Raw genomic sequence first — 113,946 nt, 5'->3', positions numbered from 1 at the left:
GCGTCGAGGATCCACGCCGGGTCGACGAACGCCGCCGGCGGCGCCGAGAACAGCACGTACTCCCGGTCGGGCAGCTCGAGCTGCGGGCCCTTCGAGATCTCGTCCGAGAGAATGCCCGGCTGCCAGGTCGGCTTGCGGAACACGTTGTTGAAGGGATCGCGGATGCTGCGCGCCAGCATCTTCTGGTGCGCGAGCGCCTGCGCGTCGGGGGTGCCGGAGGTGTCGTCCTCGGACGAGAACGACAGGAAGGCACGTGACGGCGCTTCGCCGTAGAAGCCGAGAAGCCCGCCGTATCCCGCCCAGACGGCGGCGACACCGGCATCCGGCGTCTCGGTGTGCGTGGCGAGGTGCGCGGCGATCCGGGCGAGCTGCGCCGGCTCCATCTCGCCCTCGTACGGTGCGGAGAACTCACGTCCGTCCGGTGCGACGCGCGTGCTCCAATCTCCCTCGGGCGGCGTGCGCACCACGCTGCGCCACTGCGCGAGCGGGTGCATGACGGTGCCGAAAGCCTCGGCGGCATCGGCCCACGTGGCCGGCCGGTCGACGTACTGGTCGATCAGTGCCTGAGCCTCGGCATCGGGCATCCGCTCGTACTCCGCTTGCGTGGGAACCGCACGACCGGGCAGCGACCGCACGACGGCGGGGTGGAAGACGCGCGCGTAGGCGGCGTAGCCGCGCGGCACAACCCCGTGCATGGTGCCGTAGCCCTCATCGAGTAGCGGGCGCAGCCAGTCGCCCTGCGAGACATCGGCGATCCATTCCATGGCACCCACGGTACCCGGGTGGGACACCGTCGAGTTCGCGCACCGCTGGATCGTGCCGCGGGGCACCGTGGTGTGAGCGGTGCGCGCGGCCGCGTTCTCGCCAGGACGCACCCGGGCCCGCGGCACGACGGCCGCGAGCCCGGGGCATCCGACCGGTATCAGGGAACGACGACCGCGCGGCCGCGCACGTTGCCGCTGTGCAGCTTGCCGTACGCCTCGACGGCAGAGTCGAGGGTGTAGCGCTCGACGTGCACGCCCACCGAGCCCGTGCGGGCGAGGTCGAGCACGTCGACCAGCTCGCTGCGGCTGCCCCAGTACGGAGCCCGAACCGACGCGCCGAACGGCGTCGAGAAGAAACCGGTCGGCAGCAGCCCACCGCCGATGCCGACGATCTGGATGTCTCCGTCGACCGCCACGACCTGCCGCGCGATGTCGAGCGTCGCCTGCATACCCGTGAAGTCGAACACCGCCTCGGCGCCCACTCCGCCGGTGAGCTCGCGGATCTTCGCGACCGCCGATTCGTCCGACATCAGCGTGTGGTGAGCACCCACCTCGCGTGCCAACGACAGCTTCTCATCGTTGATGTCGAGCGCGATGACCGTGGCGGGAGAGACCGCGCGCAGCACCTGGATGCCCACGTGACCCAGGCCGCCCGCGCCGATGACGACGGCCGTCGCGCCGGCGCGCAGCTTTGACGCCGACGACATGATCGCGTGGTACGGAGTGAGACCGGCATCGGTCAGCGACACCGTCTCGACGGGGTCGAGGTCACCAAGCGGCACGAGGTGGCGGGCGTCATCGACGATCACGTACTCGGCCATCGCACCCGGGGCACCAAGCCCAGGAGGCGCGATACCGAGTTCTGCCGCACGGGTGCAGTAGTTCTCCTTGCCCTGCGTGCACGCGTGGCACTGCCCACAGCCCCACGGTCCGTAGATCGCGTACGAGCCGCCGAGTTCAATGCCCTCGACGCCATCACCGAGCTTGTCGACGACGCCGGCGCCTTCATGCCCGAGCGTGAGCGGCAGCGGATAGATGTACTGGTCAGCGGGCAGATCCATGAGGAACCAGTCCGAGTGGCACAGGCCGGCGGCGGTCACCTTCAATCGGATCTGACCCGGACCCGGTTCGGGCGTCGGGATCTCGACGAGCTCGGGGCCCTTGCCGATCTCGCGGTACTGGATGGCCTTCATGCCTGTTCCTCTCCGAGGGGCTGTGAGTCCCTCTGTCCGCGGCGCCGCACACCGACGCCGCAACTGATCCCAGCATCCTCCCGGTGCGGGCTTTTCTCCAGTCGACCCCAGACCCCGCGTACGCGGCACCTTCGCGGGCCGGTGATAATCGAGAGGTGACTGTTACTCAGACCCTTCCTTCGCTCGACGGCCGCATCTTCAAGATGGTCTCGTCGACCACCTCGGCCGTGAACCCCGAGGCGCCCAGCGTCTTCCGCTACTTCGAACAGGACGGGGTCATCTGGGGCGACTACACCGGTGACACGGTTACGATCGGCAAGTTCGTCGGAACCCGCACCGGTGACCGCATCTGGGTCTCGTTCGTGCACGTGCTCGTCGCCGACGGCTCGGTCGTCACCGGAGACGGTGAGAGCGACATCGAGGTCGACGACGACGGGATGCTGAAGCTGATCGAGCACTACGAGATGCACGGCGCACCCCAGCTGAGCGTCTGCGTCGAGACCGCCGCCTGACATCCCCGTCCCCCGCGCCTCGGCGCGGGGGAATCAGCTCTTCAGCGGGGTGGCAGTGTGCTGCGGCCGGCGCTCGCCGGCGTCCACCGCGTCATCCCCAGCGGAACCTCGAGGCTTCGCTCGGGCAGATCCGTCGGCAGCAGGTAGGGCCGGCGGATCACTTCGTCCAGAACCACGACGCTGACCACCGTGCGCACCTCGGGCAGCTGGGCGATCACCCCGGTCGAGAACTCGTGCACACCGCTGACATCGGTGGCGCGAATGAGCAGCATCGCATCGTGCTCACCGGTCGTCACCGCGCAGTACTCGATGTCGGGCATCTCGGCGATCTGTGCGCGGAACGACGCCCAGGCCTGCGGATGCACCGTGACGAAGATCATGGCTCCGATCGACAGCCCGGCGCGGGCCGGGTCGACGCGCGCGCTGAATCCGCTGATCACCCCGTCGTTGACAAGTGCCTCGACGCGGGCATAAGCGTTCGCCCGCGAGATGCCCACCTTCTCGGCGAGAGCGGCGATCGAAATCCGTCCGTTCTCGCGCAGAAGTTCGAGGATTCGGTATGAGACAGCATCCAAGGGAGTGGCACTTCGTCCAGAATCGCGCGCCCGTTCCGCATCAGTGCTGGACATTCTGCATTCCCACCTTCGTTGGTTCGACAAGTTTCGTCTGTATGACGCTAGTCATTGGACAGATCGTCGCACACCATGCGAATGTGAACACGGTCGTCCACACCCGAGTCGACCGCACCCCACATCCCTGCCAATGGAGGTATCCATGCTGTCGACGCTGCGCAAGTCGGCGATTGCCCTCGGAGCGGTGTCGCTCCTCGCTATCACCGGCTGCTCGGGAGGAAACTCCGCCAACAGCGGCAACACGGGCGGCTCGAACTCCGCCGGTGGCTCGCTTGTCATCGACACCGCGTTCTCGGTCGAGACCGCCGACCCGGGGCACACCTACGACCCGACCGGAAACATGGTCGCCAAGGCGATCTACGAGACCCTGGTCGACTTCGAGGGCTCCGACGTCTCGACCCCGGTCCCCGGACTCGCATCGTGGGAGGCCAACGACGGCGCCACCGAGTTCACCTTCACGCTCGAAGACGGTCGCGTCTTCTCGGACGGATCGCCGATCGAGGCGAAGGACGTCGTGTTCTCGCTGCAGCGCATCCAGGGCATGACCGACGCCAAGCCGAACTTCCTGCTCGGCGGGGTCACCATCGAAGAGGTCGACGCCAAGACGATCAGCTTCACCACCGAGACGCCGCTGCTGCAGCTGCCGGCCATCCTCGCCAACCCCGCACTGGGCATCGTCAACGCCGATGTCGTGATCGAGAACGGTGGTGCCACCGATGGCACCGACAGCGCGCAGGCGTTCCTTGACGGCGCGTCGGCCGGTTCCGGCCCGTTCGTGCTCGACACCCTCGACCTCAGCTCGCAGATCGTGCTGAAGGCGAACGAGGAGTACAACGGCGACGAAGAGCCCGCGTACGACCGCGTCGTCATTCGCAACGTCAGCGAGAGCGCCACGCAGCTCGCCAACCTCAAGGGTGGCGACTCGACCGTCGCGATGGACCTCAACGGTGACCAGGTCGCCGGCCTCGGCGAGGGCATCACGGTCGACTCGGTCCCCTCGGGTCAGACGATCTTCCTGCTGCTGAACCAGTCGGCCGACATCAACGGCGACCTGGCGAACGTGAAGCTCGCCGAGGGCATCCGCTACGCACTCGACTACCCGGCCCTGCTGGAACTCGCCGGTGCGGGCTCCGTGCAGGCAACCGGCGTCATCCCGCCCGGATTCGAGGGCGCCCTGGACGAGGGCATCACGCAGGATCTCGACAAGGCCGCCGCGGCCTTCGAGGCCGCCGGCTACACCGGCCAGACCCTCACCCTGCAGTTCCCGAACGACTACCCGGTCGGTGGCGTGGAGTTCACCCCGCTCGCCGAGCGCATCCAGGCACAGCTGAAGGATGCCGGTGTGAACGTCGAACTGGCGCCCGCGCCGTTCGCCACCGAGCTCGACGCCTACGTCAACGGCAAGGAAGGCTTCGGACTGTGGTTCTGGGGCCCCGACTACGCCGACTCGGCCAACTTCCTGCCGTTCGCACCGGGCCTGAAGGTGGGCCTGCGTTCGGGCTGGACCGCTGACGCCAACCCCGAGATCGCCGGTCTCGCCGCAGGCGCTGCCACCGCGACCGACCCCGCGCTGCGCACCAACGCGTTCACCGAGTTCGCCGAGGCCATGCAGGCCGAGGGTCCGTTCGTTCCGATGATCGTGCCCGGTCGCAACATCGCCTCCTCCGACCAGGTCGAGGGTGCTGTCTACAACTCCGTGTGGGAGATGGACATCGCCGAGATCACGCCCGCGGGCTGACAGGACCCCCTGTGATGACGACAGTGGCTGTGCAGACTCAGGCGCAGCGTAAGAAATCTCCCCTCGCGGGGTACCTGCTGCGCCGAGGCGGCACGTCTCTGCTGCTGCTGCTCGGCGTCACGATCGTGACGTTCCTCCTCACCAACCTGGTGCCCGGAGACCCTGTCTCCGCGGCACTGGGTGAGGGGGCGTCGCAGAACCCCGAGACACGTGAGGCCTTCATCAAGGCACACGGTCTCGACCAGCCCCTGTTCGTGCAGTACTTCATTTACATGGGCAACCTGCTGCGCGGTGACCTGGGTACCTCCCTGGTCACCGGGCAGCCGGTCACCGCCGACCTGGCCAAGGCCGTACCGGCGACCATCGAGATCGCGATCTGCGCGATCATCCTCAGCCTCGCCGTCAGCCTGGTGCTCGGCACCCTGGCGGCCTACCGGCGCGGCCTGGTCACCGACCAGGTCGTGCGGGTGGTCACCCTGATCGGGCTGAGCGTCCCCACGTTCTGGCTGGCCCTGGTCAGCTTCTACTTCTTCTTCCTGAACCTCGGCATCGCTCCGGGCTCGGGACGCATCTCACCGTCGATCATCCCGCCGCCCCGCGTGACCGGGCTGTACACCATCGACTATCTGCTCAACGGCGACGCCGTGGGCTGGGCCGACGCGATGGCACACCTGGCGCTGCCGGTGATGGTGCTCTCGCTGGTGACCATCGGCCTGCTCACCCGCTTCATCCGCACCTCGGTGCTCGAAGTGCTGGCCAGTGACTACGTGCGTGCCGCTCGCGCCAAGGGCCTGCCCGCGATGCGCGTGATCGTCGACTACGTGCTGCGCGGCGCGGCACTGCCGGTGCTGACCGTCGTCGGTGTCGCCTTCGGGGCGCTGCTGTCGGGCACCGTTCTCGTCGAGTCCGTCTTCGCCTGGCCGGGCCTGGGCACCTACGCATACAACTCGGCGGCCAACCTCGATCTGCCCGGCATCATGGGCGTCGGTCTGGTCGTCGGCATCATCTACCTGTTGATCAACTTCATCGTCGACCTGCTCTACGGAGTGCTGGATCCGAGAGTGAGGATCGCGTGAGCACCCTTGAACAACCCCGCATGCCGCGGCGTCTGAAGCTGCGCTGGCCCCGGGCCTGGCGTACGCCGCTCGGCGTCATCGGCTCGGTCATCGCCATTGCCTGGGTGATCGTCGCCTTCACCGCCCAGTGGTGGGTGCCCTACCCGCCCAACGCTCAGGTGCTGCCGCGCCTGCAGGAGCCGGGCATCGACACGCTTCTGGGCACCGACGGCAACGGCCGCGACATCTTCTCGCGTCTGATGACCGGCGCGACCGTCACCATCCCCCTCGCCCTGACACTGGTGATCGCCGCCCTTGTGATCGGTGCCACCATCGGCGCCTTGGCCGGATACTTCGGCGGCTGGGTCGATGAGACCCTCATGCGCATCACCGACCTGTTCATGGCGTTCCCGACCGTGATCCTCGCGATGGTCGTGACCGCCTCGCTCGGGCCGTCGCTGTTCAACGCCGTGATCGCCGCGGTCGTGGTGTCATGGCCGCAGTACTCCCGCGTGATGCGCAGCATCGTGTTGTCGTTGCGCGGCCAGAACTACGTCATCGCCGGGCGACTGCTCGGCCACTCGCCGGCGCGCACCCTGCTCGTCGACATTCTGCCCAACACCGCCGGCCCCCTGCTGGTGCTGGCCACCCTCGACATCGGCACGGCGATCCTGCTGCTGTCGGGACTGTCGTTCCTGGGCCTCGGCGCGCAGCCGCCGATGGCCGAATGGGGATCGATGATCTCGGCGGCCATGCAGAACTTCGACGCCTGGTGGCTCGGTGTCTTCCCGGGTCTGGCGATCCTCACCGTGGTGCTCGCCTTCAACTTCATCGGCGACGCGATGCGCGACGTGCTCGACCCGACCGCCGAGGTCACGCACGAGAAGCAGAGCGACCTGGCCGCATCGAGCGGAGGCAGCGCATGAGCATCCTCGACATCCGTGATCTCACCGTCGACATCGGCCGGCCGCTGGTCAAGGGCCTGACGCTGACGCTGGAAGCCGGACGCATCCACGGCCTGGCCGGCGAATCCGGTTCGGGCAAGACCCTCACGGCGATGGCCGTGCTCGGTCTGCTGCCCCGTCACGCGCGCACGGGCGGCTCGATCCGTCTCGGCGACACCGAGCTGATCGGCATGCGTCGGCGCGCCCTGAACAGGGTGCGCGGCCGTCGCATCGCCATGGTGTTCCAGGACCCGTCCGCGTCGCTGCACCCGCAGATCCAGGTGGGCCGTCAGCTCACCGACCACATGAAGGTGCACCTCGGGCTCAAGAAGGACGCCGCTCGCGCCCGGGCGATTGAACTGCTCGAACGCGTGCAGGTGCCTGCCCCCGAGGCGGCGCTCAAGCGCTACCCGCACCAGTTCTCGGGCGGGCAGCGTCAGCGCATCGCGATCGCCTGCGCACTCGCGTGCGACCCCGACGTGCTGCTGGCCGACGAGCCGACCACCGCGCTCGACGTGACCGTGCAGGCGGGCATCCTCACCCTGCTGCGCGAACTCGCCGACGAACGGCAGATCGCGGTGCTGCTGGTCACCCACGATCTCGGCGTGATGAGTGCGATTGCCGACGAGGTGGCCGTGATGAAGGACGGTCGTCTGGTCGAGCGCGCCGACCGCGAGACCCTCTTCCGGTCGCCGCAGCACGAGTACACCCGACAGCTGCTGGCCGCCTTGCCCGGATCGAGCATCGAAGGAGACGATCAGGATGCCTGACGCGAAGGCCACCTCCGACACCGTCGTTCTCGACGCGCAGAACATCGTCGTGAGCTACCCGGGCCACCCGCCCGTCGTCGCCGTCAACGACGTCTCGATCCAGGTGCACGCCGGTGAGACGGTCGCCCTGGTCGGCGAGTCCGGCAGTGGCAAGTCGAGCCTGGCCCGCGCGGCCGTCGGCATCGAGCGCCTCGCCGGCGGTAGCGCGCGCTTTCGTGGTGAGGAGATCACCCCGCTGCGCATGCGCCGTCGTCCGAAGCGCCTGACGGGCATCCAGATGGTCTTCCAGGACCCGTCGACGTCGCTGAACCCGCGCCGCCGCGTGGGCGATCAGATCCAGGACGGCGTCGCCACCGCATTGGCCCGCGGAGCCGAAGGCTCGCGTGTGGAGGAGTGGCTGGAGCGTGTCGGCCTGCCGACGGCATCCGCCACGAAGTTCCCGCACCAGTTCTCGGGCGGGCAGAAGCAGCGCATCGCCATTGCGCGGGCACTCGCCGCGCGTCCGCAGCTGCTCGTCGCCGACGAGCCGATCTCGGCACTGGACGCGTCGACGCAGACCAGCGTCGCGGCGCTCATGCGCGACCTCGTCTCGGAAGCCGGCGCGGGAATGCTGTTCATCTCGCACGACCTCGCCGTGGTGCGACGCATCGCCGACCGCACGTTCGTGATGTTCTCCGGGCGCGTGCTTGAGTCGGGCCCGACCGATCAGCTGTGGGGCGATCCGCAGCATCCGTACACGCAGGCGCTGCTGGCAGCCATCCCCGAGCCCGACGGCGCGGGGCGGATTCCGGCAGCACCGGAAGCCGCCGAGCGGGCGCTGTGGGCCGACGTGCCCGCGGTCGTGCGCTGAGCGCTATCCCGCGACGATTCCACGTCGGACGGTGAGGGCGATCCGACAGTGTCGGATCGCCCTCACCACCCCGCGGGTCCCGCTCAGTGGTGCCACCGGGGCACCACGAGCGGGCTGCCGGATTCTGGGTCGGTGAGCACCCGGGCATCCAGACCGAAGACCTCGGCGAGCAGGCTCTCGGTGATCACCTCATCGGGGGCTCCGGTGGCGACGACGCTGCCGTCGTGCATCGCGATGATGTGATCGGCGTAGCGGGCCGCCTGATTGAGGTCGTGCAGCACCGCCACGAGCGTGTGACCGTGACTCCGATTCAGGTCGCGGCACAGCTCGAGCAGCTCCAACTGGTGGCTGAGGTCGAGATAGGTGGTCGGCTCGTCGAGCAGCAGGATCGGCGTGCTCTGGGCGAGGGCCACGGCCATCCACACCCGCTGCCGCTGCCCACCCGAGAGCTCGTCGACCATCCGGCCCGACAGGTGCCGCACACCGGTGGCGTCCATGGCGTCGGCGACAATCCGCTCGTCCTCGGGTGACCACGGCGAGAACAGCCGCTGATGCGGATATCGACCGCGCTGCACGAGATCGACCACGCGGATGCCATCGGGCGCCACGGGACCCTGCGGCAACAGACCCACCGTGCGCGCGATCTGCTTGGTGGGCTGGGCGTGCAGGGCATGGCCGTCGAGCATCACCCGCCCGCTGGTGGGCGTGAGCAGGCGGGTTAGGCTCTTCAGCAGCGTGGACTTGCCGCAGGCGTTCGGGCCGATGATCACGGTGAACCGGCCGTCGGGGATGTCGACCGAGACGTCTGTGCAGATCGTGCGGTCGGCGTAGCTGAGGGTTGCCTCTTCTACGAGCAGTCGGGTCATCGGGTCTTGCCTTCTCTCATCAGCAACCACAAGAAGTAGAGCCCGCCGATGCACACCGTGACGATGCCGACGGGAAGCGGGGAATGGGGGTGGATGCGCTGCGCCACGACGTCGGCCAGCAACAGCAGGAACGCCCCCACGGCGGCGGTGGGTGCGAGGGCGAGCCCGTCGCTCGGCACGAGCCGCCGCGCGATCTGCGGCGCGGCGAGGGCGATGAACGACACCGGCCCGATCGTCGCCGTCGCGATCGCCGTGAGCGCGACACCCACGATGACCGCCGCGACCTGAACCGAGCGCACCCGCTGGCCCAGCGCCGTGGCGAACGGCGCGCCGATGCGCATCAGCCGCATCGGGCGCGAGAGCAGACCGGCCGCCACGAGGAACACAGCGGCGGCCGCACCGGCCAGCGCGACGTGCCACCACGTGACGCCCGCCAGGCTGCCCGCACCCCACAGGCCCGCCATCAGGGCGTCCTCGACGGTGGCGGTCAGCATGAGCCAGACGTTGAACGAGGCCAGCATCGCGCTGACGCCGATGCCGACGATGATCAGGCGCACGCCGCGCACAGCGCCGCGCGTGATCGAGAGCGAGAACACCACCAGCGCGGTCGCCATGCCTCCGATCAGCGCGGCGATCATCGTCTCGACCGAGCCGCCGCGCAGCACCAGCATCACGATCAGCGCACCCGTGAACGAGCCGGTCTGAAAGCCGATCACGTCGGGCGAACCGAGCGGGTTGCCGGTGAGGTTCTGAAAGATCGCGCCACTGATCGCGAGACAGGCGCCCAACAGGATCGCCAGCAGAATGCGCGGGGCGCGCCACTCGGCGACGACCATGTTCGTGTAGTCATCGCCCGCCCCCGCGATCACCTGCAGTACCTCGCCGAGGGTGATCTGCGCCGAACCGGTGGCCATTGCGAAACAGGCGAGGGCGAACGTGGCAACCCAGAGCACCGAGCAGACGACCACCGAGCGGGCGTCGAGCATCAGCACGGGGCGCTCGGGCTTTCCGACCCGATAGACCGTGCGACCGAAATCGAGCTGTGTCATCGTTCAGACCTCCTGGACTCGTGCGCGGCGCACCATCGCGATCAGCACCGGGGCGCCGATGAAGGCGGTGACCACACCGACGGGAACCTCACCGGCGACAAGCACCCGCCCGAGCACGTCGGCGAAGCCGAGCACCGTGGGTGCCAGCACGATCGAGTAGGCCATGATCCACCCCTGATGCGGACCCACGAGCATCCGAGCAAGATGCGGAGCCATCAGCCCGATGAACCCGATGGGGCCCGCGACGGCCGTGGCACCGCCGGCGAGGAGCGCGATCGAGACGAGTGAGATCAGGCGGATGCGCTGGGGCTTGGCGCCCATGGCGATCGCGGATGCCTCGCCGAGGGCGAGCACGTCAAGAGAGCGGCTGCTCAGCAGCGCGATGACCAGCCCGATGACGATGAACGGGGCGATGGACAGCACGGCGTCGAGGGACTGCGACGCCGTGGTGCCGGCCGACCACCCGCGCATGCGCCGGAGTACATCGGAGTTCGACAGCAGCACGGCCGAGGCGAACCCCGACAGCACGGCGCCGAGGGCGACCCCGGCGAGAGTCATGCGCACCGGGCTAGATCGCACCGGGCCGCTGTTGCCGATGGCGAAGACGAGCACCGAGGTGATCAGGGCCCCGGCAAACGACCACCACATGTAGTCGGCGACGTCGGTGAGGCCGAGAAACGCGAGCCCGAACACGACGGCGAGCGAGGCTCCGGCGTTGACGCCGAGAATGCCGGGGTCGGCGAGGGGGTTGCGGGTGACCGCCTGCATCAGCGCACCGGCGACGCCCAGTGCGGCGCCGGCCAGCAGCACCAGCAGCGTGCGCGGAACGCGCGACTGCCAGACCACGTTCGACAGCGGGTCGGCTGGGTCGGGAGCGAACAGGAACTGGGTGATCTCGGCGGGGGACACCCCTCGCGACCCGACCAGCATGCTCAAGGCGAGAGCAGCGAGGCACAGGGCCGCGAGGGGGATGAGCCCCACGCCGCGCAGCGTGGGCGCGGTGGTCACAGGTGGCTGCGCCGTGGCATCCGTGGTTCTCACCGACGTGTCAGGCGACGTCCTCGGACGCCGTGACCAGCTCGGCCATGGCGTTCAGCCACGCGGCATACGCACTGCTGGTCATGGCACCCTTCGAACCCCAGGGCCCCAGCTGGCCGGCCGACACCGCCGGCAGGCTCTGCCACAGCTCGGCCGTGAACGCGAAGTCGTCCGAGTACCCCTCGACGAGGATGATGTCGGCGGGGTGGGTCGATGCCTCTTCCCAGGCGACCTGACCCCACGGGTTGCCGCTCTCGGGCTTGTCGGGTCCGATCACCGTGGCGCCCAGCTCGGCGAGCAGATCCGACGGGGCGAAGCCCACGGCCGTGTAGAGCATCTCGTTTCCGGGGCTGGTGAACATGATGCCGAGGTCGTTGTCGGCGACCGCGGCGCTGAACGTCTTCTTGGCCTCTTCATAGTCGGCGTCCGCGGCGACGATGTGGTCGGCCTCGACGTCGGCGCCGAAGAACGCGGCGAGGTCGCGGACGGCGGCGATCCCGGCATCCACCGAGTCGGTGTACTGCACCGGAACGAACGGCGCGACCCGCGTCAGCTGAGCGTTGACGTCGTCATCGAACCACGACCAGCCGTCGGCACCGCCGTGGCCCAGGATCGCATCGGGGCGCAGCGCGGCGAGCTTCTCGACATCGATCTCGCCGTCCTGCCCGACGCGCTCGATGTCGCTGATGTCGATGTCACCCATGACGAAGGGGTTGTCGCAGTCGTAACCGAACAGCGCCACCGGCTCGACGCCGTACTCGTGCAGCGAACTGTAGGCGTAGCAGTCCATGACCAGCGTCTCGGGCTGCGCGTCGAACGTGATCGACAGGCCCGCCTCGGTCGGGTGCGTCAGCACGATCTCGTCGGCGGTCTCGTCGGACGCATCCGACGAGGCGGGGCTGGAACCGCACCCGCTCAGTGCGAGGATGCTGACGGACAGGACTGCGGGCAGGGCGTATCGCTTCACAACGAGACCTTTCAGTCGGGATCGGTGCTGCCTGTCGAGGTAGTGCGAGGCGAACGGCAGCACCTGAGAAATTAGCAAAGGCTAACCTAACTCGAGATGCGGGTGGCGTGCACGCCGCTCACCCCTCAACCACCCGTTCACCCGCCGGATGCACACGCGTAACGACGGCGTCGCACGATGGGGCGGTGCGTGGCGCGTCGATGACCGTGATCGTGCCGGCCAAGGACGCCGGCGCGATGATCGGCACGACACTTGAGACGCTCACCCGACAGTTCGACGACGACCGGGCACTCAAACTGGTCGCGGTCGACGACGGCTCCCGCGACCGTACGGGCGAGATCATGCGGCAGTACGCCGAGCGCTTCGCGCACGCCGAGGTCCTTCGCAACGAGGTGCCTCGGGGCCTTGCCACCGCCCGCAACCAGGGGCTGGCGCACGTCGAGGGCGATGCGTTCTGCTTCATCGACGGCGACGACTGGATGCAGCCCGGCCGCCTGCCCGTGCTCGCCCGCGCACTGCACGGCCTCGGCTGCGACTTCGTGCGCACCGATCACGTCACCGTCACCGGCGCCGACCGCCGCCTGGTGCGGGCGCCGTTCACCCATCGCGGCGTCGTCACCGACCCCCGCGCGGCGGTGCTGCCGGTCGAGGACCGCAGCATGGTCGACTACCCCTACGCGTGGGCGGGGCTGCTGCATCGGCGCGTAATCGACGAGGGCCTCGCCGATTTCAGCGACGGCCTGTTCACGGCTGAGGACCGCCCCTGGATCTGGCGGCTGCACCTGCACGCGCAACGGTTCGCCGTCGTCGACGCCCCGCACCTGCTCTACCGGCGCGGCCTGCCCGGGTCGCTGTCTCAGGCCCCCGATGCACGCCAGCTGCATTTCACCCGCGCCATGGGCGAGGTACTCGACATCGTCACGTCGGATCGCGAGGCCGAGCGGATGCTGCCCAAAGCCGTCACCACGGTGCTCGCGCTCAGCGCGCACCACCTCGTGCGGTCACGGCGGATGCCGGCCACCGTGCGCCGCGAGATGCGCCGCGGCATCGGCGACCTGCTCGCCCGCCTGCCCCGAGACCAGACCGATGCCGCGATCGCCCGGTTCGACGGGCCGCGCCGACGGGTGCTCGCCCGCACACTGCGAGGGGCCCGATGAGCAGCATCCAGATCTTCGCCCTGCACAGCCCCTACGGTCTGATGGCCGCCGTCGCCGCGCTCGATGCGGGCCTGCTCGGCGACGCCGAGCGGCGCATCCTGGTGCCGATGAACACCGCGCACGTGCCCGAGACGGCGATCGATCTCGCCACCGCGCCCCGGTTCGCGCGCCTGCGCGCGCGATTCGACACTGTCGAACCGTTGAACCCGATGGTCGATCCGCGGCATCCGACGACCTGGGATCCCGACCCGCAGGACCTGCCGATGATCGAGCGGCTGCTGCGCCGCGCATGGAACCTCGGCGCCGCCCCGGTCGAACTGTTCGTGCAATCGCCGCAGGTGGCGCCCGCCCGCACGCTGATGGCATTGTTCGCCGATGCCCGCCTCGGCGTCATCGGTGACGGACTGATGACCTATGCGCCGATCCGCAGCCTGCTGCCGAGGCAGATCACCGAACGCGTGACGCGCGTCGTGTACCCCGACGTGGTCGCGGGCGTCTCACCGCTGGTGTTCGTCGAGACCGGCGCCGAACGCGTGCCCGTACCCGCCGCCGCCTTCGGCACCGTGTTACGCGAGGTGGGGGAGGCGCGGTCCGATCCGGCGCTCGACGCGCTCGCCGCGGGGTCGGAACGCACGGCCCTGGTCATCGGCCAGTACCTGGCCGCGCTCGGGCTCGTCACCCCGGCCGAGGAGGCCGAGATGCAGGCACGGATGATCGACCGCGCCGCGGATGCCGGAGCCGAGCGGGTCGTCGTCAAACCGCACCCCTCCGCGCCACCATCGCTGGTGGGCGATCTCGCCGCCCGAGCCACGGCCCGCGGCCTGCGGTTCGATGCGTACACCGGAGACCAGCCGGCCGAGTTCGTCGCCCTGCGGCTGGGGGCCACCGACGTCATCGCCGGGTTCTCGACGGCGTTGCCCACAATCCGGGCGATCGCCGGCACGGCCGTGCACGCTGTCGGGACCGCCGAGGTACTTGCCGGCCTCACCCCCTACGAGAACAGCAATCGGATGCCCGCGACCATCGTCGACGCGATGAACCGATCCGAGTGGGACGGTCGCCTGCAACAGCTCGTCGACGCGGTCGGATACGCCATGCAGCCCGAGATCGTCGCACACCTGCGGCCGCGGGCTGTGCGGACGCTCGCCGCTCTGCCGCCGAGCGAGCGGGAACGCTACGTGCCCCCCGCGCGACTGCGCACCCTTGACCTGCCGGGGGCCCCAGAACGCACGCGGCTGCAACGTCTGCTGCTGCCGCGCGGGGGAGTGGGCCGGATCGAAGAACTGAGGCTGACGGTCGTGGGCGCGAAGCGCCGCGCCGGGCGCGTATGGAAGGCAGCGAGCGGACGATGACGGGAACGACGACGGGCATCACGGTGGCGATCATCCCGGCGCGGGGCGGATCGAAGGGGGTTCCGGGCAAGAACCTGCGCCGTGTCGGCGGGGTGCCCCTGGTCGAGCGCGCCGTGCGTGCGGCCGCCACCGCCGACGGTATCGATCTGGTCGTGGTCAGCACCGACGATGAACGGATCGCTGCGGTCGCCCACGCCGCCGGCGCGCGCACGATCGCCCGCCCTGCCGAGTTGTCGGGTGACACCGCGTCATCGGAGAGCGCCCTGCTGCATGCCCTCGACGTGCTCGAGGCGGACGGCATCCGCGTCGCCACGGTCGTGTTCGTGCAGGCGACTTCGCCGTTCCTTCCCAGCGCTGGGATCGCCGAGGCCGCCGCGCACATCGCCGCCGGGCGCTTCGACAGCGTGTTCTCGGCTCACGAGACTTATGGGTTCCTCTGGCACCGCGACGGCGACGGGAACGCGGTCGCGATCAACCATGTCGCCGCGCACCGGCCGCGGCGACAGGATCGCGAGCCGCACTACCTCGAGACGGGGGCGTTCTACGCGTTCGATGCTCAGGGGTTCCGCGCCGCCGGGCACCGCTTCTTCGGACGCATCTGCATCGTCGAGGTGCCCGCGTCGACGGCGATCGAGATCGACGACGAGCAGCAGCTCGCCCTCGCCGACGCGCTCGCGCGGGCGGCGGGCGATGCACTCGCGCCGCGCAAAATCGGAGATCTGCACAATCTCGGAACGATCCCGGCGGATGGTTCCGAAACTGCGCAGAACTCCGAGCGGGCGGATGCCGGATGCCGGGCGGATGCCACAAACCCGGCACCTGCCGGCATCGCCGCACCTGCCCGCATTCCGGCATCCGTTCTCGTGACCGACTTCGACGGCGTGCATACCGACGACACCGCCTTCGTCGACAGCGAGGGCCGCGAGACCGTGCGCGTCAGCCGGGAGGACGGCATGGGGGTGTCGCGGCTACGGCGCGCGGGCATCCCGATGCTCATCCTGTCCACCGAGCAGAATCCGGTGGTCGCACGCCGCGCCGAGAAGTTGCAGGTGCCGGTGCTGCACGGCGTCGACGACAAGGCGTCGGCGCTCGCCGCGTGGGCGGACGAGAACGGCATCGCCCTGACCGATATCGCCTATGTCGGCAACGACGTCAACGACCTCGGCCCGCTGGGCCTCGTCGGCTGGCCGATCGCGGTCGCCGACGCGCACCCTGCCGTGAAGGCGGTGGCGCGCGTCGTGCTCAGTCGCGGCGGTGGACGCGGTGCCGTGCGCGAGGTGATCGAGCGGATGCTGCCGCGCTGACGACCTGTCCGACCGCCACGCTTCTGCCGAACGTCACCCTGCCGCCGCCTCGGGTTCACCTCGCCTGCGTAGACCGGGATGAACCGGCTGGAGCACCCAGCCTCGGGGGGAATGGAGTTGTCATGACCGTGAGCATCGAGGGCCGCGTGATCGGTGGGGGACACCCCACGTACGTCATCGCCGAGATCGGACTGAATCACAACGGCGACGTCGAGATCGCCAAGCGGCTGATCGATGTCGCGCGCGAGGCCGGTGCCGACGCGGTGAAGTTCCAGAAGCGCACCCCCGAGATCGCGACGCCCGAGCACATGCGCGACGTGCCGCGTGAGACGCCGTGGGGCACGATGAGCTACCTCGACTACCGCCGTCGCGTGGAGTTCGACCGCGATCAGTACATCGAGATCGGCGACTACGCGACGATGTCGGGATTGCACTGGTTCGCGTCGCCCTGGGATGTGCCGAGCGTTGGCTTTCTCGAAGACCTCAATGTCGTCGCGCACAAGGTTGCGTCCGCGAGCCTGACCGACACCGAGCTGCTGCAGGCGCTGCGTGCGACCGGCAAGCCGGTGATCCTCTCCACCGGCATGTCGACCATCGAGCAGATCGACCGCGCTCTGGAGACCCTCGGGACCGACCGCACCATCCTGCTGCACGCCACGTCGACGTACCCGATGGAGCCGGGCGAAGCGAACCTCAAGATGATCCCGACGCTGCGCGACCGCTATGCCGGAGTGCCGATCGGGTACTCGGGCCACGAGCGTGGGCTGCAGATCTCGCTGGCCGCGGTGGCGCTCGGTGCTGTCGCCGTCGAGCGGCACATCACCCTCGACCGTGCGATGTGGGGATCCGACCACGCCGCGTCGCTCGAACCGGGCGGCCTGACACGTCTCGTGCGTGACATCCGGGTGATCGAGCAGGCACTCGGTGACGGAGTCAAGCGGGTCTATCAGGGCGAGCTCGCCCCGATGGCCAAGCTACGACGCGTCAGCGCATGAGCTTTCCCGGCAGCACGCCGCCCCGTCTGCGAGTCGTGGCGATCGGCGACGCCGACTCGTTCGTGAAGTGGGCCGCCCACCTCGTCGACCAGGTCGATGACATCAGCCAGCATCTTCTGCTGGTGCAGACACCCTTGGTCGTCAGCGATGCGCAGCGCGACGCCGCGCTGGCGGGCACCCGGTTCGCGCGGCATCCGCGGTCGGTGACCCGCATCCGCTTCTCCGAGGTGACCTCGTGGCTCGCGAAGGACGCACCCGACGTGGTGGTACTCGCCGGGCGGGCGCCGTTCGTGCGGCTGATGGGTCGCGAGATCGACCGACTGCGTCGACGGCCGGTCGTCGTGTCGGGCCTGCCGGGCATGTCGATCCCGGCGTTGCGCGGTGCGTTGGAGTACCGCCGGCACTGCGATCTGATGGTCGTGCACTCGCACCGTGAGGTTGACGCGTTCGAGCGACTGGGTCGTGCGCTCGGCGTGAACGTGCCGATCGCGCTGGCGACGCTGCCGTTCGCGGGGCGCAGGCATGCCGGCAGCGGCGGCACCGATCTGGTCTTCGCCGCACAGGCGCTGGTGCCCGCCGAGCGCGAGGATCGTCGTCGCATCGCTGAGATCCTGCGCCTGGCGGCGGTCGCCGACCCGACCAGGCGGGTCGTGGTCAAGCTGCGCTCGCGCCCCGGTGAGGTCGAGGCGCACCAGGAGCGCGACGGCTACACCGACCTGCTCGACAACGCCCCCGAGAACCTCATCTTCTCGTTCGCGCCGATGCGTGAGGCACTCGACAGCGCCGAGGGGCTGGTCACGGTCAGCTCGACCGCGGCGATCGAGGCGATGGCGGCCGGCGTACCGGTGATCGCCCTCGATGAGTTCGGCGTGCAACCGGCGATGCTCAACCACGTCTTCACCGGCAGCGGCCTGCTCGGTGGCGCCGATGACGTCGTGGCGCGCCGCTTCCGGCATCCGGATCCTGCCTGGGCGGCGACGAACTACTTCCACGATCCTCGCGACTCGGGGTGGTGGGCGCAGGTGCGGATGCTGGTCGCGCAGCGCCGTCGCGGAGACTTACCCGCCCGGGTCGTGCCCGCCGAGCGCGGCGGCGCTCTGCACGCCGCCTGGCACCGCCGTCAGGTGCTCGGCGCAGAGGACACGACGTTCTCGGGGTGGGTCGCGTCGATCGCCGTCACTCCGTTGCTTGCCGCGCTGGCGAGGGTGCGGCGTCGCCGCGCGGGAGGGGCGGATGCCGTCATGGATGACGTCACGCTGGCGCCGAGCCCGCTGGTGGAGCCGATCCGGCGGCGGACGGCAGCATCGCCGCGTATCCGGTAGACTGTTGTGGTTGTCTGCCTTGTGGCATCCATTCGGGATGCGCGGGCGGGCGACGTGCAACACACCCTCCTGCTGCCGGGAAAGTCCCGGGAGCCGTTCTAGTCCGAAGGAGGTGGGTAAGTGACGCACCAGTACGAGCTCATGGTCATTCTGACCCCTGAGCTGGACGAGCGCCAGGTTGCCCCCAACCTCGACAAGTTCCTGAAGGTCATCACCAACGATGGTGGCTCGATTGACAAGGTCGACATCTGGGGCAAGCGCCGTTTCGCCTACGAGATCAACAAGAAGAACGAGGGCATCTACGCCGTCGTCAACTTCACCGCCACGAGCGAGGCCACCCAGGAGCTCGACCGCCAGCTGAAGCTGAGCGAGCTCGTGTTCCGCACCAAGGTCCTGCGTGCCGAAGAGGCACAGGCCATGGTCGCCGCCGAGGCCAAGCGCGCCGCCGAGAAGGCTGCCCGTAAGCCCAAGGTCGCGAAGGCTTAAGTCTCATGGCCGGCGAAACCGTCATCACCGTGGTGGGCAACCTCACCGCAGACCCCGAACTGCGTTACACGCAGAACGGCCTGCCGGTGGCGAACTTCACCATCGCCTCGACGCCGCGGACGTTCGATCGTCAGGCCAACGAGTGGAAGGACGGCGAAGCGCTGTTCCTCCGCGCGTCGGTCTGGCGCGACTTCGCCGAGCACGTGGCGGGCTCGCTGACGAAGGGCATGCGTGTTGTCGCGCAGGGCCGTCTGCGTCAGCGTTCCTACCAGGATCGCGAAGGCAACAACCGCACGGCCATCGAGCTGGAGGTTGACGAGATCGGTCCGTCGCTGCGATACGCGACGGCACAGGTCACGCGGGCCGCATCATCGGGCGGTGGACAGTCGCGTCCGCAGCAGCCGCAGCAGCAGGTCTCGGAGGAGCCGTGGTCGACGCCCGGTTCGTCGAGCGCTGACGCGTGGAGCACTCCGGGCAGCTTCGGCGACGACACCCCGTTCTAACTTCTGGATAGCCGGCCCACAGGGCGGCATCCGATTCTCATCTCTTAAGGAAAACTCATGGCTGGAAAGTCGAGCGGCGACCGCCGCAAGCCGCGGAAGGGTGGCAAGCCCACCGCTCCCGCGAAGTCGATCCGCGTGGGCGTCATTGACTACAAGGACGTCGCAACGCTTCGCAAGTTCATCTCGGAGCGTGGCAAGATCCGCGCCCGTCGTATCACCGGTGTCTCGGTGCAGGAGCAGCGTCTGATCGCCAAGGCGATCAAGAACGCACGCGAGATGGCGCTCCTGCCTTACGCCGGCGCTGGCCGCTAAGGGGTACCGACAATGGCAAAGCTGATTCTCACGAACGAGGTCGCCGGGCTCGGAAGCGCCGGAGACGTCATCGAGGTCAAGAACGGGTACGCCCGTAACTACCTCATCCCGCAGGGCTACGCCGTGGCGTGGACCCGTGGCGGCGCCAAGCAGGTCGAGTCGATCCAGGCGGCCCGCAAGGCCCGTGCGATCCACGACCTCGACGAGGCGAACCACCTCAAGGCGAAGCTCGAGGCCGGCAAGGTGCGCCTGGCCGTCAAGGCCGGTGGCGAGGGCCGTCTGTTCGGTTCGGTCAAGCCGGCCGACGTGGCCGACGCCGTTGCCGCTGAGGGCCTTGGCTCGATCGACAAGCGCAAGGTTCACATCCCGGCGCCGATCAAGGTCATCGGTGAGCACGAGGCGACCGTCCGTCTGCACGACGACGTCACCGCCGTGATCACGCTTCAGGTGATCGCCGCTAAGTAAGCGACAGCTGTTCGAAAGGGCGGGGTTCTTCGGAACCCCGCCCTTTCTGCGTCTGATCTCTGGGGGCGCCACACCGTGCGGGTTCGGGTGGGGAACGCCCGAACCCGCACGACAGGGGCGATCAGGCGCGCTGTGCGCGGCGCATCAGGGTGCTACCCATCAGCAGCAGCGACAGGGCCAGCAGCACCAGGGCCGGGGCGACGGCCGAACCGCCCGTCGCCGCCAGCGTCTCGCCGCCGGTCGTGGTTCCCAGCACCATCGGCAGGGACGTGCCGGAGGATGCGACGGCGCCCGGCTCGGTGCCGGGGTCGGTGCCCGGGTCCGTGCCGGGGTCGGTGCCCGGGTCCGTGCCGGGGTCGGTGCCTGGATCTGTTCCGGGATCGGTCGACGTTCCCGGTACCGTTACCGTGCTCTCGCCCAGCACCGAGATGGCGTTGCCGCCGATCGTGATCGGCGCTGTGATGGGCAACAGCACCTGGCTACCGCCGAGCAACGACCCGAGTCCGGATGTGACCGCCCCGATCGGTGCCGTACCGCTCGACTGACCCGCATTCACACCGGTGACGCTGCTGTGGCCGAGTACCGAGATCGCATTGCCGACCACCGTCACCGGGGTCGTGATCGGAGCGATGACCTGCGTGCCGCCGAGGATGCTGTCGGTGCCATCCGTGACCGCTCCGAGGCCCGGTGCGACCGGATCCCCGGTGGTGTCGGAAGGCGTCGCCATGTCAGCCGAGTCGTGCGACTGCGTGACGCTGCTGTGGCCGAGCACCGAGATCGCATTGCCCGACACGGTGATCGGTGCGTTCACCGACACGAGGGCCTGCGTGCCCGAGAGCACACCGCCCAGCCCCGAGGTCTGCACGGCGGATGCCGGCTCCGACGGCATCTCCGCCGGTGCCGGCTGCGGTGCCGGATCGGTCGTCACGGCTGACGTGCCGAGCACGCTCACCGCGTTGTCGACCACCGTCACCGGTACGTCGACGTCGACCACGGCTTGGCTGCCCGAACCTACTCCCTCCGCACCGCTGGTCTGAGCGGACGGCGTGGGATCAGCAGGGGCGGAATCAGCGGGCGCGGGCTCAGCAGCCGGCGCGGATTCCTGTGTGGGGGCCGGGTCGGTGGCATCCGATTCCGACGTCACGGGGACGACAGTCTCGACGACGCTGGTGCCGAGCACCGAGACGGCGTTGCCGACGACCTCCAGCGGTGCCGTCACCGGCGCCAGGATCTGAGTGCCGCCGAGAAGGCTGTCATCACCGTTGGTCTCCGCCGCGCCGGCGGCGGATGCGCCGAGCAGCGTGATGCCGCCGGCGATGAGCGCGCCCCACAGGGCGTGCTTAGCGAAAGTGCGCATGAGTGTTTCTCCTGATCTGTACGAGGTGAGGGCGGCACGGATGTGCGCCCGAGCGTGCCGATGCGGGCATCGGCCTGCCCCTCGTCAGTCAGGAGAGACGTCGGTGTCTCCGACCAGAGACGGCGGAAGTGCGGAGTCGGCCGGTGGGCCGGCCGAGACCCCGGAGTCATGCAGATGCGACGCCGAATGGTGCACCGCGGCGTGCCCGCCACCGGCAGAACCACCTGGTCCTGCCGCCGAGCTCGCCGGGACCAGGCCCGGTGGTGGAGCGGAAGTCTGCTTCGGATGCTCGATGCCGGCCGCAGTGGTGGTCGTGGCGTCGCTGGAGGACCCTCGCGGGTTCGGGCCACCGGACCACGGCGTGCGGTGCGTGCCGGTCGTCGGGAGGGTGATGGCGGGAGTGGCGTCTGCGGTGGCATCCGCCGTCGTGTCGTCCGGAAGGACGGCATCCGGACCGGTGGGGAGCGCGGGCTCGCCGACGTCGGGCGTGGGGCCGGTGGGATGCTGCGGGTCGAGCGCATCGACCACGGGCGGCACGGTGCCGTCCACGACCGGGGCGAGGTTGTCGACCACACTGTCAACGGCGCCGGCGGAGTCGTCGAGCAGATCCGTGGCGCCCAGGTCGTCGAGCACCTCGCCGACCACCGGCACATCGCGCACCGTGTCGGTGACGGGGCGCACGACCGACGACACCGGCGCATCGGATACGACGTCAGCGACGGCATCCGTGGTCGATGAGACGGTCTGACCGACCGTGCCGAGGGCATCCGACGCGGTGGAACCGACCACCGGCACCGACGCAACGGTCTTCGCCGTCTTCGTGACCACCTGCTGCGCCGACTCGACCACGGGTTCGGTGACCGCGACGACCGCCTCGGCGGCCTTCTCAACGACCGGATCGACGACCTCGGTGACCGCACCGGTGACCAGTGACGACAGACCCGACAGTGGGGTGGAATCGTCATCGTCGGCGTGCGCATCGCCCCCGCCGACCAGCACGGTCAGCGCGGCCCAGGCGAGCACGACGAGGCCACCCCAGAGGATCACCGCGGGAACGCGGCGCCTGGAAGCCTCGACGCTCATGCCTCATCGCCCTTCGACTCAGCTCATTGCGCGAGACGTTACCGGATCGCTGAGGGGGAGTCCACCACCGTCGAAGATTCGCCATTGAACATGTGGGACGGTGGTGGACTCCGCGACCGGCGGTGACGCGCCGGCCGCGCCCACGGTCCGGAAGTAGGGGCTCCGAACCGGGGTCGGGGTGACGGGTGCCTCGTGAAGGGAGTCGAGGCACCCGCCTGGCGGTGGTGTGGGGCCGACCGCCGCGCAGCAACCGTACGGAGAGGGGGTCCGTGAACGGTGTCTGCGAGGTCGACACGACGAGGTGAGACCGGGGAGAATCACCCCGCCGCATCGACTTCTGGATCGTCGACGGCGGTCACCATCCGCGGTGGATGGGACGGGCGTCGACGGAAGTCGTTACGCGGAGGGTGCGTGAATGCCCGGGTGGGCGAGAGGCGCGAAGATGCGCATGGGAATGCTCCTGATCAGGTCGGGTCGGTGGCGCGGTGAGCGCGCCCGCGTGTCGACGTGAGTCGACCGGACCGGAGATCAGTCGGGGGAGCAGTCCGTCGAGCCCGCGGGCCCGGACGGGGCGCGGTCATCCGCGTGCGCGCGGACGCCGAGCAGGATGCGCGTGAGCGCGGAGTGGCCAGCGGCGGCATCGCCGGTGACCTGAAGCGGAGTGGCACCAGAGGCTCCGGCGCCGGATGTCGCCGGAGCGGCGTCGATGCCAGGCACGTCGAGCGGTTGCGGGGCGTGGGCCGGTGCGAGGTGGGCGGCTGCGGCTGATTCGGGTACGACTTCGGCAGGGCTGGTGTGCGTGGCACGCGCAAGCGGGTGCGCAGTGGGTGCGAAGCGGATGCCGTGCGAGGCGGATGCTACGGACGTGCGCGCCTCGGCGCTCGCGGACGCGCTGTTTTCGTCGTCGATGCGGTCATGGCCGTACGCGTTGCCTTTGCCGTTGCCGTTGCCGGGGTGGTCGGTGTTGCCCGACGTGTGCGGTGTGGATGCGTCGGGCTTGTTCGCGTGGCCAGGGGGAGTGGTGGGCTTTGGGTTCTCGGCTGCTGATGCGTCGGATGCCGGTGCTGACGCCCCGGGGACGCCTGCCCAGTCCGGCGTGGTCTTCGGGGTGTCGGGCTGAGGCGTCGGCTTCGGCGCAACGGGCGTGGCCGGGGTGCTGGGCTTGGCCGCGGTGTCGGGCTTGGCCGGGCTTGCCGAGGAGGCGTTCTCGCCGGGCTTTCCCGCGTGCTGCGGTGTGTTCGGCGTGGCGGAGCTGTTCGGAGTGCTGGTGGTCTTGCTCGGCTTGGCGGTCGCGTTGTCCGGCTTGCTGGACGACGTTGCGGCGGCGGGCTTCGCGGCTGCGGGCTTCGCGCTCGGCGCGGGCTGCGCGTTCGGCTTGGCGTTGTTCGGCGTGGCGTTGTTCGGCTTGACGGCGGGCGTGTTGGCGGGCGCTGCGCCACGGGTATCGTCGGCGCTCGTCGTTGCGGGCGCCGAGGCGGCAGCATCCGAAGGTTCCTCCGCCGATGCCTGTGAGGCGCCGAAGATCGAGGCGAGAACCACCCACGCGAGCACGCCGAACGCAGCCCACAGCCACTTCACGATGCTGCGGCGATCTGCTGACGCAAGTCGCACGGCCCCTCCCCAGGGTGAGCCTCTCGCGGGCGCGCGAGAAAAACTCGATCGTGTGAAGATACCCCGACTTGCTATGCGTGTCCATACAGCCGCGCGGACTTGACCAGAACGCAACACCCGGGATGACGCGTCGACTTGACTTTCCCCAGGTTGTGCACATCGGTGCATAACCCGGGCAACCTTCAACGTTTGCTTGAACCCGATTGTCATCCACAGGGTGGGGAAACTGTAAAAACCTGTTCAGGGGGGATAACGACGTCAATCTTGACAACTGTCCACCGGGTTTTCCACAGGGGTTCTGCACAGACACTCCGGAGTTGTTCGCACACTCTCCACAGAGTTATCCACAGGGGCGCTTGCATGGGGATAACTCTGCTCTTACCGTGGGGGAAGCCAGGGTGTCCGTGGTTCATGTTTCGCTGTCGATAGCGGCCGGACAGCCATTCGGTTCAGCGGGTCGGCGGTGCAGTTCACACCGCCTCTGCCAGGAGGGGGAACGGTGTCGATCGCAGACATCTCAGATGAGCGACTGGGCGCTTCGCGCGCACCCGAGCGGACCCCTCCGCACGACCTGCTGGCCGAGCAGAGCGCACTGGGCGGCATGCTGCTGTCGAAGGACGCCGTTGCCGATGTGATCGAGACGCTCAAGGGTGCCGACTTCTACATCCCCAAGCATGAGCTGATCTTCGAGGCGATCCTGTCGCTGTACTCGCAGGGTGAGCCCACCGACGTCGTCGCCGTCACCGACGAGCTGATCAAGACGGGTGAGCTGGGTCGCGCAGGCGGCGCCGACTACCTGCATACGCTGACGTCGATCGTGCCGACGGCAGCCAACGCGGGTTACTACGCCGGTATCGTCGCCGAGCGGTCGATCCTGCGCCGTCTGGTCGACGCCGGAACGCGCATCGTGCAGCTCGGCTACGCGGGTGAGGGCGACGCGACCGACCTGGTCAACAACGCGCAGGCCGAGATCTACTCGGTCACCGGAGCCGAGGCTGCCGAAGACTACGTGCCGCTGACCGTCGCCGTCGACGCGGCCGTCGAAGAGATCGAGGCCGCCAACGGTCGCGACGGCACGATGACGGGCATCCCCACCGGGTTCCGCGAACTCGACGAGCTCACCAACGGCCTGCACGGCGGCCAGATGATCGTCGTCGCGGCGAGGCCCGCTATGGGTAAGGCTCTGGCGCTCGACACACCTCTCGCGACGCCGACGGGCTGGACCACGATGGGTGAGGTGCAGGTCGGCGACGAGCTGTTCGACGCTGACGGCCGCCCGACGCGGGTTGTTGCGGCGACCGAGGTGATGGTTGACCGACCGTGCTTCGAGGTCGAGTTCTCGGACGGAACGAAGATCATCGCTGATGCGCAGCACCAGTGGACCACTGAGACGCGCGCTTCGCGCCGCGCCGGGGCGGGAGCGACGGCGACCGTCACGACCGAGCAGATGCTCGCGACGCTGACAGTGGGATCGGATGCCCGCGCGAACCACTCGATCCGCAACGCTGCGCCCCTGCGCACCGCCGAGGTCGACCTGCCGGTTCCGCCCTACGCCCTGGGGGCGTGGCTGGGTGACGGCCACAGCGCCGGCGCACGGATGACCAGCGAGACTGACGGGGCACTCAAGGCTCTTGGCGTACTCAACGACAAGCATGTGCCGTCGATCTACCTGCGAGCATCGCAGGAGCAGCGCCGTGAGCTACTCGACGGCGTTGCGGGCGCGGTTGACTCGGCCGACGTCGACGGGCATGCCCGTCAGTTCGCGACGACGAGCGCGCGTCTTGCCGACTCCGTGTACGAGCTGATCGTCGGCCTCGGCTACGGATGCGAGCGAACCAGTCGTTCGGACGGTGCCTCGCATGAGATGGAACATCTGCTCACGTTCGTGGCCGTTGACGACGCTCGCCGGTACGTCAAGGCCATTCGCCCGATCGAGAGCGTGCCGGTGCGGTGCGTCGAGGTCGACAACGCCGACCACCTGTATCTGGCGGGCGAGTCGATGGTGCCGACGCACAACTCGACGCTGGCTCTGGATTTTGCGCGAGCGGCGTCGATTGGCCACAACGAGCCGTCGATCTTCTTCTCGCTCGAGATGGGCAAGAGCGAGATCGCTATGCGTCTGCTCAGCGCAGAGGGTGCCATCCCGCTGCAGAACATGCGCAAGGGAACGCTCGACCCGCGTGACTGGACGACCGTCGCCGCGACGCGTGGCCGCATCAACGATGCGCCCCTGTACATCGACGACAGCCCCAACATGACGCTCGTCGAGATTCGCGCCAAGTGTCGCCGGCTCAAGCAGCGCGCGGGTCTGCGTCTCGTCGTGATCGACTATCTGCAGCTGATGACGAGCGGTAAGCGCGTCGAGTCTCGTCAGCAGGAGGTGTCGGAGTTCTCGCGTGCGCTGAAGCTGCTCGCGAAAGAGCTTCAGGTGCCCGTGATCGCCCTGTCGCAGCTGAACCGTGGTGCCGAGCAGCGCTCAGACAAGAAGCCCGCGATCAGCGACCTGCGTGAGTCGGGCTCGATCGAGCAGGACGCCGACATGGTCATCTTGTTGCACCGTGAGGCCGCCTACGACAAGGACGTGCGCCCCGGCGAAGCCGACCTGATCGTCGCCAAGCACCGCAACGGCCCCACCGCGACCCTTACCGTCGCATTCCAGGGTCATTACTCGCGGTTCATGGACATGGCTCCGGGCGGGGACTTCGCTTGACAGGTGACTGACTAGGTTGTCTTAGCGCCACGTAAGTTGTCCTGTTTGGCGATTGGGACAATCTAGGTGGCGGAGCGTGGCAGTGAGCTCGATGAACGTTCTCGGGGAAGGGGCAGACTCTCAGATGGGGAGCGCGTCCGCATCGTCGGGTACCACAGGCCATATGAACGATGCGAGGACGGCAGAGGACGAGCCCGAGGAGTTCAGGCGACAGCGTGCCTTCTTGATCGAGACTGCACCGCTGCTCGCTGAGGACTTCCTACGTGTCGCGCGGGAGAGCCGTCAAGCCCGCGCAGAGAAGGACACGGCGTTTGCGGAGGATATCTCCCATATCTGGGCTCGCGGCTGGACCGTCGTCGACGCGGTTATCAACTCGATGGAGCAGAGCGCGGCGCTCATGTTTCCCCGTGCGGAGATCAAGGACGCTCATTCAGACACGCGCGAAGCTCTGCTACTCCTCCAATGTTCGTCGACGCTGACCCTAAGGGAGATTCGTGAACTTCTGCGCGCTGGCTACCTTGCGGGGGCGGCCGCTCGTTGGCGGGCGCTCCACGAGACTGCGGTGACAGCTGTTGTTGTGGCTGAAGGTGGCGCGCAGATCGCGAGGCGCTACCTAGACCACGGTATTGTCACCCAGTTCACACGACTGGAGGAGTTTTATCGGCAACCTCATCCGGACGCGCCATCAGACGAGGAGCGCGCCGAGCGGATGGCGCTTGTGGCCGATCTCATCCGAGCCCACACGCTGGTTGATGAGTCGCTGGGCTTTGCTAAGCCGTACGGCTGGGCGACGCCATTGATGAAGCGCAGGAGGGACGGGAAGTACCTGGAGCCGACCTTCACGCGACTCGAGGAACTCGCGCGGCAGTCCAATATGCGACTTCTCGTGCAACATGGTGCGCACGGACATGTGCATGGCGACGCGGGTGCGGTACGCACATCGGTTCTGCGTGACGGAGTCGAGCTCCTAGCTGGCCCGAGGACGGACGAGATCCCCGCGGTAGCTGTGCCGACCCTACGCTCCATCGCAGTCATCGCAGGGGCAACGCACATGGGGTTCGAACCGGAGCTCAATGAGTTCGGCCGGCTCATCTGTCTTACCGGCGCGGCCCTTACTGACCTTGCGATGCGCGGCGTCGACGAATTCAAGAGCGTCCATCGAACCGCCCGCCTGCTCTTCTAGCTCCAACAAGGCAGCTTGGTGGTGGCCAACGAGCACGACGATGTCCAGAAGCCGTCTCCGCGGAAGACCGTGGCCTTCAGCTTCTGGATCTCGATGTCCTTGGTGGCTGCGACCTCGGTCGACTGCTGAGTCGCGTTCGCGACGGCGAGGGCGATCTCGGTCTGCCTGGTGCGTTCAGCCTCGGCAAGCCGGGCGTGAAGTTCGGTTTCGAACTCGGCGGTGCGCACCTGTTGCACGATGTCGGCGTACTGGGCCGCATCGACGGTGAACGCGGTTCCGCAGTGCGGGCAGGTGATCTCGTTGATCGCGGTGGACAGTGCGATGGTGCTCATGACTACCTCCAGGTGCGTGATGCGGGGCCGACAGTCGGGGCGGCTCCTCCCCAGGGAGCGCCCCGACTGCGACAGCGGCGACATGCCGCTGGAACGATCTTGGAGTTCAACGCCAAAACCTGCGCGCACAATCCTGATAAGACCCCTTATCGCACAAAAGTGAGCGAGAAGCTCAGGCGGGGCTAGATTGACCTCATGCCCACCACCGCACCGCTTCTCATCGACCTGGCCGGCGTCGCCCGGCTGGCCGATGTGCGTCGTCCGGTGGTGTCGATGTGGCGTTCCCGTTTCGCTGAGGGTGACGACCCGTTCCCGCAGGGGGTCGCCGAAGACGCCGGGCGGATGCTTTACGACGCATCGCACGTCGCCGACTGGCTTGTGCGCACTGCACACGGCAACAACCCGGATGCGCGGGCGGATGCTGCAGCCCAGGCGACGCCGCTGGGATTCGCCTTCGGCGACGACGCAGCCGTCGCCGAACTGGAATCGCTCATCGTGCTCTACGCCCAGCTCGGCACACTCGAAACGCTGGCCGGTGATGAGCATCGAAACGCTGCGGCGACGGCCGATCCGCGCGATCTGTCGTGCCGCGCCGAGATCAACGCACACGTGGATCGTGGTGCGCCGTGGCTGGCATACGCCGAGAACCTGATCGACGCCGCATACTCGCCGTCGGCAGCACTGGCGTTGGTGCATCGTCGCCACGCATCCGCGCGTCGGATGGCCGCCTCGACGGGGCCGCTTGTGCACGAGGCGATCGCTCTCGTCGTGGAGTCAGCGACGTCGCTGGTCGGCGGCGGCCCAGCCACCGTCACATTCGATGGTGCGGATGCCGAGCTTTCGTCAGCGCTCGCCGAGTCACTGGGCGATGCGGTTGCCCTTACCGTCCCGAACTCCGTCACCGCTCGCCGTGTGCGTCGCCGGCTGCTCGTCGAAGGGCACTGGGTCTCAGAGGCCAACGAGGCTCCGCCGTCGCAGCGGTCCGTCACGATCGCCCGGGTGCCGCGGCATCCGGGCGAAGACACGATGTCGGCGCTGCTCGCCGTGGATGAGGTTTCACTCGGCTTGCGCGATGCCGATGCGGCCGTCGTCATCGGTCCCGCTCGAATCCTGAGCGATGCGCTCGGCCCGGCCGAGGAACGCGTGCGTGCCGATATCTTGCGTTCCGGACGTGTGCGTGGCATCGCCCGTCTGATGCCGGGGTTGGTTGAGACGGCATCCAGAGAGGCTCTCGCGGTGTGGATGCTGGGCGCGCCGATGGGTGACGTCCCCATTGCAGACCGCATCGCCGTTGTCGCCGACCTGAGCGCGACGCCGCTGACTCCGGCGACACGGGCGGATCTCGTCTCGGATGTCGTGGCGAGCATGGGCAGTGGCCGCGATGTGCGCGCGCATGCGTTCCGGTTCGCGCGCTTTGCGCGTACCGCGTCACTGGTGGCCCGCACCGGGCCGCTCATCGCGGCGGCAGGCCCGCGGCGAGCCGCCGGACCGTCTCCTGCTGATATCCCTGCGCTTCTCGATACTGCCGCCGACGCGGTTCGCGCGGATGTCGCTGGGGTCCCGTGGAGCACGACCGCACACAGCGCGCCATCGCCGGCATCCGTCGCAGATCTGGTTCATGACGGGCATCTCAGGGTCGTCAAGGGCACGCGGCTGAGCCCGGAAATGCTTGGGGTCGACGGATTGGTCGTGGTGACGGCATCCGATCTCGATGCCCCCGGAGCGATCGGTGGCACGCGTGTCGATCAGCTCGCGTTCGCGACGCAGTATCCGCGCGCGTCTCTCACGCGGCCGGGTGACGTTGTCTTCCGCACGGGACCGACCTCGGCGGCCTGGGTCGACGCCGAGGGGTCGAAGGTCGTCGTCGCGCCGGCGCGGGTGCTGCGGGTCACCGCAGCGGACCCGGGCGGCCTCGTGCCCGAGGTGATCGCCGCCGACATCGCGGGCGCGACCGCGGGCCCCGGTGCGTGGAAGCGGTGGATGCTGCGCCGCGTCGCACCACACAGCGTCGCGCCGTTGCGGCGTGCGCTCGCCGAGATCGCCGCCGCCCGCGCCGACCTTGAGGCCCGCGCAACACGCCTGAACGTCTATGCCGACCTGATCGTCGCGGGTGCGACGTCGGGAGCTGTCACCATCATTGAAGAGAACGACGCCGCTGATGCGGCATCCACGCAGTAAGGACGCACATGCCCCGCACACCGAAGGCCGCACCGACCGCTCCGTCGAGCATGAAAGAGCTGAAGGACACGCTCTGGAAGGCGGCCGACAAGCTGCGCGGGTCGATGGACGCCTCGCAGTACAAGGACGTCATTCTTGGTCTCGTGTTCCTGAAGTATGTGTCGGATGCCTTCGATGAGCGCTGTGTCGGCATCCGCACGGAACTGACTGCCGATGGGTACGACGACGAGCAGATCGCCGAGCTCATCGACGACATCGATGAGTACACCGGGCGCGGCGTGTTCTGGGTGCCGGCGAACGCTCGCTGGTCGTTCTTGGCAGAGAACGCGAAGGGGCTGGGTGCGTCGATGGATGCGCCCGAGAAGCCGGTGGGTGCGTTGATCGACGAGGCGATGGATGCTGTCATGCAGGCGAATCCACAGCTGTCGGGCACGCTGCCGCGGATCTTCAACCGCGACAACGTCGATCAGCGACGGTTGGGTGAGCTCGTCGACCTGTTCAACTCGGCGCGGTTCGCGGCGCAGGGGCAGGGTGGCTCGGAGGGTAGGCGTGCGCGTGACCTGCTGGGGGAGGTGTACGAGTACTTCCTCGAGAAGTTCGCGCGGGCTGAAGGCAAGCGGGGTGGCGAGTTCTTCACGCCGCCGAGCGTGGTGCGGGTGCTGGTCGAGCTGCTGCAGCCGACCCATGGCCGGGTGTACGACCCGGCGTGTGGTTCGGGTGGCATGTTCGTGCAGGCCGAGAAGTTCATCGATGCGCACCACGGTGAAGGCAGCGACATCTCGGTGTACGGGCAGGAGCTCAACGAGCGCACCTGGCGTCTGGCGAAGATGAACCTGGCGATCCATGGTCTGAACGGCAATCTGGCGCCGCGGTGGGGCGATACGTTTGCTCGCGATTTGCACCCCGACCTGCAGGCGGATTTCGTGATGTCGAACCCGCCGTTCAACATCAAGGACTGGGTGCGCAACGAAGACGACCCGCGGTGGCGTTTCGGCGTGCCACCGGCGGGCAACGCGAACTATGCGTGGATTCAGCACATCCTGTCGAAGCTCGCCCCGGGCGGGCAGGCCGGTGTGGTGATGGCGAACGGGTCGATGTCGTCGAACTCGGGCGGCGAGGGCAAGATCCGTGCCGAGATCGTCGAGTCGGATCTGGTCTCGTGCATGGTGGCATTGCCGACGCAGCTGTTCCGTTCGACCGGGATTCCGGTGTGCGTGTGGTTCTTCGCGAAGGACAAGGGCAAGCGTGCCGGTGAGGTGCTGTTCATCGACGCCCGCAACCTCGGCCACATGGTCGACCGCGCCGAGCGCGCGCTGTCGGATGAAGACATCGCCAAGATCGCCGACACGTTCCACGCCTGGCGTGACACCCCGGTCGTTGCGCGAGCGCAGCGAGACGAAACGCCTACTGACCCCGCCTCCCCGGTCGTTGAGCGAGCGCAGCGAGATGAAACGCTCAACCCCCGGTCGTTGAGCGAGCGAAGCGAGACGAAACGCGCCGGTTACGCCGAGGATCCCAACTCCCGGTCGTTGAGCGAGCGAAGCGAGACGAAACGCACCGGTTACGCCGACATCCCCGGCTTCTGTTACTCCGCCACCCTCGCCGAGATCAAGGCCGCGGACTACGCCCTGACTCCCGGCCGCTACGTCGGCGCCGCCGAGGTCGAGGACGACGGTGAGCCAATCGACGAAAAGCTCGCTCGTCTGCGGGCGGAGCTGGAGTCCCAGTTCGCCGAATCCGCGCGCCTGGCGGATTCGGTGCGCGAGCAGTTGCGGCGTATCTCGTGACACCCGTGGGCTGGGATCTCACGACCTGGGGAGAGGTAGTCGAACTCCGGTACGGCAAGGCGCTACGCGATTACCGGGATGGGCGCGGATCCGTGGCCGTCTATGGCACAAATGGTCCGGTTGGCTTCACGGACGTTCATCAGACGAAGGGGCCCGGTGTGGTCGTTGGCCGCAAGGGAGCCTATCGCGGCGTCCACTACGCAGCGCAGGACTTCTGGGTCATCGACACTGCTTTTTACATCGCTCCGAAGCGACCCCTAGACATGCGCTGGGCGTACTACTCACTGCAGTTGGCGGATATCAACGGGTTGGACTCCGGATCAGCTATACCGTCAACGACTCGGGAGTCGTTCGCGGGACTTCGCGCACACGTTCCACCCCTCCCCGAGCAACAGGCAATCGCCGAGGTGCTGGGTGCCCTCGACGACAAGATCACCGCCAACACCGCCCTCGCCGCCACTGCCGCCGCCGTCGCCCGGCTTGAGTTGCGCGCCGCAGTCCGCGACGACGCCCGCGAGCTGACGGTCGACGAAGCTTCGGTCGTGCTCGTACGCGGGATCACGCCGCGCTATTTGCCTGATGGAGAAGGCACCCGGGTACTTAATCAAAAGTGCGTGCGGGATCAAGTGGTATCCCTGGGGCCGTCTCGATGGACAGACGACTCGAAGGTGAGGGCAGAGAAGGTCCTCGCAGTAGGCGATATCTTGGTCAACTCAACCGGCCAGGGAACCCTCGGGCGCGTTGCGCGCTGGACGCTCCCCGGTCAAGCAACCGTCGACTCCCACATTACGATCGTCAGACCTGACCCCAACGTGAGCGACCCGACGGTCATCGGGCAGGCAGTTCTCGCAATCGAAGCTGACATCGAAGCGCTGGGTGAGGGCAGCACGGGGCAGACTGAACTCAGCCGAGTCGAACTTGGGCGCGCTCGTATCAGAGTTCCCAGCGGTGAACGGGCGAATCGTGTCGGGCAGACCCTTCGCGCGCTGGCTGCAAGCCAGGATGCAGTCCGTGCCGAGAACGCTACCCTCGCCGCGACCCGCGACGCGCTGCTCCCGAAACTCATGTCCGGCAAGCTCCGCGTCCGCGATGCGCAAAAGGTTGCTCAGGAAGCGGGGCTGTGATGAACGAGGCCGCCGTTGCCAGCAAAGCCTGGCGTGAGGAAGTTCACCATCTGCTTGGCCTCAGCTGGGATCGTTTCGTTGAATGGATGGTCATTGCGTGGCTGGCTGCCTGGCTGTGGACGGCATGGGTCGTGTCGAACGCCATGATCCTGCCCGAGTCGGGTCCGATTACTTGGTTTGCGGATGTCATCAAGGCCTTCGGGGGCGAGCCCGCCGCGTGGTTGGTTGCGATACCCGAGTGGTTGACCGATCCGAACCGCGCGCCGCTCCTGCCGATCTGTGTCATCGCCTCAGCAGTTCTATCGACGCTGTCACTTCGAAGCTTCCGGCTCACCGGGCTGCGTGTGCTCGCTTTGTTGAGCGCCGCAATCGCGGTGGAGATCCACGGCACGATGTTGCCCCTCGTCTGGATTGCACTGGCCGCGGCAGTGCCGTTCGCGGTCTCCGTGCTGCTCAGTGTCTTGCCACGCGACGACGCGGACATGGGAGACGAGCGTGAGTGGAGCTTCTTCTACGCGAAGGGCTCAATGTACATGTTCGGGTTCCGCGTGCTTGCCCTCTACCTGATGCCCGTGGCGGCACCGATCCTGCTCGCAATAGCCCTGGTCTTCAGCTACCGAATCGAACGAGAGTACTCGCCTAGCGAATCTCTGGGGCGCGAATCCGCGCGTGCGCTCGCCGCGGCATCGAAGAAGGGCGAGACGGTCGCGACGTGTGATCCGCTTGTCACGTCTTCTGCCATCGTCGCCGCCCTCACAGCCGCAACACCGACCGTCACCGGTCAGCGCGTCGCCGCGTCTTTCGACCACCAGCTTCGTAGTCGGAATCAGCGTCCGCTCGGCGCCGGCGGTATCGGGCGGTCTATATGAAGGTTGCATGCTCCCCCCGGCAATCACGCCACTATCGAACGAACGCGACGTTGGCGTTCGGCATCATGAGAGAGAGCCCGCATGACCACCGAGAACACCGTGCTCACCGTCTGTGATGCCGAGCGCGTCGCATCCGAGCCAGGTGCCTGATGGCATACACCCTCGATAACCGACTCGTCATCGGCGTTGCGTCCAGCGCATTGTTCGATCTCGCAGAATCTGACGCGTTCTTCACCGAGCATGGAGAAGTCGCGTATCGCAAGTACCAGGCCGACAACATCGACGTCACGCTCAACCCGGGAGCTGCCTTTGGGTTCATCCGCAAGCTTCTGGGGTTGAACAACTTGAGGCCTGGCGACCCGCTCGTCGAGGTCATCATCCTCTCGCGGAATGACCCATCTACGGGCCTGCGGGTCATGCGGTCGGTTGAGCAGCATGGCCTCGCCATCAGCCGCGCCGTCTTCACGCAAGGTGAAGCGCCCTACACGTACATCGGTGCTTTTTCAATGTCGCTATTTCTGTCCGGTCAGGAGTCGAGCGTGCGTGCTGCGATGTCCGACGGCTTTCCCGCCGGACTCGTGGTGGACTCGTCGGGCAGGGGCTCCGAGGACGAGACGGTGCGGGTTGCTCTGGACTTTGATGGCGTTGTCGCGAGCGACGAAGCGGAGCGCATCTACCAAAGTGATGGCGGCCTCTCCGCTTTCCAAGAGAACGAGGTTGCCAAGCGAACTGTGCCGCTTGAGAACGGACCGCTCAGCGAGTTCCTCCGAGATCTGAACATGATCCAGGAAATCGAGCGTGAGCGCACAGTCTCGGACAAGACTTATGCTCCGAGGTTGCGCGTCTCGATCGTGACTGCAAGAAATGCTCCCGCGCACGAGCGCGCCGTGAACACGCTTTCTGAGTGGGGCGTGACAGTGAACGACGCGTTCTTCCTCGGTGGGATCGACAAAGGAACCGTGCTTGAGGTGATGCGTCCTGACATCTACTTCGACGACCAGCAGAGTCATCTCGAGTCGACGTCGAAGCATGCCGCGAGCGTGCTCATCCCTTACGGCGTGGCGAATGAACGGCCGCAAGGTGAGTCAGTCTCCCGGCTCATCAGCACGGCTCCGGAGATGCCCGAGGCGGGTGCGTAATGGCGTTCGCTGTCGTCGACTTTGAGACCACGGGTATCCTGCCCTCATATCACCACCGCGTCGTCGAGATCGGCGTCACCCACGTCGAGGATGACGGCACGATCTCGCACCGGTGGGAGACGCTGATCAACCCGGAGCGCGATCTCGGGCCGCAGCGCATCCACGGCATCCGCGCTGCCGACGTGCTCGACGCACCTCTCTTCAGCGACATCGCCGCCGAGTTCGCTGACCTGTTGCGCGGGCGCGTGTTCGCGGCCCACAACGCGCCCTTCGACCTGCGGTTCCTGGAAGCCGAGTTCGAACGTGCCGGGTACTGGCTCGACGGCGGCATCCCGACCGTGTGCACGATGGGGCTCGGCGCGAGCTTCGGGCTTGGGGCATCCGCATCACTCGCTCACGCCTGCGACACGCACGCCATCGACCTCACCCGGGCTCACAGTGCAGGCGCCGACTCCCACGCTGCCGCTCAGCTTCTCGCGCACTACCAGCGCACCAGCACCGTCTGGCCGGGCTGGGAAGACTACTGGCAGCAGACCGCCCACGCCGGCCGTTCGTACCGATACCCCTCCGGGTCTCGCACGGGTGTCGTGCCGAAGCCGCGCTCTGAAGCATCACTCACAGCGCCCAGCTTTCTCGAACGCATCTCGACCGAGGCCGTGCGAGAGACCGTCGACGGTGCGGCTGCGCAGTACCTGGCGCTGCTCGACCGCTGTCTGCTCGACGGCTTCCTGTCGCCGAGCGAGAGGGCACAACTCGCCGATGTCGCCACCGAGCTCGGCCTTGACCGGGCGAGCGTCGAGGGTCTGCACCACGACTACTTCGTCACGCTTGAACGTCGTGCCTGGGCAGACGGCATCCTCACCGAAGACGAGAAGATCGACCTCGCCACCGTGGGCATGCTGCTCGAGATGGATGATGAGACCATCGCCGCAGCAACGGATGACGTCGCACCCGCAGGTGATGAAGAACCCACCCATGAGGCGTTCACCTTGCAACCAGGCGCACTCATCGTGCTCACCGGTGAGATGACGCGTCCGCGCTCGGAGTGGGAAGCCGCACTGCAAGACCGCGGATTCACTTGCCATCCGACCGTGACCAAGAAAGTCGCGCTCGTCGTCGCCGCCGATCCAGACTCACTCTCCGGCAAGGCGAAGAAGGCGCGCGACTACGGCATCCCGATCGTCGGCGAGAACTGGTTGCACGAGTTCTTGCGCTAGCACTGATACGCGGGCGCCCGTGCGATCACAACCACTCCGAGACCAACCACTAGATTCAGCAGTACACCGTTACCTTCACCAGAAACGAGCCACCGCATGACCGCTCCTACGACACCGGCGACGTCGCCGATCGTCCCCAAGTCGGGCAAGACCACACCCACGTGGGCGAAGGTGCTACTTGTGGTGATGGTACTGCTGCTCATCGGCGGTGCAGCGATTGCAGGTGTTGCTGTGGGCAAGTTCTTTGGGGCTGCGGAATCACGGGATACGCAGGTCATTCGATCGATAAAGGGCGAGGAACAAGTGATTCTTGTCACCGCAGGCATGACCGAGGTCAATGAGGAGAACGGCGAGGGGCTCAGGCTAGCGATTGGTGACTGGAACCTGTTCACTCTCCCGGGCAGCGAACGTTCCGTGCTCGTGCGGTACGAATACGATGCCAAGTTCGGCATCGAAGGCAAAGACGTCGAGATTCGCCAGACCGGCGATGACACCTACGTGGTCTCCATCCCCGAGTTCATCTACCTCGGATATGCGAACCCAGACCTGAGCGTCGCGGACGAGAAGAACGGCCTCCTCAGCTGGACCACACCCGAGATCGACAAGACGGAAGTCTTCGAGAAGCTGCTCTCGGAGAGCTTTATCGAACAGCACATCGACGGGTTCCGGCCGGTACTCGAAGACCAGGCTGAGACGTTCTATACCCGCATCGTCGAGGCAATTGACCCGTCCATCATCCTAGAATTCGAGTTCGCAGAATGAGCACTGACAACAACGCATCCACATTCGCCAGCGATGAGCTCACTCTGCTCGACCACGAACTCGAACTGATCACCGACGGCGACGGCGTCGCGGTGATCGGCCCGCCCGCGGCGGTCGAACAGTTCCTCACATCGCGGGGTCTCGAGTCTCGCGAGCTGGCATTGCAGAAACTCGGCACGAAGATGAACGCCGCGTCCGGCATCACCCAGGCTGGATCGCAGATCGCCGAGAACTCCGGTCGGTGGATCAAACTCACTGAGAAGTCCGCGAAGGCACTCGGCGACCTGCCGCCGATGAAGGGCTCGTCATCCGGCGTCGCCCGCGCCATCGTGATGAAGAACGGCAAGACCAAGCACATCCTCGAATTCGTGCGCACACCGGGCAAGATGCTCACCAACCCGGCGATCCTCACCGGCGCTGCAGGGATCATGGCGCAGATGGCCATGCAGCAGACCATGGACGAGATCATCGACTACCTCGCGAAGATCGACGCCAAGGTCGACGACGTGCTGCGTGCGCAGAAAGACGCCGCCCTCGCCGACATGATCGGTGTGGAGTTCGTTATCGAAGAAGCAATGACCATCCGCGAGCAGGTCGGCTTCGTCTCAGAGACCACCTGGTCGAAAGTGCAGGCAACCACCGCAACCGTCGCCAGCACCCAGGCATACGCGCTGCGCCAACTCGACGCGCTCGCCGAGAAACTCGAACGAACCGCCAAAATGAGCGACCTCGCCAACCTCGCAAGAGACGCCGAAACCGTCGTGCAGGAATGGCTCGCCGTGCTCGCGCGCTGCTTCCAGCTGCAAGACGCGACGGCCGTACTCGAAATCGACCGCGTACTCGACGAATCTCCCGACGATCCCAGCGAAGTTGAGCGTCACCGTCGCGGCCTGCGCGCAGCACGCGACAACCGCAAAGCCCTCATTGCCCGATCGACATTGTCGCTCTTGGCGCGAATGGATGCCGCGGCCACACGAGCCAACGCCAAGGTGCTGCTCTCGCCCACCGCAGCACCGCGGGTTATCCGTTCGAGCAACGCGATCGGCGCGGATGTCTCAGAGTTCCATTCGCGGCTCAGCATCGGTCAAGAACGTGAGGCCATCGAGGCGAAGCGATGGCGAGACGCGGCCGGCGATGCCCGAGACGGCGTCGTCACGGCAGGTGCCGGCGCCGCCCAAGCAGTAGGACGCTTCGCGGGCGAGACGGCCGACAATGCCCGAGTGGGCACCGGAAAACTGCTGAGCGGCCTGGGCGAGAAGCTGCTCCGCAAAGACGCAGACGTCCCGGGCGAAGACGAGCCGAAGTAGTAGTGCAAGCGTCGGAGATTGTGAAGCAGTGCTCGGGTAAAGACCGGGCGGGTGGGTTATAAGTTCTCCATGAACCTATAACTGGCAAGGCTGCTGAGTTATATGCTGACCGAGAACAAACGCGGAGGAGTGATCGATGCGAGCTACTGACTTCACCAGCTCGCGTTTCGGTGAGATCAAGAAAGACCCGATCGGGCCCTGGCCTCACCCGTACTTTCTGCCGGCCAGCATCCCACGTCAACTCCCGCTCGAAGCAGACACGGTCGCGGCAGTCGCGCGAGCAAGCACGGCCCTCGGGCAGTTGTCCGGCTTCGCGCTACTGGTCAACGATCCCGAGCTTCTGCTCGGACCATCGATGGCACAGGAAGCCCTTGCGAGCTCGCGCATCGAAGGAACCGAAGCATCACTCAGCGAGGTGCTGTCTTCGGCGAACGACGACGTGCTCGTCGAGAACGAGAACCTTCGTGAGGTCAGCAACTACCTCAAGGCGGCGACCCAGGGGATCACTCTGCTCGAGACCTGGCCCTTCACGCAGTGCTTCTTCTGCGCCCTCCACGAGACGCTGCTGACCGGCACCAGAGGTGAAGAGAAGTTCCCGGGCGACCTTCGCCGTTCACCCGTCTGGATCGGTTCGCCGAACGCCAGACCCGAGACGGCGAAGTTCATCCCGCCCCTGCCCAGTGAACTCGGGGCCCTCCTGGATGACTGGGAACACTTCGCCAACGACCCGTCGACCATGCCCGCCGTGGTTCGTGCGGCACTAACGCACTACCAGTTCGAGACGATCCATCCCTTCCTCGACGGCAACGGACGGATCGGCCGGCTACTCATCGGATTCCAACTGATGAACGAGGGCGTACTTCCGGCTCCCGTGCTGCACATCTCCGGGTACTTCGAATCCCACCGCCCCGAGTACTACCAACGACTGCAGGCGGTGCGCGAGCGCGGCGAGATCGAAGAGTGGGTGATGTTCTTCTGCGCGGCGGTCGAGGACGCCGCCGCGCGGAGTTCCGCGCGCATCAGAGCGTTGCTCGCGCTTCGCGAGACCTACCGAACGCAGGCGCGAACAGAGCGCTCATCGTTGCCCGCACTCATCGACGCCGTGTTCCGGAACCCCGTGATCACAGTGTCGACGATCATGGATGCCGCCGGACTGTCGCAACCCGGAGCCTCCAAACTCATCCACAAGGCCGAAGCCCGTGGATGGGTCACCTCGGTGGGCCGGTGGGGACGCGGGGGCAAAGAGCGGTGGCTGGCGAAGGAAGTCTGGGCTGCCGTGACCGATGGAGCTGACTTCGACGAGGAGGACACGAAGTGACAAGACTCACCGAAGCCGACTGGGAACAGGACGCCCTCGACACGCTCGCCGAGCCGCTCGGATGGCGCACGCTCGCCGGCGAACAGATCGCACCGGGCACCGGTGAACGCGACACGTGGGACGATCTGCTCATCCGGCCCCGGCTGCTCGAAGCTCTCCGTCGACTCAACCCGGGAGTGCCGGGGGAGTACCTTCAGCAGGCGCTTGCCGAAATCGCATCACCGAAATCGCAGGATGCGATCACCGAGAACCACCGAATCCACCAGTACCTCGTCGGCGGCTACCCGCTCAGCTACATCGACGCCGACGGCATCGAACAGAACCCGCGCCTTCGACTGCTCAGCGCAGACCCCTCGCAGAACGACTGGCTTGCCGCCAACCAACTGACCGTACGACAGGGCGACCTGCACCGGCGCCTCGACGTCGTCCTGTTCGTCAACGGAATGCCGCTGGTCATCACCGAACTGAAGCGCGCAGGATCAGCATCCACCGGCGTCGCGCCCGCGCACGCCCAGCTGCAGACCTACCTGCGCGAGTTCCCGATGGCATTCCGGTTCTGTGTGCTCACCCTCGCCAGCGACGGCCTCGAAGCGAAGTACGGCACCCCCTTCACCCCGCTCAACCACTTCGCACCCTGGAACGTCGACGACGACGGCGCACCGCTCACCCAGCCGCGCGTCGAAAACGGGATCGACTACCAACCGCTCGATGACGCCCTCGGCGGATTGTTCAACCAAGAACGATTCCTGCAGCTCGTGCGCAACTTCACCGCGTTTGACGAAAACGCCGACGGCCTCACCAAACGCATCGCCAAACCCCACCAGTACTTCGCCGTGACCAAAGCCGTCGGATCGACCGTGCAAGCGGTCGAGACCAACGGCAAAGCCGGTGTGGTGTGGCACACCCAGGGGTCGGGCAAGTCGATGGAGATGGAACTGTACGCGAACCTCGTCTCGCGGCATCCGAAGCTCAAGAACCCCACCGTGATCGTCGTCACCGACCGCACCGAACTGGACGGTCAACTGTTCCAGACCTTCGACCAGAGCCTGCTGCTGGCAGAGAAACCCATGCAGGTGCGTGAGCGCGCGCAGCTGCGCGACGAGCTCAGCAACCGCGTGACCGGCGGCATCTACTTCACCACACTGCAGAAGTTCGGACTCAGCGAAACCGAGAAGCAGGCCGGCCGCCAGCATCCGCTTCTCACCGACCGACGCAACGTCATCGTCGTCGTCGACGAAGCCCACCGCAGCCACTACGACGACCTCGACGGCTACGCACGCCACCTGCGCGACGCCCTACCCAACGCAACACTCATCGCGTTCACCGGAACCCCGATCTCGTTCGCCGAACGCGACACCCGCGCCGTCTTCGGCGACTACATCGACATCTACGACCTCACCCGTGCCGTCGACGACGGCGCCACCGTACCGGTGTACTTCGAACCACGACTGATCAAGGTGTCTCTGGCCGACGGCGCGAGCGACGAAGACATCGACCGCGCCGCGGACGAGTACACCACCGGCCTTGACGACACCGAACGGGCCCGACTTGAAGCATCCGTCGCCGTCGTCAACGCCGTCTACGGTGCACCCGAACGAATCGAACGACTCGCCGCCGACCTCGTCGCCCACTGGGAAGAGCGCCGAGACCGGATGAAACCGTTCCTCGAATCGCCGGGAAAGGCGCTCATCGTCGGAGGCACACGCGAGATCTGCGCACGCCTGTACGCGGCGATCGTCGAGCTGCGTCCCGACTGGCACTCGGACGCACTCGACTCCGGACGGATCAAGGTCGTCTATTCGGGGTCGGCGTCGGATCAGCCGCCGATCAGCGAGCACGTGCGTCGAGAGTCTGAGAACAAAGCGATCAAGACGCGACTCAAAGACGCATCCGACGAGCTTGAGCTCGTGATCGTCAAAGACATGATGCTCACCGGCTTCGACGCGCCGCCCCTGCACACCCTCTACCTCGACCGGCCCCTGAAGGGCGCACTGCTCATGCAGACTCTGGCGCGAGTGAACCGCACGTTCCGCGGCAAACAGGATGGCCTCCTCGTCGCGTACGCGCCGTTGGCCGACAACCTCGCCAAAGCGCTGTCGGAGTACACGGTCTCAGACCAGCAGAACAAGCCGATCGGACGCGATGTCGACGAGGCGGTCGGAATCGCGACCGAACTGGTCGCGCAGATCCGCGACATGCTCGCCGAATGCGACTGGCGTGCGATCGCCGCGCAAGGTGGATCGCGGGCATGGCGAACCGCCGCGACGACCGTCACCAACTACCTGCGAGACGCCACGAACCCGCTCAATGCCGAAGAACTCGGATCCGAACGTCTGGCGTCGCGCTACCGAGCCGCCACGGGCCGGCTGGCACGAGCATGGGCGCTCGCATCGGGCCGCGAAGGACTCGCCGAGTTGCACGACGAGATCGCCTTCTACGAAGAGGTGCGGGTGTGGATGGCGAAGTTCGACGCCGCCGAGCGCCAATCCCGCGACGAACCGATCCCCGAAGAGATCTCGCGGCTCTTGGGAACCCTCGTCGCCGAATCGATCGCCCCCGGAGACGTCGTCGACATCTACGAGGCCGCCGGGCTTCCTCGGCTATCGCTGGATGACCTGGGTTCCGAGTTCCTCATCAAGGCGCAGGAGGCGCCGAACGCGCACCTCGCGATCGAAGCGTTGCGCAAGTCACTGACGGATGCCGGATCCGCAGCCACCCGAGGGAACCTCGTTCGACAGCGCGCCTTCTCGGAACGAATCGCCGAGATCATGAACCGCTACACGAACCAACAGCTCACATCAGCCGAGGTCATCGCCGAACTCGTCGAGCTCGCGAAGGACGTTGCAGCCGAAGCCTCGCGCGGATCGACGTTCTCGCCACCGTTGTCGAGCGACGAACTGGCGTTCTACGACGCCGTTGCGACGAACGAATCAGCCGTCGACGTACAGGGCGGCGACGTGCTCGCGCAGATCGCGCGCGACCTCGTCGCCGTCATGCGACGCGACGTACGCACCGACTGGACCGTGCGCGATGATGTGCGCGCGAAGCTGCGCTCATCGATCAAGCGACTGCTGGTGAAGTACAAATACCCACCGGACAAGCAGTCCGAGGCGATCAAGTTGGTCATGGAGCAGATGGAATCCATGGCGCCGCGGTACGCGGATGAGCGGCGCAGGTGAAGGAGGCGGTCGTGGTGGGCTCGGAAGCTGGGTTCGATTGGCAGCGCGACACTCGGCGCCTCGAGGTCCCCTCGGGCGTCGACGACCCGTGGCTCTGGGGCCTCGGCATGCCCTATCTCTGCCTGTCAGCCGTCGACGGCCCCCGTGTCATGCCCGCATCACCCGAGTCGATTCCGGATGGGTATGAGAATTGGGACCGTCGTCACCGTCAGGCATTGGCGTACTACACCGCGCTGCAGTCATTCCTTACCTATTCGTTCGGCTGGGTGCGTCACGACAAGGGGCTTGCCTGGTGCTACGAGAACGCCTGGCCCGAGGATGACCCCCGGCTGAACCTCATCCGAGGCACCTGGCTCAGCGACGAGACTCTCTTGGGGTACCTGGCCTGGGTCCTTGAGCGGATGGATGTCTCACCGAATGATGCGCTCACTCCCCTGAGGCCGTGGGCGCTGAGGCCGGACCTCACCCCAATCTCCCTTTCAAGCGGGCTGGCCAGTGCGCTTAGCCGGACACCGCGGGACAGAGTATGGACTGGAGGCGCCGACCCGATGCATCTGTGGGGCGGCTACCACGCTGGCGCTCCCTCGGGCCCGCGAGTGTTCGGAAATGACTGCGCATCACCGAGTTCGCGACTCCTGGGCGTCGATCGCCAGCGTCGGACGGCGACGCTTGTGGCTGAACACTTGGATGGCTGGTACGCCTCGCTCGCTGACCTCGGAAGCCGCCTTCCAGACCTCGCCGACGGCTCGAGCTGGCGGGTCGACGTGTTCGTCAAGTCGATCGGCTTCCTCGGAACCTATCGCCGGTCCTGGGTCACGGGCCTTTGGTTCTCGGGACGCCATCGATTCCATGCGATTGGCAATTGAGCGTCATCGCCATCTACCGCCTACCGGCATTGACGTGGAGGGCCACTTCGACCGAGGCGGCTACATCAAGGTGACGCGCTCTCAGGGTGGCAACGCCATCCAGCTCCGCTACGGGTACTCCAACGGTGTCAGATCTGAGGAAGAGATCACTCGTAGTGTCGGCGATGTCGACCGCTGGCGCAGCGGACGCGGAACCAACCTGTGGGGCGTATCGCACCCTGAGAACAAGCCGCGAGCAGGCGACAGCGTGAGCAAAGCCGAGAAGCGAGAGTGGGGGCAATGCTCGACCTGCGGGCTGAAGCTACCCGCCTCGGGCAGATGTGATATGTGCTGAGTCGTACCCGTCGACATGCCCATCAGGCCGACCTCTTCGATGCAACGGAGGCCAAGGCTAGGAGCCTCCAGCAAACCCAGGGCGCTTCAGACCCCACTTCACCCGCTCATCCTTGACGCTGCGTCGCGTACCACGACCGGTGCTGCACGCTGGCGCCGAGCGACTCGAACAGTGCCAGCGATGCGGCGTTGCTCGATTCGACGTCGACGAGGTACGAGCGAACCCCGCGCTGCGCCAGCATGGCGGCGGCTGCCCGGATCACCGACCGGCCGGCGCCGCGCCGGCGCAGCTCGGGGTGGGTGACGAGGTTCGTCATCACGCCCCACTTGTTGCGCTCCACGATGCGGCAGGTCGCCACCAGCGACCGGCTGCCATCCGCCCGAGGGGCGTATGCGGTCACGACACTGCATGGCTGGTCGGCTTCGATGAGCGCGCGGAACGCTTGCGCTGAACCGGGGTCGCGCAGGCTTGCCCACACCGCGAAGTGCGTTTCGGTCGGCCGGTCGCTCACATCGATGACCAGTCCTGGCGCGGCAGCATCACGTGGAGACACCACCTCACCGGCCGCCTCTTTCGGGGCGCCGGTCAGCAGCAGTGTCGACTCGGATGTACCGTACCCGCGCGCCGAGAGCAGCGGTGCCAGGCCGGCGCATTCGGGGGCGAGCGCCGTCGACGGGTCGGCCGAGTAGATCTGCACCCTCGCGGGCTTGTCACGGGTGGCGTACCAGGCCTCGACCGCGTCGAGGCTCTGCTCCCAGCCCAGACCCGTATCGGTGACCGGCAGAGCGCTGTTGGCCCGCTGCGTGGCCGAATCCGAACTGCGCAGCAGCCACCCCTTCGACAGCAGCCCGAGATCGGAATCGGCATCCGACACCTCCTCGCGCAGGTTGTCGATCTGCAGCCACGACGAATCCGCGGGCAGCCAGGCCGCGGCCGAGATGCGACGCAGGTCGACGGCCGACACGACCCGGTGCGTGCGCCCGGCGCGCGTCGGCGCCGGCGGCACCTCGTGCACCACCAGAATGCGCGTGCGCTCCACCCGCACTGGGCCCTGCTTGGTCGAGATCTCGACGCTCTGCTCATCGACGGCGCGGATCACACCCAGCGCGTCAGATGTGGCGTGCGTGTCGCCCGGGTGCAGTGCGTAGCGCACCACCACTCGTTTGCCGGGTTGCAGATCGTTCACGTCGCCCCTTCCGCCGAAGAGTCCAGCCTCTCACCTCTTAGCGGCTGACCTCGGCAAGCACCTCCGCGAGGTCGCCGGGACGGCTCCACATCGGCCAGTGCCCGGTCGGCAGATCGCGGTAGTCGACGTCCGTGTAGTTGCCGAGCTCGGCGAACATCGGGTGTCCTGCCGCGACGAGTTCGATCACCTGTGCGCTCGGAATCGAGCAGCACACCAGTGTCGTCGGCACGGCGAATCGAGCAGAGTCGGTCAGCTCCACGGCCTGCCGCAGCACGGGCACTGGTTGCGCGACGGCACGGGATCGAAAGCGCTCGAGTGCTGCCGCCTCGAGTCCCTCGACGCTCGCCTGCTGTGCGAGCACCTCGAACGGCGGCAGCGCGAGCGCGACTTCCCCTTCGGGGTAGTCGGGTGCGAAGGCGCTGCCGGGCGCCACCGGGCCGCTGTCGACCCACACCACGCGGCCCACGCGGTCGGACATGCGGTCCAGCACGAGGGTCACCGGCGCGTTCGCTCCGCTGTGCGCGACGATCACCACGGGCTCGGACTGAGCGGCGACAACGCGTGCGATGGCCGCCGCCTGGTCGTCGAGCGTGCGGTCTGCTCGGTCGGGGTCGGTCTCGTCGAGCCCGGGCAGCGTCAGGGCTGTCGTCGGCACGCCCTGCGCTTCGAGCAGACGGGCGACCTCGTCCCAGGCCCAGGCGCCCAGCCAGTGGCCGGGAACGAGCAGGAGCGGGGGAGCGCTGGTGAGATGTGTCATGCCACCAGCGTCGCAGGGGCGCACGACAACGGCATGGCACTGTTTATGACAAGGTTTGACAAACTTTGGCAGGGTGGTGAGGTGAAGAGAACCGAACGTCTGCACGCGCTCGCAGAGATGCTGCGACGACGTGGTGCGCGCGGATGCACAGCGCAGCGGCTGGCTGACGAGTTCGGGGTCTCGTTGCGGACGATCAAGCGAGATCTCGACGCTCTCGAGAACAGCGGTGTGCCGATCTGGTCGAGGCCAGGACCGGGTGGTGGCTACGGCGTCTCGTCGCGGGCGAACCTGCCACCCATCACCCTGAGTCCCGCGCAGGCCGTCGCGCTGCTCGCGGCCGTCGCTGCCGCAGCCGACGCGCCCTACGCCGACCTCGCCTCGGCGGGCGTCCGAAAGATCATGGATGTGCTCGACCCCACCACACGCGCGAAGGCCGACGGGCTCGCGCGACGCATCTGGGTCGACGGCGGCCAGGCCCCTGGGAGAGCGGTCCGGTCGGCGCTTGAAGAGGGGATGGCCGAGCAGCGGATCGTGCGCCTGCGTTACACGTCCGGCGACGGTGCGACGACCACGCGCGATGTCGAGCCGGTGATCTTCGCCTCGACGTCCGGACGCTGGTATCTGATCGGGTGGTGCCACCTGCGGCAGGCGATGCGGTGGTTCCTCGTCACTCGCATCGAACGCGCCACCGTGACCGCGACGCCGTGCGGTGACCACACCGTCGACGAGATCGGCGAACCTCCGCCGACGGCACGATCCGTGCAGGCCTGAGACCGGCCCGCCGTCAGGCGAACCGCACGGTCTGCTGCAGGCGGGTGCGCACGTCGAACAGTTCGTTGCCGCCGATCACGCGCGTGCCGCGGATGCCCGTGCGCAGCACCGTCGGCAGTACGCTGCGCCGCATGACCGCGACGAGCATGCTGCGTTCGGTGCGGATCGGCACGACCGGCTCGGCGAGGTCGTCGTCGGGAAAGACCAGCAGTGCCGCGCTGAAGCGCACGCGCGCGGTGCGCGAGAGAAGTCGGATGCCCTTGACCAGACCGCCTACGGGGGCATCCGCTCCCAGAACCTCTCCGCCTCGGAACCGCACATCCCCGCCGGTATCGGCCGACATCACACCGAACAGCCCCGACGGTCCGAGCACGACGTGATCGATCTTGCCGTCGGCCGCTTCGTGAGGTGCGGCCACGTCGTGCCACACGGTGAAGCCCATGCCGAGACCGGCGAGGATCCGCGCACTCTCCTCCTCGGCGAGGGCGTGCGCCAGCAGCGCCCGCAGCTCGACGGGGATCGTGCGCACGAACGCCGGATCGTACGGGGCGGCGATGTCAGCATCCGCCCAGTCCTGCACCCGCGCGACGTACTGGCGGCGCAGCCAGCCGCCCGCCTCGCCGTGCACCTGCGCGCGCGGGCGTGTGTCGGTGCGCTGCGGCGCACCCCACTCGCTCCACTGCTCCGCGCCCGCGAAACCGTGCCCACGGTCGTACGCGGCGCGGCTCTGCGGGGTGCCCACCAGCTCCCACGCCCGCTGCACGCGGATGAAGACGGCGGCGTCGCCGCCGGCATCCGGATGCGTGCGACGCAACTGCAGCCGGAACGCTCGGCGCAGCTCGTCATCGGATGCCTCGGGCGCGACCCCCAGAACCTCGTAGGCCGATGCCGAGAGGGGACTGTCGAACATCGTTCTCCTCGTATCGGTCGGCGTTCTCAGGGTATTCGGCAGGGGTTTCGCGGCCGTGCAACCGAGCGCAACCGGGTGCAACGGAGGCGCACGTACCTTCATGCCCGAGGGCGGCGACCGTCCGCCCCGCACAAGGAAGTGAAACCGATGACCATTCTGACCGAAACCTCTTCGAGTACCGGCCGCGGCACAGTACCTTCCGGCACGATGCGTGCCGCCGTCACCACCCCCGAGCACACGCTCGCGGTGCAGGACGTCTCGATTCCCACCCCCGGCCCCGGCCAGGCCCTCGTGCGCCTGATCACCAGCGGCGTGTGCCACACCGACCTGCACGCCGTCCGGGGCGACTGGCCCGTCGCCCCGAAGGCCGACCTCATTCCCGGCCACGAGGGCTACGGCGAGGTCGTCGCGCTCGGCGAGGGCGTCACCTCGCTCGAGATCGGCCAGAAGGTCGGCAACGCCTGGCTGTGGAGCGCCTGCGGTGAGTGCGAGTACTGCCGCACCGGCTGGGAGACCCTGTGCGAGAGCCAGCACAACGGTGGCTACTCGGTCGACGGCAGCTTCGGCGAGTACATGCTCGTCGACGAGCGCTTCGCGGCACGCATTCCCGATGGCGTCGACCCGGTCGAGGTCGCCCCCATCCTGTGCGCCGGCGTCACCGTCTACAAGGGGCTGAAGATGACCGGCGTCAAGCCGGGGGAGTGGGTCGTCATCTCGGGCATCGGCGGCCTCGGCCACATCGCCGTGCAGTACGCCCGCTCGATGGGCATGCGCGTCGTCGCCGTCGACATCGACGAGAGCAAGCTCGCCCTGGCCCGCAAGCACGGCGCCGAGGTGACCGTCAACGCGGCCACCGACGACCCCGGCGAGGCCGTGCAGCAGGCCATCGGCGGAGCCCACGGGGTGCTCGTCACCGCCGTGCACCCGAAGGCGTTCGGCCAGGCGCTCGCTGTCACCCGCCGCGGCGCGACGATCGTGTTCAACGGTCTGCCCCCGGGCGACTTCCCCGCCGACATCTTCGACATCGTGCTGCGCGCGATCACCATCCGCGGCTCGATCGTCGGCACCCGGCAGGACATGGCCGAGGCGCTCGACTTCTTCGCCCGCGGAGAGATCCACCCCACGGTCGCCGTCGAGCCGCTCGACGACATCAACGACATCTTCGAGCGCATGGAGCGCGGCCAGATCGACGGCCGCATCGTCATGAAGTACTGAGCCGAGAAGCTCTGATCAGACCCATCGGTGCGCCTCCGCTGCGGTGAGGCGCACCGATGCTGTTCGCGAGCCGCTGCTCGGGGCGATGTCAGTCGATCGCCCGGATCGTCATCTCCATGCCCATCGCGCGGTGATTGCCGACCGAGCACCAGGCATCCATATCGGCCGAGATCACACCGACCTCGATCACCTCGGTCTCGCCCGGGCCCAGGTGATCCGTACCGGTGCCGTTGGCCAGCACGAGGTCGTGCACGTCGGTGCCGGTGTTCTCGAACGTGATGAGCAGCTCGTCGCCGACGGGCACCTCGACGACGTCGGGGATGTATCGCATGCCCTCGACCGTCACGGTCACCTCGGTGGTCTCACCGGTGGCCTTGACGTCGGATGCTGCCTGCCCGGCGACGCTCTGCGCCGAGGCGCATCCGCTCAGCAGCAGAACCGTCGCGATCAGTGCGGCGGGCGTCACGAACGGGCGGCGGATGGATGACACGGGCACTCCAGGGTCGGGCGAACACTCGGCATCCATCCTCGCCCATCGGTGCGGCGCGACCCTCATCGTCCGATCGGATCGGGCGCCGGGAATGAACCGGTGCAGCGTTTGGTTGTACATTCAACTAACGCATCGAACCGGAGGAAGCCATGAACGCTCAGCGCACCACGTCAGCACCCGATCGGGTCCTGAACGCCCACACCGCGATGGACGCGGTGACGTTGCGCGTCGGCGACCTCGAGCTGATGACCTCGTACTACGCCAACGCGCTCGCGCTCGAACCGCTCGAAGAGCGCTCCCGCGGCACCGAGGTGCACCGCGTGCTTGGACGGGGCACCACGCCGATGGTGCGCCTGATCGGCACGCCGGGTCTTCCCGCTGTCGATCCCCGCCAGGCCGGCCTGTTCCACACGGCATTCCTCTTCGACGATGCGCCCGCACTCGCCGCGACCGTGCTGCGCGCAGCGCAGGATCAGCGCGGTCAGTTCGTCGGATCGAGCGACCACCTGGTCAGCGAAGCCTTCTACTTCACCGACCCCGAGGGAAACGGCATCGAGCTCTACGTCGACCGTGACCGCTCGCAGTGGCGGTACGAGCACGGCACCCTGCAGATGTCGACCCTGTACCTCGACCCGAACGCGTACCTGCAGCGCCACCTCGACCAGAGCGTGCTCGCCGGTATCGCCACCACTGCGGGGCGAGTCGGCCACGTGCACCTGCAGGTCGGTGACATCCCGACGGCCCGCGCCTTCTACGTCGACGCGCTCGGCTTCGAGACCACCGTCGACACCTACCCCGGCGCCCTGTTCGCCGCCGCGGGCGGTTACCACCACCACGTCGCGATGAACACCTGGAACAGTGCCGGCGCAGGGCCGCGCGCCGCGAGCCTCGGCCTCGGCGAGGTCGCCCTCACCGTGCCCAACCGCGACGACCTCGATGCGCTCGCCGCTCGGCTCGCCCACCGGGGTCTGCAGTTCGCCGATGACGGTCGATCGGTCTCGCTCGATGACCCCTGGGGCACGCGCGTCACGGTCGCACTGCCGGGTGCCGACGTCGACGAGGTGCTCTCGCGCTGAACCGGCCCCGGCGCGGTTGAGCGCGAGGCGGGCTCAGCCCATCCTGCTGGCGAGCATGCGCTGTTCGGGGTCGAGTCGCGTCAGGAGCGCGATCGTGATGTCGTGCAGCTGGCGTCGCTGCTCGGTGGAGAGTGCGTCGAAGACCAGTGCGCGCACGGTGTCGACGTGACCTGGGGTGGCGCGGATCACCTTACGGTGCCCGTCGGCGGTCAGCTTGACCAGCGTGGCCCTGGCGTCTTCTGTGCTGCGCGCGCGCCGCACGAACCCGCGCTTCTCGAGGCGACTGACCGCGTGAGAGAGCCGCGAGAGCGTGGCATTGACGCCCATCGCGAGGCTGGTCATGCGCAGTTCGCGCCCTTCGGCGAGGGCGAGCATCGAGAGCGTCGCGTAGTCGAAGTGCGTGAGGTCCTCGTCGCGCAGCAGTTGCGCATCGACCTCATGCGGCAGCAGCTCCAGCACCGCCGTGAGGGGTGCCCAGGTGCGACGTTCCTCGTCGGTGAACCCGCGTGGTGTCCGTGATTCGGCCATGTCCCGATCGTACCGGGAATAGTTGACACTTCAATGATGTTGACCACGACAAGACGTTGAACATTCAACTACTTACGACAGGAGTACATCATGACCACCATCACGATCTTCGGCAACGGCAACATGGGTCAGGCCATCGGCGGCGTCTTCGCACGAGGCGGCGCGTCGATCCAGTACGTCGGCAGCGACGACAAGGCGGCCCGCCTCGAGGGCGACATCGTCGTGCTCGCCGTGCCCTACCCGGCGCTGGCCCAGATCGCCGATGACTACGCCGACCAGCTCGCCGGCAAGACCGTGGTCGACATCACCAACCCGCTCGACTTCAGCACCTTCGACGCCCTCGTCGTGCCCTCCGACAGCTCGGCCGCCGCCGAACTGCAGGCGCAGATCCCCTCAGCGCACGTGGTGAAGGCGTTCAACACCAACTTCGCCGCGACCCTCGTCACCGGCACCGTCGGCTCGCACGCGACCACGGTGCTCATCGCCGGCGACGATGCCGCTGCCAAGCAGTCCTTGGCCGCTGCGATCGAAGCGGGCGGCCTGCACGCGGTCGACGCCGGTGCCCTTACCCGCGCGCGCGAGCTCGAAGCGCTCGGCTTCGTGCAGCTGACCCTCGCCGTGTCCGAGAAGGTCGGCTGGAACGCCGGCTTCGCGCTCAACCGCTGACCGACTGACGTCAGAGCGAGGGGTCCTGCACCGTACGGTGCAGGACCCCTCGCTACGAACGCGTTTAGGCTGGTGCCGTGAACAAGAACACGGTCTGGACCATCCTCGGTGTGATCGGCGCGGTCGTCATCGCCTGGTGGCTGGTGAACATTCTGTTCGCCGTGCTGGGCCTGATCGTGAAGCTCGCCCTCGTCGCCGTCGTGGCTGTCGTCGTCTACTTCGCCCTGCGCGCCTTCTTCCGCAGCGGCGCAGACTGATAGGCGCTCACCCGCGCAGGAACTCCAGCGCGGCCTGCCGGAACTGCCGCGAGCCCGGCGCGTTGAAGTGATGGCGTCCCGCGATCTCAAGGAACGAACTCTGCGGAGCCGCCGCCGCCAGGCTGCGTGATCCCGCGATCACCGCATCCTGCTCGCCGGTCGCGAACAGCACCGGCTGTTGCGGCGCGTGTGCCTGATCGGGGTCGATCGAGCGCGAATCGCGCAGCCCCAACGCGAGTGCGAGCAGAGCTTCGAGATCATTGCCGGGAACGCGCTCGGTGAGCTCGAGATAGCGTCCGGTGCGGGCATCCGTCACCGGTGTGCCGTCGGCGATGTACCGGCGCACCTGCGCGACGTCGAGATGCTCCAGCGGGATGCCGTCGGGCACGCCGCCCAGTACCGCCCGCGGGATCCGATCGCCGAGATCCTGCAGAACCTCCCAGCCGATCCGCGCGCCCAGCGAGTATCCGACGTAGTACGCCTCGTCGATCAGGAACGTGTCGAGCACGGCTTCGACGTCGGATGCCATCGTGCGCACCGTGTACCCGGCGGAGTCATGTGGCTTCTGGCTGCGGCCATGGCCGCGCAGGTCGATGCCCAGCACGCGGTACCCCTCGCGCTCCAGCATCCGCACCCATCCGGTGAGCACCCACGTGTCTCGCGTGCTCGACGCGAAACCGTGCACGAGCACGACGGTGGGGGCCTCTGGGTCGCCCCACGAGTACCTGGCCAACGCGACGCCGTCCTCACCCACCTCGACGCGCTGCGGGTCGGGCATGCGGATGAGATCTGCGAGGGGGATGGCCACCCCTCCATGATGCTCCTGTCGTGGGGCGCTCGGGCCGTCGCATCCGCGGCGGATGCCGTCAGGTCGGCTCGCGCTCCCAACGCAACGACGCGGATGCCGGTGCGATTGGGCGTTCGGGGCGTTCCTCACCCTCAGGAACTCGCTCCTCGACGAACAGTACGCGCGCGTCGGTCAGCAGCGCTGCCCGAGCGAGTGCCTCGGCGGCGTTCACCTCGGTCCCGTCCGCACCGTACGCGTCTGAGCGCGTGATGGCGACCCACGGCTCACCGGGCAATGCCAGCAGGGTCTCGTCGGCATCCTGCATCCGGGCATCCAGCATCAACGTCCGCACCTGCCCCTGCTGTAGCGCCGAGACGACCGCCTCGGTGCCCGAGGCACCCGACGCCGCATCGTCCGTGGCGGCACGATCCTGCGCCTCGGCGAGATCGTGCCGCCGCGCCCCCTCCAGGGTCTTTTCGATTGCCTCTTCGAATGCGGTGTCATCCGCGCCCGGCGCTCGGGTCTCGGCGTCCACCTCGACGACAAGCGGCGAAACATGCCGCCCCAGGCGCTCCAGCAACAGCTGGCGCGCGCGCACGTCGCCGCTGACAAACACATGATCGGGGCGATGCTCACGCACGATCCGATCGACGGCCTCAGCCACCTCCGACTGGTTCTGCTGCCACACCTGCTCGGCATGCCGCTGGAACCTGGCGTGCGACCAGCCGCCGGCCTGCACCTTCGTCAGCTGCTGATCCTCACCCTCGACGGAGTGGGTTTGCTCGGGAGTCGACTGACCGGCGCGCGCGACGGTGATCTGCGCCCCCTCGCGGTCGGTCTCGACGATCACGATGAGCCGCTCGGCGGCGATGTGGCGCAACAGCGGAATGATCTGCGGATAGCGCCCGTGCCCATAGCGCTCGGGGCCGTTGCGCGGGCCGCCGAAGGCCTCGTCGAAGACGACCCGGCCGTCGCAGAGCAGAAGCCAGCGCGCAGAGGGCGCGGGCAATTCGGTGCCGGTGTCCAGAACGCTCAGCACTGTGCCGACGTCATCGGCGGGAACGCCGGCGTCGTCGAGGCGCGCGGCGAGCGAGCGCATTCGGGTCTCGATCGCCCCGGGTGGCTCTCCGGTGGGGCCGTCGGTGTACAGCCAGGTGCAGCCGCCGCGTTCGGCGAGAGTGGTTCGAAGCTCTGCGGTTCGCATGGTGCTCCCTTCGCGTGACAATCTGTTGGATTCACCGATGCTAGGCGCCTGCGGTCGATGAGTACACGGGGTTGACCGCTCCCTCGGCTCCCGCTAGCAAAGATGCTTGCGGCAAGAGGCTGTTCGGCGCCGAAACGATTCGATACACTGAATCACCCGCATGGCGCCGTCTTCGATCACGGTGCCATTCGTCTTCTCTGGCCGCACTCCGGCATCCGCTCTCTCCCCCTTTCGAGCTCTCATGGCAACCACCCTTATCACCGGACGCCCGTGGCGCGTCATCCTGGCCTTCTCTGTGCCGCTGCTCATCGGCAACGTCGTGCAGCAGCTGTACCAGTTCGTCGACACGATCGTCGTGGGACGGCAGCTCGGCGTGAACTCCCTCGCCGCTGTCGGCGCCACCGGCAGCCTGATCTTCCTCGTCATCGGCTTCGCCTGGGGGCTGGGCAGTGGCTTCGCGATCCCGACCGCCCAAGCGTTCGGCGCCGGAGACGCCAGGGGAGTGCGCCGCTCGGTCGCCACCGGCACCCTGCTCACGGCCGCCACCAGCCTGATCCTCACCGTGTGCGGCCCGATCATCGCCGGACCGTTCCTCGAGCTGATGCAGACCCCGCCCGAGCTGCTCGCCGAGGCGACCGTGTTCACCCAGGTCACGTTCCTGGGTGGCAGCACGATCATGTTCTTCAACTACCTGGCCGCCATCATCCGATCGATCGGCGACTCGACCACTCCGCTGGTGTTCCTCACCATCTCGTGCGCTCTCAACGTCGGTCTGGTGATCCTGATGGTGGGCCCGCTGGGCTGGGGCGTCGCCGGAGCCGCGTGGGCCACCGTCGTCGCGCAGGCCGTCTCGGTCGTGCTCTGCCTGCTGTTCATGTGGCGGCGTCTGCCCGTGCTGCACGTGCACCGCCCCGACTGGAAGGTCAGCGGATCCGACGTCGCCCAGCACCTGCGCCTGGGCCTGCCGATGGGCTTCCAGGCCTCGATCATCGCCATCGGCGCCCTGATCGTGCAGGTCGCGCTCAATCGACTCGGCGCCGATGCCGTCGCCGCGTACACCGCGGCATCCCGCGTCGACAGTCTCGCCGTGGCGTTCCTCGCATCGCTGGGACTCGCCGCCTCGATGTACGCAGCGCAGAACCTCGGAGCGCGTCGCCCCGACCGCATCCGTCGCGGCACGATCCAGGCGATCTGGATCGCGATCGCCGCCTCGGTCGTGCTCGGGGCGCTCCTGATCGCCTTCGGCGAGCCCGTCGTGCGCCTGTTCGTCGGCGAGGGAGCAGACGACGTCGTCGAGATGGCGCACCTCATGCTCATCATCAACGGACTCAGCTACTCGACCCTCGGCGTGCTGTTCGTGCTGCGTGGCGTGCTGCAGGGCATCGGCCGCGTGCTCGTGCCCACGATCACCGGTGTGATCGAGCTGGTCATGCGCGTGGTCGCCGCACTGGCACTGGGCGGGGTCTGGGGATTCACGGGTGTCGCCCTGAGCAACCCGCTCGCCTGGCTGGGAGCGATCCTGCTGCTGATCCCGGCGTACATCGCCGCCCACCGCCAGTTCGCGAAGATGACCGTCGACCCGGTCGAACCGACCCTCACCACCCCGATCACCACGATCACGACGCCGATCCCGGTGGTCGGCCCCAGCGAGGGCTCGCACACCGTCGATGCGGTGTTCACCGCGCCGGTTCCGATCGCGCGACCGCGCCTGTCGAAGGTGCGGATGCCCCGCGTCGGCCGCCGACGCAAGGGCTGACCTCCAGGCAGGCGGGCGTCGCTGCGCGGCGATTCACTGGCGTGTCACCCGTGGTGCACGCATCATCCTCTGGGATGATGCCGAATCGTTCTCAAGGAGGGCGTGACAACGCGATCTATGCGCGTAACCTTGATGTCAGATGGTGCGCGGGGGGCGTGCACCGATGACCGGGGGGTCGCAATGTCAACACTTCCAGTGGCGAACACACTGACGTCGGTTCTTGTGCCGATCGGATGGGCCGGAGCCGTCTTCGCCATCGTCTGCGCCATCGTCGTGCTCTACGCCGTCGCGCGCGGCGCCGCGGGGCTCACCGGCGGCGCGATCGGCGTGTGGTTCGTCGGCGCACTGCTCAGCGTCGCGTCGTCGTTCGCCAGCCAGTGGACGCCGATGATCATCGCCGGCGGCGCGCTCGCCGCGGCTCTCGTCGTCGGCGGCATGGTGCGGATGCTGACACTGCCGCGCCCCGTCACGGCGAAGCCGGCGGCATCCGTCGTTCCGACCGCAGCGTCCGCTCAGGTCGCGAAGTCGCAGACGGTCACGATCAAGACGCAGTCGATCAAGACCCAGCCCGCTGCGGCTTGACGCGTTCGCGCCTGCTGGCTCTCGCTTATGCGATCTCTGCGGTGTCGTCCCATCCCCACTGCAGCGTCAGGGCGCCTGGGCCGAAACCGCGCCGCAGCGCGTGCAGAGACGTCGCGCCCCGCAGCATCCGCACAGTCACGTCCTCGCCGCCGGGAGTGGACTCGACCTCCTCGATCCAGGTCGGGATCGCATCCGGGTGGAACCGCGTCCACAGCAGCAGTTCACGGCATTGCATCGCCACTCCGTGCCCGGTGCCGTCGCCCTGGGGGAAATCCGGCGGATAGTCGACCGCCCACTCGATCACCGCAGACTCGGGGCTGGTGATCGGACGCTCGAGCTCGAACAGGAAACCGTGCACGGTGCGGCTCGGGTCGGTGTGCGTGGTCGCAATGCGTCCGCCGCCCAGTGCGCTGAAGGACGGACTCACCGTCGGGGTGCCCTGGGTGATCTCGACGAACGGCACCGCGGCGACCTCGCCCGATGTGCTCTGCACGATCATGCGCATCGCCCGACGCGACACGCGCCGATCCGGGCCGACGTCGGTAACGGCGTGGATGCTGAGCTCTCGCGTCGGATCGGGATACATCGCGCCCATCGCCGTGAACGTGTCGCGCACGCGCTGCTCGAGAGAATCCTCATCGAACGGGAACGCGATCGGCCCGAGCGGCCCGGTGCGCAGCGTCGAGCCCAACCGATCGATCAGTGCGCCCGGGTCGAGGCCCAACAGGCTTTCGAGGTCGGCCACGGCAGCGAGCGACTGCGCGCCTTCGGGCCGTCGCGCCCCCGAACGCCAGTAGCTCAGGGTGGTCACCGACACCGCATTGCCGCGATCCGTCAGCCGCCGGTGCAGGCCCGCCAGCGTCACGCCGCGCGCATCCACCGCTTCTCGCAGGGCTGTGGCGAACGGGGCCGTCATCCGCTCGCTCGAAGTGCTCTCGCTTATCACAGCAGCGCTCCCGGTATGTGAAGGTCGTGCGCCTAGATTGGCATACTTGCGCCGCGTCGGCCGCGTCTGGGGACGGACCGATGCGCGTACCCCTCCGTAAGGGGGTTCGGTGATCGCCTGGGGAGGCCGCCGAACCCCCCTTCACAGGCGCCCGGCGTAGACTGGTCGGGTCACCGATTCGAGGATCGTCATGCCTGCCCCTTCCCGCCCGTTCACTGCGCGCCACGTGCAGTTGGGCCGTGCCGTGATGGCCGCCATCGCCGCCATCATGATCACCTTCTCTGCCGACCACTCGGCCGCCATCGGCCTCTCCGTCTTCGGCGGCTTCGCGATCATCACCGCGACGATCCTGATCATTGCGGCGGTCATCGTCTATCCGAACGGCCGACGCTGGCCGGCGGTGATGATGGGCGCCTTCACCTTCTTGTTCGGTATGGCTGCGAGCGTGCCGGTCTGGCGTTCCGACACCCTGTTCTTCGTCCTCCTGATCGGGTGGGCGGCCGTGACCGGACTCGTCGAGTTGATCGCGGGCATCCGCTATCGCGGTACCGAGGGTGCGCGCGACGCGACTACGGTCGGCGCGATGGGAGTGCTGCTGGCGCTGTTGCTGCTGCTCGTCCCGATCGATCTGGTGCAGGACTACACGGTTGGCGGTAACGACCTGGTTCTGACCGGCATCGTCATCGGAGTGGGCCTGTTCGGCGCGTATGCGGCGATCGTGGCCGTGTTCCTGGGTATCGCCGGCGTCTCGCCGAGCGCGAAGAAAGACATCGAATCGGATGCCGGCGCAGACCGCCTGGCAGACCATGGAGGACACGCATGACCGACCCCAAGCCGACGCGACGCGAGATCCTGCGTCCGCTGCACCTGGTGGGGATCGCCCTGGTGTGTGGCATCTTCGCCACGATCGTGACGCTCGTCTCGACCGGTGCATTCACCTCGCGCGTCAATTCGGCGATCGCGAAGGGCACCTACGAGGGGCTCACCCCGATCGGTCTTGGACTGGTCATCGGTGGCATCTCGTTCATCGTCACCCTCCTGGGCCTTGCCATGCTGATGCTCGCCGTCGACCCGGCCGACGTCACCAAGCGCGTTGACCGCGCCGTGCTGCTCTCGGATGACGACGCTGGTGCTGGTGCTGCAGGGGGTTCGGGTGCTGCCGTTGCGGATGCTGCAGCGACGGACGACGACACCGCCCCCGGTCAGTCCTCCCGCGCCTGACGCGCTCGCGCGCTTTCCTCTCTGGCGCCCTGGCGCTCGGCCCTCTGGCTCTCTCCTCTCTCACGAGGGGTCAATAAACGCTGGGTTTCACCCCTCGCACCCGACGTTTCTTGACCCCTCGTGAAGTGTGTGCGCGTTCGTGGGCGTGCGCGTTCGTGGGAGTGGGCGGCGCGGGCTAGGGCAGAGGCAGCTGCAGCAGGCGGTCGTCGCCATCGCGGCGATCGCCCCGCCCATCGGTGTTGTTGGTGAGCACCCAGAACGTTCCGTCGGGGCCGGGCGCCACGTCGCGCACGCGGCCGAACTCGCCGGCGTGCACCGCCCACGGGGCCGAGCCGCCTGCCGTGTCGAACAGCCACACGCGCTCGCCGCGCAGGGCCGCCATGTACACGACGTCGTCGATGATGGCGATACCGCTCGGGCTCGCCTCGCTGGGCGCCCACACCGCGACAGGGTCGATGGCATCCGCCGCGTCCGCGACGCCCTCGTGGTCGGGCCAGCCGTAGTCGCCGCCGGCCTCGATGAGGTTGAGCTCATCCCACGTGTTCTGTCCGAACTCACTCGCCCACAGGTCGCCGCGCGAGTCCCAGGCCAGGCCTTGCACGTTGCGGTGCCCAAGGCTGTAGACCGCCGTGCCGTACGGGTTCCCCGGTGCCGGGTCACCTTCTGGCGTCACGCGCAGGATCTTGCCCGCGAGCGACGCCGGATCCCTGGCCTCGGCGCGGCGACCGGCATCACCAGTTGCGATGTACAGCATCCCGTCCGGCCCGAACGCGATGCGTCCGCCGTTGTGCGTCGCGGCGCGCGGGATACCCGCGAGCACGACCTCGATGCCGGACCTGTCGAGGCCGAGCGAACCGGGGCGCCGGTCAAGGGCATCCGCACCACGCGGTTGTCGTCTGCCGCGCCGTGGTACGCATAGAGCCATCGGATGCCATCGGACTCGTGCATCGCGAGGCCGTGCAGTCCCGATTCTCCGCCCGACACGACGCCGCTGACGGTGCCGACCTCGCGCTGCGCGCCGTCGACGGTGAGTTCGAGTACGCGGCCGTCGTCGCGTTGCGAGATGAGTGCGCCGCCGCTCTCGAGCGGGAGCACCGACCACGGTGCATCCAGGTCCGATGAGAGCGTCACCGTTTCGGCGCTGGCCGTGCTCGGCGCAGCTGTCGGTTCAGTGCAGGCGGTGAGCACCAGCATCCCCGTCAGGATGCCGGCGACTGCGAAGCACGCGTTCCGACCCATGCCTCCAGCATGACGTGCTCCCGCTCACGAGGGGCACGAACCTCATGAGGGCGCGCCACCTCACGACGGCAAGCCACCTTCATGAGGGGTCAAGAAACGCTGAGTTTTGCGCGCTCAGGCGACGTTTCTTGACCCCTCGTGGAGGGAGAAGAGCGCCCAGCGCACGGCGCCGAAGCGCCCAGGCTCAGCGGGCGAGGCGCTCGGCGAGGCCGGTGTACGTCGCGGGCGTGAGCGCGAGCAGGCGCTGCTTGGCAGCGTCGCCGATCTCGAGACCCTCGACGAAGGATGCCAGCTCGGCCGCACCGACGCGGTGTCCGCGCGTGAGCTCCTTGAGCAGCGCGTACGGGTCGGTGATCGACGACCGTCCGGCGACCACCTCGGCGCGGATGACCGTCTGGATCGCCTCGGCCAGCACCTCCCAGTTGTGGTCGAGGTCGTCGAGCAGCACGTCGCGCGAGAGCGAGATCTCGTTCAGGCCGCGACGCAGGTTGTCGAGCGCGAGCAGCGAGTGCCCGAGGGCGACGCCGATGTTGCGCTGCGTGGTCGAGTCGGTCAGGTCGCGCTGCAGGCGGCTGGTCACCAGCGTCTGCGACAGTGAACCGAGCAACGCCGCCGACAGTTCGAGGTTCGCCTCGGCGTTCTCGAAGCGGATCGGGTTGATCTTGTGCGGCATGGTCGACGAGCCGGTCGCTCCGGCCACGGGGATCTGCGCGAAGTAGCCGAGCGAGATGTACGTCCAGATGTCGGTCGCGAGGTTGTGCAGGATGCCACCGGCGTGCCGCACGCGGTCGTACAGTTCGACCTGCCAGTCGTGCGATTCGATCTGGGTGGTGAGCTCGTTGAAGTCGATGCCCATGCCTTCGATGTACTCGCGCGACAGCTGCGGCCAGTCGACGTCCGGCTCGGCCGACAGGTGCGCCGACCAGGTGCCCGTGGCGCCCGAGAACTTCGCGAGGTACTCCGAGCCGGCGATCTGGCCGCGCACGCGCTCCAGACGCCAGGCGAAGACCGCGAGCTCCTTGCCCATGGTCGACGGGGTTGCGGGCTGCCCGTGCGTGCGCGAGAGCATCGCGGCATCCGCGTGCTCGACGGCGAGTTCGCGCAGCTTGGCGATCACGGCGTCGAGTGCCGGCAGCCACACGCCCTCGATGGCGCGCTTGACGGTCAGGGCGTACGAGGCCGAGTTGATGTCCTCGCTCGTGCACGCGAAGTGCGTGAGCTCGGCGATCGAGTCCAGGCCCAGCGACGACAGGCGGTCGCGCACCAGGTACTCGACGGCCTTCACATCGTGGCGGGTGACGGCTTCCTTGGCGGCGAGCCAGTCGATCTCGGCCTGCCCGAAGTCGCGGTACAGCGCGCGGAGGCGCTGCTTGTCAGCATCCGACAAAGGCGACGTCTCGAACAGTGACCGGTCGGTGAGGGCGATCAGCCACTCCACCTCGACCTCGACGCGGGCGCGGTTCAGTCCCGCCTCCGAGAGGTAGTCGGCCAGTCCCGAGACGGCGGCCTGGTAGCGGCCGTCGAGGGGGCTCAGCGGCTGGGTCGGAAGCGAGGGCAGAGAAGTCAGCGGAGTTCCTCCTGCTCGGGGCCCCGCATCGCACGGGGCGACGTATGGGATGCCCGCACAGCCGGTTCGAGCTGGCTGAAGAGTCCGCGGGTCGCGGTCTCAATCATAGCGAGCACCGAGTCGAACATCTCGGGCCCCGCATAGTACGGGTCAGGTACATCCATGCTCGACGCGTGCGGGTCGAACGTGCGCAGCAGCGTGACCTTGCCCTCGTCGTCCTCGGTGCGCGCCCACGCCCGCAGGATGCGTTCGTGGGTGCGGTCGAGCGCGACGATCAGGTCGTTCTCGGCGAAGGTCGTCGCGGCGAACTGTCGCGCGCGGTGCAGTGAGCCGTCGAACCCGCGGCGGGTGAGCGCTTCGATGGTGCGTTCGTCGGCGCGTTCGCCCACGTGCCAGTCGCCCGTTCCCGCACTGGTGGACACGACGCGAGAGCCGAGACCATGCCGTGCAGAGAGTGCGCGAAGCACCACTTCGGCCATCGGTGAGCGGCAGATGTTGCCCGTGCACACGAAGATGACGCGGAAAGGATCCGAGTCGGTCATCGCTCCATTCTGCCCGCTACCCGCGCTGTCCCCAATGGCTGGGGTGAGCGAGTTGTCCCCAGATCGTGGGAATCAGGACACATCGGATGCCCGCACTCGACCACTCTGGTGGGCATGTACTCGTTCCTTGCCGCCGAAGCGCCCGCCAGTTTCGACCTGTGGGCGGTGTTTGACGCCCTGCGTCTGCTGCAGGATGCCGAGGACCAGCTGGTCGCTGCGGAAGGCGTGGGGACGGAGCTGGTGGCGGAATCGTCGTGGCACAACGAGGGGCTCGCCGCGCGCAGCCTTCGTGAGGCTCTCGACGAGATGCACCAGCAGATCCACGGTGAGACCATCGCCGTGCGCGAGCAGCAGGGTGTCGTGCGGGCGGTGGTGCGGTGATGAGCGACAACCTGGAGATCACATCGGGTGGGGCGATCGCGATCGATTCGTCGATGGTGCGTGAGATCGGTCGCGGTCTCGGGCGGGTCGGCCGCCACCTTGAGGATGCTGCGGATCTGGCGCGACGGGCCCGGGCGACGATCGTGCAGGCGCCGGCGCTCGCCGCCGCGGTCGGCACGGGCGGGATCGATGCCTGCGCGCAGCGGTTGATGACGCTGGCAGAGCAGACCCGCACGCATGCGCATGGCACAGAGATGATGGCGGATACGTTCGAGCTGGTCGAGCTGCGCACACGACAGTCGGCGCTCAGTGTGCATCGTCCCGACGAGGCGCTGGCGCTGCAGGCGCGGATCGACCAATTGATCGCGGGTGACCCCGATATCGAGAAGCGTGCCGACATGCTGGTCGCGGCGTGGCAACAGACGCGATTCGACGGCACCAGTGACCAGCCGTTGGATGCGCTCTTGTGGCGTCCGGGCTCGGGGCCGATGCTCGGCCCCTTGGGCGCGGGCACGATCGGCGGAACGATGCTGGTGGTGTCGCAGATGATCGCCCGTCACGGTCAGGGACTGCTGCCGTACGGTTCGAAGCCGACGGGCGAGGCGCCGCCGGTGCGCGTGACCCCGGTGTCGACGGGGACGACGAAACCGCCGACCGGAGTGCGTGATTCGTTGTCGCGCATCCCGTATGACGGCACCGGGCAGGTCGTCGTCGAGAAGTACACCATGGAGAACGGCGAGACGCGGTTCATGGCTTACATGGACGGCACGCGCACCTCGACCTGGTGGACCGAGGATCCCTGGGACATGGGGTCGAACTGGGACATGTGGGTCGACCGCGACAAGGCGGCCTCGCAGGTGGCCCTGCAGAAGGCGCTGGAGCAGGCCGGTGCGAAGCCGGGAGACACGGTCGGTCTCGTCGGCTACTCGCAGGGTGCCGGGATTGCGAGCGTCACTGCGATGGAGGGCGTGTACAAGGTCGACGTCGTGATCACGGCGGGCAACCCGGTCGAGCCGTCACTGGGTCCGGATCAGACGCTCGTCGAGCTGCGTCATCAGGGCGATATCGTCTCGAATCTGGCGGGCGGAGGCAGTTCTGGTGGCACGGGTTCGACCGGCAGCTTCACCGCGCACGCCGATGTCGGAGGGTGGTCGCCAGCTGACGGGCCCGATCTCGGCAAGCTCTCACCAATCGCCGCGCACGGGTTCGAGGCATACCTCGACACCGCCGCTCAGGTCGACGCCTCGGGCGATCCGCGTGTAGACGACCTGAACGAGTCGTTCTTCGAAGAGCTGGGCCAGGCCGTCGAGGTCGAGACGACGGAGTACTTCGCGGAGCGGCCGGACGTGTGACCCGGCCGGCCCGATGTGCTCAGTCGCGCTTCTTCTGCGGGCGCAGGATCGCCCCGAAGATCGCGTTGATGATCGAGATCAGGAAGGCGGCGACCACACCCCACCAGAACGACCCGACGTCGAGTCCCCAGCTGAAGCCGCTGGTGATCCAGGCGGTGAGCCACAGCAGGAACCCGTTGATGATGAACGAGATCAGGCCGAGGGTCAGGATGTACAGCGGCAACGCGACGATCTTGACCACGGTGCCGATGATCGTGTTGACCAGGGCGAAGATCGCACCCACCGCGAGCAGCGTCAGCGCGACCTGCAGGGGCTCACCGGGCGAGAACGGGCGGATGCTGATCTCGAGCACCGTGATCAGGCTGACCACCCAGATGGCGAAGGCATTGACGACGACGCGGACGATGAATCCCATCTTTCGATGGTGCCATGCCGGCGCCCATCTTGTCAGTGGGTGCGGCTACGTTGAGGGAACGCGCGAGAGCCGTTTCTACGGAGGGTGAGGACATGAACGCTGACGATTTCCAGGTTGTCCTTTACACGACCCCAGACGGCGAAACGAACCTTGACGTGCGGGCGGATGGAGAGACGGTGTGGTTGAACCGTCAGCAATTGGCGGCGCTGTTTGGCCGAGACGTCAAGACCATAGGCAAGCACATCGCGAACGCGCGGCGAGAGGAGCTCGACGGCATGGCAGTTGTCGCAAAATTTGCGACAACTGCTACGGACGGCAAGGTCTATCAGACGGAGCACTACAACCTGGACATGGTCTTGTCGGTGGGCTACCGAGTCAAGTCCCCTGAGGGAGTCCGCTTCCGCAGATGGGCGACGAACGTCCTGCGCGGGTATGTGTCCGAGGGTGTGGTGCTCAACGAACGGCGGCTTGAACAGCTCGGGACGATCGTGAAGATCCTGGGACGCTCGCCCGACCCGCTCGTCGCCGGTGTTGCCGAACTCATCTCCCGATACCTTCCGAGCCTGCGAATCCTGCGTGACTATGACGATGGCGACCTGGGGGAACAGCCGGGTCGTGAGCCCGCGTGGACGCTGACCCTGGACGAGGCGCGATCGATCATTGCCGCAGTGCGTGCCGACTTCGAAACGGACACCCTGTTCGGCGGTGAACGAGGGGATGCGTTAGCTGCCATCATCGGCGCGATCTATCAGGGATTCGCTGGCCACGAGATGTATGCCTCGGTGGAAGAGAAAGCGGCGAACCTGCTGTACCTCGTTGTCAAGGATCATCCGCTCACGGACGGCAACAAGCGCAGCGGGGCAGCCTTGTTCGTCACCTTTCTGATCCGCAACGGCATGCTGGTCGAGGCAGACAGCACCGGGATTAACAACAACACTCTCGCGGCGATCACGCTCCTGGTCGCCATGAGCGACCCGAGGGAGAAGGAACTCATGATCGCTCTGATCATCCGGATGATCTCCGAGGGCGCCTCCGGCCCGCCGCGCTCCTTAGACTGATCCCGTGACAGAGTCGACACTGCCCCGCATTCGCCCCGAGATCGCCGCCCTGCCCCCGTACCGTCAGGGCAAGCAGGCAGGTCCCGACGCGTTCAAGCTCTCCAGCAACGAGAATCCGTTCGAACCGCTCCCGTCGGTGCTCGCGGCGCTGCAGGACACCACGCCGATCAACCGATACCCGGATGCCACGGCGGGTGCGCTGCGCGCCCGCCTCGGCGAGAAGTACGGCGTCGAACCGGATGCTGTGCACATCGGCACCGGCAGCGTGTCGATCCTCTACCAGCTGATCCTGGCGACAGCATCCGTCGGCGATGAGGTCATCTACGCCTGGCGTTCGTTCGAGGCATACCCTGGGCTCCCGCTGGTCGCCGGCGCGACCGGCGTGCAGGTGCCGCTCACCGACGGCGCGCGGCACGATCTCGACGCGATGGCGGATGCTGTCACCGACCGCACCCGCGCGATCATCGTCTGCACGCCGAACAACCCGACCGGCCCGATCGTCACCAGCGCCGAGTTCGCGGCGTTCGTCGACAGTGTTCCGAGCGACGTGCTGATCATCCTCGACGAGGCCTACGCCGAGTTCGTCACCGCCCCGGATGCGGTTGACGGGCTCGCCGAGCGCGTTTTCGAGCGGCATCCGAACGTCGTCGTGCTGCGTACCTTCTCGAAGGCATTCGGCCTTGCGGGGCTGCGGGTCGGCTACGCGATCGGGCACCCGGGCGTGCTCGACGCCGCACGTACCGCGGCCATCCCGCTGTCGGTGACCAGCGCCGCCGAGCGCGCCGCGATCGCCAGCCTCGACGCCGAGGGCGAACTGCGCGAGCGGGTCACCGAGATCGTCGCGCGTCGCACGCGCCTGGTCGCGGGTCTGCGCGCCCAGGGCTGGGACGTGCCCGACTCGCAGGCGAACTTCGTGTGGCTGCCGACCGGTGCGGGCACCGACGACGCAGCCGCCGCGTTCATGGCTGCCGACCTCATCGTCCGCCCGTTCTCGGGCGACGGCATCCGCATCTCGGTCGGCGAGGAAGCATCGATCGACCGGGTGCTGCAGGTCGCGGCAACGCTGCGCTGAGCTCACCGCGGGCCCGAAGATCGCGGCTCCGGGCACTTCTTAGGGGGCCCGAGTTATGCGCGGCCGGGCATGCCCGGATCGATAGCGTGGAACGGTGACCTCGACCGAAACACCTCTCGTTCGCGTTCTGCAGACGGACGGAAGCTACGCGCCGACGGCCGAAGCCGAGCAGTACCTGCCGTTCATCGACGCGCTCTCCGACGCTCAGCTTGAGCAGTTCTACCGCGACATGGTGGTCATCCGTGCCATCGATACGCAGGCCACCAACCTGCAGCGGCAAGGGCAGCTCGCCCTATGGCCGCCGAGTCGCGGGCAGGAGGCCGCGCAGGTCGGCTCGGCCTATGCCGCGCGTGGGCAAGACACCCTGTTCCCGTCGTACCGCGAGCACGCGGTCACCCGCATCCGCGGCGTCGACCCGCTCGACATCATCACGGTCATGCGGGGCAACTCGCACGGCGGATGGAACCCGCTCGACCCGAAGAACGGCAACACCCGCATCTACACGCTGGTGCTCGGATCGCAGACCCTGCACGCCGCCGGTTTCGGCATGGGCCTGGTGCTTGATGGCAAGACCGGCACCGGCGACCCGGAGCGCGACGAAGCGGTGGTCGTGTACTACGGCGACGGCGCCTCCAGCCAGGGCGATGTGCACGAGGCGATGGTCTTCGCCGCCAGCTACAACGCCCCCGTGCTGTTCTTCCTGCAGAACAACCACTGGGCCATCTCGGTGCCCGTGCAGACCCAGTCGAAGGTGCCGCTGGTCAACCGCGGCGCAGGCTACGGCATCCCGTCGGTGCGGGTGGACGGCAACGACGTACTCGCCAGCTACGCCGTCTCGCGCGCCCAGCTCGACGCGGCGCGCAACGGCGGCGGCCCGCGCGCGATCGAGGCCGTCACCTACCGGATGGGCGCGCACACCACCAGCGACGACCCCACCAAGTACCGCGGCTCCGACGAGGAGCAGCAGTGGGCGCAGCGCGACCCCATCGCGCGCATGCGCGCCTTCCTGGAGGGGCGCGGAGCTGCGGCATCCCTGTTCGACGACGTCGAGACCGAAGCGGCGGATGCTGCCGAAGACCTGCGCTCCCGTGCCGTCACGCTCACCCCGCCGGGACGCGAGCTGATGTTCGATCACGTGTACAGCGACCCGCACCCGGTGATGGCAGAGCAGAAGGCGTGGCTCGACGGCTACGAAGCCTCGTTCGAAGAAGGAGCGCGCTGATGACGATCGAGTCGATGCCCATGTCGCGGGCGCTCAACGCCGGTCTGCGCAAGGCCATGCAGGACGACCCCCGGGTGCTGCTGATGGGAGAGGACATCGGCCCGCTCGGTGGCGTCTTCCGTATCACCGAGCACCTGCACCGCGACTTCGGACCCCAGCGCGTGCTCGACACCCCGCTCGCCGAGTCGGGCATCGTCGGCACGGCGATCGGGCTGGCGATGGCCGGATTCCGACCGGTGTGCGAGATCCAGTTCGACGGCTTCGTGTTCCCCGCCTTCGACCAGATCACCTCGCAGCTGGCGAAGATGACCAACCGTCACGAGGGTGCCCTGTCGATGCCGATCGTGATCCGCATCCCGTACGGCGGGCACATCGGCGCCGTCGAGCACCACCAGGAGAGCCCCGAGGCGTACTTCACGCACACTCCGGGGCTGCGGGTGGTTTCGCCGTCGACCCCGAACGACGCCTACTGGATGATCCAGGAGGCGATCCGCTCCAACGACCCGGTGATCTTCCTCGAACCTAAGAGCCGGTACTGGCCCAAGGGCGAGGTCGATCTGTCAGAATCCGCCGTCCCGCTGCACGCGTCGCGCGTCGTGCGCCGCGGCAGCGATGTGACCCTTGTCGGCCACGGCGCGATGGTGACCACGCTGCTGCAGGCGGCGGCCATCGCCGAGGGCGAGGGCACGAGCTGCGAGGTCGTCGACGTGCGTTCGCTGTCGCCGGTCGACTACGGCCCGATCCTCGACTCGGTGCGCTCGACGGGCCGCATGGTCTACGCGCAGGAGGCGCCCGGTTTCACCAGCCTCGGCAGCGAGATCGCTGCGACCGTCATGGAGCGGGCGTTCTACGCCCTCGAAGCGCCCGTGCTGCGGGTCTCGGGGTTCGACACGCCCTTCCCGCCCGCCAAGCTCGAGGGCACCTACCTGCCCGATGCCGACCGCATCCTGGAGGCCGTCGACCGCTCACTCGCCTACTGACCTGGCGCCTACCGGCCCTGAGCCCCCCTGCAGACCCGTTCCCCACTGATCTCTTCCCCGCCTACTGCGCACAACTCCGGAAAATCTCACCGTTTCCGGTCATATCCGCCCGTACTGCCGTTCCGGACCATGGTTTTCCGGAGATGTGGACGCCGCGTAGCCGAAAGGACACCCCATGAGTACTCAGACCTTCACCCTGCCCGACGTCGGCGAGGGGCTCACCGAGGCCGAGCTCGTCGCCTGGAAGGTCGCCCCGGGCGACACCGTGGCGATCAATGACGTGATCTGCGAGATCGAGACGGCCAAGTCGCTGGTCGAGCTGCCGTCACCGCACGCGGGGACCGTCGGTGAACTGCTGGTCGCCGAGGGCGTCACGGTCGAGGTGGGTGCGCCGATCATCTCGTTCGTGTCGGATGCTGTCGCGCCGGCCACCCCGGCGCCCGCGCCCGCGGCATCCGGCGAGGAGGGCGGCGGATCGGTGCTGGTCGGCTACGGCACCGGAGGCGGTGCCGTCTCGCGTCGCCGCAAGCCGGCCGAGCGACCCGTGCGCGCCTCGGTGGGCGTGATCGCCAAGCCACCGATCCGCAAGCTCGCCCGTGACCTGAACGTCGACCTCACCGAGGTCACCCCGACCGGTGCAGACGGCGAAGTCACGCGCGATGACGTCGTGGGACACGCGCAGCAGGCCAGTGTGTTCCGCAACATCGAGACCCCCGAGTGGGGAGATGTGCGCGAGGAGAAGCTGCCGGCCCCGGTGAGCGCCCCGGCGGGCCTGGCCCGCGGCATCCAACCCGCTGCGCAGGACGACGATCGCAGCGAGTCGATCCCGGTCAAGGGTGTGCGCAAGGCGACCTCGTCGGCGATGGTGCAGAGCGCCTACTCGGCACCGCACGTGACCGTGTGGAAAGAGATCGACGCGACCCGCACGATGGAGCTCGTCAAGCGTCTGAAGGCGTCGCCCGACTTCACCGACATCCGGGTGTCGCCGCTGCTGATCATGGCGCGCGCCGTGATCTGGGCCGCGCGGCGCACCCCGATGGTCAACGCCGCGTGGGTCGACACCGACAACGGTGCGGAGATCGTCGTGCGCCACTACGTCAACCTCGGCATCGCGGCGGCGACGCCGCGCGGTCTGCTGGTGCCGAACATCAAGGACGCCCAGGATCTCGGGCTGAAAGACCTCGCCCGCGCCCTGAACCGGCTGACCGTCACGGCCCGCGAGGGCAAGACCAGCCCCGCCGACCAGCAGGGCGGCACCATCACGATCACCAACATCGGTGTGTTCGGGATGGATGCCGGAACCCCGATCATCAACCCGGGCGAGGCCGGCATCGTCGCCATGGGCACGATCGCCCAGAAGCCGTGGGTCGTCGACGGCGAGGTGCGTCCGCGCTGGGTGACCACGGTCGCCGGGTCGTTCGACCACCGTGTGATCGACGGCGACGGCATGAGCCGCTTCATCGCCGACGTCGCCGCCGTGCTCGAGGAGCCCGCGCTGCTCGTCGACTGAGCGACCGAAGGGCTGTCAGTCGCGCGATGTGTTCGACAGCGTCAGCAGACGTCGTTCATCGGCATCAAGCCAGGTCGCGGCCTTCGGCACGCGTCGCTCGATCCGCTCTTCGTTGCGGGCCTGACGGAGTGCGTGCACGATCGCGAATCGGATGACCGCGTACGCGACGGCTGCGATCGCGAGCACGTAGAGGATCGGAACGAGGCTGACAATAAGAATGGACAACTCTTCCCCCTGAAGGATCCGTGGCTCGATGTGGCGAGCATAACAACGTGAGGCGGGGGATCGGGAACGCCCGCCTGCACCAAGTTGATAATGGTTCTCATTAGCAGTTACCATGAAGGCATGAAGAAGTCCCTCTCCGCCCTCGCGCTCGCCGCAGCATCCGTCATGGTCCTGTCGGGCTGCTCGGCCACCGCCGGCGGAACGGCGGACTCCGGCGGCGAAGAGGGGCTGCTGCAGGTCGTCGCCTCGACCAACGTCTACGGTCAGCTCGCCGCATCCATCGGTGGCGATCGCGTCGAGGTCACCAGCCTGATCGACTCCGCGGCGAAGGACCCCCACTCGTACGAGGCGACCGCCCGCGACCGCCTGGCCGTGCAGAAGGCCGACCTCGTGATCGAGAACGGTGGCGGCTACGACGCCTTCATGCAGGAGCTGGCAGAGGGATCGGATGCTGTCGTGATCACCGCGGCCGAGCTCTCGCACGACTACCCGGATGCCGTCGTCGACGACCACGCCGACGATGCGCACGCCGAAGACGACCACGCTGAAGACCACAGCGAAGAAGACCACGCCGAGGACGAGCACGACGACCACGCCGGTCACTCGCACATCGAGGGCTTCAATGAGCACGTCTGGTTCGACGTGCACGCGATCTCTCACGTCACCGAGCAGATCGCTGCCGACCTCACGGCCCTCGACCCCGAGGGTGAGCCCGACTACACGGCTGCCCTCGAAGAACTCAACGGTGAGCTGTCGGCGATCGAAACCGAACTCGACGAGCTGCACGAGCGCCTCGAAGGCACGACCGTGTTCATCACCGAGCCGCTGCCCGGTCTGCTCGCCGCAGCCGCCGGTCTCGACGACGTCGCGCCCGACGGGTTCGCCTCCGCTGTTGAAGAGGGCAACGACGTCGCGCCGGCCACACTGCTCGAAGCGCTCGCGGTGATCGAGGACGGAACCGTCGGTGCGGTGCTCACCAACGTGCAGACCGGTGGAGCCGAGACCGATCGCGTCGAGCAGGCCGCGACGGATGCCGGTATCCCGGTGGTCGCATTCAGTGAACTGCTCGAGGCCGATCAGACGTACGCTGAGTGGATGCGTGCAGCGATCTCCGACCTCGCCGCCGCCCTCGACGAGTGAGCGGCGGCGCTGACGGCGCATCCGCACCGGCTCTGCGGATCCGCGGCGCGGCCCTGCATCGCGGATCGCGCGAGTTGTGGGCGGGGCTCGACCTCGATGTCGCCCCCGGCGAGTTCATCGCCGTACTCGGGCCGTCGGGTTCGGGAAAGACGACGCTGCTGCGCAGCATCCTGGGGCTGCAGCCACTCTCTGCCGGCACCATCCATGTCGGCGGACGCGTCGCGCACCGCGGCAACCCCCGCATCGGCTACGTTCCGCAGCAGCGCCCACTGCCGCCCGACACGAGCATGCGCGCCCGCGACCTCGTCGCACTCGGGGTGCGCGGCACCCGGTTCGGGCTGCCGCTCCCGCGCCGTGGCGACCGTGAGCGCGTCGATCAGCTGCTGCGCGACGTCGGCGCCGACCACTACGGCGACCGTCCGGTCGGGCTGCTCTCGGGCGGTGAGCAGCAGCGGCTGCGCGTGGGCCAGGCCCTCGCCGACCGTCCTGCGCTGTTGCTGTGCGACGAGCCGTTGTCGAATCTCGACCTCGCCAATCAGCGCGGCGTGACCGACATCATCGACCGGCAGCGTCGCGAGAACGACGCCGCCGTGATGTTCGTCACTCACGACATCAACCCGATCCTGGGGCGCGTGGACCGCATCCTCTACATCGCCGGTGGGCGCTTCGTGCTGGGCACCCCCGACGAGGTGCTGCAGACCCGGGTGCTCACCGAGCTCTACGGCACACCGGTGTTCGTGCTGCGTGCGGGCGACCGGCTCGTCGTCGTCGGCGTACCCGATGCCGAGCCGCACCACGACCACGGCGACGACGAATCCAGTGCGGGGGCGCACGCATGAGGGCGATGATCGACTGGAGCGACGTCTTCTCGTTCCAGGACTACGGCGAACTGCTGGCGCTACTGTCGAACTCACTGATCGCCGGCGCGGTGCTCGGCCTGGTCGGTGGCCTCATCGGCGTCTTCGTGATGCAGCGCAACCTCGCCTTCGCCGTGCACGGCATCAGCGAACTGTCGTTCGCGGGGGCCGCAGCCGCTCTACTGTTCGGCGGAAGCGTGGTCGCCGGCTCGATCGGCGGAGCCCTGGTCGCGGCCATCCTCATCGGTGTGCTGGGATCGCGCGCGCGCGACCGCAACTCGATCGTCGGGGTGCTGATGCCGTTCGGTCTCGGCCTCGGCATCCTCTTCCTCTCGCTCTACGATGGGCGCAGCGCGAACCGGTTCGGCCTGTTGACCGGTCAGATCGTCTCGGTGTCGACCCCCGACCTGGGGTGGCTGATCGGCATCAGCGTCATCGTGCTGGCGGGGTTGCTGCTGATGTGGAACCCGCTGAGCTTCGACTCGCTCGATCCCGAGTCGGCGGCGGCGCGTGGCGTTCCGGTGCGCGCGGTGAACCTGGCGTTCATGGTGCTGCTCGGGCTGATCGTGGCGGTGAGCGTGCACATCATTGGCGCCCTGCTGGTGATGGCCCTGCTGGTGACCCCCGCGGCTGCGGCGATGCGTCTGAGCGCAGGTCCGGTGGCCGTCCCGCTGCTGGCGGCCCTGTTCGGCTTCGTGTCGGCGGTCGGCGGCATCATGCTGGCCCTGGCAGGCACTCTGCCGGTGAGTCCATACATCACCACGATCTCGTTCCTGATCTACGTCGGGTGCTGGATCACCCAGCGGGTGCGCCGACGCACCCGACGCACAGCCAACGGATGAGATCATTGAGATCAGGGGCCGAAATCTTCAGAAAGGCGAGTTCCGTTGAGCAACACGCATGACTCCGATGGCCAGCAGAACGGCGACTTCTTCGACCAGCTGCTGACCACAGCGCCGAAGGGCGAGCACTCCGCGTTCACGCAGGCGTTCCGCGGCTACGACAAGGCAGAGGTCGACGCCGCCGTCGCGACTCTGCGCGACCAGGTCAAGCGCCTGACGTCCGATCTGGAGGGCCTCGACGCCCGCCACCGCGGCGAACTGGAAGCCTTGCGTGGCGATAGCGAGCAGTCCATCGCCGGTGCGCTCGCCGAGAGCGACGAACGCGCGGCCCGGCTCGAAGAGGAGCTCAAGGCGGCCAAGGCGCAGGTCGAGGCTTCGGCCGAGCAGATCACCGCGCTCACCGAGGAACTCACCGCGGCAGCGCGCGCCGAGGGCGACGCGGACGGCGCGGGCCGCTCCGACGAGCCGCAGAGCCGTCAGCAGTTCGAAGCCGTCCTGCGTGTGGCCGAAGAGCAGGCCAGCGTGCTGATCCACAACGCGGCCTCGCAGGCCGAGCGCCTGCTCGAAGCGGCGCGTGAAGAGACCGAGGCCAAGCGCGCCGAGCTCGCCGCCGACGTCGCGCGCATCACCGCGCAGGCGCAGCAGGACGCCGACCAGGTGCGACTGAAGATCGACACCGAGCTGACCGCACACGAGGCCCGCCTCGAGCGCGAGGCTGCGCACGCCGCAGAGAAGGTGTCGCAGGCCGAGCAGGAGGCCGCCACGGTGCGCACCGAGGCCGAGAAGGTCGCCGCCGCGTTGCGCGCGATGGTCACCCGCGAGACCTCGGACATGCGCTCGGACGCCGAGCGTGAGGTGCGCGAGATGAACGCCCGCGTGCTGGAGTTCGAAGAGACCCTGACCCGCCGCCAGGACGACGCGCAGCAGGAGTTCCTGGTGCTGCACAACCAGGCCGTCGCCCACGCCGAGCGCATCACCTCGGATGCCAACGAGCAGGTCGCGGCCTCGCTGGAGCACGCGCAGCGCATCTCGAACAAGGCCGAGGACTACGAGAAGCTGATGCGCTCGCAGGCACAGGCGATCGAGGCCGAGGCTCACGTGAAGGCGCGCGAGACGCTGGAGCGCGCTCGCGCCAAGGCGCAGAAGATCGTCGACTCGGTCACCGGCCACGCCACCGGCGCCCTGCGCGACGCCGAAGACGCCACGCGTCAGCTGCGCTGGCAGCAGCAGCAGCTGAACAGCTTCATGGCCGAGGTGCGCGAACTGCTGCGCCCCGAGGGCGTGCTCACCGGTTCAGCCGCGGCCGTCGCCGCGACCGGTGACACCGATGACATGCCCGTCGAGGACGTCGCGGTCGCCGACGCACCCGACGAAGAGGCCTCGGATGCTACCGACGAGTTCCTCGGTGACGAGCCGCTGGAGGATGAGCTGACGGCATCCGACTGACCCGGAAACGGTCAGCCGGCCCGGCCTAGACTCGGATCATGGCTCAGCGGAACACCTGGCAGCGCGAGCGCGTGCGCGACGCGCTCGCGGAAGCGCGCGGATTCGTCAGCGCGCAGACTCTGCACGCCGAGTTGCGCCAGGCGAACACGGGTATCGGTCTCGCCACGGTCTACCGCGCTCTGGCGGGGCTCGCGGCCTCGGGCGAGGCGGATTCGCTGCAGAGCCCCGAGGGCGAAGCGCTGTACCGCGCGTGCGAGACGCAGGAGCACCATCACCATCTGATCTGCCGCTCGTGCGGACTGACGGTCGAGATCGAGGCCAAGGACGTCGAGCAGTGGGCCAAGCGCACGGCTGCTCTGCACGGCTTCCGTGATGCCGAGCACGTCGTCGACATCTTCGGACTGTGCGCGGCGTGCGCGAATCGGATCGACGGCAAGGACGGCGCGTGACGCCCTCGTCGACTGCCGAGCGCACGCCGCGCAGTCACGCGCACACGCATGCGCACCGGCGCAGCGTGCCCACCGGCAAGGCCATCGCGATCGGTCTGGCCATCGTTGCGGCGCTCGTGATCATCGACGTGTTCGTGCCGACGCTGTTCCCGACCGCGCTGCCGGATCGTGCACAGGACGGACTGACGCTCAGCATCAGCGTGCTGATCGAGGCGCTGCCGTGGGTGATGCTCGGCGTCGTGCTGTCGATCGTCGTGCAGGTGTGGATGCCGGCTGATGTGCTGCAGCGCTGGCTGCCGCGCAACGCCTGGGCACGCCGGGCCGTGCTGTCACTGCTGGGCATGTTCATCCCGGTCTGCGAGTGCGGCAACGTGCCCTTCGCCCGCGGCCTGATGATGCGCGGCCTCGCCCCGTCCGAGGCGCTGACGTTCCTGATCGCCGCGCCGATCGTCAACCCGATCGTCATCCTCACCACGCACGCCGCGTTCGGGTGGGATGACGGCATTCTGGTGGCGCGTCTGGTCGGCGGATACCTGATCGCCAATCTGATCGGCTGGATCTTCAGCCGCCACCGTGACCCGCAGGCGATGCTGACCGCGCGGTTCGTCGACACCTGCGAGCAGGTGGCGCACGAACCTGGTTCGCCCGTGCGCCGCAGTCTTGTGCAGTTCTTGGTCGAGTTGCGGGCGGTCATGCCGGCGCTGGTGATCGGTTCGGCCCTGGCGGGCGCTGTGCAGGTGCTGGTGCCGCGCGATGTGCTGCTGGCGATCGGTTCCAACCCCGTGCTGTCGATCCTCGCGATGGTGGCGTTGGCGATGACGGTCGCGATCTGCTCGAACGTCGACGCGTTCTTCGCCCTGTCGTTCGCCTCGACCTTCTCGGCCGGTGCGCTGATCGCGTTCCTGATCGTCGGCCCACTGGTCGATGTGAAGATGATCGCGCTGCTGCGCACCACCTACACGACCCGCGTGATCGCGGGCGTGGTCGGTGTGGTGATCCTCGCCGCCTGCGCGATCGGCATCGGGGTGAACGTCTTTGGCTGAGCACACCGACACCGACCGCCCTTCGACGGCGCACGCCCTGGCCACCCGGTGGTTGGGGGCGGGGCTGGCGAGCGTGATGTCGGTGATCACCCTCGGACTGGCCGCGACCGGGCGGCTCACGCTGTACATCAGCCCCGAGACGGTCTGGTTCGCCAGTGCTGCCGCCGTGGTGACGCTGGTGCTGGCGGTCTGGTCGTGCACGCTGCCGCTGGGCGCCGAGGGCGATCATGACCACGACCACACGACTCCGGCCGGAACTTCGGATGCCCGGGCATCCCGCCGCCGCACGATGCAGACCGTCGCCGTGGTGAGCGGCGGAGCGATTGCATCCGCTGTCGTCGTCGCGGCGCTGGTGCTGCCGCCGGCGTCGCTCTCGGCCGCGCTGGCCGTCTCGCGCGCCGGCGAGACGCCGACGCTGTTCGCCGGCGCCGACGACGTCACGCTCGGTATCGCCGACACGACGACGTTCGGCGTGGGGGAGTGGTCGACGGCGTTCGCGACGTCGACGCGCCCCGAGAACTACGACGGTTCCCCCGTCACGCTGGTCGGATTCGTCACGCCGAACTCCGAGGGCGACGTGAACCTGACGCGCATGGTGATCTCGCACTGCGTGATCGATGCGCAGCCCGCCTCGGTGCCCGTCAGCGGCCCCGGCCTGACCGAGACGTACGAGACCGGTCAGTGGATCGAGGTCAGCGGCACGGTGCGCGCCGATGCTGACGGCACCCTGCGCATCGAACCGGTCGAGGTCACGAAGATCGATGAGCCGAAGGATCCGTATGAGTACTGACGGATCCGACGGCGTCCCGCTCACGCGCGCGCAGTTGCGCGCGCAGCGCGCCGCCGAGGAGGCCGCCACCACATCAGACGCGTCGAGTGCGTCGGATGCTGTCGCGCCGGCACCATCGGATGCTGCCCAGCGCTCCGTGGCCGAGCCTGACGTGGCGGATGCTACCGCGCAGCCCGAGCCCGAGCCGGTCGACGCAGGCACCGCCGCGCAGATTCCGTTCCCGTCTGGTCCGGTACCCAGCATCCCGGCGATCCCCGACCCCGTGCTCGAGCCGGCGCCCGCGCACGAGAACGAGCATCGCGGCGCCGCGGCGCCCGGCAACCGGCGCTTTCTTCTCGCCCTGTGGTCGGTGCTCGGCATCCTCGCTCTTGTCGTCGCCGGGCTCGGCGTCGTCAGCATCACGCAGGGGCCGCGTCTCAGCCAGGTGCAGGTCGACCCGATGCAGGCGATCGAGTCGCCGGGCAGCCGTGTCATTCTCACCGCCAACCAGAGCCTCGACCCGATCGATCCCGAGCAGGTGACTGTCGAACCGGCCGTACCGTTCACCGTCGACGCGAACGGCCGCAGCATCGGAGTGCGCTTCGCCGTGCCGCTCGATGACGACACCCAGTACCGCGTGTCGGTGGCGGGCGTCACCGCCATCGGCGGAGGCCCGTCCAGTGAGCTTGAGACGACGTTCACGACGCCCGCCTCGCAGCTGTTCCTGCTGCAGCGCACGGCCGATGAAGACACCATCTTCGCCACCGACATCGCCGGTGAGGCGACGCCCGTGTTCACGCACCCGCGCATCGGTGACTACCGGGCCACCTCGAGCCTCCTGGTCGTCGCCGTCGAAGAGCAGCAGGGCTCGCGCCTGATCGCCATGAATCGCGACGGCTCCGACCAACGCGACCTGGAGATGCCCGGCGACGGATACGTGTCGTCGGTGCAGGTGTCGGACCGCGGTGGTCTGGTCGGCTACAGCTACTCGGACCTGGAGCTCACCGAGACTTCCGGACGCGCCAGCGTGCTCGTCACCCAGCCGCTCAACGGCAGCGGAGAGCCGCGCATCGTGCAGATCGACGACGCCGACGCGAGCATCGCCGAATGGCAGTTCGTGCCCGACTCATCGTCGCTTCTGTTCATCGACTTCAACGGGGCGCTGAGCCTGGAAGACCCCACCACCGACGCGGGTGTGCAATCGCTGGGCGTCGCCGCCAGCATCCTGGGCACCACCCGCACCACCTACACCGCGATCGTCGAACGCGCCGATGCCTCCATCGTCGAGCTCAACCTCACCGACGGCAGCGCGGCGCCGTTGACCGAATCCGACCCCGACTACGGCCCGCCCACAGCGATCGAGACGTTCCCCGGCGGAACCCTGCGCTACGTCGTGCAGCGCGACGAGAGCGGCATGCCCACCGGACAGGCCGTCGTGAAGGTCGACGACGACGGAACAGCAATCGTCGTCGCAGAGGTCAGCGGAACGGATGCCATCGTGCAGGTCTGCGCATCACCGAGCGGCCAGTACGCCGCGGTCGTGGTCGCGCCCGATCTGCCGACCAACGACTACGACGACATGCTGTTGCCGCTGCCGACGACCCTGCACACGCAGCTGCTCGACCTGCGCGGCGATGAGCAGCTGCCGACGCTCAGCGGCTTCGACATCTCGTGGTGCCGTTCCGCCCCGCAGTGGTGAGTACGCCAACGCCGGCCCCGGAACGCGCGGTGCGACCGCACGACCTCCTGGGGCTGCCGGTCGACGTCGCGCCCCGCTTTCTGGGTGCTCGGCTGCACACCGTGGTCGACGGCGTCAGCATCCGCCTGCGCATCACCGAGGTCGAGGCGTACCACGGTCTCGGGACGGGTCCCGTGCCCGACCCCGGGTCGCACGCCCGGATGGGGCCGACCGCGCGCAACGCGACCATGTGGGGTCCCCCGGGGCACCTCTACGTGTACCTGAGCCACGGCATCCACTCGTGCGTCAACGTCGTCTGTGGGCCGGAGGGCACCGCGGGCGGTGTGCTGTTGCGTGCGGGTGAGGTGATCGAGGGGGCGGATGCTGCCGCCCGGCGCCGCGGTGTTACAGGTCCGCTCACCGCCGGCTCTCGGCGCGATCTGGCGCGCGGACCCGGCCGGCTCGGGCAGGCCGTCGGGCTGCGCCACGCGCTGCACGACGGGATCGACTTCGCGACGGGCGCGGAGCTCAACGGGGCGCGCGCCGGCCTCTTCTGGGGCGAGGCGCCCGTCGAGGTGTCCGCCGGACCGCGGGTCGGCGTGGCGGGTCTGGGTGGCACCCGGGCCTACCCGTGGCGGTTCTGGATTGCCGGTGACCCGACGGTGTCGGCGTTCCGCTGGGGGCGCGGCGCCTTCGAAGCCTCGGCGGGTCTGCCGGGCGATCCGTGAACACGGGCTCTCGTCGGATCGGTCAGCGAACCGTCGGGCATCCGCAGGATTCGCGCACCCGCAGCTCGGTACCGAACTCCACGAAGCGCGGCGTCGTGTCAGGCTCGACGAGCGCGGCGATCGCCGCGTCGGCCATCGCCTCGAGGGGCTGCACCACGGTCGTCATACGGGGCCAGACGTAATCGACTGCGCTCGTGCCGTCGAAGGAGACGAGCGCGACGTCCTCGGGAACACGCACCCCGGCTTCGCGCATCGCGGTCAGCAGGCCGAGCGCGATCTGGTCCGAGGCCGCGAGGATTCCGCGCGGGAGCGCGCCGTCGCGCAGCAGCTTCTGGCCGGCGTCGTACCCGCCTTCGTACGAGAACGTCGTGTGCAGCAGCGGGCCGGGCGAGAGCTGCGCCGCCGTGAGGGCTTCTCGCCAGCCCCGTTCGCGGCCATCGTGCCGTGACACACTGCCGACGAAGGCGATGTCGCGGTAGCCGTGGCCGATCAGATGCTCGACGCCCTGACGGGCACCCGAGACGAAGTCGACGCCGATGCCCGACATGCCGTCGATGTCACCGAACTGACCGATCATCACGCTGGGAATGCCCAGGTTCTCGACCAACGCCTGTTCGCTGGCGGTGAGGATGTTCGCAATGACCAGGCCGCTGATCTGCCGCGACGCCAGATCGCGGATCTGATCGGAGGTCGAGGTCTGCGTGCGATCGCTGTTGACGATCAGCAGTTGACGCGAGCGTGCGGCGCTGGCCCGGTCGAGAGCGTGCCAGAGGGCCGTGAAGAACGGATTGCCATTGTCGGAGACGAGTAGACCCAGCATGTCGGCTTGCCCCTTCGACAGCGCTCGTGCCGCGAGGTTGGGGCGGTAGCCCAGTACGCGCACCGCGTCGAGTACGCGCTCCTTGGTCAGCGGAGCGACCGCCTTCGGGCCGTCGTTGAGCACGTAGCTCACGACGGCGGTGCTCACGCCGGCATAGCGGGCGACATCGGCGCGGGTGACCGGGCGGGGCCGTGGATCGTCAGACACGAGGATCGCCGAAGTCGGGGATGATGAGACGCTCGCCGCCGCGTCGCGCGGACTCGTGCGCGATGACACCGGGAAGCGTGAAGCGCGCCGCTTGCCACGCATTGACCGGTGGCAGGGTCTGCTCGTTCACAGCGCGCACGAAGTCGTCGACGAGGAAGTGATGGCTTCCCTCGTGCCCGTTGGGCAGCGATCCCAGCTCGGTCGGGATGCGACCGCGATCCGCTTCATGGATCTCAGCGTAGCCCGATACGAACGCTTCCCGCAGCGCCGGCGCGATCCGGGCAAGAGCGGCGTCGTCCGTCGACAAGGACGAACGGGTGTCGATCAGATGCGAGATGTCTTCGACGCCCGTGCGGTTCTGCCAGACGGTGGTCGTCGCGAGCTGTTCGAAAGAGCCCTCGGTGCCGAACCACCGGAATCGGGATTCGCGCAGATGCGACGGATAGCCGACGCGCCGGAACTCGTTGACGCGCATCGAGCCGCCGGCGGCGAGCTCGAACAGTGCGGTCGCGTTCGAGAAGTCGTTGTCGAACTGGCTGACCGCACGATCGAACACGCCGTCGCCGCGCTGGTCGACGACACCGATCGCCGAGACCGCCGTGGCGTGGGTCGGCCAGGCGCCGAGCACGCCGCCGATCGAATGGGTGGGGTACAACAGCGGGGGATAGCTGGCCGTGCTCTTCCAGTCCGCGCCGCCCGAGTACTGGTAGGCCTCGTAGAACCCGAGGTCCATGTCGTGCACATAGTCGCCTTCGCCGTAGAACAGGCGGCCGAACTCGCCGCTTGCGAGCTTCTGGCGCGCGAACACGGTCGCCGGGTTGTAGTAGCTGGTCTCGCCCATCATGTAGGTGAGCCCGGTCTCGCGCACGGCTTCGATGATCGCGGCGATCTCGTCAGTGCTGATCGCCATCGGCACCGCCGAGTACACGTGCTTGCCGGCGCGCAGCGCCTTGACGACCAGAGGGCCGTGCGTCCAGCGCTGCGTGAAGATCGCGACGGCATCCACCGGAGACGCGAGCATCTCGTCGAAGGTGTCGAAGGTGCCGTCCAGTCCGGCCGAGTGCACCAAATCTGCGGCGCGGGAGGAGACCACATCGGTCACATGCACCGCGGATACGCCGGGGTGATGGTGGAACAGTGTCGCGAATTGACCGGCGAACTGACCCGCGCCGACGAGTCCTACGGTGAACGCCATGGCTGGCAGTCTTGCATTCGTGATCTACGGGTGTCAACTGGAAAAGGGATCCCGGAACCTTGCCCCTCAGTAGGGTTCCGGGACCCCTGTGTACCCCAGTGGTCTACGCGGGTAGAGTAGCACGAATCCCGCGAGTGTGCACTCATTCGAGGCGGGGCGATGCATATGAAGTGCTGTGCCCGTGCTAGACTGACTCTTTGTCTGCGCGCTCTCCTGTGCGCAGTTCGCATCGCGTGAGAGCGCGATGCCGACAAGGGATCTTGGGTGAGGCCGTCCGGCCTCACGGTATTGAAGGAGTCACCACTATGGCAGCAGTGTGCCAGGTGACCGGTGCTGTTCCCGGCTTCGGTCACAACATCTCGCACTCGCACCGCCGGACGAAGCGTCGCTTCGACCCGAACGTGCAGAAGAAGACCTACTACGTGCCGTCGCTCGGTCGTAAGGTCACCCTGAACGTGTCCGCCAAGGGCATCAAGGTGATCGACGCTCGCGGCATCGAGAAGGTCGTCGCGGACCTCCAGGCGAAGGGTGTGAAGCTCTAATGGCCAAGAAGGCACAGGACGTTCGTCCGATCATCAAGCTCCGCTCGACGGCGGGCACCGGTTACACCTACGTGACCAAGAAGAACCGTCGCAACACCCCGGACCGCCTCGTGCTGAAGAAGTACGACCCCGTGGTTCGCAAGCACGTCGAATTCCGAGAGGAGCGTTGATCCATGGCTAAGAAGAGCAAGATCGCTCGCAACGAGCAGCGCAAGGTCATCGTCGAGCGCTACGCAGAGCGTCGCGCCGAGCTGAAGAAGACCCTCGTCGACCCGAACGCCACCGACGAGGCCCGCGAGGCCGCACGCGTCGGCCTGCAGAAGCTGCCGCGCAACGCGTCGCCGGTTCGGGTTCGTTCGCGTGACGCCATCGACGGCCGCCCCCGTGGTGTGCTCACGAAGTTCGGCATCTCGCGTGTCCGCTTCCGTGACATGGCTCACCGTGGCGAGCTGCCCGGTATCACCAAGTCGAGCTGGTAAGTCTCACTCGAAAGGGGCGAGGATCTTCGGATCCTCGCCCCTTTTGCATGCCCGCGTGATCTCTGGGTCTTGGCACATCGCTCCGGGAGAACCCGCGGCGCGAAGCAGTGCGCGCGTGGCGCAGCACCCCGAAACTGTGACGGATGTGACCAAAGTGGCCCGACGCGCCGGGAAAACACTCCGAAACCCGCGAAATGACGCGGGATTCCCGGCATCCGTTGATACATTCGAGGCGGTCGATCTGACCGACGGGGGGAATCCCGAAACCAACAGACTGCGACGTATCTCGTCGCTGGAGGATGACATGGCTGACAAGTCCATCACCAAGACCGAGCTCGTCGCGAGCATCGCTTCGGCCACCGGCGAGAGCCAGGCCACCGTTTCTCGCGTGCTCGACTCGCTCTTCGGCACCGTCTCCGACGCCGTTGCCAAGGGCAGCAAGGTCTCGATCCCGGGCTGGATCTCGTTCGAGCAGGTCGACACCGCCGCTCGCACCGGCCGCAACCCGCAGACCGGCGCCGAGATCAAGATCCCGGCTGGCAAGCGCGTCAAGGTGACCGCTGGCTCCAAGCTGAAGGCAGCCGTCAAGTAAGACTGCTCCTGCGAAGAGAGGCCGTCCTTCGGGGCGGCCTCTCTTCGTCTTCAGGGGAGCTGCCCGGCGTCGAACGCTCAGCCCGAGCGCCTAGGCTGGAACAGTGAATTCGTACCGTCTCGCAGGCCTCGTCGTTCTTGTGGCCAGCGCGGCAGCCGGGCTCATCGCCGCCCTCATGGTCGGCGGGGGAGCCGTGCCCCCCAAGCTGCTCGATCCCGGCCCCATCGTGATGTGGGGTCTTCCCGTTGCCAAGCTCATCGCCAACCTCGGCGCGGCAGCCATGCTGGGCTCTCTCGTGCTGGCGCTGTTCGGTCTGCGCAGCGGCTCACGGCCGTTCGACCTCGCGCTCGATACGGCCTCCATCGGCGCCGCGATCTTCACCGTCGCCTCGGGTATCACGGCATTCCTGACCTTCATGGCGGCGTTCAACCCGAAGCTCACGGCCGAGAACTCGTTCGGTGAACAGTTCGGTCGTTTCCTGCTCGAGCTCCCACTCGGCCAGGCCTGGTTGATCACCACCCTGATGGGCGCGGTGATAACTCTTCTGCTCTTCGGCTGGCGCAGTTGGACGGGCACGCTGCTCACCGCCGTGCTCGCTGCAGCCGCGTTCCTGCCCATGGCCACCCAGGGGCACTCCGGCGACGTCGAGGGCCACGCCGTCGCGGTCAACTCGATCCTGCTGCACACCGTGGGTGCCGCCGTGTGGGTGGGCGGTGTGATCCTGCTGGTGCTGCTGCGCGGCCTGGACGGTCGCGCCCGATCGGATGCTGATCGCATCGACCTGCCGGTGCTCGTCGCGCGGTACTCGTCGCTGGCCATCGCCGCGTTCGTCGTTGTGGCGGTCTCGGGCATCGCGCGCACGGTCGTCGCGCTGGGCGAGTGGAGCGAACTGCTCTCGCCGTATGGTCTGATCGTCATCGGCAAGACGGTGCTGCTGGTGGGTCTTGGCCTGTTCGGCGCCTGGTATCGGCGCAAGCTCATCCCGCACCTGAAGGGCCAGCGCGAACGGCGCGCTTTCTGGACCCTCATCGTCGGTGAGATCGCACTGATGGGGGCGGCGTCCGGCGCCGCCGCAGCCCTGGCACGCACGCCTCCGCCGCTCGGCGAGGAGGCGCCCGCCGTGCAGACTCCGGCCGAACGCCTCACCCGCTCGCCGCTGCCGCCCGAGCTCGACATCACCCAGTGGCTGACAGCATCCGATTGGGACATCCTGTGGCTCATCGCCGCGGGGTTCGGTGTGTTCTTCTACGTCGCGGGCCTGCTGCGTCTGCGCCGCCGCGGCGACACATGGCCCGTGCAGCGCACGATCTTCTGGATGGCGGGCCTGGCATCGCTGGTGTGGGTCACCTGCGGACCGATCAACGCCTACCAGGAGTATCTGTTCAGCGTGCACATGCTCGGGCACATGCTGCTGGGCATGGGCATCCCGCTGCTGCTGGTGCTCGGCGCTCCCGTCACCCTGGCGCTGCGAGCGATCAAGAAGCGCAACGACGGTACCCGCGGCGGGCGTGAGTGGATCCTGTGGGCCGTGCACTCGCCGTACTCGAAGTTCATCACACACCCGTTCGTCGCCGCGGCGGTGTTCGTGCTGTCGCTGTGGGCGTTCTACTTCACCGACCTCGTGCGCTGGGCGATGTACGACCACCTGGGCCACGAGTGGATGATCATTCACTTCATGATCTCGGGCTACCTGTTCGTGCTGACCCTGATCGGCGTCGACCCGATCCCGTACCGTCTGCCGTACGCCGGCCGCCTGATCACCCTGATCGCGGTCATGGCGATGCACGCGTTTTTCGGGTTGGCGATGATGATGCAGGAAGGCCTGATGGTCGCCGAGTGGTTCGGTTCGATGGGCCGCACCTGGGGGCCGACACCGATGGAGGATCAGTACATCGGTGGCGGTATCGCGTGGTCGGTGGGTGAGATCCCGACGCTCATCCTGGCCGTCACGGTCGCGATCCAGTGGTCGCGATCGGATGCCCGATTGCAGCGTCAACGCGACCGCCACGCCGACCGCACCGGTGAGGCCGAGCTCGAGGAGTACAACGCGCAGCTGGCGCAGCTCGCCGAGCGCGACCAGCGTGCGGCATCCCGCGACGTGCGCTGAGCTCGGGTCAGCCGCTGGGCGACCCGACGCGGATCGACAGCGATCCGTCGGCCAGTACGACGACCGTGCCGCTGATCTGGAACGGCACGTCCTCTGAGAGGGCGCGCACTGATCCGTCGTACAGCGACTGGATGTCGACATCGATGTGTGCGACGGCGTCGGCTGCCGGGATCGCCCAGTGTGCGCCGTCGGGTACGACCGACACCTCGGGCTGCGCGACGATCGACCAGTCGGGTGTGGAGCCCGGGGCGAGTCGGTTCTGCACTTCGAGACCGAACGGACAAGACGTGGGCTGCAGCACCTCTTGCTCGGCGCACGTCAGGAGAAACTGCTCGACCTGCTGCTGTGCGACTTCGATGAACTTGGGGGTGGCTTGTGCCTGCACGGTGACAGGGGTGCGGGCCGCGGCGGTATCGGCGAGCACGCTGACACCGGGAGTCGCAGCGACGGCTGTGTCGACCGACACGGAGTACAGGCCGGGGGTGAGCACGAGCATGTGCAGCGGAGCCAGCGGATCGGCTTCCTCTCCCGGGTCGATGATCTGACGGCGGTCGATGGCGAACCCGTTGACGGTGAACGCATCGGAGCCGCGCAGGTTCAGTTCGATCTCGGCGAGCGGGCTGCGGTCGAACCGCCAGTTGGGGGCGACGCCCAGCCAGCCGTCCTGTACGACGGTGAACGTCGACGTTCCGTCGATGCCACCGGCCTCATAGGCCACACGCACCCGGTGTTCGCCGTCCTCCTCGCTGTGCGCGATCACCTCGATGTCGCTCAGCGGAGCGAGCGCGGCCTGCCGGAGCAGCGCCTCGGATGAGGTACCTTGCAGCCCTGACTCTTGCAGCACGGCCAGATCGACGGCGACTCCGGGAAGCAGCAGCGCGTCGGCCACGCGTCCTGAGGCGAGTAGGTCGAGGTAGTGGCTCACAAACGCCGCGGGGCTGTAGAACTGCTTGTACAAGGACATGCCGCCAGCGGTGATCGCTGCCAGTAGCAGTGCTCCGACGATGCCGAGAAGCGTGAGGTCGGCACGCAGGCGCGCTCGCGCGCCAGATACCGTCCGCCCCTGCATCATGGCGGACAGTCTAGGGAATACGTGCTGTGATCATGCCCAACGCGGTGCTGGCTGTGGGCGAACTAGCATGGGTGGGTGTCCGCCCCAGCCCTCTCTGATGAGCAGCAGCAGCTGTTCCGTCTGATCGAGGACACCGATGAGCATGTGTTCGTCACGGGACGCGCCGGCACGGGTAAGTCGACACTGCTTCAGCACTTCGCGTCGAACACGAAGAAGCAGATCGCGATCTGCGCGCCGACTGGCGTCGCGGCGCTGAACGTCGAGGGTCAGACGATCCACTCGTTGTTCCGACTGCCGATCGGTCTGATCGCCGAGAGCGAGATCGAGCAGAGCGATACGACCCGGCGCATCCTCAACACCATCGAGACGCTCGTGATCGACGAGATCTCGATGGTCAATGCCGATCTGATGGATGCCATCGACCGGTCATTGCGGCAGGCGCGGGGCAAGCGCGGGATACCGTTCGGCGGCGTGCAGGTGGTCATGTTCGGCGATCCGTACCAGCTGGCGCCGGTGCCGCCGCGGGGCGACGAGCTGCGCTACATCCAGGATCACTACCGCTCGTTCTGGTTCTTCGACGCGAAGGTATGGACCGGTGGCGCGGCTGCCGCCGGCGGAATGCTCGACCTCGGTACTCACGGTGCGAAACTGCACGTGCACGAGCTGGTGCACATCCACCGGCAGTCCGATGACGGGTTCAAGGCCATGTTGAACGCGGTGCGCTATGGGCGGGTGACCGCCGAGATCGCCGGTGCGTTGAACACCGCCGGCGCGCGCACCCCGCCCGATCCCGAGCCGGGTGAGGTGCCGATCATTACGCTCGCCACCCGCAACGACATCGTCAACGGCATCAACAAGCGTCATCTGGCGGCTCTGTCCGGCCGCGAGCAGACCGCGCACGCCGAGGTCAGCGGTGACTTCGGCCGGGGGGAGTCGAACTATCCGGCGGATGCCGAGTTGAAGCTGAAGGTGGGCGCGCAGGTGATGTTCCTGCGCAACGACACCGCCATGCAGGGTGAGCCGCCGCGGTGGGTCAACGGCTCGATCGGCACGGTCACCCGCATCCTCGGCGGGACAGTGCGGGTCGATGTCGATGGTGAGGAGTTCGATGTCGAGCCCGCGGTCTGGGAGCGTTTCCGATACGCCTACAACCCGGGCACGAAGACGCTCACTCGCGAGGTGGCGGCCGAGTTCACGCAGTTCCCGTTGCGGCTGGCGTGGGCGGTGACGATCCACAAGTCGCAGGGCAAGACGTACGACCGCGCGGTGGTCGATCTGGGGTCGGGCGCGTTCGCGCCCGGACAGACGTATGTCGCGCTCTCGCGCCTGACGGCGCTCGACGGACTGTACTTGTCGCGACCGCTGCGTCCCCGCGACATCCGTGTCGACGAGGACGTGCGGCGGTTCATGCGCGAGGCCTGGGAGGCGCGTCAGGCGGCCAAGACGCAGGAATGACGGATGCCAACGCTGGCGGGCTCTCAGGTATCGGCCTCTAGACTCGGAGGGTTCCCGTCCGAGACCAGAGGTTCCCATGCTGCTTCGTTCGTCGCGCCGCGCCCGCGCCCTCGTCGGTGGCGCCCTGGCGCTCGCCTTGGTCCTGACCGGATGCTCGGCATCGACGCCCGAGTTCACGTACACCCCGCCCGAGCAGGTGGATGCGCCGCTGCCCGATGATGTCACCGCGCAGCTGCAGTCGGCCGTCGAGAATGCGATGACCGCGAGCGGTTCGACCGGCGCGATCGTCGGCGTGTGGGTGCCGTGGAGCGGCCAGTGGGTCGCCGGTCTCGGCACCCAGAGTGGCGACGACAGCGCCGAGGTCACCGCCGACATGTCGTTCCGCATCGCGGATACGACGCGTCTGATGACCTGCGATGTGCTGTACGGCATGGCCGACGCGGGCGAGATCGAGCTCGATGCACCGGTGACCAAGCACGTCTCGGGCGTCGCCGACCTCTCGGACGTCACCCTGCTCGACTTGTGCAACGGTACGAGCGGCGTGGGATCCTCCGAGGGCATCGCGAAGCCGTACTGGCTCAAGACTCCCGACCGCGAGTGGGCACCATTGCGTCTGGCCAGCTACGGTCTCGGCGTCGCGCGTGGTCCCGTGCACACCACCTACCGCGACTCCGACGCCGGCTATCTGCTGCTCGGTCTCGCTCTCGAGCGCGTCTCGGGCAAGACCGCCACCGAGCTGATCTCCGAGTACGTCACGACGCCATTGGGCCTGGCATCCACGTCGCTGCCGGCACCGGCATCCGCTGTTCCCGCCCCCTCTCCCGCGCTCAAGGGCAACTATCTGCCGCCCGCCGAAGGCGGCGGCTACGACTGTGCAGCTCCCATCGACATCACCCAGAGCTCGTCCAGCATCGGTTTCACCGACTCGGGCGTCACCTCGACGATCACCGACCTCGGCCGCTACGTGCAGGCCACCGCCCGGCAGGCGCTGCGCGACGAGGGCGCCGAGCCCGCGCGCTTCGGGCAGCCGCTTCCGACGTCGTCGAGCGCACCGTCGTGGTACCAGGCCACTGGCGGCGGCATGCTGGTGGGCTCGATGGTGGGCCAGCACGGCTGGGTGCCCGGGTATGCCACATCGGCCTACTCCGACCCCGCCACGGGATTCACCGTGGCCGTCACGCTGAACAATTCGTCGGCGGGCGGGTCGACGGCCGCATATCTGGCCTGGCAGCTCGCCGCGATCGCCTCGAAGTCTCCGGCGGCGTCCGGCCAGACGGCTCCTGAGTTCGGTCTGCCGTTCACGGCTGAGCAGTACGGTCAGACGATCGCCGACGGGGCGATCTGCGCCGCACCGCAGGAGTGACCGGGTTCGGCTCCAGCGCACGGCCATCCGGGGGAGTCACCGCCGTCGGGCTCGTCGCGATCGGGCTCCTGTGCCAGGAGGTCGGCGCTTCGGTCGCCGTGCTGCTGTTCCCGCAGACCGGCCCGCTGGGCATGGTGCTGCTGCGGTTGGTGTTCACCGCGCTGATCCTGCTGCTGATCGCTCGCCCGTCGCTTCGGGGGCACTCCGCGAGCGCGTGGCGTTCGGTGCTGCTGTTCGGCGGCGTGCTGGCGCTGATGAACAGCATGTTCTACCTGGCGCTGAACGAACTGCCGCTGGGCGTCACCGTGACGATCGAGGTGCTCGGACCGCTGACCCTTGCGGTGGTCGTCGCCCGCACCCGCGCGGCATGGCTCTGGGCGGGCCTGGCCGGCATCGGCGTGCTCGCGCTGGGCGGCGGCGGGTGGGATCGCCTCACGGTGACGGGTGTGCTCTTCGCGCTCGGCGCCGCGGCAAGCTGGGCCGGGTACATCCTCGCTTCGGCACGGGTCGGGCGCGAGTTTCAGGGGCTGGACGGACTGGCGCTGGCGATGGTGTTCGGCGCGCTGCTCTCGCTGCCGTTCGGTATCGCCGATGCGGGGTCGGCGCTGCTGCGCGTCGAACTGATCGCCCTGGGGGCGGCGGTGGCCCTGCTCAGCTCGACCATTCCGTACGCCCTCGAACTGATCGCGCTACGTCGGCTGAGTCCGGCGGTGTTCGGCGTGCTGATGAGTCTGGGGCCGGCGATCGCGAGCCTCGCCGGGTTCGTACTGCTCGGGCAGCATCTGTCGCCGTTGGAACTGATCGGCATCGCACTGGTCATCCTCGCGAGTGCGGGTGCGATGGGGGTGGGGCGGCCTCGTCCCGGCAGCTCGGCCCCGGGTGGGGGAGAGCCTCCGCCGACCACCGGGATCATACCGACGGCGTGAAAGGATGGCAGGGTGCGTCCCTCTCGTAGAATCCCGCTGTTGCGCGGATTCGTGGGCGCCACCGTCGCAACATTTGTCGCACTGCTCTCGCACGTCGGCGTGGGTGGCGACCTGCCGGGAGCGCTCGGCATCGCCGTGCCGTGGATGCTGTCGCTGATGATCAGCACGCTGCTGGCCGGCCGCCGACTGTCGGTAACCCGGCTCAGCATCGCGGTCGCCCTCTCGCAGGCGCTGTTCCATGTGCTGTTCGTGCTGGGCAGCATCACCCCGCGGGGCGGGCTCGCCCCGCATGTGCACGGCACCGCGGTGATCACGCTCGAGAGCGGAGCGGTGCTCCTGCCCGACGGTGCCGGCATGTGGCTGGCCCATGTGATCGCCGCTGCGGTGACCGTGCTGGCGTTGCACCGGGGAGAGCGCATCGTCCGGGCGCTCGCGTCCGTGGCATCCGATGTTGCGCTGTGGGTGCGCCGAGCCGTGCGCGTCGTCGTCCTCGCGCGACCACTCGAACTGGGCGGGCAGCGCTGGAGCGTCGCCGCTGGCACGTTGCCGCGCGACCCGCACCGGGCGGTTCTGCGTCGCCGCGGCCCGCCGCTCTGCGTCTGATCTGACACCTGCGCGACACCGTCGCGCGATGTGGGCATTCGAACGCCCGCACAGATGCAGACGCCGCGCCCGCGGCATCCGAAGAGAGGTTTTTCATGTTCCGTATCCGCACCGTTCTCGCCACCGCCGCGGTGGCCGTCCTCGCCGGGCTGGGCGTCGCTGCGCCGGCATCCGCACACGACACGATCGTGTCGAGCTCGCCGGGCGCCGACGAGCAGCTCAGCGCCGCCCCCGAAGAGGTGGTGCTCGTCTTCTCGAACGAGCTGCTCTCGCTCGACGGCAACACCGGCACGGCGATGATCGTCGAAGACGAGTCGGGCAAGGACTGGGTCGCCGGCGAGCCGGTGGTCGAGGCCGACACCGTCGCCGTTCCCCTGGAGCCGGGAATGACCGATGGCACCTACCTGGTCACCTGGAAGGTCGTCTCGAGCGACGGGCATCCGACGTCGGGCGACTACTCGTTCTCGATCGCGGGGGTGGCCCCCACCGAGGCGCCGGCGACCGAGACGGCCGAGCCCGAGCCGACCGAGTCGGCGACGGCGGTGACCACGCAGGCCGAGGTCACCGATGAGGCCGAGGTGCCCGCCGATGACGAGTCGGCGCCGTGGCCGCTGCTGATCGGCCTCGGGGTCGTGCTGCTCGCCGCTGTCGTGACCTTCATCGTGATCCTGGCGCGCAAGAAGCGCTGAGCCGGACGCGCGGTCCGCGGCGGAGTGTTTCGTGGCCGGCGCGCGACAGGCGCCGGTCACGGCAGAATGGGGTCATGAGTTTCGACGCCATCACCGAGGACGATCTGCGCCAGGTCGGCAGCGTGAAGTGGACCCGCTTTCCCGACACGATCGGCATGTTCATCGCCGAGATGGACTTCGGGGTCGCGCCGGCCATCACCGGGGCCGTCTGCGATGCGATGACCGAGGGGTTCACCGGATACCTGTCGCAGCCCACGGCCGAGGCCCTGAAGGCGGCGACGGCCCGCTGGCACGCCGAGCACTATGGCTGGGATGTGCCGGTCGACGATGTGCGTCTGGTGGCTGATGTGCTGGTCGCGTACGAGTTCGCGATCACGACGTACACGTCGCCCGGTGCCGCGGTCATCGTGCCCACGCCGGCGTACATGCCGTTCCTCAGCGTGCCGCTGCGGCACGGGCGCCGGGTCATCGAGGTGCCCAGCGTCGAAGTCGACGGTCGTTGGACGATGGACCTGGATGCTGTCGCGCAGGCGTTCGACGACGGCGGCGAGCTGCTGGTGCTGTGCAACCCGCACAACCCGCTGGGTACCGTCGCGACGCGCGACGAGTTGCTCGCGATCGCGAAGACGGTGTCGGATGCCGGTGGCCATGTGTTCTCGGATGAGATCCACGCGCCGCTCGTGTACGCGCCGGCGCAGCACATCCCGTACGCGTCGGTGTCGGATACGTCCGCTGAGCACACGATCACGGCAACCTCGGCGTCGAAGGCATGGAACCTGGCGGGCTTCAAGTGCGCGCAGCTGATCCTGTCGAATGACGCCAGCCGGGCCGCGTGGGATGCCGACGGCGGATGGGCCGGTCACGGCACGGCGACGATCGGCGTGATCGCCCAGCTCGCGGCGTACACGGCCGGCGAGGAGTGGCTGCACGAGGTCACCGACTACCTCGATGGCAACCGCCGTGAACTGGCGGCTCTGGTGGCTGAGCACCTGCCCGGTGTGCGGGTGACGATGCCTGAGGGCACGTACATCGCGCTGCTCGACTTCCGCGAGACGGGGCTGACCGGTGACCTCGGCGAGTGGTTCCGTGAGCACGCGGGGGTCTCGATGACCGACGGCGCCGCCTGCGGCGAGGCCGGCGTCGGATACACGCGCTTCGTGTTCGCCACGCCCCGGCCGATCATGCGCGAGGCCGTGCTGCGGATCGCCCGGGCTCTGGAGTCGCGCGCGGCGGCGTGAGGGGTGCTTGCGTGTTGCGCTTCGCGCTTTCGTGCGTGCATGCACGAGAACAGGCTCGTTCGTGAGAACAGGCTGATTCTGCGGAAATGGGCCTGTTGCGGGTAACGAGCCTGTTCTCGGTGACGCAGACCACCGTCGCACCCGCATCACCGCGCCCGCACTAGTGTGTGGGGATGCCCTCACCCGCACTGCTCGCCGTCTCGCACGGCACCTCGGACGCCGCCGGCGCCGCCGACGTGCATGCGCTCGTCGAGGCCGTGCGTGCTGCCGCACCGCATCTGACCGTGCATGAGGCGTTCGTCGACGTGCAGCAGCCCGACGTCGCCAGTGCGCTCGAGGCGATCGACGGGCCTGTCGTGGTCGTGCCGTTGCTGCTGTCGAGCGGGTTCCATGTCTTCCACGACCTGCACGGTGCGGTCGCGCATCGATCGGATGCCGTCGTGGCCGATCCGCTCGGACCCGACCCGCGACTGGCCGAGGTGCTCATGCGCCGGCTCCCGACGGCAAGGCCGACGGCGCGTCCGGCGGACTCACCCGGAAGGGTGCCGGAAACACCGGTCGTGCTCGCTGTTGCGGGGTCGCGCGACGAGCGCTCCGCCGTCGACGCCGAGGGAATGGCCGAGCAGTTCGGGGCTCTGCTCGGCCGGCCTGTGCATCTCGGGTACCTGGCCGCCCGCGAACCCGAACTCGGCGAACTGCTGGCGGAGCATCCGGATGCCGTCGTGGCGACCTATCTGCTCGCTCGCGGGTACTTCTTCGACCTTGCTGTGCGCCGTGCGCACGGGCATCCGATCGCTCTTCCGTTACTCGACGGCGGGCGGCCGCCTGCCGAGCTCACCGCTCTCGTGCTGGAGCGTTCCAGAGCGGCGGCCGCACAGCTCAACCGCGCGCACGAATAGCACGCGCCGTAGCTCGTGTGTGGTTCGTTGCGCTGCGTGACCGGGCGTGACGATTCTTGACGTCATAAGTCGGTCAAGGGTTTTCAGACACCGTCCGAATATCTAGGTTTCCTCTCGTGGCGACACTCGCCGCATCCGGTACGAGAGCGAGATCATGACTGTCGAACAGCAGGCCCCCGTTCGCGGCGCACGAACGCGTACGGCACGCACCCCGTCGAAGCCTCACGGGCAGTGGGCCGTCGACGGCACCACGCCGCTCAACGCCAATGAGGAGTTCAAGCTCGCCGACGGCGGCCTGAACGTGCGCGAGCGCATCGAGACCATTTACGCCAAGGGTGGGTTCGCCTCGATTGACCCGACCGATCTGCACGGCCGATTCCGCTGGTGGGGCCTGTACACCCAGCGGAAACCCGGTATCGACGGCGGGCGCACCGCTCAGCTGGAACCGCACGAGCTCGAGGATGAGTACTTCATGCTTCGGGTGCGCATCGACGGCGGCCAGCTCACCACCGAGCAGCTGCGGGTGATCGCGGGCATCTCGACCGAGTTCGGGCGCGACATCGCCGACATCACCGACCGGCAGAACGTGCAGCTGCACTGGATCCGCATCGAGGACGTGCCCGAGATCTGGCGCCGCCTCGAGGCGGTCGGACTGCACACCACCGAGGCATGCGGCGATGTGCCACGCACCTTCCTCGGCTCAGCGGTCGCCGGGATTGCCGAGGACGAGCTGATCGACCCGACCCCGCAACTGCGCGAGATCATCGAGCGGTACATCGGCGACCCGTCATACGCGAACCTGCCGCGCAAGTACAAGACCGCCATCACCGGGCATCCGAGCCTCGACGTCGTGCACGAGATCAACGACTGCTCGTTCGTGGCCGTCGAGCACCCCGAACTGGGGGTCGGCTACGACCTGTGGGTGGGTGGCGCGCTCGCCACCGTGCCGCGGCTGGGTGAGCGGCTGGGCGCCTTCGTGACACCCGACCGCGTCGCCGAGGTGTGGGAGGGCGTCACCGCTGTCTTCCGCGACTACGGCTACCGCCGGCTGCGTAACAAGGCCCGCATGAAGTTTCTGCTTGCCGACTGGGGCGCCGAGAAGCTGCGCGAAGTGCTCGAGGCCGAGTATCTCAGCGAACCGCTGCCCGACGGCCCGGCACCCGCCGACCCGGTCGGCTCACACGATCACGTCGGAGTGCACCGGCAGAAGGACGGCAGGTTCTACATCGGCGCCGCCACCACCGTCGGGCGTCTCTCCGGCACCACCCTGACCCGCTTGGCCGACCTCGCCGAGGCCAACGGCTCCACTCGCATCCGCCCCACGGTGTTCCAGAAGATCCTGATCCTCGACATCCCCGAAGACCGCGTGCAGAACGTCATCGCCGGACTCGACGACCTGGGGCTGCCGTCGCGTCCCAGCCTGTTCCGCCGTGGCACGATGGCCTGCACGGGCATTGAGTTCTGCAAGCTCGCGATCGTCGAGACCAAGGTCAACGCGGCGAACGCGATCGAGCAGCTCGAAGAACGTCTCGGCGCCCTCGAACCCGAGATCGGGCAGACCATCACCCTGCACGTGAACGGATGCCCGAACTCGTGCGCCCGCATCCAGACCGCCGACATCGGTCTGAAGGGGCAGCTGGTGACGATCGACGGTCAGCAGGTGCCCGGCTACCAGGTGCACCTCGGCGGGGGACTGGCCACCGAGGGGCGTCCGGAGGCCGGGCTGGGGCGCACCGTGCGCGGGCTGAAGGTGCCCGCTGATGGCATCGCCGACTACGCCGAGCGCGTCATCCGCCGCTACCTCGCCGACCGCGACTCGGGCGAGACCTTTGCGCACTGGGCGCATAGGGCTGACGAGGAGGCTCTCCGGGGAGAGCCCGACGAAGGCGGCGCGTCGTGAGCGTCAGTCTCGCGCCCCGGCTGCAGACCAAGCGAACCCGCGACGAGCTCGCGGCGCTCGCCGCGCAGGGGGATGCCGAGTTGGGAAGCCTGACGGACGGCGAAGCGTCGGCGACCGAGGTCGTCGCGTGGGTCGCGCGCCACTTCGGGGCGGATGCTGCCGCCGTGGCCTGCTCGATGGCGGATGCGGCACTGCCGCACCTCGTGGCCGAACAAGTGCCCGGCGTGGACGTGCTCTTTCTGAACACCGGCTATCACTTCACCGAGACCCACGCGACCCGCGATGAGGTCGCCCGGACGCTCGATGTACGCGTCGTGGACGTGACACCCGAGCAGACCGTCGCCGAGCAGGACGAGGCGTTCGGTGCCCGTCTGTTCGAGCGCGATGCGGCCTTGTGCTGCGCTCGCCGCAAGGTGGCGCCACTGAAGGCGGCGCTCGGCGGGTACGAGGTGTGGTTCACGGGCGTGCGCCGCGATGAGGCGCCCACCCGCACGAACACGCCGCTGGTGACGTTCGACGAGCGCAACGGCCTGGTCAAGGTGAACCCCATCGCGGCGTGGAGCCTCGACCAGGTGCTCGCCTACGCCGCCGAGCACCGTGCCCCGGTGAACCTCCTGACCGACTTCGGTTACCCGTCGATCGGATGCCAGCCGTGCACCAGACCGGTCGCGCCCGGCGAAGACCCCCGTTCCGGCCGCTGGGCCGGCCAGGCGAAGACAGAATGCGGACTGCACACATGAGTACCATCACCTTCCGGTCGTTGAGCGCCCAGCGAAGCGACGAGACGAAACGCCCCATTCAGGGCACCCTCGACACGCTCGAGGCCGAGGCCATCCACATCATCCGTGAGGTAGTCGCCGAGTTCGAGCGTCCCGTGTTGCTGTTCTCGGGCGGCAAAGACTCGGTGCTGGTGCTGCACCTGGCCACCAGGGCGTTCGCGCCCGGGCGGGTGCCGTTCCCGGTGCTGCACGTCGACACCGGGCACAACTTTCCCGAGGTGCTGGCGTTCCGCGATGAGACGGTCGCCCGTTTCGGTCTGACACTCGAGGTCGCACGAGTACAGGACTACATCGACGACGGCCGCCTGGCCGAGCGCCCTGATGGCACCCGCAATCCGTTGCAGACGCAGCCGCTGCTCGACGCGATCGCCGCGGGCCGGCACGACGCCGTCTTCGGCGGAGCCCGCCGCGACGAAGACAAGGCCCGCGCCAAGGAACGCATCATCTCGTTGCGAGACGAGTTCGGGCAGTGGGATCCGCGCAATCAGCGCCCCGAGCTGTGGAGCCTGTACAACGGCCGCCACCTGCCCGGCCAGCACGTGCGGGCGTTCCCGATCTCGAACTGGACCGAGCTCGACGTGTGGAGCTACATCGAGCGCGAGGGCATTCCGCTGCCACCCCTGTACTTCGCGCACGAGCGCGACGTGTTCCGCCGGGACGGCATGTGGCGTGGGGTGGGCGAGTTCTCGCAGCCGCTCCCCGACGAGCAGGTCGAGCGCCGCACCGTGCGCTACCGAACCGTCGGCGACATGAGCTGCACCGGGGCGGTGGAGTCGGATGCTGCCGACACCGCGTCCGTGGTGGTCGAGGTTGCCCGCTCGACCCTCACCGAGCGCGGCGCGACGCGCGCCGACGACCGGATCAGCGAGGCCGCCATGGAAGACCGCAAGAAGAACGGATACTTCTGATGACCACCGACACCACCGGTAGCGGACTGTTCCGCTTCGCCACGGCCGGGTCGGTCGACGACGGGAAATCGACCCTGGTCGGTCGCCTGCTGCACGACGCGAAGGCGATCCTCGCCGATCAGCTCGAGCAGGTCGCCGCAACGTCCCGCCAGCGCGGCTTTGCTCACGGCGACTTCGATTTCGCGCTGCTCACCGATGGACTGCGGGCCGAGCGCGAGCAGGGCATCACGATCGACGTCGCCTACCGCTACTTCTCGACGGGCAGGCGCAGCTTCATCCTGGCCGATTGCCCCGGTCACGTGCAGTACACCCGCAACATGGTCACCGGGTCGGCCACCGCCGACGCCGTGGTCGTGCTGGTCGACGCGCGCAAGGGCGTGGTCGAGCAGACCCGCCGGCATCTGGCCGTCGTGTCGCTGCTGCGCGTGCCGCACGTGATCATCGCCGTGAACAAGATCGACCTGATCGGCTTCGACGAAGACCGCTTCAGCGAGATCGAGCTTGAGGCTGAGCGGGTCGCCGAGCAGCTGGGGCTGCGGGGCATCCATGTGCTCCCTGTCTCGGCGCTGGAGGGCGACAACATCGTCGATCGCTCGGAGCGCACCCATTGGTACGACGGCGTCACCCTGCTGCAGCTGCTCGAGACGCTGCCGAGCACGGCGGATGCCGAGCACCGGGCATCCGCGTTCCGTCTTCCGGTGCAGTTGGTGCTGCGCCCGCAGGGCGGGCTGCGTCCCGACATCGATGACCCCGAGCGGTACCGCGACTTTCGTGGCTTCGCCGGGCGCATCTCGTCGGGTGAGGTGCGCGTCGGTGACCGTGTCGAGGTGTTCCCCGGCGGGCATGAGACGACCGTCACGAGCATCCTCTCCGCGGGCGTCGAGGTCGACGCCGCCACCGCGCCCGAGTCGGTCGCGGTGACGCTCGCGGATGAGGTGGATGCTGCGCGCGGGGCGCTCATCTCAGCCGCAGGCACCGTGCCGTCGGGCAATCGCGAAGCCATCGTCGAGCTGTTCCAGCTCGACTCGCGCGCCGTCAGCGTCGGGGCGAAGGTACTCGTCAAACACGGCACCGCTACCGTGCAGGCGCTGGTAGCCGAGGTGATCGACCGGCGTGACCTCGAGACGCTGGCGCATCTTGAGGCCGAATCGATCGCGGTGAACGAGATCGGGCGGGTGCGGCTGCGCTTCGCCGCCGAGCTGCCGCTCGAGCCGTATGCCATCGATCGCTCGAACGGCTCGCTCGTGCTGATCCACCCCGGCGATGGTGCGACGCTCGCCGCCGCGACCGTCGTGGACTGAACCGAATCACATGCACAACGGACGCTGAGGAGGCGAAACCCGTGAAGATCACCCGCAGGACCACCGCTCTGACCGCCCTTGGACTGGCCGTCATGATGCTCGCGGGCTGTGCCTCAGCATCCGCCGATCAGAACGGCGCAGACCTCGCGGAAGTGCGCGTGGGTTACTTCGCCAACGTGACCCACGCGCCGGCACTCGTCGGCATCTCGGAGGGCCTGCTGCAGGACGCGCTGGGCGACGTCGAGCTGAAGGCCGAGGTGCTGGGGGCCGGCCCGGCCGCGATCGAGGCGCTGTCGGCCGGCGCGATCGATGCCGCCTACATCGGTCCGAACCCCGCGATCAACACGTTCATCCAGTCGGGCGGGCAGTCGGCGAAGATCATCGCCGGGGCGACATCGGGCGGTGCGGCGCTGGTCGTGGACGACGAGATCACGGGCATCGACGACCTGAGGGGGAGCACCATCGCGACCCCGCAGCTCGGCAACACGCAGGATGTCGCGCTGCGCAGCTGGCTGACCGACGAGGGGCTGGCGACGTCCGTTTCGGGCGGCGGCGATGTGAACATCACGCCGACCGAGAACGCGCTGACGTTCACCCTGTTCCAGGAAGGCGGCGTCGACGGCGCCTGGCTGCCCGAGCCGTGGGTGTCGCGGCTTGTGGTCGAGGCCGGTGCGACGGTGCTCGTCGATGAGAGGGATCTCTGGGACGATGGCGCGTTCCCGACGACGGTGCTGCTGGTGCGCGCGGACTTCGCGCGGCAGCATCCGGATGCCGTCGACGATCTGCTCGCCGGGCACATCGCCTCGGTGCAATGGCTCGCCGATAACGCCGGCCAGGCGCCGGCGGTGATCAACGCCGCGCTGGAGGAGGCCACGGGCAAGGGCCTGTCCGACGAGGTACTGACCCGTGCGCTGCAGAACGTGACCTTCACGGTCGATCCGCACGCCGAGACGTTCGAGAGACTCGTGCAGAACGGTCTGGCCGCCGGCACGCAGAAGGAAGGGTCGATCGACGGGCTGTTCGACCTGCGGGCGTTGAACGCGCAGCTGGCGGACGACGACCAGGAGGCTGTATCGGCAGCCGGGCTGGGCGTGGACTGATGGGCGCCTTCGCAGCCAAGAGTGTGGATGCCCCAGCATCCACCGCCCGACTGGCGCCGAGCTTCGACGGCATCGACCCGGCGCCGTCGCTGGCTCCTGTTGTCACTCCCGCCGTGCGGGTCTCGCACGTCACCAAGCGGTACGGCACGGGGCCGGTCGTGCTCGACGACATCTCACTCGACATCGCCCCCGGCGAGTTCGTCTGCCTGCTCGGCGCCTCAGGCTGCGGCAAGTCAACGCTGCTGAACCTCATCGCCGGACTCGAAGCGGCCAGCGCCGGCACGGTCGAGCTCGCCGCGACCCCGTCGCACCGTGCGGGTTCTGCGAAGGGCGCGGCGGTGATGTTCCAGGAGGCCGCGCTGATGCCGTGGCTCACGGCCCGCAAGAACATCGAACTGGCGCTGCGACTGCGCGGGGTACCGCGTGGCGAGCGTCGGGTCGGTGCCGAACGGCTGCTCGGCACCGTGAACCTCACCGAGGCGGCACAGAAGCGTCCGCACGAGCTCTCCGGTGGCATGCGGCAGCGCGTCGCGCTCGCGAGGGCGCTGGCGCAGGACCGTCCGGTGCTGCTGATGGATGAGCCCTTCGCGGCGCTGGATGCCATCACCCGCGATCTGCTGCATGAGGAGCTCGAGCGGGTCTGGCGCGCCACCGGCCGCACGATCGTGTTCGTCACCCACAACGTGCGCGAAGCGGCCAGGCTGGGGCAGCGGGTCATCCTGCTCTCCAGCCGGCCCGGTCGCATCGCGGGGGAGTGGCGCATCCGCAACACCGTCGGCCGCCGCATCGAATCCCCCGAGGTGGCGGCGCTGGCCGCAGAGATCACCGCCGAGCTGCGCAAGGAGATCGCCCGAAATGCCTCCTGAGAACGCCATAGCAGAGCAGGTCGATCTCGACACGCTCTCGGCCGGCCTCGACCGGCTGCAGTCCGGCCAAACCGATCGCACGTCGCCCGTGCGCGACGTGCTGTCGAAGGTGCTGCCGCCAATCGTCCTGCTGCTCGCGCTGCTCGGCATCTGGCAGGCGTGCGTGACGATCGCGAACCCGCGCCCTGACAAAGCGCCCAGCCCCGCGCAGGTCGTCTCGGCCCTCGGCGACGCGTGGGCATCCGGCCGGTTGCAGGAAGCGGTGGCGACCAGCCTGGAGCGCGGAGTGATCGGGTTCGTCATCGCGATCGTCGTGGGCACACCGCTCGCACTGCTACTTGCGGAGTGGAAGCCGCTGCGGCGCGCCGCCGGTCCGCTCATCTCGGGCCTGCAGGTGCTGCCCTCGGTCGCCTGGGTGCCGGCTGCGATCATCTGGTTCGGCCTCTCTGACGCCACGGCCTACTTCGTGATCCTGATGGGCGCGATCCCCTCGATCGTCAACGGTCTGCTCTCGGGCATCGACCAGGTGCCGCCGCAGCTGCGCCGGGTCGGCACGGTGCTCGGCGCGAGCCGCTGGCAACTGGCCACTGAGATCGCGTTGCCGGCATCCCTGCCCGGCTATGTCGCCGGCCTCAAGCAGGGGTGGGCTTTCTCGTGGCGATCGCTGATGGCGGCCGAGATCATCGCTGTGGGCGGCTCGATCGGCTTCGGCCTCGGCTCGATGCTGCAGCAGTCCCGCGAACTCGCCGACCTCGCCGCCGTGCTCGGCACGATCATCCTGATCCTGGGCATCGGCATCCTGATCGAACTCGTGATCTTCGGGCCCCTCGAGCGGCGCATGCTGCGCGGGCGCGGCCTCATCCTCGGAGGTGCCAGATGACCGGACATGTCACGCTCGTCGGGGCGGGACCAGGCGACGCCGGGCTGCTGACCCTGCGCGCTCTTCGAGCGCTCGAGAAGGCCGACGTGATTGTCGCCGACCGGCTGGGCGCCCGGCAGGTGCTCGCCCAGCTGGCAGACGACGGCATCGTGCTTGCAGCCGAGGTGATCGACGTGGGAAAGCTGCCCGGTCACCATCGGGTGCCGCAGGACGGCATCAACGATCTGCTGGTGCAGCGCGCCCTCTGCGGCGAGCACGTCGTCAGACTCAAGGGCGGCGATCCGTTCGTGTTCGGCCGTGGCCGTGAGGAGCAGCTGCACTGCGAAGCGGCAGGGGTACCGGTCGAGGTGGTGCCCGGCATCACCAGCGCCGTCTCGGTGCCGGCGATCGCGGGCATCCCGCTCACTCATCGCGGTGTCGCAGCGTCGTTCACGGTCGTCAGCGCACACGATCAGCTCGCGGCGGGCGGCATGCTGACCCGGTCAGTGGGCGACCACACCCTGGTGCTGCTGATGGGGGTCAGCACACTCGGCCATTCCGCACACGTGCTGGCAGCCGGTGCCCGCGGTCGCGACTGCCCCGTTGCCATCATCGAGGACGGCTACGGCGAGGCGGAGCGGGTCACGATCGGCACCCTCGGCACGATCGCGCATCTAGCGGCACAGCGGCAGGTGCGCTCGCCGGCCGTGATCGTGGTCGGCGAGGTCGTGCGGCTGAGCCCGCACGCCGCGTACGGGGGACCCGTCCGGCGGACGGCGCCGCACGATCGGGCGAAGCCGAGGCGGCGATGGGCAGATGCCCTCGATGCCGGCCTCGCCGTCGACACGAGTCTCGCCTCGGCCGTCGAGAGCGCGCTGACCACCGCTGAACCCACTCGCTCCCGCTGAACTCGCTCATCACGCTGAACCAGCCTTGCCCAGAAAGCCAACACCATGACCTCCACTCCTCTGACCCTGCGCGTCGCGATCGTCGGCGCCGGTCCCGCCGGCATCTACGCCGGCAACCTGCTGGCCACCGCGGTCGACGCACTTCGAGATGTGGCTCCCGAAGCGGCCGAAGGGCAGCATCCGATCGAGAGCGTCGAGATCGACCTGTTCGAATCGCTGCCCGCCCCGTACGGCCTCATCCGGTACGGCGTCGCGCCCGACCACCCGCGCATCAAGGGCATCGTGAACTCGCTGCACGAGATGCTCGACGCCCAGATCGAGGGCGCCGCGCGCCGCACGATCCGGTTCATCGGCAACGTTGAGGTCGGCCGCGACATCGCGCTCGACGAGTTGCGTGAGCGCTATCACGCGGTCATTCTCGCCACCGGTGCGATCCGTGACGCCGCACTGGACGTGCCCGGTGTCGACCTGCCCGGCTCTTACGGCGCGGCCGACTTCGTTGCGTGGTTCGACGGGCATCCCGATGTTGCGCGCACCTGGCCGCTGGACGCGAGATCGGTGGCCGTCATCGGCAATGGCAATGTCGCCCTTGATGTGGCGCGGGTGCTCGCCAAGCATGCCGAGGATCTGCGCAGTACTGAGATTCCCGACAACGTACTCGCTGGGCTCGAGGCCTCGGCCGTTGCCGACGTGCACGTGTTCGGGCGCCGTGGTCCCGCCGGCATCAAGTTCACCCCGATCGAGCTGCGCGAACTCGGCGAGGTCCCCGGCGTCGACGTCGTGCTGTACGACGAGGACTTCGAGGGCGTCGACCCTGCGGATGCGCCGAACAATCAGATGAAGGTCATGCTGCGCACCCTGAACAGCTGGCGCGGGCGGCCGGCCGGCACGGCATCGCGCCGGCTGCATCTGCATTTTTGGCATGCTCCCGTGGCGATCGAGGGTGAGGGGCGAGTCTCGGGCATCCGATTCGAGCGCACTCGCGCCGGCGCCGACGGCGCGCTCGAACGCACCGGCGAGGTGCGCGAATACGACGTGCAGGCGGTCTACCGTGCCGTCGGCTACTACGGCACGCGAGTGGTCGGTGCGCCCTTCGACGAGGCGCACGGCGTGGTGCCGAATGAGGGCGGTCGCGTCGTCGGCGAGCCGGGGCTGTACGCCACCGGGTGGATCAAACGGGGCCCGGTGGGGCTGATCGGGCACACCAAGTCGGATGCCCTCGAGACCGTCACGAATCTGATCGCGGATGCTGGCGCGGGCGTGCTCGGCAACGCTGGCTCTCTGGCCGCGCCGGGGCGTGCGGGCGACGTGCTCGACCTGCTCGACGAGCGCGAGACCGCCTACACGACGTGGGACGGATGGCTGGCGTTGGATGCCCGCGAGCGGGCGCTCGGCGAATCGCACGTGCACACCCGCGAGCGGGTCAAGGTCGTGCCGCGCGAAGAGCAGGTGGCGGTGTCGCGCGACGGGGTGCTGGTCCGATGACCTACGTGATCGCGCTGCCGTGTGTGGACGTTAAGGACCGGGCATGCATCGATGAGTGCCCGGTGGACTGCATCTACGAGGGCGAGCGGTCGCTGTACATCCATCCCGACGAGTGCGTCGACTGCGGCGCCTGCGAGCCGGTCTGCCCCGTCGAGGCGATCTACTACGAGGATGACGTGCCCGACGAGTGGTCCGATTACTACTCCGCGAACGTCGAGTTCTTTGACGAGATCGGCTCACCGGGCGGCGCGGCGAAGGTCGGCGTGTACGCGTTCGATCACCCGGTCGTGGCGGCGTTGTCTCTGCCCGAGTCAGCCGACGGGCAGGAGACGGGCCATGACTGATCCCGAGTACGACGTGCTGATCGTCGGCGGCGGCCCGGCCGGGCTATCGGCCGCTCTGAACCTGGGGCGTGCGCTCATGCGCGTTCTGCTGATCGACGCCGATCGTCCCCGCAACGCGGCCACGCTGGTGTCGCACGGCTTCCTCACCCGCGACGGCGTCTCGCCACACGAGCTGCGCCGTCTCGCACGTGAGGAGCTCGCGGGCTATCCGAACGTCGTGATCCGCACCCGGCGGCGTGTGTTCGGCATCGCGGCCGCCGCCGACGGCTTCCTCGCCGAGGTCGGCCGCCGAGAACCGACAGACGTTGTGCGCGCGCGGGCCGTGCTACTGGCGACCGGAGTGCGCGAGCAGCTGCCCGATGTGCCCAATCTGCGCGGGTTCTACGGCGTGAGCCTGTTCAGCTGCGTCGCCTGTGACGCCTGGGACCTGCGCGAGAAGAGTCTGGCGCTGATCGGTGAGAGCGCCGACCTCGTCGCCAGGGCACGGCTGATTGCGCGGTGGACCTCCCGGCTGACGGTGTTCACCCACGGTTCGGCGGTGATCGGGCCCGATGAGGAAGCCGAGCTGATCGCGCAGGGGATCGCGGTGGAGCGCTCGCCGATCGTCGAGCTGCGCGGCGAACGGGGCGTGATCACGGGCATCCGCGTCGCCGACGGCGGCGACCACGCGATCGACGGAGGCTTCGTGCAGCCGCAGTGGGACGCCGAGCTCGCCTATCTGCGCGAGGTGATGCCAGATATCGATGAGGACGGGCATCTGATCGTCGATCGGTCGGGGCGCACCAGCCGGTCGGGGCTGTACGCCGCGGGCGACATCGCCGCCCCCGGCCCGCAACAACTCGTAGTCGCTGCCGGTGCCGGGGCGCGGGTGGCGGCGGTCATCGTGCACGACACGCTCGGGGTCACAACGACGCATTGAGCGGGGTCCGTGTGCCCTCTCGTGCCGGGCAGGCGTGTACGAGAACAGGCTCGTTCGTGAGAACAGGCTGATTCTGCGGAGAAGGGCCTGTTCCGGGCAACGAGCCTGTTCTCGGTGACGCGAGCGGGGCGTATGCTGGAGGGGGCGGATGCTGGAGGCTGGGGTGAATGCGCGAGCCGGGGGGCCAATGCTGAGTGTCTGACCCCGCGGGTACCGTCGCCCGTGTGACAGAGAACGATGCACTCGCCGGACTCGACGCCGCTCAACTGCAGGCCGTCGAGCATGGCGATGGACCGCTGGTGATCGCGGCCGGTGCGGGCACCGGCAAGACCCGCGTGCTCACCGCGCGCGTGGCCCGCCTGTTGCAGGCCGGGGTGGCGCCCGAGCGGATGCTGCTGCTCACCTTCACGCGGCGCGCGGCGGCGTCGATGATCACGCGCGCCGCGGCGATGTGCGGTGACGCGCAGTCGGCGCAGCGGATCGCCGGCGGCACCTTCCACGCGGTGGCGCACCGGATCATCGCCGAACATGCGCAGCACCTGGGGCTGGCCGATGTCACGGTGCTCGACCCCGACGACGTGATCGATCTGCTCGATCTGCTGCGCTCCGAGCACGGCCTCGACGGCACAGGGCCGGCCGGGCAGACCACGCGCCTGCCGACCACGCGCACCATTGCCGACATCGGTTCGCGGGCGATCAATACCGGCACCCCGGCCCGGCAGGTGATCGACGAGCAGTTCCCGTGGGCGCTCGAGCACGCCGACGCGGTGCTCGCTCTGCTGCGGCACTACAGCATCCGAAAGCGCGAGCGCGGCCTGCTCGACTTCGACGACCTGCTCATCGCATGGCGGGCGCTGGTGCGCGACCCCGATGTCGGAGCGCGCCTGCGCGCGCGATGGGACTGGGTGCTCGTCGACGAGTACCAAGACGTCAACAGCCTGCAGGTCGACATCGTGCGCGGCCTTGCCCCCGATGGGCGGGGGCTCACGGTGGTCGGTGACGATGCGCAGGCGATCTACGGGTTCCGCGGGGCGAGCGCGGGGCACCTGTTGGGGCTCGCCGAGAGCTTCGATGACGCGACGGTCGTGCGGTTGGAACGCAACTTCCGCTCGACCCAGCCGATCCTCGACCTGGCCAACGAGGTGCGTCCCGGCGACCTGGGGCTGCGTCTGCGGGCTGACCGTGCGGATCCAGGCGTCGCGCCGGCGCTCGTCGTCTGCCGCAATGCCGATGATGAGGCGCGCACGGTCGCCGACCGGGTTCTCGCGGCCCACGCCGACGGCATGCCCCTGCGCGAACAGGCCGTGCTGATGCGCACCGGATCGCACAGCGCGCTGCTGGAAGTCGAACTGAAGGTGCGGGGTATCCCGTTCCACAAGTTCGGTGGCATCGGGTACCTCGAGACCTCGCACGTGCGCGATCTGCTGGCGGGATTCCGGGTGGTGCTCAACCCCGCCGACGAGGTCTCCTGGTATCGGCTGCTGACCCGTCATCGCGCCATCGGCAAAGTGTCGGCGCGCACGCTGGCGGGGATCCTCGCCGATGGTGGGATCGACCGCGCGGCGGATGCTGTCGCCGCAGCACCCGCAAAGGCGCGCACCGGACTGGCATCGACGCTTTCGTTGCTGGGCGCGGTGGATGCCACGACAACCGTGCCCGAGCTCGTGGAGGCCTGTCGCGGTGCCGTCGACCCACTGTTGCGTGCGCACTACCCTGACTGGCAGCGGCGGGTGACGGATGTCGATGGCATCGCTGAGGCGGCCGCGCGGCAGTCCGATCTGCGGATGTTCGTGAGCGAGCAGGCCCTCGATCCGACGAACGTCGCGGGGGATTGGGCGAAGAAGCCGCATCTCGATGAGGACTGGGTGACGCTCTCGACCATCCACTCGGCCAAGGGGCTCGAGTTCAGCGCCGTGCACGTGATTCGCTCGTGCGATGGGTCGATGCCGTCAGACATGGCGTTGTCGTCGTCATCGGGGCTGGCCGAGGAGCAGCGGCTGTTCTACGTGGCACTCACTCGGGCGCGCGACACGCTCGACGTGTACGCGCCGGCGCGGTTGCCCACGCATCCCACGTCGTTCCTCGCCCGCCACGTGGTGGCGAAGCCGAGCCGCTTTCTCACGGCCGAGGCCCGGGCGCTGATGCAGACGGTCGATACGGCCGAGGGCGACGCGGCCGGTCGGGCGGGGAGCCCGGGCGACGCGGCGGGACACGACACCCCGGGGCAGGGGCACGGGGCGAGGACGGCCACCGCGCGAGTGCGGCTCGACGAGTTCGACGACCTGTTCGCGTGAGGCGGGGGTCGGTGCGTGTCGGGGCGTCACGAGATCGCCTGAGCGCTCCGTCGATAGCCGAGGCGTCAGCCGATCGGCGGCGCCGTGCGGCGACGTCGCCTGACCTCTTTGTGCAGGTTGACCGGCGCGGCATCGAGCACCCGGGTGACCATCTCGGCCAGAAAGCGTGCCGGGGTGAGTGCCGCGGGGATCGCATCGTGACGAATGGTGACTCGCGGCAGCGCGCTCAGGGCGCGCGTGATCTCTGCGTCCTCGGCGTCGACAGGGGTGCCGTCGGCATGCGGGTCGTCGGTGAGGCCGGCGGCGACGAGAGGATTCTCGGGGTCTTCGTCTGGTTCGGTGATGGGCGCCACGGTGTCGTCGTAGTCGATCATCACGAGGCAGGTCGCGTGGTACGCGTCGTCCTCACGGCCGAGCTTCTGCAACAGGTCGATCAGCCAGTCGGCCGTGTCGGGCTCTTTGTGCAGGATGTCGGCGCGCAACGCGAAGACGAAACCGAGGGCTGCGAGCGGATGCCGCAGACGCAGGTTCTTCGCATCGCCGTATGACTCCTCGACCCGATTGGCGGCGTTCTTGCCGTATGACGAGTCCATGCGCTTGGTCGAGATCAGCAGCTCTGGCCCGGTGGCCCAGTCGGTCATGATGACATCGACCTGTTTGAAGTAGTTCTTGCCGAGGATGCTGGCACTCGACGAGGTCACGCCGGGCACTGACGACGCGGCCGCGAGGCGCTCGCCGATCGCCCGGCGTTCCTTACCGGGAAGTGCTTTGAGCAGGTTCGCCACGGGCGCCGGAAGGATGCGGGGGCTGGTGGCTCGCGGCCAGGTGGCATCCGCGTCGAACCCGGAGCGCCGCAGCTCGTAACTCAGCCAGACGTCGAGAGCGAGCGCGGGAACGCCGGTGCGCGAGGCCGCGCCCAGGTGCAGTGGCACACCCAGTAGTCGGGCAAGCGTGTCGTAGTCGGGCACGTAGCGCAGCTCGCCGTCCTCGCCCATCGTCCACGGGTTGCTGTGCTCTCCGCCCGGGGCGGCGTCATCGACGATCCGATCGAACAGCGCCCAGGCCTTGTTCTTCGCGGTGGGTTCAGCGGCCACTGGCTCCCCTGGTGACTCGGCGGCGGGTGAGTTCGGCATGGGCGGCACGGATCGCGAGCAGCTCGGACTCCGACGTGCGGCCCGATGAGCGCAGCAGCACCTCGTCGACCACGGCGACGGCATCGTGCAGGCGGCCAGAGCGCAGCATCCGCGCCACCTGCGGCTTCGCCGCCCGCAACCGGTCGGCGTGCTCGGCGATCAGCGCCGGGGTGGGCATCGCCCACCGGTCGGCCTCACGGGGTTCGATCTTGAGGATGCCGCCGCCGTAGGCGCGGCCGACCATCTCGGCGTTGAGCAGCGTGACCGAGTTGAGGCTCGCCAGCGGCAGCAGGTCGGCGCCGGCATCGCGCAGCTCGGGCTTGAGATACACGCCGTGCACCGAGTTGAGATGGTGCGCGCGGGCCGCGTTGGTCGTCAGCCGCGGGGTATCGGCGTTCATGTACGTCAGCAGCAGGTCGGCCGGCTTGACGAGGGGCACGCGGTGCCACTCTTTGCGCACCCGGCACTTGTAGGCCGTGTCGACGCCGGTGGCCTCGCCATAGCGGATGTAGTCCTGAGCGGCGCGCGACGGCTTCGCGCGCGGCGAGAACAGCAGGGTCGATTTCTCGGCGGCGCCCAACTGATGCCATGCCCTCGCCGTCAGCGCGAGGCCACGCAGGTGCGCGCTGCCGGGAGGGGAGAGGCGCAGCAGTTCGCTGCGGTCGAGGCCCAGCCGCTTGGCCCGCTCGGGCGAGAGGGTGAAGTAGCGGTTGTTGCCGGTCACGATGCCGAGCGTCGTGTCACCCCAGGCCTCGAGGTCGGTGAAGTGCCCTTCGGCGCGCAGCGTACGCAGGGGTTCGACGGCATTGGGGTCGACGATGCTGCCGGTCCACTTGGCATCGGGAGTCAGAGGCGCCCAGGTGGTGCCCGCGGGGAGCGCGTCGAGAGTCGCGGCATTGCGGGTCTGACGGAACAGGCCGCGATCTGTGGGGCCCTGTCGGAAGCCGTCGGCGAGCAGCAGCACCACGTCGGCCTCAGCCTCGGGGAAGACCTGTTCGTCGAAGAGGATCAGCTCGACCGAGCGGAAGTTCTCGAACAGGAACCGGCGCACGGGAGCGGCGTAGTTGACCGAGAGCAGTTCGGCGGGCAGCACCAGTCCCAGGCGACCACCGGGCTTGAGGAACAGTGCCGACTGCACGGTGAAGGCCGCCCAACTTGACGCCAGGCCGGTCAGCGAGACGCCGGCGCGCAGCGCCGCGGCGCGGGAGCGCGTGCGCGCTTCGCCCGAGAAGTCCTGGTATCGGATGTAGGGCGGGTTTCCGATCACCGCGTCGTACGTCGGCGTCGGCTCGACCAGGAAGAAGTCCTGCACAGTGATGTGCGGGATGCCTCCCGCCGCGCGTACGCGCTCGCTACCGACGTGGGCGCTGTGCGCGTGGATCTCGACGCCGTCGACGCGCGGAGCGGAACCATCGGATGCCAGCGAGCGCAGGCGCTCGACGGCCGACACCAGGAACGCCGCGTCTCCGGCGGATGGCTCGAGGACAGCATCCGATGCGTCGCGGATCGCCCACGCGGCGATGTGCGCGGTGATCGCCGCGGGCGTGAAGAACGCGCCCCGCGCCTTGCGCAGCGCGGCGGTGTCCTCCGGGTGGAGGGAAGGCGCAGTCGTCACCTCTCTATTGTGACGGTGCCGCGGTCGGTCGGCCGAGCGGCTGGCCGCGATGTCGATGGGCATGGGGCAATCCTGCCGCCTGCCACCGACATCGCGGTGCCGTCGAACTGGGGGGACTGATTATGCGTCCTGAGAAGCGCTCGCGGAGTTGTAGGCGGTGAAGGCCGCCGAGTGCCCGACATTGTTCGTCGTGTTGGTGTCTTGCGCCCCTGTGCCGCCTACGGCAATGGTCGCGCGGCTGCGCACGCGGAACGTGTCGCTCGCCGCCGTCGTTGCGGCGGTGAGCGACACGCGGTACGTGAGGGTGAAGCTCTCGCCCGGTTCGATCGCGCGGCCGAGGTGGAAGTTCCAGCGCCAGTAGTTGAAGTTGGCGTTCTCGTTGACGCCGTCGTAGGCGACCGCGGTGCCACTGACGAATGTCGGTGCGACACCGCTGAGGTCTTCGACAACCTGCATCGTCCCGACATCCCAGAGTGCAGCGAACGGGAGGTCGATCGTCACGGTCGCCCCAGCCGGAATGGGGTCGGGGCCGTTGTTGCCGTACGCCATGCGATAGCTCAACACTCGTGGGCCCGTGTAGTAGTTGTACGTGCCGTCGATCGTTCCATTTGGGGCCTCGAGGGGCATGTGCGCCTGTGCCCACGCGTCCACCTGCGGCGCAGGGACGGTCGAAGCCGCAGCGCTCGGCACCGCAACGGCCATCGCGACGACGGGCGCCGACCAGGCTGCGCCCTTCAACAGTGTGCGACGGTTCAAGGAGCCGGTGTCGTGGGGCGTGGTGATCATCAACCGTCTTTCGCGTGGGGAGCCGATATACCGGAAAACGCACGTTTCCGGTTAGACGATAGCGCAGGTGAAACACCGCCCTGCGCCCCGCGCGCCTGATCAAACACGTGCGGTCTGCGATGCCCGCACGATGCGCGCGTGGTTCTCGGTGACGTGGGTCGACGCCACCGAGAACCACGCTCATCCGCACTCAGGCCACAGGCGCCGCTGCGCGCCGCAGCGGCACGGCCGCGAAGTCGACGGGCACATCCAGCGAGATGTTCACGTAGTTCGTGAAGATGTTGAGGGCGACCTGTCCGATCGTCTCGACGATCTGCTCGTCGGTCCAGCCGTGCTCGCGCAGCACGTCGAGGTCGGCCGACGAGGTCTGGCCGCGCTCGTCGACGAGCTTCAGGGCGAAAGCCAGCAGAGCCGCGGTGCGCCGGTCGTCGGACTCGCCACCCTGGGCGGCCGAGAGCTGCTCACTCGTCAGTCCGGCCTTGCGGCCGAGTGCGGTGTGCGCGGCCAGGCAGTACCCGCAGGAATTGCGGTCGGCGACGGCAACGGCGATCAGCTCGCTGAGCTGCGGGCCGAGCGAGCCCTCGCCGAACGCGCCGAAGGCACCCCACATGCTGGCCAGGGTGGAAGGCGAGTTGGCGACGGCGCGGAACATGGCGGGGACCGCTCCGAACGCACCGGCGATCTGGTCGAGGTGTTCTGCGGTGGCTCCGGTGGCGTCTTCGCGGGCGATGAGAGTGACGTTCGGCATGGGGTTCTCCTTGTCGTGGCCTTCGGAGCCGAGTGGCTCCGTGACTCCAGTCTTGGCGCCCAGTCCTGGATGATGCGTCTCGAATCGTCTTGATTTCATGACTATTCGTCTACAGAATGGCTGCATGGGCGCCATCGACCGACTGACCCCGCTGTTCGAGCGGTTCCGCGTGCGCACGCGTCTGTTCCACAGCGGCCCACTGTGCGGTGTCACCGACTTCTCGTCCGTCGGGCAGGGCTTTCTGCACGTGCTGCGGCGGGGCGAGCTCGACATGACGGTGGTCCACGACGATGGCAGTGTGCACCGCACCCACATCACGCGGCCGAGCCTGCTGTTCTTCCCCCGCCCGATCCGGCACTCCTTCTTCAATGCGCCCACCGATGAATCGGACTTCGCTTGCGCCACACTCGACTTCGACGGCGGCGCGACCCATCCCGTCGTGCGCACGCTGCCGCCGGTGATCGTGATCGATCTCGACGACCTCGCCGAGCTGCGCCCCGCGTTGGAGCTGCTGTTCGCCGAAGTCGACAACGTGCGCTGCGGGCGCCCGGTCGTCGCGGATCGCCTGTTCGAAGTGGTGCTCATCCAGGTGCTGCGGTGGATGCTCGATCACACCGACGCCCTGCAGCTGCCGCCCGGGCTGCTGCCAGCGCTCGGTGACGAACGACTGGCCCCCACGCTCATCGCGCTGCACGCCGACCCCGGACGGGGATGGAACCTCGACCTGATGGCCCGAGAGGCGAACATGTCGCGCAGTGCCTTCGCGGCCCGGTTCAAAGAGGTCGTCGGGCGCACCCCCGCCGACTACCTGACCGACTGGCGGCTCTCGGTGGCACAGGACAGACTGCTCTCGGGCGCCTCTATCACCGCGGTGTCGATCGACCTCGGCTACTCGAGTCCGTCCGCGTTCACCCGGGCGTTCACGCAGCGCATCGGAACCCCGCCGCGCACCTGGCTCGCCGCCGCCGGGTGAGAGTCGCGACCCGGCGACGGGCGGTCAGTTCAGCGCCGACGTCAAGCGGGCCAGCCCGTCGAGGAACGTCGACTTCGCCGGCTCGCGCCGCCACTCCTCGAGCGTGAGCTCACGGCCAGCCTCGCGGTACTTCGCTTCGATCTCGCGCATCTGCGCGACGAACGACTCGCCCCGCACCAGAAGCGACAGCTCGGCGTTGAGGCTGAACGAGCGGATGTCCATATTGCTCGATCCGATCACCGCGATGTCATCGTCGATCGAGAAGTGCTTGGCGTGCAGGATGTACGGTGCCGGGTACAAGAAGATGCGCACCCCGGCGCGCAGCAGGGTCTCGTAGTACGACCGCTGCGCGTGGTAGACCAGCCCCTGGTCGCCGAGCTCCGAGACGAACAGCTGCACGTCCAGACCGCGCTGGCACGCGGTGGTGATGGCGTAGATCATCGCCTCATCGGGAACGAAGTACGGGCTCGTCAGGATCACGCGCTCGGTCGCGCCATGGATCAGTGACAGGAACAGGCGCAGGTTGTTCTCGGTGACGAACGTGGGACCGCTCGGCACGAGCTGGCAGCGCAGGTCGCCTGCCCGCGCGATGTCGGATGCCGGAACATGCTCGCCGTCGAGATTCTCGCCGGTCTCGATCTTCCAGTCGGCGTGGAAGACAGCATCCACCTGGGCGACGGCAGGGCCATCGACGCGCGCGATCAACTCGTGCCACTTGAGGCCGCGCTTGATGTTCTTGGCCGCGTTGTAGTCGCGCGAGATGAGGTTCTGCGAGCCCACGAAAGCGACGACGCCGTCGATCACGACGAGCTTGCGGTGGTTGCGCAGATCCGGGCGCTGGTACTCACCCTTCAGCGGGCGCACCGGCAGCATCCACGACCAGGCCACGCCGATGCGATCGAGCTCGGCGAAGGTCTCGGCGGCGCCGGGGATCTTGCGCGAGGCGATGTGGTCGGCGAGCAGTCGCACCGTCACGCCGCGCTTCACGGCGTTCTCCATCGCGGTGAAGAACGGGCGCGTGGTGTCATCCCACGCCGTGATGTAGAACGCCACGTGAACGTAGCGCTCGGCCCGATCGATAGCATCCGCCATCGCGTCGATCGACCCCTGGTAGTCGTCGATGAGCGCGAGGGATGACCCGTCGACCTCAGCAATGCCGGTGAGCCCATGGTTCTGCTCGACGACGCGCTGGAACCAGCGCGGGTCGTCCGGGTGGATGCCCGCGTCCGTCTCGCCGAGCACCGCGGTCAGGCGGGCGCGCTCGCCGCGGCGCTTCTTCGGCAGTCGGAAGTTGCCGATCAGCAGGTACAGCGCGATGCCGCCGTACGGCACCAGGAAGATCAG

General features: G+C 68.1%; 110 protein-coding genes and 1 pseudogene (2 of these 111 cut by a window edge). 78 read left to right on the top strand and 33 right to left on the bottom strand.

Annotation, left to right across the window (positions count from 1 at the left end; translation table 11 throughout):
- A protein-coding gene (locus PTQ19_RS15220; protein ID WP_274367951.1) for a hypothetical protein crosses the window boundary here: on the bottom strand, positions 1 to 764 show its 5' portion. It extends 238 nt beyond the left edge of the window; 764 of the gene's 1,002 nt are visible here — the first part of the coding sequence; the start codon lies at positions 762 to 764; its stop codon lies off the left edge, out of view.
- A gap of 158 nt (positions 765 to 922) precedes the next feature.
- Positions 923 to 1,957, bottom strand: coding sequence for an NAD(P)-dependent alcohol dehydrogenase (locus tag PTQ19_RS15215; protein ID WP_206550899.1), 1,035 nt, complete (start codon positions 1,955 to 1,957; stop codon positions 923 to 925).
- Positions 1,958 to 2,112: 155 nt separating this feature from the next.
- Here PTQ19_RS15215 and PTQ19_RS15210 point away from each other — a divergent pair, with 155 nt between their 5' ends.
- Positions 2,113 to 2,469: a hypothetical protein gene (locus PTQ19_RS15210; protein WP_274367950.1), complete on the top strand. Its 357-nt coding sequence runs from the start codon at positions 2,113 to 2,115 to the stop codon at positions 2,467 to 2,469.
- Positions 2,470 to 2,510: 41 nt separating this feature from the next.
- Here PTQ19_RS15210 and PTQ19_RS15205 read toward each other — a convergent pair whose 3' ends face one another.
- Complete coding sequence (locus PTQ19_RS15205; protein ID WP_241263504.1) at positions 2,511 to 3,098, bottom strand: Lrp/AsnC family transcriptional regulator; 588 nt, start codon at positions 3,096 to 3,098, stop codon at positions 2,511 to 2,513.
- Between the two features lie 145 nt (positions 3,099 to 3,243).
- Between PTQ19_RS15205 and PTQ19_RS15200 the strand changes: the two genes are divergently transcribed.
- Genes PTQ19_RS15200 through PTQ19_RS15180 form a run of 5 tightly spaced genes read left to right on the top strand, consistent with a single transcriptional unit; the run spans position 3,244 to position 8,458 of the window.
- A complete protein-coding gene (locus PTQ19_RS15200; protein ID WP_206550900.1) occupies positions 3,244 to 4,839 on the top strand; it encodes an ABC transporter substrate-binding protein in 1,596 nt (531 codons plus the stop codon).
- Positions 4,840 to 4,853: 14 nt separating this feature from the next.
- Positions 4,854 to 5,915 (top strand): ABC transporter permease, encoded by a 1,062-nt coding sequence (locus PTQ19_RS15195; protein WP_179409601.1) that lies wholly within the window; start codon positions 4,854 to 4,856, stop codon positions 5,913 to 5,915.
- On the top strand, positions 5,912 to 6,820 hold the full coding sequence (locus PTQ19_RS15190; RefSeq protein ID WP_224818416.1) for an ABC transporter permease: 909 nt from the start codon (positions 5,912 to 5,914) through the stop codon (positions 6,818 to 6,820). The genes PTQ19_RS15195 and PTQ19_RS15190 overlap by 4 nt, the downstream gene beginning before the upstream one ends.
- A complete protein-coding gene (locus PTQ19_RS15185; protein ID WP_274367949.1) occupies positions 6,817 to 7,608 on the top strand; it encodes an ABC transporter ATP-binding protein in 792 nt (263 codons plus the stop codon). Before PTQ19_RS15190 ends, PTQ19_RS15185 begins: the two co-directional genes overlap by 4 nt.
- A complete protein-coding gene (locus PTQ19_RS15180; RefSeq protein WP_206821416.1) occupies positions 7,601 to 8,458 on the top strand; it encodes an ABC transporter ATP-binding protein in 858 nt (285 codons plus the stop codon). Before PTQ19_RS15185 ends, PTQ19_RS15180 begins: the two co-directional genes overlap by 8 nt.
- A gap of 83 nt (positions 8,459 to 8,541) precedes the next feature.
- Here the strand turns inward: PTQ19_RS15180 and PTQ19_RS15175 are convergent, their stop codons facing one another.
- The 4 genes from PTQ19_RS15175 to PTQ19_RS15160 are packed head-to-tail and all read right to left on the bottom strand — an operon-like array spanning position 8,542 to position 12,378.
- Complete coding sequence (locus PTQ19_RS15175) at positions 8,542 to 9,324, bottom strand: ABC transporter ATP-binding protein (protein ID WP_274367948.1); 783 nt, start codon at positions 9,322 to 9,324, stop codon at positions 8,542 to 8,544.
- Positions 9,321 to 10,373, bottom strand: a complete 1,053-nt coding sequence (locus PTQ19_RS15170; protein WP_206822551.1) for a FecCD family ABC transporter permease — start codon at positions 10,371 to 10,373, stop codon at positions 9,321 to 9,323. Before PTQ19_RS15170 ends, PTQ19_RS15175 begins: the two co-directional genes overlap by 4 nt.
- Before the next feature lie 3 nt (positions 10,374 to 10,376).
- Positions 10,377 to 11,381, bottom strand: a complete 1,005-nt coding sequence (locus PTQ19_RS15165) for a FecCD family ABC transporter permease (RefSeq protein WP_274367947.1) — start codon at positions 11,379 to 11,381, stop codon at positions 10,377 to 10,379.
- A gap of 40 nt (positions 11,382 to 11,421) precedes the next feature.
- Positions 11,422 to 12,378, bottom strand: a complete 957-nt coding sequence (locus tag PTQ19_RS15160) for an ABC transporter substrate-binding protein (RefSeq protein ID WP_274367946.1) — start codon at positions 12,376 to 12,378, stop codon at positions 11,422 to 11,424.
- Positions 12,379 to 12,563: 185 nt separating this feature from the next.
- Between PTQ19_RS15160 and PTQ19_RS15155 the strand changes: the two genes are divergently transcribed.
- From PTQ19_RS15155 to rplI, 9 genes are all read left to right on the top strand, one after another.
- Complete coding sequence (locus PTQ19_RS15155; protein ID WP_206822549.1) at positions 12,564 to 13,535, top strand: glycosyltransferase family 2 protein; 972 nt, start codon at positions 12,564 to 12,566, stop codon at positions 13,533 to 13,535.
- Positions 13,532 to 14,887, top strand: a complete 1,356-nt coding sequence (locus tag PTQ19_RS15150; RefSeq protein WP_274367945.1) for a polysialyltransferase family glycosyltransferase — start codon at positions 13,532 to 13,534, stop codon at positions 14,885 to 14,887. Before PTQ19_RS15155 ends, PTQ19_RS15150 begins: the two co-directional genes overlap by 4 nt.
- Complete coding sequence (locus PTQ19_RS15145; RefSeq protein ID WP_274367944.1) at positions 14,884 to 16,191, top strand: acylneuraminate cytidylyltransferase; 1,308 nt, start codon at positions 14,884 to 14,886, stop codon at positions 16,189 to 16,191. Before PTQ19_RS15150 ends, PTQ19_RS15145 begins: the two co-directional genes overlap by 4 nt.
- A 122-nt stretch (positions 16,192 to 16,313) precedes the next feature.
- Entirely contained in the window at positions 16,314 to 17,186 is an 873-nt protein-coding gene (locus PTQ19_RS15140) for an N-acetylneuraminate synthase family protein (protein ID WP_206821422.1), read from the top strand.
- Positions 17,183 to 18,508 (top strand): DUF6716 putative glycosyltransferase, encoded by a 1,326-nt coding sequence (locus PTQ19_RS15135; protein WP_274367943.1) that lies wholly within the window; start codon positions 17,183 to 17,185, stop codon positions 18,506 to 18,508. Before PTQ19_RS15140 ends, PTQ19_RS15135 begins: the two co-directional genes overlap by 4 nt.
- Before the next feature lie 120 nt (positions 18,509 to 18,628).
- Entirely contained in the window at positions 18,629 to 18,994 is a 366-nt protein-coding gene (gene rpsF, locus PTQ19_RS15130; RefSeq protein ID WP_222446529.1) for a 30S ribosomal protein S6, read from the top strand.
- A 5-nt stretch (positions 18,995 to 18,999) separates the two neighbouring features.
- Positions 19,000 to 19,497: a single-stranded DNA-binding protein gene (locus PTQ19_RS15125; protein ID WP_274367942.1), complete on the top strand. Its 498-nt coding sequence runs from the start codon at positions 19,000 to 19,002 to the stop codon at positions 19,495 to 19,497.
- A 57-nt stretch (positions 19,498 to 19,554) separates the two neighbouring features.
- A complete protein-coding gene (rpsR, locus tag PTQ19_RS15120) occupies positions 19,555 to 19,809 on the top strand; it encodes a 30S ribosomal protein S18 (protein ID WP_071641238.1) in 255 nt (84 codons plus the stop codon).
- A 12-nt stretch (positions 19,810 to 19,821) separates the two neighbouring features.
- Positions 19,822 to 20,274 carry a 50S ribosomal protein L9 gene (gene rplI / locus PTQ19_RS15115; RefSeq protein ID WP_179409614.1) on the top strand — a complete coding sequence of 151 codons (453 nt, stop codon included), beginning with the start codon at positions 19,822 to 19,824 and terminating at the stop codon, positions 20,272 to 20,274.
- 121 nt (positions 20,275 to 20,395) lie between these two features.
- On the opposite strand, the gene PTQ19_RS15110 is transcribed toward rplI, so the two are convergent.
- The 3 genes from PTQ19_RS15110 to PTQ19_RS15100 all read right to left on the bottom strand — a co-directional run bounded on the left by PTQ19_RS15110 (position 20,396) and on the right by PTQ19_RS15100 (position 24,325).
- Entirely contained in the window at positions 20,396 to 21,631 is a 1,236-nt protein-coding gene (locus tag PTQ19_RS15110) for a chaplin family protein (RefSeq protein ID WP_274367941.1), read from the bottom strand.
- An 84-nt stretch (positions 21,632 to 21,715) separates the two neighbouring features.
- Positions 21,716 to 22,714, bottom strand: a complete 999-nt coding sequence (locus PTQ19_RS15105) for a hypothetical protein (RefSeq protein WP_274367940.1) — start codon at positions 22,712 to 22,714, stop codon at positions 21,716 to 21,718.
- Positions 22,715 to 23,242: 528 nt separating this feature from the next.
- Complete coding sequence (locus tag PTQ19_RS15100) at positions 23,243 to 24,325, bottom strand: hypothetical protein (protein WP_274367939.1); 1,083 nt, start codon at positions 24,323 to 24,325, stop codon at positions 23,243 to 23,245.
- 499 nt (positions 24,326 to 24,824) lie between these two features.
- Here PTQ19_RS15100 and dnaB point away from each other — a divergent pair, with 499 nt between their 5' ends.
- Complete coding sequence (dnaB, locus tag PTQ19_RS15095) at positions 24,825 to 27,035, top strand: replicative DNA helicase (protein WP_274367938.1); 2,211 nt, start codon at positions 24,825 to 24,827, stop codon at positions 27,033 to 27,035.
- A 163-nt stretch (positions 27,036 to 27,198) separates the two neighbouring features.
- Positions 27,199 to 28,218, top strand: coding sequence for a DUF5677 domain-containing protein (locus PTQ19_RS15090; RefSeq protein ID WP_274367937.1), 1,020 nt, complete (start codon positions 27,199 to 27,201; stop codon positions 28,216 to 28,218).
- Here PTQ19_RS15090 and PTQ19_RS15085 read toward each other — a convergent pair.
- The gene (locus PTQ19_RS15085) at positions 28,215 to 28,550 is read right to left on the bottom strand and encodes a hypothetical protein (RefSeq protein ID WP_274367936.1); all 336 of its coding nucleotides are present in this window, start codon (positions 28,548 to 28,550) and stop codon (positions 28,215 to 28,217) included. The genes PTQ19_RS15090 and PTQ19_RS15085 overlap by 4 nt on opposite strands.
- 195 nt (positions 28,551 to 28,745) lie before the next feature.
- On the opposite strand from PTQ19_RS15085, the gene PTQ19_RS15080 reads away from it, so the two are divergent.
- The 11 genes from PTQ19_RS15080 (at position 28,746) to PTQ19_RS15030 (ending at position 44,296) form a co-directional block, all read left to right on the top strand.
- Entirely contained in the window at positions 28,746 to 30,728 is a 1,983-nt protein-coding gene (locus PTQ19_RS15080; protein ID WP_274367935.1) for a hypothetical protein, read from the top strand.
- An 8-nt stretch (positions 30,729 to 30,736) separates the two neighbouring features.
- On the top strand, positions 30,737 to 32,515 hold the full coding sequence (locus PTQ19_RS15075) for a type I restriction-modification system subunit M (protein ID WP_274367934.1): 1,779 nt from the start codon (positions 30,737 to 30,739) through the stop codon (positions 32,513 to 32,515).
- Positions 32,512 to 33,639, top strand: a complete 1,128-nt coding sequence (locus tag PTQ19_RS15070; protein WP_274367933.1) for a restriction endonuclease subunit S — start codon at positions 32,512 to 32,514, stop codon at positions 33,637 to 33,639. The genes PTQ19_RS15075 and PTQ19_RS15070 overlap by 4 nt, the downstream gene beginning before the upstream one ends.
- Positions 33,639 to 34,508 (top strand): hypothetical protein, encoded by an 870-nt coding sequence (locus PTQ19_RS15065; protein ID WP_274367932.1) that lies wholly within the window; start codon positions 33,639 to 33,641, stop codon positions 34,506 to 34,508. Before PTQ19_RS15070 ends, PTQ19_RS15065 begins: the two co-directional genes overlap by 1 nt.
- Positions 34,509 to 34,657: 149 nt before the next feature.
- A complete protein-coding gene (locus tag PTQ19_RS15060) occupies positions 34,658 to 35,647 on the top strand; it encodes a 5'-nucleotidase (protein ID WP_274367931.1) in 990 nt (329 codons plus the stop codon).
- Positions 35,647 to 36,864, top strand: a complete 1,218-nt coding sequence (locus PTQ19_RS15055) for an exonuclease domain-containing protein (RefSeq protein WP_274367930.1) — start codon at positions 35,647 to 35,649, stop codon at positions 36,862 to 36,864. The genes PTQ19_RS15060 and PTQ19_RS15055 overlap by 1 nt, the downstream gene beginning before the upstream one ends.
- Before the next feature lie 96 nt (positions 36,865 to 36,960).
- Positions 36,961 to 37,626, top strand: coding sequence for a hypothetical protein (locus PTQ19_RS15050; RefSeq protein ID WP_274367929.1), 666 nt, complete (start codon positions 36,961 to 36,963; stop codon positions 37,624 to 37,626).
- Positions 37,623 to 38,933: a hypothetical protein gene (locus PTQ19_RS15045; protein WP_274367928.1), complete on the top strand. Its 1,311-nt coding sequence runs from the start codon at positions 37,623 to 37,625 to the stop codon at positions 38,931 to 38,933. Before PTQ19_RS15050 ends, PTQ19_RS15045 begins: the two co-directional genes overlap by 4 nt.
- Before the next feature lie 136 nt (positions 38,934 to 39,069).
- The gene (locus tag PTQ19_RS15040) at positions 39,070 to 40,251 is read left to right on the top strand and encodes a Fic family protein (RefSeq protein WP_274367927.1); all 1,182 of its coding nucleotides are present in this window, start codon (positions 39,070 to 39,072) and stop codon (positions 40,249 to 40,251) included.
- The gene (locus PTQ19_RS15035; protein WP_274367926.1) at positions 40,248 to 43,430 is read left to right on the top strand and encodes a type I restriction endonuclease subunit R; all 3,183 of its coding nucleotides are present in this window, start codon (positions 40,248 to 40,250) and stop codon (positions 43,428 to 43,430) included. The genes PTQ19_RS15040 and PTQ19_RS15035 overlap by 4 nt, the downstream gene beginning before the upstream one ends.
- On the top strand, positions 43,427 to 44,296 hold the full coding sequence (locus tag PTQ19_RS15030; protein WP_274367925.1) for a hypothetical protein: 870 nt from the start codon (positions 43,427 to 43,429) through the stop codon (positions 44,294 to 44,296). Before PTQ19_RS15035 ends, PTQ19_RS15030 begins: the two co-directional genes overlap by 4 nt.
- A 440-nt stretch (positions 44,297 to 44,736) precedes the next feature.
- Here the strand turns inward: PTQ19_RS15030 and PTQ19_RS15025 are convergent, their stop codons facing one another.
- Positions 44,737 to 45,816: a GNAT family N-acetyltransferase gene (locus PTQ19_RS15025; protein ID WP_274367924.1), complete on the bottom strand. Its 1,080-nt coding sequence runs from the start codon at positions 45,814 to 45,816 to the stop codon at positions 44,737 to 44,739.
- 37 nt (positions 45,817 to 45,853) lie between these two features.
- Positions 45,854 to 46,573: an alpha/beta fold hydrolase gene (locus PTQ19_RS15020; RefSeq protein ID WP_274367923.1), complete on the bottom strand. Its 720-nt coding sequence runs from the start codon at positions 46,571 to 46,573 to the stop codon at positions 45,854 to 45,856.
- 81 nt (positions 46,574 to 46,654) lie between these two features.
- Between PTQ19_RS15020 and PTQ19_RS15015 the strand changes: the two genes are divergently transcribed.
- Entirely contained in the window at positions 46,655 to 47,344 is a 690-nt protein-coding gene (locus PTQ19_RS15015; protein WP_179409622.1) for a helix-turn-helix transcriptional regulator, read from the top strand.
- Between the two features lie 13 nt (positions 47,345 to 47,357).
- Here the strand turns inward: PTQ19_RS15015 and PTQ19_RS15010 are convergent, their stop codons facing one another.
- Positions 47,358 to 48,254, bottom strand: coding sequence for a J domain-containing protein (locus PTQ19_RS15010; RefSeq protein ID WP_274367922.1), 897 nt, complete (start codon positions 48,252 to 48,254; stop codon positions 47,358 to 47,360).
- A gap of 147 nt (positions 48,255 to 48,401) precedes the next feature.
- On the opposite strand from PTQ19_RS15010, the gene adhP reads away from it, so the two are divergent.
- A complete protein-coding gene (gene adhP / locus PTQ19_RS15005) occupies positions 48,402 to 49,469 on the top strand; it encodes an alcohol dehydrogenase AdhP (RefSeq protein ID WP_224818392.1) in 1,068 nt (355 codons plus the stop codon).
- Positions 49,470 to 49,557: 88 nt separating this feature from the next.
- Here the strand turns inward: adhP and PTQ19_RS15000 are convergent, their stop codons facing one another.
- A complete protein-coding gene (locus PTQ19_RS15000; RefSeq protein WP_274367921.1) occupies positions 49,558 to 49,959 on the bottom strand; it encodes a cupredoxin domain-containing protein in 402 nt (133 codons plus the stop codon).
- Between the two features lie 149 nt (positions 49,960 to 50,108).
- On the opposite strand from PTQ19_RS15000, the gene PTQ19_RS14995 reads away from it, so the two are divergent.
- Positions 50,109 to 51,035, top strand: coding sequence for a VOC family protein (locus PTQ19_RS14995; RefSeq protein WP_274367920.1), 927 nt, complete (start codon positions 50,109 to 50,111; stop codon positions 51,033 to 51,035).
- Between the two features lie 33 nt (positions 51,036 to 51,068).
- On the opposite strand, the gene PTQ19_RS14990 is transcribed toward PTQ19_RS14995, so the two are convergent.
- Positions 51,069 to 51,563: a MarR family winged helix-turn-helix transcriptional regulator gene (locus tag PTQ19_RS14990; RefSeq protein ID WP_224818390.1), complete on the bottom strand. Its 495-nt coding sequence runs from the start codon at positions 51,561 to 51,563 to the stop codon at positions 51,069 to 51,071.
- Positions 51,564 to 51,653: 90 nt separating this feature from the next.
- On the opposite strand from PTQ19_RS14990, the gene PTQ19_RS14985 reads away from it, so the two are divergent.
- On the top strand, positions 51,654 to 52,229 hold the full coding sequence (locus tag PTQ19_RS14985; protein WP_274367919.1) for an NADPH-dependent F420 reductase: 576 nt from the start codon (positions 51,654 to 51,656) through the stop codon (positions 52,227 to 52,229).
- A 77-nt stretch (positions 52,230 to 52,306) separates the two neighbouring features.
- A complete protein-coding gene (locus PTQ19_RS14980; protein WP_206550928.1) occupies positions 52,307 to 52,486 on the top strand; it encodes a hypothetical protein in 180 nt (59 codons plus the stop codon).
- Positions 52,487 to 52,493: 7 nt separating this feature from the next.
- On the opposite strand, the gene PTQ19_RS14975 is transcribed toward PTQ19_RS14980, so the two are convergent.
- Together PTQ19_RS14975 and PTQ19_RS14970 are read right to left on the bottom strand one after the other, a co-directional pair.
- The gene (locus tag PTQ19_RS14975) at positions 52,494 to 53,264 is read right to left on the bottom strand and encodes an alpha/beta fold hydrolase (protein ID WP_425313215.1); all 771 of its coding nucleotides are present in this window, start codon (positions 53,262 to 53,264) and stop codon (positions 52,494 to 52,496) included.
- A gap of 88 nt (positions 53,265 to 53,352) precedes the next feature.
- Positions 53,353 to 54,477 (bottom strand): Vms1/Ankzf1 family peptidyl-tRNA hydrolase, encoded by a 1,125-nt coding sequence (locus PTQ19_RS14970; RefSeq protein WP_274367917.1) that lies wholly within the window; start codon positions 54,475 to 54,477, stop codon positions 53,353 to 53,355.
- A 241-nt stretch (positions 54,478 to 54,718) separates the two neighbouring features.
- On the opposite strand from PTQ19_RS14970, the gene PTQ19_RS14965 reads away from it, so the two are divergent.
- Both PTQ19_RS14965 and PTQ19_RS14960 read left to right on the top strand, forming a co-directional pair.
- The gene (locus tag PTQ19_RS14965) at positions 54,719 to 56,233 is read left to right on the top strand and encodes an MATE family efflux transporter (protein ID WP_274367916.1); all 1,515 of its coding nucleotides are present in this window, start codon (positions 54,719 to 54,721) and stop codon (positions 56,231 to 56,233) included.
- 180 nt (positions 56,234 to 56,413) lie between these two features.
- Positions 56,414 to 56,815 (top strand): hypothetical protein, encoded by a 402-nt coding sequence (locus PTQ19_RS14960; RefSeq protein ID WP_274367915.1) that lies wholly within the window; start codon positions 56,414 to 56,416, stop codon positions 56,813 to 56,815.
- A 25-nt stretch (positions 56,816 to 56,840) separates the two neighbouring features.
- On the opposite strand, the gene PTQ19_RS14955 is transcribed toward PTQ19_RS14960, so the two are convergent.
- Positions 56,841 to 57,731, bottom strand: a complete 891-nt coding sequence (locus PTQ19_RS14955) for a hypothetical protein (protein WP_274367914.1) — start codon at positions 57,729 to 57,731, stop codon at positions 56,841 to 56,843.
- A 220-nt stretch (positions 57,732 to 57,951) separates the two neighbouring features.
- Here PTQ19_RS14955 and PTQ19_RS14950 point away from each other — a divergent pair, with 220 nt between their 5' ends.
- Entirely contained in the window at positions 57,952 to 58,584 is a 633-nt protein-coding gene (locus PTQ19_RS14950; RefSeq protein WP_274367913.1) for an acyl-CoA synthetase, read from the top strand.
- Entirely contained in the window at positions 58,581 to 58,982 is a 402-nt protein-coding gene (locus tag PTQ19_RS14945; RefSeq protein ID WP_242519368.1) for a hypothetical protein, read from the top strand. The genes PTQ19_RS14950 and PTQ19_RS14945 overlap by 4 nt, the downstream gene beginning before the upstream one ends.
- A 175-nt stretch (positions 58,983 to 59,157) precedes the next feature.
- Here the strand turns inward: PTQ19_RS14945 and PTQ19_RS14940 are convergent, their stop codons facing one another.
- From PTQ19_RS14940 to PTQ19_RS14925, 4 genes and pseudogenes are all read right to left on the bottom strand, one after another.
- Positions 59,158 to 59,907, bottom strand: a complete 750-nt coding sequence (locus PTQ19_RS14940) for a PQQ-dependent sugar dehydrogenase (protein ID WP_274367912.1) — start codon at positions 59,905 to 59,907, stop codon at positions 59,158 to 59,160.
- Positions 59,908 to 59,924: 17 nt separating this feature from the next.
- Positions 59,925 to 60,176: pseudogene (locus tag PTQ19_RS14935) on the bottom strand (PQQ-dependent sugar dehydrogenase); the annotation flags it as partial.
- 229 nt (positions 60,177 to 60,405) lie between these two features.
- Positions 60,406 to 61,779, bottom strand: a complete 1,374-nt coding sequence (purB, locus tag PTQ19_RS14930) for an adenylosuccinate lyase (protein ID WP_206551326.1) — start codon at positions 61,777 to 61,779, stop codon at positions 60,406 to 60,408.
- Between the two features lie 5 nt (positions 61,780 to 61,784).
- A complete protein-coding gene (locus PTQ19_RS14925) occupies positions 61,785 to 62,330 on the bottom strand; it encodes a low molecular weight protein-tyrosine-phosphatase (protein ID WP_179409635.1) in 546 nt (181 codons plus the stop codon).
- A 114-nt stretch (positions 62,331 to 62,444) separates the two neighbouring features.
- Between PTQ19_RS14925 and PTQ19_RS14920 the strand changes: the two genes are divergently transcribed.
- Together PTQ19_RS14920 and PTQ19_RS14915 are read left to right on the top strand one after the other, a co-directional pair.
- On the top strand, positions 62,445 to 62,711 hold the full coding sequence (locus PTQ19_RS14920) for a hypothetical protein (protein ID WP_274367911.1): 267 nt from the start codon (positions 62,445 to 62,447) through the stop codon (positions 62,709 to 62,711).
- Complete coding sequence (locus PTQ19_RS14915) at positions 62,711 to 64,063, top strand: hypothetical protein (protein WP_274367910.1); 1,353 nt, start codon at positions 62,711 to 62,713, stop codon at positions 64,061 to 64,063. The genes PTQ19_RS14920 and PTQ19_RS14915 overlap by 1 nt, the downstream gene beginning before the upstream one ends.
- Positions 64,064 to 64,082: 19 nt before the next feature.
- Here PTQ19_RS14915 and PTQ19_RS14910 read toward each other — a convergent pair whose 3' ends face one another.
- Positions 64,083 to 64,478: a phage holin family protein gene (locus PTQ19_RS14910; protein WP_206550936.1), complete on the bottom strand. Its 396-nt coding sequence runs from the start codon at positions 64,476 to 64,478 to the stop codon at positions 64,083 to 64,085.
- Positions 64,479 to 64,570: 92 nt separating this feature from the next.
- On the opposite strand from PTQ19_RS14910, the gene rhuM reads away from it, so the two are divergent.
- The 5 genes from rhuM (at position 64,571) to PTQ19_RS14885 (ending at position 70,320) form a co-directional block, all read left to right on the top strand.
- Positions 64,571 to 65,536, top strand: a complete 966-nt coding sequence (gene rhuM / locus PTQ19_RS14905; protein WP_274367909.1) for a virulence protein RhuM/Fic/DOC family protein — start codon at positions 64,571 to 64,573, stop codon at positions 65,534 to 65,536.
- Positions 65,537 to 65,540: 4 nt separating this feature from the next.
- Complete coding sequence (locus tag PTQ19_RS14900) at positions 65,541 to 66,608, top strand: histidinol-phosphate transaminase (RefSeq protein ID WP_274367908.1); 1,068 nt, start codon at positions 65,541 to 65,543, stop codon at positions 66,606 to 66,608.
- 94 nt (positions 66,609 to 66,702) lie between these two features.
- Positions 66,703 to 67,830, top strand: a complete 1,128-nt coding sequence (locus PTQ19_RS14895; RefSeq protein ID WP_206550938.1) for a thiamine pyrophosphate-dependent dehydrogenase E1 component subunit alpha — start codon at positions 66,703 to 66,705, stop codon at positions 67,828 to 67,830.
- Complete coding sequence (locus PTQ19_RS14890; RefSeq protein ID WP_274367907.1) at positions 67,830 to 68,810, top strand: alpha-ketoacid dehydrogenase subunit beta; 981 nt, start codon at positions 67,830 to 67,832, stop codon at positions 68,808 to 68,810. Before PTQ19_RS14895 ends, PTQ19_RS14890 begins: the two co-directional genes overlap by 1 nt.
- A gap of 175 nt (positions 68,811 to 68,985) precedes the next feature.
- Complete coding sequence (locus tag PTQ19_RS14885; protein WP_179409649.1) at positions 68,986 to 70,320, top strand: dihydrolipoamide acetyltransferase family protein; 1,335 nt, start codon at positions 68,986 to 68,988, stop codon at positions 70,318 to 70,320.
- A 15-nt stretch (positions 70,321 to 70,335) separates the two neighbouring features.
- Here the strand turns inward: PTQ19_RS14885 and PTQ19_RS14880 are convergent, their stop codons facing one another.
- The gene (locus tag PTQ19_RS14880; protein ID WP_206822528.1) at positions 70,336 to 70,545 is read right to left on the bottom strand and encodes a hypothetical protein; all 210 of its coding nucleotides are present in this window, start codon (positions 70,543 to 70,545) and stop codon (positions 70,336 to 70,338) included.
- Between the two features lie 120 nt (positions 70,546 to 70,665).
- Here PTQ19_RS14880 and PTQ19_RS14875 point away from each other — a divergent pair, with 120 nt between their 5' ends.
- The 9 genes from PTQ19_RS14875 (at position 70,666) to PTQ19_RS14835 (ending at position 79,497) form a co-directional block, all read left to right on the top strand.
- A complete protein-coding gene (locus PTQ19_RS14875) occupies positions 70,666 to 71,685 on the top strand; it encodes a metal ABC transporter solute-binding protein, Zn/Mn family (RefSeq protein WP_274367906.1) in 1,020 nt (339 codons plus the stop codon).
- Entirely contained in the window at positions 71,682 to 72,524 is an 843-nt protein-coding gene (locus PTQ19_RS14870; RefSeq protein WP_206822526.1) for a metal ABC transporter ATP-binding protein, read from the top strand. The genes PTQ19_RS14875 and PTQ19_RS14870 overlap by 4 nt, the downstream gene beginning before the upstream one ends.
- A complete protein-coding gene (locus tag PTQ19_RS14865) occupies positions 72,521 to 73,384 on the top strand; it encodes a metal ABC transporter permease (protein WP_374222191.1) in 864 nt (287 codons plus the stop codon). The genes PTQ19_RS14870 and PTQ19_RS14865 overlap by 4 nt, the downstream gene beginning before the upstream one ends.
- Positions 73,385 to 73,429: 45 nt before the next feature.
- Entirely contained in the window at positions 73,430 to 74,830 is a 1,401-nt protein-coding gene (locus PTQ19_RS14860; protein ID WP_274367905.1) for a DivIVA domain-containing protein, read from the top strand.
- Positions 74,831 to 74,868: 38 nt separating this feature from the next.
- On the top strand, positions 74,869 to 75,279 hold the full coding sequence (locus PTQ19_RS14855) for a Fur family transcriptional regulator (RefSeq protein ID WP_206550945.1): 411 nt from the start codon (positions 74,869 to 74,871) through the stop codon (positions 75,277 to 75,279).
- Between the two features lie 65 nt (positions 75,280 to 75,344).
- Positions 75,345 to 76,322, top strand: a complete 978-nt coding sequence (locus tag PTQ19_RS14850; protein ID WP_274369089.1) for a permease — start codon at positions 75,345 to 75,347, stop codon at positions 76,320 to 76,322.
- Complete coding sequence (locus PTQ19_RS14845; RefSeq protein ID WP_274367904.1) at positions 76,315 to 77,112, top strand: TIGR03943 family putative permease subunit; 798 nt, start codon at positions 76,315 to 76,317, stop codon at positions 77,110 to 77,112. Before PTQ19_RS14850 ends, PTQ19_RS14845 begins: the two co-directional genes overlap by 8 nt.
- Positions 77,102 to 78,790, top strand: a complete 1,689-nt coding sequence (locus tag PTQ19_RS14840) for a hypothetical protein (RefSeq protein ID WP_274367903.1) — start codon at positions 77,102 to 77,104, stop codon at positions 78,788 to 78,790. The genes PTQ19_RS14845 and PTQ19_RS14840 overlap by 11 nt, the downstream gene beginning before the upstream one ends.
- A gap of 29 nt (positions 78,791 to 78,819) precedes the next feature.
- Entirely contained in the window at positions 78,820 to 79,497 is a 678-nt protein-coding gene (locus PTQ19_RS14835) for a DNA-3-methyladenine glycosylase (RefSeq protein WP_274367902.1), read from the top strand.
- 22 nt (positions 79,498 to 79,519) lie between these two features.
- Here the strand turns inward: PTQ19_RS14835 and PTQ19_RS14830 are convergent, their stop codons facing one another.
- A complete protein-coding gene (locus tag PTQ19_RS14830) occupies positions 79,520 to 80,524 on the bottom strand; it encodes a LacI family DNA-binding transcriptional regulator (RefSeq protein ID WP_274367901.1) in 1,005 nt (334 codons plus the stop codon).
- Positions 80,517 to 81,719: a Gfo/Idh/MocA family protein gene (locus tag PTQ19_RS14825; protein WP_274367900.1), complete on the bottom strand. Its 1,203-nt coding sequence runs from the start codon at positions 81,717 to 81,719 to the stop codon at positions 80,517 to 80,519. The genes PTQ19_RS14830 and PTQ19_RS14825 overlap by 8 nt, the downstream gene beginning before the upstream one ends.
- Positions 81,720 to 82,024: 305 nt before the next feature.
- On the opposite strand from PTQ19_RS14825, the gene rpmB reads away from it, so the two are divergent.
- From rpmB to PTQ19_RS14800, 5 genes are all read left to right on the top strand, one after another.
- The gene (gene rpmB, locus PTQ19_RS14820; RefSeq protein ID WP_179409668.1) at positions 82,025 to 82,261 is read left to right on the top strand and encodes a 50S ribosomal protein L28; all 237 of its coding nucleotides are present in this window, start codon (positions 82,025 to 82,027) and stop codon (positions 82,259 to 82,261) included.
- The gene (gene rpmG / locus PTQ19_RS14815) at positions 82,261 to 82,431 is read left to right on the top strand and encodes a 50S ribosomal protein L33 (protein WP_046014935.1); all 171 of its coding nucleotides are present in this window, start codon (positions 82,261 to 82,263) and stop codon (positions 82,429 to 82,431) included. Before rpmB ends, rpmG begins: the two co-directional genes overlap by 1 nt.
- A 3-nt stretch (positions 82,432 to 82,434) precedes the next feature.
- On the top strand, positions 82,435 to 82,740 hold the full coding sequence (rpsN, locus tag PTQ19_RS14810) for a 30S ribosomal protein S14 (RefSeq protein WP_179409669.1): 306 nt from the start codon (positions 82,435 to 82,437) through the stop codon (positions 82,738 to 82,740).
- A gap of 304 nt (positions 82,741 to 83,044) precedes the next feature.
- Positions 83,045 to 83,332, top strand: a complete 288-nt coding sequence (locus PTQ19_RS14805) for an HU family DNA-binding protein (RefSeq protein WP_087129650.1) — start codon at positions 83,045 to 83,047, stop codon at positions 83,330 to 83,332.
- A gap of 175 nt (positions 83,333 to 83,507) precedes the next feature.
- Positions 83,508 to 85,439 (top strand): cytochrome c oxidase assembly protein, encoded by a 1,932-nt coding sequence (locus PTQ19_RS14800; protein ID WP_274369088.1) that lies wholly within the window; start codon positions 83,508 to 83,510, stop codon positions 85,437 to 85,439.
- Between the two features lie 7 nt (positions 85,440 to 85,446).
- Here the strand turns inward: PTQ19_RS14800 and PTQ19_RS14795 are convergent, their stop codons facing one another.
- Positions 85,447 to 86,511, bottom strand: coding sequence for a hypothetical protein (locus tag PTQ19_RS14795; protein WP_274367899.1), 1,065 nt, complete (start codon positions 86,509 to 86,511; stop codon positions 85,447 to 85,449).
- Between the two features lie 75 nt (positions 86,512 to 86,586).
- Here PTQ19_RS14795 and PTQ19_RS14790 point away from each other — a divergent pair, with 75 nt between their 5' ends.
- The 19 genes from PTQ19_RS14790 (at position 86,587) to PTQ19_RS14700 (ending at position 107,347) form a co-directional block, all read left to right on the top strand.
- Complete coding sequence (locus tag PTQ19_RS14790) at positions 86,587 to 87,966, top strand: ATP-dependent DNA helicase (protein WP_274367898.1); 1,380 nt, start codon at positions 86,587 to 86,589, stop codon at positions 87,964 to 87,966.
- A gap of 76 nt (positions 87,967 to 88,042) precedes the next feature.
- Positions 88,043 to 89,329 (top strand): serine hydrolase domain-containing protein, encoded by a 1,287-nt coding sequence (locus PTQ19_RS14785; RefSeq protein ID WP_274367897.1) that lies wholly within the window; start codon positions 88,043 to 88,045, stop codon positions 89,327 to 89,329.
- Positions 89,326 to 90,255: an EamA family transporter gene (locus PTQ19_RS14780; protein WP_274367896.1), complete on the top strand. Its 930-nt coding sequence runs from the start codon at positions 89,326 to 89,328 to the stop codon at positions 90,253 to 90,255. Before PTQ19_RS14785 ends, PTQ19_RS14780 begins: the two co-directional genes overlap by 4 nt.
- 12 nt (positions 90,256 to 90,267) lie before the next feature.
- Positions 90,268 to 90,858, top strand: a complete 591-nt coding sequence (locus PTQ19_RS14775; protein ID WP_274367895.1) for a hypothetical protein — start codon at positions 90,268 to 90,270, stop codon at positions 90,856 to 90,858.
- 95 nt (positions 90,859 to 90,953) lie between these two features.
- Complete coding sequence (locus PTQ19_RS14770) at positions 90,954 to 91,547, top strand: copper resistance CopC family protein (protein ID WP_274367894.1); 594 nt, start codon at positions 90,954 to 90,956, stop codon at positions 91,545 to 91,547.
- Between the two features lie 74 nt (positions 91,548 to 91,621).
- Positions 91,622 to 92,785, top strand: a complete 1,164-nt coding sequence (locus PTQ19_RS14765) for a MalY/PatB family protein (RefSeq protein ID WP_274367893.1) — start codon at positions 91,622 to 91,624, stop codon at positions 92,783 to 92,785.
- 173 nt (positions 92,786 to 92,958) lie between these two features.
- The gene (locus tag PTQ19_RS14760; protein ID WP_274367892.1) at positions 92,959 to 93,684 is read left to right on the top strand and encodes a sirohydrochlorin chelatase; all 726 of its coding nucleotides are present in this window, start codon (positions 92,959 to 92,961) and stop codon (positions 93,682 to 93,684) included.
- A 154-nt stretch (positions 93,685 to 93,838) separates the two neighbouring features.
- Positions 93,839 to 95,584: a nitrite/sulfite reductase gene (locus PTQ19_RS14755; protein WP_274367891.1), complete on the top strand. Its 1,746-nt coding sequence runs from the start codon at positions 93,839 to 93,841 to the stop codon at positions 95,582 to 95,584.
- A complete protein-coding gene (locus PTQ19_RS14750; protein WP_274367890.1) occupies positions 95,581 to 96,324 on the top strand; it encodes a phosphoadenylyl-sulfate reductase in 744 nt (247 codons plus the stop codon). Before PTQ19_RS14755 ends, PTQ19_RS14750 begins: the two co-directional genes overlap by 4 nt.
- Positions 96,321 to 97,271 carry a sulfate adenylyltransferase subunit CysD gene (gene cysD, locus PTQ19_RS14745; protein ID WP_274367889.1) on the top strand — a complete coding sequence of 317 codons (951 nt, stop codon included), beginning with the start codon at positions 96,321 to 96,323 and terminating at the stop codon, positions 97,269 to 97,271. Before PTQ19_RS14750 ends, cysD begins: the two co-directional genes overlap by 4 nt.
- Positions 97,271 to 98,572, top strand: coding sequence for a sulfate adenylyltransferase subunit 1 (locus PTQ19_RS14740; RefSeq protein ID WP_274367888.1), 1,302 nt, complete (start codon positions 97,271 to 97,273; stop codon positions 98,570 to 98,572). The genes cysD and PTQ19_RS14740 overlap by 1 nt, the downstream gene beginning before the upstream one ends.
- 41 nt (positions 98,573 to 98,613) lie before the next feature.
- The gene (locus PTQ19_RS14735) at positions 98,614 to 99,672 is read left to right on the top strand and encodes an ABC transporter substrate-binding protein (protein WP_425313147.1); all 1,059 of its coding nucleotides are present in this window, start codon (positions 98,614 to 98,616) and stop codon (positions 99,670 to 99,672) included.
- The gene (locus PTQ19_RS14730) at positions 99,672 to 100,538 is read left to right on the top strand and encodes an ABC transporter ATP-binding protein (protein WP_274367887.1); all 867 of its coding nucleotides are present in this window, start codon (positions 99,672 to 99,674) and stop codon (positions 100,536 to 100,538) included. Before PTQ19_RS14735 ends, PTQ19_RS14730 begins: the two co-directional genes overlap by 1 nt.
- A complete protein-coding gene (locus PTQ19_RS14725; RefSeq protein ID WP_274367886.1) occupies positions 100,528 to 101,418 on the top strand; it encodes an ABC transporter permease in 891 nt (296 codons plus the stop codon). Before PTQ19_RS14730 ends, PTQ19_RS14725 begins: the two co-directional genes overlap by 11 nt.
- Entirely contained in the window at positions 101,415 to 102,305 is an 891-nt protein-coding gene (gene cobA, locus PTQ19_RS14720; RefSeq protein WP_274367885.1) for a uroporphyrinogen-III C-methyltransferase, read from the top strand. The genes PTQ19_RS14725 and cobA overlap by 4 nt, the downstream gene beginning before the upstream one ends.
- A gap of 45 nt (positions 102,306 to 102,350) precedes the next feature.
- Positions 102,351 to 103,790 (top strand): FAD-dependent oxidoreductase, encoded by a 1,440-nt coding sequence (locus PTQ19_RS14715; RefSeq protein ID WP_274367884.1) that lies wholly within the window; start codon positions 102,351 to 102,353, stop codon positions 103,788 to 103,790.
- On the top strand, positions 103,787 to 104,134 hold the full coding sequence (fdxA, locus tag PTQ19_RS14710; protein WP_274367883.1) for a ferredoxin: 348 nt from the start codon (positions 103,787 to 103,789) through the stop codon (positions 104,132 to 104,134). The genes PTQ19_RS14715 and fdxA overlap by 4 nt, the downstream gene beginning before the upstream one ends.
- The gene (locus PTQ19_RS14705; protein WP_274367882.1) at positions 104,127 to 105,053 is read left to right on the top strand and encodes an NAD(P)/FAD-dependent oxidoreductase; all 927 of its coding nucleotides are present in this window, start codon (positions 104,127 to 104,129) and stop codon (positions 105,051 to 105,053) included. The genes fdxA and PTQ19_RS14705 overlap by 8 nt, the downstream gene beginning before the upstream one ends.
- Before the next feature lie 224 nt (positions 105,054 to 105,277).
- Entirely contained in the window at positions 105,278 to 107,347 is a 2,070-nt protein-coding gene (locus PTQ19_RS14700; RefSeq protein WP_274367881.1) for an ATP-dependent helicase, read from the top strand.
- A 65-nt stretch (positions 107,348 to 107,412) separates the two neighbouring features.
- On the opposite strand, the gene PTQ19_RS14695 is transcribed toward PTQ19_RS14700, so the two are convergent.
- From PTQ19_RS14695 to PTQ19_RS14680, 4 genes are all read right to left on the bottom strand, one after another.
- Entirely contained in the window at positions 107,413 to 108,441 is a 1,029-nt protein-coding gene (locus tag PTQ19_RS14695; protein ID WP_274367880.1) for a hypothetical protein, read from the bottom strand.
- Positions 108,431 to 110,158, bottom strand: a complete 1,728-nt coding sequence (locus PTQ19_RS14690; RefSeq protein WP_274367879.1) for an Eco57I restriction-modification methylase domain-containing protein — start codon at positions 110,156 to 110,158, stop codon at positions 108,431 to 108,433. Before PTQ19_RS14690 ends, PTQ19_RS14695 begins: the two co-directional genes overlap by 11 nt.
- A 57-nt stretch (positions 110,159 to 110,215) precedes the next feature.
- Positions 110,216 to 110,881 (bottom strand): hypothetical protein, encoded by a 666-nt coding sequence (locus tag PTQ19_RS14685; RefSeq protein WP_274367878.1) that lies wholly within the window; start codon positions 110,879 to 110,881, stop codon positions 110,216 to 110,218.
- A 190-nt stretch (positions 110,882 to 111,071) separates the two neighbouring features.
- Entirely contained in the window at positions 111,072 to 111,629 is a 558-nt protein-coding gene (locus PTQ19_RS14680) for a carboxymuconolactone decarboxylase family protein (protein ID WP_274367877.1), read from the bottom strand.
- Between the two features lie 124 nt (positions 111,630 to 111,753).
- On the opposite strand from PTQ19_RS14680, the gene PTQ19_RS14675 reads away from it, so the two are divergent.
- A complete protein-coding gene (locus PTQ19_RS14675; RefSeq protein WP_274367876.1) occupies positions 111,754 to 112,602 on the top strand; it encodes an AraC family transcriptional regulator in 849 nt (282 codons plus the stop codon).
- Between the two features lie 24 nt (positions 112,603 to 112,626).
- On the opposite strand, the gene cls is transcribed toward PTQ19_RS14675, so the two are convergent.
- Positions 112,627 to 113,946, bottom strand: partial view of a cardiolipin synthase gene (gene cls / locus PTQ19_RS14670; RefSeq protein ID WP_274367875.1) — the 3' portion only. 129 nt of this gene lie beyond the right edge of the window; 1,320 of the gene's 1,449 nt are visible here — the last part of the coding sequence; the start codon falls outside the window, past its right edge — the gene reads right to left on this strand; its stop codon occupies positions 112,627 to 112,629.

The organism is Microbacterium esteraromaticum, from assembly GCF_028747645.1.
In the GTDB taxonomy this organism is placed as follows: domain Bacteria; phylum Actinomycetota; class Actinomycetes; order Actinomycetales; family Microbacteriaceae; genus Microbacterium; species Microbacterium esteraromaticum_C.
Note: the sequence above shows the minus strand (reverse complement) of the source record. Positions and strands in the feature narration are given on the sequence as shown.

Bases quoted from the DNA above. Each gene is read 5' to 3' on its own strand.
- PTQ19_RS15175 (WP_274367948.1), bottom strand. From the start codon at position 9,324: ATGACCCGACTGCTCGTAGAAGAGGCAACCCTCAGCTACGCCGACCGC.
- rpsR (WP_071641238.1), top strand. From the start codon at position 19,555: ATGGCTGGAAAGTCGAGCGGCGACCGCCGCAAGCCGCGGAAGGGTGGC.
- adhP (WP_224818392.1), top strand. From the start codon at position 48,402: ATGACCATTCTGACCGAAACCTCTTCGAGTACCGGCCGCGGCACAGTA.
- PTQ19_RS15140 (WP_206821422.1), top strand. From the start codon at position 16,314: ATGACCGTGAGCATCGAGGGCCGCGTGATCGGTGGGGGACACCCCACG.
- rhuM (WP_274367909.1), top strand. From the start codon at position 64,571: ATGAACGCTGACGATTTCCAGGTTGTCCTTTACACGACCCCAGACGGC.
- fdxA (WP_274367883.1), top strand. From the start codon at position 103,787: ATGACCTACGTGATCGCGCTGCCGTGTGTGGACGTTAAGGACCGGGCA.
- PTQ19_RS14825 (WP_274367900.1), bottom strand. From the start codon at position 81,719: ATGGCGTTCACCGTAGGACTCGTCGGCGCGGGTCAGTTCGCCGGTCAA.
- PTQ19_RS15170 (WP_206822551.1), bottom strand. From the start codon at position 10,373: ATGACACAGCTCGATTTCGGTCGCACGGTCTATCGGGTCGGAAAGCCC.
- PTQ19_RS14755 (WP_274367891.1), top strand. From the start codon at position 93,839: ATGACTGTCGAACAGCAGGCCCCCGTTCGCGGCGCACGAACGCGTACG.
- rpsN (WP_179409669.1), top strand. From the start codon at position 82,435: ATGGCTAAGAAGAGCAAGATCGCTCGCAACGAGCAGCGCAAGGTCATC.
- PTQ19_RS15075 (WP_274367934.1), top strand. From the start codon at position 30,737: ATGCCCCGCACACCGAAGGCCGCACCGACCGCTCCGTCGAGCATGAAA.
- PTQ19_RS15045 (WP_274367928.1), top strand. From the start codon at position 37,623: ATGAGCACTGACAACAACGCATCCACATTCGCCAGCGATGAGCTCACT.
- PTQ19_RS15090 (WP_274367937.1), top strand. From the start codon at position 27,199: ATGAACGATGCGAGGACGGCAGAGGACGAGCCCGAGGAGTTCAGGCGA.
- PTQ19_RS14685 (WP_274367878.1), bottom strand. From the start codon at position 110,881: ATGATCACCACGCCCCACGACACCGGCTCCTTGAACCGTCGCACACTG.
- PTQ19_RS15195 (WP_179409601.1), top strand. From the start codon at position 4,854: ATGACGACAGTGGCTGTGCAGACTCAGGCGCAGCGTAAGAAATCTCCC.
- PTQ19_RS15010 (WP_274367922.1), bottom strand. From the start codon at position 48,254: ATGTTCGACAGTCCCCTCTCGGCATCGGCCTACGAGGTTCTGGGGGTC.
- PTQ19_RS15065 (WP_274367932.1), top strand. From the start codon at position 33,639: ATGAACGAGGCCGCCGTTGCCAGCAAAGCCTGGCGTGAGGAAGTTCAC.
- rplI (WP_179409614.1), top strand. From the start codon at position 19,822: ATGGCAAAGCTGATTCTCACGAACGAGGTCGCCGGGCTCGGAAGCGCC.
- rpmB (WP_179409668.1), top strand. From the start codon at position 82,025: ATGGCAGCAGTGTGCCAGGTGACCGGTGCTGTTCCCGGCTTCGGTCAC.
- PTQ19_RS15185 (WP_274367949.1), top strand. From the start codon at position 6,817: ATGAGCATCCTCGACATCCGTGATCTCACCGTCGACATCGGCCGGCCG.
- PTQ19_RS15125 (WP_274367942.1), top strand. From the start codon at position 19,000: ATGGCCGGCGAAACCGTCATCACCGTGGTGGGCAACCTCACCGCAGAC.
- cobA (WP_274367885.1), top strand. From the start codon at position 101,415: ATGACCGGACATGTCACGCTCGTCGGGGCGGGACCAGGCGACGCCGGG.
- PTQ19_RS14950 (WP_274367913.1), top strand. From the start codon at position 57,952: ATGCCTGCCCCTTCCCGCCCGTTCACTGCGCGCCACGTGCAGTTGGGC.
- PTQ19_RS14985 (WP_274367919.1), top strand. From the start codon at position 51,654: ATGACCACCATCACGATCTTCGGCAACGGCAACATGGGTCAGGCCATC.
- PTQ19_RS14680 (WP_274367877.1), bottom strand. From the start codon at position 111,629: ATGCCGAACGTCACTCTCATCGCCCGCGAAGACGCCACCGGAGCCACC.
- PTQ19_RS14765 (WP_274367893.1), top strand. From the start codon at position 91,622: ATGAGTTTCGACGCCATCACCGAGGACGATCTGCGCCAGGTCGGCAGC.
- PTQ19_RS15150 (WP_274367945.1), top strand. From the start codon at position 13,532: ATGAGCAGCATCCAGATCTTCGCCCTGCACAGCCCCTACGGTCTGATG.
- PTQ19_RS14725 (WP_274367886.1), top strand. From the start codon at position 100,528: ATGCCTCCTGAGAACGCCATAGCAGAGCAGGTCGATCTCGACACGCTC.
- PTQ19_RS15110 (WP_274367941.1), bottom strand. From the start codon at position 21,631: ATGCGCACTTTCGCTAAGCACGCCCTGTGGGGCGCGCTCATCGCCGGC.
- PTQ19_RS15200 (WP_206550900.1), top strand. From the start codon at position 3,244: ATGCTGTCGACGCTGCGCAAGTCGGCGATTGCCCTCGGAGCGGTGTCG.
- PTQ19_RS14955 (WP_274367914.1), bottom strand. From the start codon at position 57,731: ATGACGGCCCCGTTCGCCACAGCCCTGCGAGAAGCGGTGGATGCGCGC.
- PTQ19_RS14920 (WP_274367911.1), top strand. From the start codon at position 62,445: ATGTACTCGTTCCTTGCCGCCGAAGCGCCCGCCAGTTTCGACCTGTGG.
- PTQ19_RS14990 (WP_224818390.1), bottom strand. From the start codon at position 51,563: ATGGCCGAATCACGGACACCACGCGGGTTCACCGACGAGGAACGTCGC.
- PTQ19_RS14915 (WP_274367910.1), top strand. From the start codon at position 62,711: ATGAGCGACAACCTGGAGATCACATCGGGTGGGGCGATCGCGATCGAT.
- PTQ19_RS15135 (WP_274367943.1), top strand. From the start codon at position 17,183: ATGAGCTTTCCCGGCAGCACGCCGCCCCGTCTGCGAGTCGTGGCGATC.
- PTQ19_RS15040 (WP_274367927.1), top strand. From the start codon at position 39,070: ATGCGAGCTACTGACTTCACCAGCTCGCGTTTCGGTGAGATCAAGAAA.
- PTQ19_RS14965 (WP_274367916.1), top strand. From the start codon at position 54,719: ATGGCAACCACCCTTATCACCGGACGCCCGTGGCGCGTCATCCTGGCC.
- PTQ19_RS14840 (WP_274367903.1), top strand. From the start codon at position 77,102: ATGAGTACTGACGGATCCGACGGCGTCCCGCTCACGCGCGCGCAGTTG.
- PTQ19_RS15105 (WP_274367940.1), bottom strand. From the start codon at position 22,714: ATGAGCGTCGAGGCTTCCAGGCGCCGCGTTCCCGCGGTGATCCTCTGG.
- PTQ19_RS14945 (WP_242519368.1), top strand. From the start codon at position 58,581: ATGACCGACCCCAAGCCGACGCGACGCGAGATCCTGCGTCCGCTGCAC.
- PTQ19_RS14715 (WP_274367884.1), top strand. From the start codon at position 102,351: ATGACCTCCACTCCTCTGACCCTGCGCGTCGCGATCGTCGGCGCCGGT.
- PTQ19_RS14730 (WP_274367887.1), top strand. From the start codon at position 99,672: ATGGGCGCCTTCGCAGCCAAGAGTGTGGATGCCCCAGCATCCACCGCC.
- PTQ19_RS14865 (WP_374222191.1), top strand. From the start codon at position 72,521: ATGAGGGCGATGATCGACTGGAGCGACGTCTTCTCGTTCCAGGACTAC.
- PTQ19_RS15050 (WP_274367929.1), top strand. From the start codon at position 36,961: ATGACCGCTCCTACGACACCGGCGACGTCGCCGATCGTCCCCAAGTCG.
- PTQ19_RS15145 (WP_274367944.1), top strand. From the start codon at position 14,884: ATGACGGGAACGACGACGGGCATCACGGTGGCGATCATCCCGGCGCGG.
- PTQ19_RS15080 (WP_274367935.1), top strand. From the start codon at position 28,746: ATGCCCACCACCGCACCGCTTCTCATCGACCTGGCCGGCGTCGCCCGG.
- PTQ19_RS14855 (WP_206550945.1), top strand. From the start codon at position 74,869: ATGGCTCAGCGGAACACCTGGCAGCGCGAGCGCGTGCGCGACGCGCTC.
- PTQ19_RS14795 (WP_274367899.1), bottom strand. From the start codon at position 86,511: ATGATGCAGGGGCGGACGGTATCTGGCGCGCGAGCGCGCCTGCGTGCC.
- PTQ19_RS14890 (WP_274367907.1), top strand. From the start codon at position 67,830: ATGACGATCGAGTCGATGCCCATGTCGCGGGCGCTCAACGCCGGTCTG.
- PTQ19_RS14995 (WP_274367920.1), top strand. From the start codon at position 50,109: ATGAACGCTCAGCGCACCACGTCAGCACCCGATCGGGTCCTGAACGCC.
- PTQ19_RS14910 (WP_206550936.1), bottom strand. From the start codon at position 64,478: ATGGGATTCATCGTCCGCGTCGTCGTCAATGCCTTCGCCATCTGGGTG.
- PTQ19_RS14805 (WP_087129650.1), top strand. From the start codon at position 83,045: ATGGCTGACAAGTCCATCACCAAGACCGAGCTCGTCGCGAGCATCGCT.
- PTQ19_RS15020 (WP_274367923.1), bottom strand. From the start codon at position 46,573: ATGACACATCTCACCAGCGCTCCCCCGCTCCTGCTCGTTCCCGGCCAC.
- PTQ19_RS14740 (WP_274367888.1), top strand. From the start codon at position 97,271: ATGACCACCGACACCACCGGTAGCGGACTGTTCCGCTTCGCCACGGCC.
- PTQ19_RS14925 (WP_179409635.1), bottom strand. From the start codon at position 62,330: ATGACCGACTCGGATCCTTTCCGCGTCATCTTCGTGTGCACGGGCAAC.
- PTQ19_RS14785 (WP_274367897.1), top strand. From the start codon at position 88,043: ATGCTGCTTCGTTCGTCGCGCCGCGCCCGCGCCCTCGTCGGTGGCGCC.
- PTQ19_RS14690 (WP_274367879.1), bottom strand. From the start codon at position 110,158: ATGCCCATCGACATCGCGGCCAGCCGCTCGGCCGACCGACCGCGGCAC.
- PTQ19_RS14885 (WP_179409649.1), top strand. From the start codon at position 68,986: ATGAGTACTCAGACCTTCACCCTGCCCGACGTCGGCGAGGGGCTCACC.
- PTQ19_RS15205 (WP_241263504.1), bottom strand. From the start codon at position 3,098: ATGTCCAGCACTGATGCGGAACGGGCGCGCGATTCTGGACGAAGTGCC.
- PTQ19_RS15085 (WP_274367936.1), bottom strand. From the start codon at position 28,550: ATGAGCACCATCGCACTGTCCACCGCGATCAACGAGATCACCTGCCCG.
- PTQ19_RS14705 (WP_274367882.1), top strand. From the start codon at position 104,127: ATGACTGATCCCGAGTACGACGTGCTGATCGTCGGCGGCGGCCCGGCC.
- PTQ19_RS15060 (WP_274367931.1), top strand. From the start codon at position 34,658: ATGGCATACACCCTCGATAACCGACTCGTCATCGGCGTTGCGTCCAGC.
- PTQ19_RS14770 (WP_274367894.1), top strand. From the start codon at position 90,954: ATGTTCCGTATCCGCACCGTTCTCGCCACCGCCGCGGTGGCCGTCCTC.
- PTQ19_RS14940 (WP_274367912.1), bottom strand. From the start codon at position 59,907: ATGGCTCTATGCGTACCACGGCGCGGCAGACGACAACCGCGTGGTGCG.
- PTQ19_RS14975 (WP_425313215.1), bottom strand. From the start codon at position 53,264: ATGCCCGACCCGCAGCGCGTCGAGGTGGGTGAGGACGGCGTCGCGTTG.
- PTQ19_RS14970 (WP_274367917.1), bottom strand. From the start codon at position 54,477: ATGCGAACCGCAGAGCTTCGAACCACTCTCGCCGAACGCGGCGGCTGC.
- PTQ19_RS15180 (WP_206821416.1), top strand. From the start codon at position 7,601: ATGCCTGACGCGAAGGCCACCTCCGACACCGTCGTTCTCGACGCGCAG.
- PTQ19_RS14875 (WP_274367906.1), top strand. From the start codon at position 70,666: ATGAAGAAGTCCCTCTCCGCCCTCGCGCTCGCCGCAGCATCCGTCATG.
- PTQ19_RS15215 (WP_206550899.1), bottom strand. From the start codon at position 1,957: ATGAAGGCCATCCAGTACCGCGAGATCGGCAAGGGCCCCGAGCTCGTC.
- PTQ19_RS15055 (WP_274367930.1), top strand. From the start codon at position 35,647: ATGGCGTTCGCTGTCGTCGACTTTGAGACCACGGGTATCCTGCCCTCA.
- cysD (WP_274367889.1), top strand. From the start codon at position 96,321: ATGAGTACCATCACCTTCCGGTCGTTGAGCGCCCAGCGAAGCGACGAG.
- PTQ19_RS14960 (WP_274367915.1), top strand. From the start codon at position 56,414: ATGTCAACACTTCCAGTGGCGAACACACTGACGTCGGTTCTTGTGCCG.
- PTQ19_RS14760 (WP_274367892.1), top strand. From the start codon at position 92,959: ATGCCCTCACCCGCACTGCTCGCCGTCTCGCACGGCACCTCGGACGCC.
- PTQ19_RS14675 (WP_274367876.1), top strand. From the start codon at position 111,754: ATGGGCGCCATCGACCGACTGACCCCGCTGTTCGAGCGGTTCCGCGTG.
- rpmG (WP_046014935.1), top strand. From the start codon at position 82,261: ATGGCCAAGAAGGCACAGGACGTTCGTCCGATCATCAAGCTCCGCTCG.
- PTQ19_RS14800 (WP_274369088.1), top strand. From the start codon at position 83,508: ATGGTCGGCGGGGGAGCCGTGCCCCCCAAGCTGCTCGATCCCGGCCCC.